This is a genomic window from Chryseobacterium sp. HNCC26DJ238 (assembly GCF_057180465.1).
Genome location: NZ_JBXUGI010000009.1, coordinates 57,672 through 173,014 on the forward strand (window position 1 = coordinate 57,672; position 115,343 = coordinate 173,014).

Below are 115,343 nucleotides of genomic sequence, written 5' to 3' on the forward strand. Positions count from 1 at the left end.
CAATTGACTTATTGAAGTAGATAAATCTTGTTTCTGGTCAAGAAGTACATCGAGTTTATTTTGACAATTCAAACGATGTTCTTCAGAAGCCGATTCTCTGTGAGCTTCCAACGACATATGATAAACTTTCAGCGAAAGAATAGACAACCTGTCAACTGCCCACGCGGGAGTTTCAGTATTGATCTTTGCGTCTGTTTTAGGAATTGTATTTTTATATTTATCAAGAAACCAACTGTCTATATATTCAACTAGATCTGTTCTCTTCTGATTAGAGGCATCAATTGTCCTTTTAAGCTGAAGAGCTTCCACAGGATTTATGTTCTCGTCTCTGATAATATCTTCCAAATGCCATTGAACGGTATCAATCCAATTTTTAGCATACAAAATACGTTCCAAACTATCATTTGGATATGGGTTATTAATGGGAGTTTCTATATTATCTAAAACATGGTAATCTTCAATTGATGTATTGAAGATTTTCCAAGCGTTTTCACTGAAATTCATTGATCTGAAAAATTTAGTTGCCGGTATTATTAGTTGTTGTTGAAGTTGGAGTTTCAGTTGTTTTTGTTACTACCGGTTTTTCTTCTTCTTTTACGGCATCTTTAAATTCTTTAATTCCAGATCCCATACCTCTCATCAGTTCCGGAATTTTTTTTCCTCCGAAAAGAAGTAGTAGAATGATCGCTACGATCAGTATGTGTTGCCATGATAATGACAGTATTGTAAGTGTATACATCTCTAAAAATTTTTACAAAGTTAATATTTTAATTTGAAATCCAGCCTAATGGATCTACCGGGGTATCTCCTCTCCAAATCTGGAAGTCCAGGGTATATGATCCGTCAAAATCCTGTGCCACCATACCTACCGAAGTTCCGGCAGATACCTGCTGACCTTTTGAAACAGTATTATTACTAAGGTTTGAATAAATCGAGAAATAGTCTCCATGTTTTATTAAAACTGTTTTTGTTCCGTCAGCTGCAGGCATTACTGAAGAAACCGTTCCGGGAAATACCGCTTTTGCACTGGTTCCTTTTGCTACAGAAATTTTAATTCCGTTATTCTCCTCTACAATATTTTTAAATACTGGATGAGGCTGTCTTCCAAAACGGTGAGTGATCGTACCGTAAGCAGGCATTGCCAGCCTTCCTTTATTTGCTGCAAAATTATTCCCTGCTGACGTCGAGACACCATAGTTGGTCATTGCTTTTGTCTCTGCTGCCTTTTTATCGTCATCTGTCTTCTTTTCCAATGCAGCTTCTGCAGCCCTGGCAGCGGCCAATTTCGTGGCTGCTTCTCTTGATCTCAAAGCTGCATCATCTGATGCTTTTTTGGCTGCGATCTTTCTAGCCTCATCTCTATCATTAGTTTCACTTCTGGCTGCCTCTTCATTTCTCCTTCTTTCATCTTCAGCCCTTTTAGCAGCAAACTCAGCTGCTCTTTTTGCTTCTGCTTCTGCCAGCTTACGCTCTCTTTCCAGAGCTTCAGCTCTTGCTTTATTTTCAGCATCAATTCTTGCTTTTTCTCTGTCAGCCGCAATTTTTGCCAGACGGATTTTTTCTGCTTCCGCTTTTTTTCTTGATTCTTCTTCCGCTTTTGCCCTGCGGATCTCTTCCGCAATGATTGATCTTATCTGTCCCTCAAGTGCTTTAGACTGAGTTTGCTTTTGTCTCAGTTCACCTGCAAGTTTGGTTTCGTTCTTTTTAAAATCATTAACCAGTTGCTCTTTCTGTACTCTTTCAGCACTGATGGTGGTTAGATCCTTTTGCTGATTTGCCAGAAGATTCTGTTTTTCTAAAGCAGATCGTCTTTTTTTCTCTACGGTTTTTTTTAATTCAACTGCAGCATTGGTGATTTCTGCAGCTTTTTTATCTTGATAATCAGAATATTGCTTAAGATACTGAACTCTTCTCATGGCTTCTCCAAAACCTTTTGAAGAGAGAATGAAAGTAACTTTATTCTGAACTCCTTTATTTTTATAAGCATTAACCAAAACCTGGGCGTAATTCTTTCTTAATACGGCTAACTCCCGGTTTTGCCTGTTGATTTCAAGTTGACGGAGATAGATCTCATCTTCAATAAACCTCTTTTCTTTTTGCGTGTTGTTATAAACTTTTTCTCTTAACGCTAATTTCTGATTAATACTGGTAAGATATGAGATTGAAAGTTTAGACTCACTTCTTGTTTTTGCTAAATCAGAATTTATTTTGGCAATTTGTTTTTTAAGCTCGGCATTTTGTTGTTGTAATTGTTCTTTCTTCTGCCCGAAGTACAGTGAGAACAGCAAAATTCCTGTTAAAAAGCTAAATTTTTTAATCATTTAATCTCAATTTTCTTATAATTGGCTGGAACTGAATAAGGTGTTTCCATTCTAGTAAAGCCAAATTTCGTGTTTTCCAGTAAAATCTGACTTGTTTTAGAACCTTTTATAATTATTTTAACACTTTGCGGTAATCTGAGATTATTATCAAAGCTCTCCCACTGATCATATACGATTTCTACAGCATCATTGGATTTCACATCCTGCAATTTTACGTTAATTAAATCATAGCTGTTTGAATACTGCATATTGATTTTATATTCACGTTCCTGATCATTGGTAACGATTTTCTGGTTTACGATAGATGATAGCTGGTATCCTTCCATGTTCTTAGTAATCTTTGAATTTCTGTCGCTGACCTGCAGGAAAGTTCTGCCCAAAAGAATTTTTTCTAAAGTTTTATAATCAATGAAATTGATGTTCAATAGGTTGTTTAAATATTCGAAGTCGGAATCAATAAAATTTTTATTGTATTTATCAACTGCTTTAATTCCTTCAGGAGTGATGATCGCCCGTGCTGCATTAAAAAACAGGAAATTAATATTTGACCATATCTTTTTGTCGCTTTCAATATAAATGGTTGCGTCAAGTGGGCTTACTCTTATGTTATCAGCAGTGATTTTGCTGTTGATTTTAATCTGGTCAAATTTTGGGTGGATGTAAATGCTCTCATAAAATGTAAGCCTGTCTGAAATGTTTTTCCCGGCATCAACAGGATTTTTATTATCTGGATTCTCCACCTTAATGCTGTCATTTTCTGAAGCGTTCTGCATAGCATTTTTTCTGGTTTTACATGAAAGTATAACCAATGCTGCAAGTGATAATGTGATCCATTTTTTCATAATTGGATTTTTATTTTTTTAAAGTCATTTGCAAACCTGAAAGAATCTTCCAATATAGCCGGGGTGCTATTTAGATTCTTGATCATTTTCCAGAGTTTATTCTTGATAACCTATATTTCCTTTTAGATAAATTCTTTACAATATTAACGCCAAACCACACAAAACATTTTGTGTGGTTTGAAGTCTGTCATTTTTATTGAAGCTAATCTTTATTAAGAAAATCCAAAACTGAATAATCACCTAAAGAAATTTCTCTTGAAACTCCAAAATATTGTGCAGAATTACCAATCATAGAATTTGAAAGGTTGCCGTGATTGATTTTTGTGTTTTCCTGTATAAGTGAGTTTTCGATATTTGAATTGATGATCACGGTGTTATTTCCTACAGAAACGCCGGGGCCAATTTTCGAATTCAGGATCTTTACATTTTCACCGATAAAGCACGGTGGTATAATAAGCGAATTTTCAATCGTAGCAGAAGATGTAAAATGAGACATCTCTTCTTTTTCGTAAGCTAATATTTTACTGTTGGTCTCTACTGTAGCATTTTTGTTTCCACAGTCCATCCAGTCATCAACTTTCCCAAGAGAGAATTTTGCTCCTTTTTGACGAAGGTTTTCTAATGCAGTCGTCAGCTGGTATTCACCACTTACTTTAATATCATGATCCATAATATGATTGATTTCTGACATTAGTTTTTCTCCTGAATTGAAATAGTAAATTCCGATGATCGCAAGGTCAGAAACAAATGTTTGCGGTTTTTCAACAAAATCAGTAATAAATCCGTAGTCATCTAATTTTACAACACCGAATGCAGATGGATCATCAACCTTCTTCACCCAGATAACACCGTCAGAATTCGTATCCAAAGTAAAATCTGCCCGGAAAAGAGTATCCGCAAAAGCAACAACCACATTTCCGGTCATTGATGGCTCTGCACACTTAATCGCATGTGCGGTTCCCAAGGCTTCTTCCTGATGGTAGATACTTCCTTTTGCGCCCAATCTTTCGGCGATCTGAAGCAAAGACTTTTCAACTTCATCCCCAAAATCCCCGATAATAAACGCTACCTCCTCTATTTCTTCTCCTGCAACTTTAGCAATATCTTCTACCAATCGTTGAACTATCGGTTTCCCTGCAATGGGAATTAATGGTTTCGGAACGGTTAGGGTATGGGGGCGTAATCTGGAACCGCGTCCAGCCATAGGTACTATAATTTTCATTGTATATTGTATAGTTTAATTTAGATTTAAGATTTTCGAAGTATTTTGTTGATCATTGTTCTTTCATTATAGATCAGAAAAGCGATAAAAAAGATAAACAGTCCGTTTCCTATTAAATAATTCTGCCTGAAGTAATAGAACGACACCATCGAAATAGCAATTGACAGTGTTAAATATACGGCTATTTTTTTTGTATTATAATGAATGGGATATTGTATTTTACCCCATATATAGGATATCACCATCATACTGGTGTAGGTGATCAGGGCGGCAAAAGCACTCGCCCAGTATCCGTACGTAGGAATAAAGGTGAAATTGGTCAATATGGTAATTGCAGCGCCTATCAGGGAAATATATAAGCCTACTCTTGTCTGGTCAGATAATTTGTACCAAATCGAAAGATTCAGATAGATCCCTAAAAATAAAGCTCCCAGCATAACAAAAGGAATAATTTCAATCCCTTCAAAATATAGAGGGTTTTTAAGGTATCTTTCAGAGATCCACTGAAGGTTGACCATCAGACCGATATAAATAAGACAGTTACAGATGACAAATACATCCATCAGGACTGCATAGGTTTTATGATTGTTTTTATCTTTAAAACTTGAGAAAAAGTAAGGTTCAATGCCCAACTGATACGCCTGGCGGAACACAGTGATAAATGTAGCGATTTTGTAGACAGCACCATAAACACCAATCTGATGCTTCGCTTCTTCTTTCGGGAGTAGATATTTAAGGAACTGCCTGTCTAATGTCTGATTGATGATCCCGGCAAGTCCTGCGATCATGACCGGCCAGGAGTAATTCATAATTCTTTTCCAGAGACTGAAATCAAATTTTCTGATACTGAAATTCATAAATTCTTTTCCTACAATTGCTAAAGTAATGATACTCTGGACTAAATTAGCGATGAAAACATATCCTACACCGATTTCAGGATCATATTTAATTCCTAAAATTCCGTTGGGATAATGGGGAAGCCATTTGATGAAGAATACGACTAAGAAATAATACACCAGGGATCCTACAACTTTTGAAAGCATATAGGTTACCGGTTTTCCTTCCAGTCTCAGGACTGCTGAGGGAATTGTTGCAAATGCGTCAAAAGAAAGTATGAAAAGAAATATAATAAGATAATTGACCTGATCCGGTGTTTCAAATGCATTGGCGAGATCCTGCCTGAACACATAGCCTAAAATAAGGTAAATAAAACCGGTTCCCAGAATACTGAGGGCAGATGTAGATATCAGAGTCTTTTTATCAATATCACCCTCCTGGGCAAAACGGAAAAAAGAGGTTTCCATGCCGTGGGTCAAAAAAACGGTAATGACTCCCGCAATCGAATACCAGTCAACAAAAGGCGATGATGCAGAAGGTCCGAATGCCTTAGTAACGATAGGGGCGATAAGGAAAGGGAAAATTCTTACCAAAACGGAACTCAGTCCATATACCGCAGTTTGTCCAAATAATTTCTTGTACAAATTAATTTTTTTAAAGTGCAAATGTAAATATTAGAAATCACAATTTTCCGATTGATGTTTAAAATCATTCGTGAAAACATTAAATTTGTGTCATATAACTCAATACAGCATAAAAAAGTAAAAATGAAAATCCTTATAAAAAACGTAAAAATCGTCAATGAAGGACAAATTGTTGAAAGTGACATTCTGATTGAAAATGATATCATTTCTAAGATAGGTTCCGGTATTTCTGAAGAAGAAGCGGATCAAACGATCGAAGGTTCAGGCAAATATCTTTTACCTGGAATCATTGATGACCAGGTTCATTTTCGTGAACCGGGACTTACTCATAAAGGTGATATTGAAACTGAATCGAAAGCAGCAGTTGCCGGCGGTATTACCAGTTTTATTGACCAGCCCAACACGGTTCCTAATGCAGTCACTCAGGAACTGTTGGCTGATAAATATGAAATAGCTTCTCAAAAAGCCTATGCCAATTATGGTTTTATGATGGGAGGAACGAATGATAATCTTGAAGAAGTTTTAAAAACAGATCCCAGAAATGTTCCCGGAATCAAATTGTTTTTAGGCTCTTCAACAGGAAATATGCTGGTTGATAATCCTGAAACTCTGGAGAACATTTTCAGCAGTACAAAAATGCTGATCGCTGTACATTGTGAAGATGAAGCAACCATTAAAGCCAATACGCAACAGTATATGGATGAGTATGGTGAAGATATTCCTGTGAAATTCCATTATCTGATCAGAAGCGAAGAAGCCTGTTATAAGTCTTCATCAAAAGCCATTGAGCTTGCAAAAAAGACCGGTGCGAGACTCCATGTTTTTCACCTGTCCACAGCAAAAGAAACAGAACTTTTCAGAAATGATATTCCTTTAAAAGATAAGAAAATCACGTCAGAAGTCTGCGTTCATCATCTGATTTTCACCAATGATGATTATGATACTAAAGGTGGACTGATCAAATGGAATCCGGCTGTAAAAACACAAAAAGATAAAGACGGACTCTGGGAAGCATTGCTGGACGACAGGATAGATGTGATTGCTACCGACCATGCACCCCATACCTGGGAAGAGAAGCAGAACGTCTATACAAAATGTCCGTCAGGCGCACCGTTGGTTCAGCATTCTCTGGTAGTGATGCTGGAAAATTACATTAATGGAAAGATTTCTTTGGAAAGAATTGTTGAGAAAATGGCTCATAACCCTGCTATTTTATTCAGGATTGAAAAGAGAGGTTTCATAAGAGAAGGCTACAAAGCAGATCTGGTCCTGGTAGATGTAAATGAAAACTGGACCGTTGAAAAAGAGAATATCCTATATAAATGTGGCTGGAGCCCTTTAGAAGGAATGAATTTTCATTCCAAAGTTACCCATACATTTGTTAATGGGAACCTGGTTTATGATAATGGCAAAGTCAACGAAGAGAAATTCGGGGAGCGGCTGCTTTTTGAAGTACAGGAATAAATAAATGTGAAAATGAAAATCCCTGCCAGATTCAAAACCCGGCAGGGATTATTTTTAACAATTTATCATCAGTCAATCACAATACTTGCGATCCCTTTTTTCTAATGCGGTTTCCTGAAAACCCGGGATTGCTAAACCTTCTACACGGAAAATAATGATGTCGATAAACAGTCCGTAACTGCGAGAGAACATTCTTAATTGAAAGACTGTCTGAATTCTACAGGTGACATCTTTGTTTTCTTTTTAAAAAGCGTACTGAAAGACTGTGAATGTTCAAATCCCAGTTCATACGCAATCTCACTGACGGAAAGTTCAGTGGTGGAGAGCTTTTCTTTCGCTTTGCTGATCAGCTTTTCATGTATGTGCTGTTGTGTATTTTGTCCTGTCTGAATTCTCAGAAGGTCGCTAAGGTAATTCGGAGAGAGATTCATTGCTTCAGCAATTTGATGAACGGTTAAAAGTCCTTTTTCAGAAGATTCTTTATCAAAATAATCATTTAAAAAAGTTTCAAACTTCGACAGGAGTTGATGGCTTCCGTTTTTTCTGGTGATGAATTGCCTTTCATAAAAACGCTTTGAGTAATTCAGCAGCAGTTCAATCTGAGACAAAATTATTTCCTGCGTGTGCTGGTCAATATGATGGCATTCCTTATCGATTTTGTAAAGAATTTCAAGCAAATCATTTTCTTCGTCTTCAGAAAGGTGCAAAGCTTCATTCACAGCATAAGAGAAAAACCCGTAAGACGACATGGTGTTTGCTAAAGGCTGATGTAAAAGAAAATCTTCGTGAAAAATCAGAAGATACCCTTTGTTTTCACAATCCATTGTTTTTAAATCAAGATACTGAACCTGGTTCGGAGCGGTAAAACTTAAGACCCCCTTGTCATAATCGTAATGTTGCTGTCCATATTTTATTTTTCCGGTGGCATTGCGTTTTAATGCCACACAGTAATACCGGCTCACAAAACCCTTCCATACCTCATCTTCAATGAAAACACTTTCCGAAAGATTGATAACGCTCACCATCGGATGCTTCGGTTCAGGAAGTGATAACAGTCTGTGAAAAGCCGAGATAGATTGTATTGTATTCATAATTTGAATGGTATATATTAAAAATAACAGTAATGGTCTGGACGCTTTTATCTGCTTTCATTTATCCTGAGCGTAGTCGGAGGGCTTCCATTTTTTTGCTCCACTTCATTTCAGAAGAAAAGCTCCTTCCAGGCCGGGGCGTAATCGTATGATGTTCCGGCTTGAAGCCTGAAATTTTTTTCAAACGCAGGATCAGACAGAGGAATTCAAAGCCAGGTTTATAAATTAAAACTAAACAAATGCGTTACACTTAAAAACGAAGTACAGTTGCTTTACTTCAATAAGCGAAGAGCATTTGTTAGTCTCAAAACATTTGCAGATTAAAGAAACTTTGTCTCACTTTGCGATTACGTATTTAAGTTGAAAAGAAATCGGCAAAATTTGCGAGAACTTTAAAATCAATAATCCAAAAGGCTCATCCCAAACTCATCATACGTGTCACCGGTATCGGTACCCAAAGGTATAATACTTTCCAGCTTGGCAAGTTCAGTTTCAGTTAATTCTACGGTTCCGGCCTCAATATTCTGTTCAACATATTTTCTGCGTTTCGTCCCGGGAATCGGAACAATCCCCTTGCTGATGATCCACGCTAAAGCTAATTGAGAAGAAGTGATATTTTTTTCTCTCGCTAACTCTTCAATAGCTTCAACCAATTCAATGTTTTTATGGAAATACTGTTCCTGAAAACGGGGAATTCCTCTTCTGAAGTCATTTTCAGGCAAATCATCAACAGACCGGATCTGTCCGGATAAAAATCCTCTTCCCAGAGGTGAATAGGCAACAAAGCCAATTCCCAATTCATTTAAAGTTTTGATGACCCCTTTCTCCTCAACGGTTCTTTCAAACAGAGAGTACTCACTTTGAACTGCTGAAACCGGATGAACTGCGTGTGCTCTTTTCACAGTCTCAGATGAAACTTCAGATAATCCGATGTAACCGATTTTTCCTTCTTGTACCAGCTCGCCCATGGCACCGACAGTTTCTTCAACAGGAACATTTTTATCCAGACGGTGCATATAATACAGATCAATGTAATCGGTCTTCAGGTTTTTCAGCGATCTTTCTACTGATTTTTTTACATAATCTTTACTTCCGTTGATTTTCCAGGTCACCTGATCCTGATCATCAATCTCCCAACCGAATTTTGTAGCAATAATGTATTGGTCACGGTTTCCTTTGATTGCTTCAGCAATGAGCTGTTCATTTTTGAAAGGCCCATACAGATCTGCCGTGTCTAAAAAGTTGCCTCCTAATTCTAAAGAACGGTGAATCGTTGCGATCGCTTCCTTTTCGTCAGTCTTACCATACATATCCGCATCACCAAAACCTGTCATTCCCATGCATCCCAAACCTATAGCAGGGATGATTAATCCTTGATTTCCTAATTTTACTTTTTTCATATTTCAGTATTAATTTAATACCTCAAAGTTGAGGAGAAATAAGATTGTGAATGTATGCAAAATGAAGATTCTTGTATGCAAAATACGGACTGTCTCTGTAAACTAATATCCATATCCCGATGCCGGTGAAAAAAAGTATTAATCAGGAATCATTGGTAATTCATGTTTTGGTATTACTTCTTTGCTTTGGCGCTCATGTAGAAAGTCAGTTTTCCTCCATTCATAATCTCAGAATGTTTCAATGTGAAATTTTTGATTTCTTTTCCATTTAAATGAATTTTTTCCACATAAATATTCTTCGGACTTTGATTTACGGCTTCAATATCAAATGTTTTTCCGTTCTCTAAATTAAGAACAGCACGATCAACCGCCGGACTTCCAATTGCATAATCTTCTGATCCCGGAGCAACCGGGTAAAAACCAAGCGAACTCAGAATATACCATGCACTCATCTGTCCTGCATCATCATTCCCTCCCAATCCATCGGGAGTGGCTTTGTATTGCATATCTAAAATTCGTCTGATTTGTGCCTGGGTCTTCCAGGGCTGTCCTGCCCAGTTATATAGATAAGCAACATGATGTGCCGGTTCGTTTCCGTGAACATATCCTCCTATAATTCCCTCTCTTGTAATGTCTTCAGTGTCTGCAAAGAACTCATCGGGTAGATGCATCGTAAACAGTTCATCCAGTTTCGAAGCAAATTTTTTCTTTCCGCCTATTATTTTGATCAATTCATCAGGGCTCTGAGGAACGAAAAAACTATAATTCCATGAATTTCCTTCAATAAAACCCTGTCCGTGTGTACTCAGCGCATTAAAATCTTTCTTAAAACTGCCGTCAGCCAGACGCGGACGCATAAATCCTACCGTTGAATCGAAATTATTTTTCCAGTTTTCTGACCGTTTAATGAATTGATTGTAAATTTCAGTCTCACCAAGATGTTTTGCCAATTGAGCGATTGCCCAGTCGTCGTATGCATATTCTAAAGTGTTGGAAACGGAGGTTCCGCTTTTTTCTGCGGGAATGTATCCTTTGTCAATATAGAGTCCTATGCCTTCATAATCTCTTTTTTCTGCGGTTTCCACACAGGCTTTCAGTGCTTCTTTGGCATCACCGGTATAATTTCCCTTAATGACCGCATCTGCAACAACGCTTACACTGTGATAACCGCTCATACACCAGTTGTCATTGGCATAATGCGACCAGATCGGCAGCATCTTCATGGAAAACTGGTCATAATGAGCCAACATTGATTTGACCATCTCATTATTTCTTTTCGGCTGAATGATGTTAAAAAACGGATGAAGTGCACGGTAGGTATCCCAGATAGAAAAAGTGGTATAGTTTGTAAATCCTTCAGCTTTGTGGATGTTTTGATCTAAACCTCTATATTCACCGTTCACGTCCATGTACGTTGTAGGACTGATGAAGGTGTGATACATTGCGGTGTAAAAGTTCGTTTTTTCTGTATCAGAACTTTGTACAATGATTTTGTTGAGTTCTTTATTCCAGTTTTCCTGTGTCTGTGCTTTGACCTGATCAAAAGATAAATTTCCGGCTTCTTTTTCCAAATTTTCCAGAGCATTAGACTGGCTTACAGGCGAAATGGCCAGTTTGACCTCAATGGATTCATTTTCATTCGTGTCAAAATCAAAATACATTTTCAGGTTTTTCCCTGCAATTTCAGGGAAGTTTTTAGTCTGGTCAAATTTTCTCCAGAATCCGTTGTACACCTGTTTTCCGTCAAAATTTTTCTGACCGTAGGATTTAAATGGTTTGGAAAATTTCAGGGCAAAATAAACGGTTCTCGTTCTCGCCCAGCCATTGGTCTGTCGATAACCCGTGACCGTATTTCCGTTTTCTACACGTACATAGGTCCAGATGTTTTTACCGTCATAATTATAAATTCCCGCCATCAGATCAAGGATGAGGTGCGCCTGATCAGATTTTGGAAAAGTATAACGGTGAACACCCACTCTCGTAGTTGCCGTTAATTCAGCCAAAATGTTATGGTCATCCAGTTTTACCTTATAATATCCGGCCTCTGCTTTCTCATTCTGATGTGAAAATCTGCTGCGGTACCCAAGTTCAGGATGAGATGCGGTTCCCGGATTTAACTGTAATCTGCCTACGGTCGGCATCATCAGAAAATCGCCAAGGTCTGAATGTCCTGTTCCGCTGAAATGGGTTGAGCTGAAACCTACAATGGTCCTGTCCTCGTAGCGGTATCCTGCACAGTATTTATACACTTCGCCGTTATATTTTCCGTTCAGTCCGTAAGCGATGGTGTCGGTTTCCGGACTTAGCTGGACAGCTCCGAATGGTGCGGTTGCCCCCGGATAGGTATGTCCCATTTTTTCAGTTCCGATCAGTGGATTGACGTACTGAATCAATTGCTCTGATCTTTGAGCTTTACAATATAAACTGAATGAAAGAAAAAACACGAGAACTGACAGAGCAGGATTTTTCATAATAATGAATTTTGTGAACAGCAAAAGTAAATAAAATCAGAAGATATTATTTATGACTGAATAGATACAAAATATTACAGTTTTTGTTTCTCAGAAAATCTGAAACCGATTCCATGAAGGTTTTCTATCGATATATTTTCGTCATCTGCAAAAACCTTTCTCAGTCTTGATATAAAAACATCCAGGCTTCTTCCCATAAAGTAATCATCATTCCCCCAGACAGCTTTTAAAATATCCTGTCTTTTTAAAACAGAATTTTTATGAAGAATAAAATATAAAAGAAGTTCAGATTCTCTTTGGGTAAGGGTAATGATCCTGTTGTTATCCTGTAAAGTATAATTTTTCGGGTCAAAACTATATTTTCCCACTTTATATTCCGCAGGAGCATGACCTGTTTTTTTTGTGCGTTTCAGGAAAACTTCGATTTTTAAAATAAGTTCTTCTATGCTGAAAGGCTTAACCAGATAGTCATCAGCACCAATTTTCAATCCTTTTATCCTGTCTTCTTTTAGTGATTTGGCAGAAATAAAAATAATGGGAATGTCAGAATTGTGCAGTCTTATATATTTTGCCAATTCAAAACCGTCAACCTCAGGCATCATAATATCGAGCAGGCAAATGTCATAACTTTTAATGTCAAAGGCTTCTAAAGCAGATCTTCCGTTTGCATGGTAATCAATCTCATAATATGGTTCAAGGCTGTCCTGAATCAGGAAAGCAATAGTCTGGTCGTCTTCAGCATAAAGAATTTTAGCTTTTTCCATCAGATATAAAATAATTAAGAGGGCAAAAACAATGTTGTGGTGATTCCCTGATCCGTATTGTTTTCCACAGAAATTTTCCAGTGGTGCTGCTGAACAATTTTTTTAACATAAAACAAGCCCAGTCCAAAACCGTTGATCTCATTGTTTTTTCGGGTATTCACTCTGTAAAATTTATCAAAGATATAAGGAATGTTTTTAACCGGAATTCCAATGCCGTTATCTTTAAACTTTAAATATAAGCCTTTTGAATCTTTATGTGACGAAATGATAACATGAGGTCGGGTTTCGCAATACTTTACTGAGTTGTCTAATATATTGTAGATGATATTGGTAAAGTGAAATTGATCAGCGATCAGTGAGAGGTCATTTTCGATATTGATCACAACAGTCAGGTTTTCATTCTTTTGCTGCATAGTTTCCGCTATTTCCTGGATGAAAGGAAAAAGCATTATTTTTTCTGTTTTTAATGACAGTCCGGAGGCGTCATTTTTTGCTATATTCAATATCTTTTCAATATGACTGTTCAGTTTGTGACCTTGATTCATAATGATCGAAGTGTACGTCTGAAGTTTAGAACTTTGCTGTACAGCTTCCTGTTTGTTAATTGATTCAGCAGCCAGTAATATAGAAGATAGCGGGGTTTTAAACTCATGGGTCATATTGTTGATAAAGTCCCTTTGCAGTTCTGAGAATTTTTTTTGCTGAATGATGGTATAGATAGAATACACATAGACCAGAAGAATAATGATCAGTGCAAAGGTAAGGACATACCAGAACTTTAAAGAACTGATCATGTAAGCTGTTTTATCAGGAAAGCGAATCGAAAAATAATAGGTCAGATTTTCGTGTTTGGGAAAACTGACCGTTCTGTTTTTTGAAGTTTCCTGATGAGTGGAAATATACTTTCCATAGATCATTTTATCGCTGTGGCAGTTATATACTGCATACACATAATTGGTATTGATCTGAAAACGTGTAAATTCTGTTTTAAGATAATATTCAAGAACGGTGGGGTCAAACTCATTATTGATATTGACGACATAGTAGTCGTTGGCTATATTCTGTACAGGGTTTTCCGTAAAAGAGGTCTGCTCGCCGGATAACTTTTCTACAACTTCAAGAAGTGCGACATTAACCTTCTGATTAAATTTTTTGTCCTCAAGATTATAGGCCTGCCTTGTCCATAATAATTGAGCGATCAGAATTCCGATGATCGCAACAAGCCCGAGCGTAATAATGATATTGAGTTTCTTTATTTCCATTTACCGGAGCAATAATATCTAAAAATATCAATTAATCAATTGTCATTAACAACTTGTTAACAATTGTTTGGCAGCGATTAACAATATCTTATCCGAATGATTGATATATTTGTTTTTTCGAACCGACAGGTCTGTTCTGTTGATTGATTGAATATGAAATTTATATTTATATAGATTGATAATAACAGATGAATTTAGAAAAACAATAAAAATTTATATATGAAAAATTTAAAAATTACAGCTTTACTTGCCGTTATGGCATTTTCACCCTTTTATGCAAATGTACTTCCTGTCGTAGGAACTGCAGCGGTAAAGGTAATTGTAGATGCGGTCAAATGGAAATCAGAATCCATTGATGTTGGAAATATTCCTCAGGGTAAACCAAAAGTAATCAGATTTGAGTTCACCAATACATCTTCAAAACCAATTATCATTGAAAATGTAGCGCCTTCATGCGGCTGTACAACTGCGGATTATACCAAAACGCCAATTCTTCCCGGTAAAAAAGGTTTTGTAGAAGCAAGTTATAATGCAGCAAATGCAGGGGCATTTATAAAAACAGTAAATGTTACCACCAGTGACAGCAAAACGCCTAAAACACTTTCATTTAAAGGAGTGGTAACAGCATAAATATTTCAGGGTACTCAGCTGTTGCTGTCCTTGTCAAATCAGTATTTCAAATTAATAACAGTCAGCTTTGTATTCGTTACAGGGTTGACTTTTTTTATTTAATTGAAGAAATACAGCAATTCAAGGTTTTCATTGCTTTAATTTTTTTTGATAACATTTAATCCGAATTAATATTATTTATAACATCATTTCTCAATAGATTTTAGCCCGCATCCGTTTAATATTTGTTATTTTTAGGAAAAAATAAAATATATGAATCAATATACTCAGCCCATGTTACGTGAAGATGCACTCAAAGGTAAAGTTGCCATTGTGACGGGTGGCGGAAGCGGTCTTGGAAAGGCAATGACCAAATACTTTCTTCAGCTGGGAGCAAAAGTTGTCATCACATCAAGAAATCTTGAAAAACTGTACGGTACTGCCAAAGAGCTGGAAGATCAGACGGGTGGGAGAGTTCTTTGCGTTGCCTGTGATGTAAGAAACTGGGAAGAAGTGGAAGCCATGAAAGATGTTGCACTGAAAGAATTCGGAAGAATTGATATTCTGCTCAACAATGCAGCCGGAAATTTTATCTCACCAACGGAGAGATTGACGCATTCTGCTTTTGATTCTATATTAGACATTGTTTTGAAAGGAACAAAAAACTGTACACTCTCTGTCGGAAAACACTGGATTGATTCTAAAACACCGGGAACTGTTTTGAATATCGTAACTACATACGCCTGGACAGGTTCTGCCTACGTAGTTCCTTCGGCCTGTGCAAAAGCAGGGGTTTTGGCTATGACGCGAAGTCTTGCTGTAGAGTGGGGAAAGTACAATATCAGGTTTAATGCTATTGCGCCGGGACCGTTTCCTACAAAAGGAGCATGGGACAGGCTTCTTCCGGGAGATATGAAAGACCAGTTTGATCTGGCTAAGAAAAATCCTCTTAAAAGAGTAGGTGAACATCAGGAACTGGCGAATCTTGCTGCCTATCTTGTCTCTGATTTTTCATCTTTTGTCAATGGTGAGGTGGTAACGATTGATGGGGGAGAATGGCTTCAGGGCGCAGGTGAATTTAATATGCTCGAAGATATTCCTCAGGAAATGTGGGATACTTTAGAAGCAATGATTAAGCAGAAAAAATCAAATTGATTAAAATAAGTAAATTATGCTCCCGGAATTGTAACAATTTCGGGATTTTTTTTACCAATCGAAAGAATAAAAATATGTATCCATGAATTTAAAAATTCCAACCCTGATGTCTGCTCTGGCAGTAATCTTTCTCGCAAATTCTGTATATGCTCAGGAAGCTCCGAAATATGATTATGTAGAAGCCTTTAAACCGTTTTTCTATTCTCAGACAGGAACGGAAACCCGCTCTGCAAGTGGTCAGCCCGGACATGCTTACTGGCAGAATTCTGCAGATTATCAGCTGAATGTAAGCCTGAATGATGTGAAAAATGAGATAACAGGAACGGCTGAAATTACGTATACCAATAACAGTCCGGACAAATTGAGTTTTTTATGGCTTCAGCTCGATCAGAATTTATTTGAAAAAGATTCCCGTGGGAATGCACTGGTTCCGCTTTCCGGAAGCAGAAACGGAGCCAAGGGAGAGACCTTTGATGGCGGATATAAAATAAAATCAGTAAAGTATGACGGTAAAGATGTGAAATATACCGTTACAGATACGAGAATGCAGATCGATCTTCCTCAGGAGCTTAAAGCAAAAGGAGGGGTAGCGAAAATTAAAATTGAATATACGTTTCTCTCTCCGCAGTACGGATCAGACAGGATGGGCGTGCAGGATACCAAAAACGGGAAGATCTTTACAATTGCCCAGTGGTATCCCAGAATGTGTGTCTACGATGATGTTTTGGGATGGAATACAATGCCTTATCTCGGAGCATCGGAATTTTATCTTGAGTATGGGGATATTACCGCAAATATTACCGTTCCTGCAAATCATTATGTGGTAGCATCGGGTGAACTTCTGAATGAAAAGGAAGTCTACTCGAAAGAAGAAAACAGCAGATGGTCGCAGGCAAGAAACTCAGACAAGACCGTGATGATCAGACCGGAATCTGAAATTTCTAAAAATGGCGCAGCAGGGATGAAGACCTGGAAATTTAAAATCAGCCAGACCAGGGATTTTGCCTGGGCTTCTTCACCGGCATTCATTTTAGATGCGGCCAGAATAAATCTTCCCGGCGGTAAAAAATCATTGGCCATTTCAGCTTATCCTGCTGAAAGTGCCGGAAATGATGCATGGGGAAGGTCAACAGAATATACAAAAGCTGCGATCGAACATTATTCTGCAAAATGGTACGGATACACTTACCCAGCAGCGACCAATGTTGCCGGAAATGAAGGCGGAATGGAATATCCCGGAATTGTGTTCTGTCACATGAATTCTAAAGGTGAAGATCTTTGGGGAGTAACCGATCATGAGTTTGGGCACAACTGGTTTCCGATGATTGTTGGCTCTAATGAAAGACTTTTCGCATGGATGGATGAAGGCTTTAACACATTTATCAATGAGTTGTCGACAGAAGCTTTCAATAAGGGAGAATATTATTCAAAGAAAAATATAGCACAGACGGGAGCTTTCCTGATGAGTGACAATTATGAACCAATCATGGTGGGACCTGATAATATGAAAGAAAACAGCATTGGAATTCTTGCCTATTACAAACCGGGTCTTGGATTGGGGGTTTTGCGGGAATCAATTCTCGGGCATGAAAAATTTGACAAAGCTTTCAGAACCTATATCGAGCGATGGGCATTCAAACATCCTACTCCGTGGGATTTCTTCCATACCATGGAAAATGTTTCCGGTGAAGAACTCAACTGGTTCTGGAGAGGCTGGTTTATTAATAAATGGAAAATAGACCAGGCTGTTAAAACCGTGAAATACGTAAATGGTGATTTCAAAAGCGGAGCACAGATTACGGTTGAAAATCTGGGGCAGCTGCCGATGCCGACGACAGTTCAGGTAAAATTTAAGGATGGAACCGAACAGATTGTAAAATTACCTGTTGAAATCTGGAAAAGAAATACAGAATGGACCTTTAAACTTGATTCATCAAAAGAGATCAATGAGGTCAGACTTGATCCTGCCACTCAAATTCCTGATGTCAATTCCAAAAACAATTCATGGTCTTCTGCAGATGCAGTACCTGTAGAGAAAATCAATGTAAAAGATTTTGCAGGAACGTATGGAAATAAAGAGATCGGTTTAAAGCTTACGTTTAAAGAAAAAGACAATCAGTTGTTCGGTCAGGCTGCAGGTCAGCAGGAATTTCCTTTAGAATATGTAGGTAACAGCACTTTTACTTTCGATCAGGCTCAGATTTCAATGGTCTACAGTAAAGATAAAAAGACGATCGCATTTACCCAGGGCGGCAGAGAATTTAAATTTATCAAAGAATAAATTTCAGATTTTTTTTTCAGGCTTAGTCATAGCAATAGGACTCCGGAAATTTTCCGGAGTTTTTTGTGAATTTAATTTAATATGAAACTTTTCAAAATTATCCGGACTCTCTGTAACAGAAGTTTTATTTTTGCTTTTTAATTTTAAATGAAATAAAAATGAATTTCAGATTTTCAGCTTTATTAATGCTTGTTTTTGCATGGAGCTTTTCTCAGGATATTAAAGTCATGAGTTTCAACATCAGGCTGAATGTTGATTCCGATAAAGAAAACGCGTGGCCTCAGAGAAAACGGGATGTTACAGATTTGCTGACGTACTATCATCCCGATGTTTTAGGAGTTCAGGAAGCGCTTCCCGAGCAGATGAAAGATATTAAGACAGGTCTGAAAAATTACGATCATGTAGGAGTAGGAAGAGATGATGGTAAAGAAAAAGGTGAATTTTCTGCTATATTTTACGATACAACAAGACTTCAGATAGTAAAATCCGGAACATTCTGGCTTTCCGAAACCCCTGAAAAGCCTTCAAAAGGCTGGGATGCAGCTTTAAACAGAATCTGTACGTACGCCATATTTAAAGATAAAGATTCACAGAAAGAATTTCTGGCAATGAACATTCATTTTGACCACGTCGGAAATATGGCAAGAGTGAAATCATCAGAACTGATTTTGAAAAAAGCAAAAGAGCTGAATCCTAAAAACTTACCATTGGTACTGACAGGTGATTTTAATCTAACTGAAGATACACAGCCTGTGAAAATTCTTTCAAAAAACCTGGAAGATACTTTTTATCATGCTGAAAAGAAACATTACGGTCCTGTGGGGACATTCACAGGCTTCAATGTTAATGAAGTTCCGAAAGACAGGATCGATTATATTTTTGTAAAAGGTTTTAAAATAAAATCTCACAGGCATATCAATGACAGACGGGAAAATCTGCTATATCCATCAGATCATTTTCCGGTTTTGGCTGATTTACAGTTTTAAACTCAGTATTTTTTTAAAATATATAATAAGCTCTGTTCTGCTGAATGGAGCTTTTTTTTACAAAATTTATCTTTGAGGAAAATTGATTTCAAAGCCAATGCCTCTTACTGACAGAATTTTTATGCCCGGGTCATCAGAAAGGTATTTTCTGAGTTTGCTGATGAAAACATCGAGGCTTCTTCCGGTAAAATAATCGTTCGTTTCCCACAAGTGGTCAAGAATATCATCACGTTTGATCATCTGATGGTTGTGCTGTAAAAGATAAATTAAAAGATCTTTTTCACGAATGGTTAAACGGATATTTCCAGAAGGGTGACTGAGTAAAAGCTTGTCTGAATCTAAAATATATGCTCCGATCTTCTGTGTAGGATCGGAAGAATGGAATGCCGTTCTTTTCAGAATGTTTTTAATTCTTAAAATCAGTTCTTCAGGATCACATGGCTTTGCCAGATAATCATCCGCACCGATTTTCAGACCTGTCAGACGGTCTATTTTTTGATTTTTGGCGGTTAAAAACAAGATGGGAAACTGTGGTTTTTCTTTTAAAATGATTTTTGCCAGTGAAAAGCCATCCATTTTGGGCATCATAATATCAAGGATTCCAATACGATAAGGAAAGTCTGAAGATAAAGCGGTCACTACATCTTCGGGATTCTGAAACCAGCCAACCTCAAAATTTTCTAATTCAAGATATTGTTTCAGGATCATCCCGAAGTCTGAATCATCTTCGGCCAAAAGAATTTTAGTATTCATAAGGCAGTTTTATTTTAAATTGTGTCCCAACTTTTAATTCACTTTTTACCTCTATCTTTCCGTGATATTTTGCAGCGATTTTCTGTACAAAATAAAGTCCTAATCCTAAACCTTTTGTATTGTGAATGTTATTGGACTGTATTCTGTAGAATTTTTCAAAAATACTCCTCAGTTCATTTTTCGCCATTCCTTCGCCATTATCAGCAATATTTATTTCCAAATGTTTTTCCAGGTCAGTGATCTGGATCTCGATTTCAGAAGCTCCGTATTTTACACTGTTTTCGCAGAGGTTTTTAATGATCGTTTCCATTAAACCTTTATCAAAGAAAAGTTCTTTCTCAACATTGTTTTGAAGTTTAAATTTATTTTTCGGATAAGTGAAAGTCAGATCCTGAATAAAGAAATCCCAGTCTTCCGGCTGTATAAAAACTGTTTCCACGGCATTTTCATCTCTGTGAAGCTGTAATAACAGGTTTTCCAAACGGTTAATCTGCCGGTCAACTAAGGGCAGGGTTTCAGCATTTAAATTCTTTTTCAGAGTTTTTGAGGCGATTTTTAAAGTGGCAATAGGTGTTTTGAATTCGTGCGAAATATTATCAACGATGGTGTGCAGAATTTCAATCTGTTTTTGTTGTCTGATGAGGTTTTTAATCGTGAAAATATATAAGATCAAGACACTGGCAAGCAGAATAATACAGCAAATAATAAGAAGAGTCAATTCTCTGAAAACAACTGTTTTTATATTTAAAATTTCATATCCCGTTGTGCTTTTTACCGAGAAACTGTCATTTCTGGTCACTGTTTTAGCATCACTGTCGGTCGATTTTGAAGTGGTTTCCCAGGTTCCGGTATTTAAAATTCCTGCTTTTTTTACTTTTTTTTCAGTTTCGTAAATAACGATGGGCTTCGTAATGAGGTTTGTTTTTGTAGGATTGAAAATAATCGACGAATACTCAATCTTTACCGCAACCTCATACCCTTCATCTTTAAATTGATCATCTACATACCGGCTGAATTCTCTTTCGGTGGCGATCCTGTTTTTATCGAAAAGATTCAGGAATTCATCACGGGTAATTTCCTTGTTTTTAAAGCGGATCAGAATGGCCTGCACTGTATCATCGTGTACTCTTTTTATTCCGCCCTTATCTTCAAGGCGATCGGTATAATCTGTCAGTCTCTTATGGACGGTACGGTAAATTTCACGTTCCTTAACCTGATAGGTTTTGTACATAAAATAACCCTGAATTCCTAAAAGGAGCAGAAACAGGGTGGCAAAAAGGGCGATGAGATTTTTACTTTTCGAAATCATTAAAACAAAGATAAAACATTCATCTGTTGCATAATAGGCATTAACCCTTCGTTAACCTTCCATTAACCTAAATTCTCTCCTGCATTACAGACTTTTGTACCGGAAGAAATAATTTTCTTTTTTCACGATTAAGAAAGAGAATTTTCAGATAGGCTCTTCATCAATTAAAATAAAAAATAATCATGTATAAATTACTCATTGTATTACTTTGTCCTGTCCTGCTGTTTGCTCAGAAGAGTAAAATAGAAGTTACGGTTACCAACATTCAGAATGAAAAACTTCCGTTAATTCCTGTAGAGATCTATAATTCAAAGAATAAGCTGATCAAAACGCTGAAGACAGATGGGAACGGAATCTTTGTATTGGAAGGAATTCCCGAAAGTAACGTTAAATTATTGATCAGTGATCTGGAATATACTCGCTTAGAAAAAATTCTCAATCTTGATGAAATAAATGGTACGATGTCAATCATTCTTAAAAAGGATACTCAGGATATTCAGGAAGTGGTGATGACGAAGCAAAAACCACTGGTGAAAAGAAAAATAGACCGCCTGGAATTTAATGTGGAAAACAGCAATATTTCTTCGCTCAATGCATGGGAAATTCTTAAGAAAACTCCGGGAGTCACATCAGGAAATGATGTTTTGGCAATCAAGGGAAGTCAGAGTATTCTCGTAACGATCAATGATAAAAGAGTGATGCTTACTGGGGATGAACTGAAAAATCTTCTGGAAAATACGCAAGGTGATGAGGTAAAGTCTGTCGAAGTTATTACCAATCCGCCCGCAAAATATGAAGCTTCGGGAAGTGCAGTTCTGAATATCGTCTTGAAGAAAAATAAAATTGAAGGATATCGTGGTACTTTGAGCTCAAAATATATTCAGAGTCAATATGCAAAGGGCGTGGCTGGAATTTCTCAATACTACAAAAAAAATAAAATTTCGGTGATGGGAAGCTATTATTTTGGAAGCGGAACCTATTATCGGGAAGGCACGGATTATGTAAATTATGCAGAAGATCAGACCCGGTGGATCAGTATAATGAACAGGAAAGATCAGAACAGAAGCCAGAATACGGTTAATTTTAATCTGGAATATGAAATTGACAGTCTGACGAATGTGAGTTTAAATTATTCAGGATTTTTCAGTCCTCAATCGCTTGGGACCTATCAGGTACCGACTTTGATTTATAACAGCCAAAATGAAGTGGAATCAAACTACACAACCATTAATGATCATCATTCCAGAGGGATCAATAATTCTTTAAGCTTTCAGGCAGACCGAAAATTAAATGCAAAAAGTAAATTAACCTGGACGAATTATTTTGCTGGAAACAATGCGCAGAAATATCAGGATGTCCTTACTTACCTTGATTTTGTGAACCAATCTCCGACAGAAAATAATTTTGTAACCAATAATAAAAGTGATGTCCGGCTGTATTCTACACAGGCAGATTATCAGTGGAAAAATGAAAAGTGGGAAATAGAATCCGGCGGAAAATACAGCTTTGTGAAAACCGGCAGCCAACTTGATTTTTCAGATAATGAAAACGGAGCATTAGCATATAGATCCGATAAGAGCAATATTTTTAATTACAAAGAACACAATTTTGCACTTTATTCATCACTGTCTTACAATCCCGGAAAGTGGAATTTTAAAGCAGGATTGAGGGTAGAGAAAACTGATCTGGAAGGGGTGGTATCAGAACCCTATGAAGTGAATAAAAATAATTACTGGAAATTGTTTCCGACACTCTATGCCCAATATACCACTTCCGGCAATCATCAGTTCGGGTTGTCCTATGGAAAACGCATCAGCAGACCATCTTATTCATGGTTAAATCCTGCAAAATCGTATTATAACCTGTTTTCTTATTTTCAGGGTGACCCAAAATTGAAAGCAACCATTATTCATAATCTTAACCTGACCTACACATGGAAGGAGTGGAATCTTGATTTCTATTACAGGAAAGAAGTATTTCCGTCAATGGAGATTTCATATCAGGATCCGGCTGTTAATAATCTCATTTATCATTATACCAATATTGAAAAAGCGCAGGCTTATGGGATGAGTCTATATAAAAACTTTCAGATAAAACCCTGGTGGAGTCTGAGTTTGTCCGAAAACCTTGAGCACAATGAAAATTATTTCATAGGTGTTGACCATCTTCTCTATAAAAATCAGGTATGGAACCTGGTGTCTGATCTGTCAACAAGTTTTACTCTGGATAAAAGCAGCGACTGGAAATTAGAAATCGGACACCGGTACAATTCACCCTCTATTCAGGGGACTTTCAGAATCTCAGGTTCTTCTTCGGTATACCTGGTGATGAACAGGAAATTTTTTGATAAAAAACTGGAAGCAAGTCTTGTTTTTAACGATATCTTCAGGACGTCAGGGGAAAAGGTAAGTACCAGATATGCCAATCAGGATAATTATTTTATTGATTATCGGGATACGCAGAGTGTTTCCGTATCAGTGAAATTTAATTTTGGAAATCAATCCGTAAAAAATGCAAAGGCTATTAAAAAAGCTGACGAACAGGGAAGGATGTAGGTTTGATCTGATTTTATTTTAAGACTGAGAATGGTTCACTAAGTCAGTATTAAAAACATTTTAATACTGATGATCATAAAAGCTTTAGTACATTTTCCCTATTTTTGATGCCAATCATTAAAATTAGATATGAATAGATTTCTTTGTGGATTGTTTATCATGGCTTTATCAGTTCAGATGTCTGCCCAGGAGCTGTATATGCCCAGGAATATTAAAGAGGCTTACCAAAACGGAACCCGTGACATTTCCGGAGCTCCCGGAAAAAAATACTGGCAGAACAAAGGAATTTATGATGTTCAGGTTAAAGTCGATGCAAAAACAAAAATGGTTTCGGGAAAAGAAACGATCATGTACAGCAATAACAGCCCGAATGATTTAAATGAACTTGCCATCCGTTTCGTTAACAATTTACATAAACCCGAATCCCCAAGATCAGGTTCTGTTTCCAGAGATTTCCTGTCGTCAGGATTAAAAATTAAATCTTTTGTGGTAGACGGTTTACGATACAGGGTTGACAGCGAGAATTGGGGAACGGTAGAGAAAGTGAAACTTGAAAAAGTTCTGAAGTCAAAATCAAAAGCTGAAGTGAAAATTGAATGGGAATATCCCCTTTCTGTACAAAGCGGAAGAGAAGGGCAGATCGATCCTGAAACTTTTTATGTCGCATATTCTTTCCCAAGAATTTCTGTCTATGACGATTACAATGGCTGGGATATGCTTCCGCATTCTGACCGGCAGGAATTTTACAATGATTTTAATGATTATTCTTTCGCTGTATCAGCTCCTCAAAATTATGTAGTCTGGGCAACTGGAAATTTTCTTAATCCGGAAGAGGTGTTGCAGCCGGAATATCTTAGCCGGTTTAAAAATTCCCTGAAAAGCAATGAAGTGATCCATATTGCCAGTGAAGCAGAAATGAAGTCAGGAAAAGTTACCAAAAACAATCAGTGGAATGTCTGGAAATTTAAAGCTGATCATATAACCGATTTCTGTTTTGCATTAAGCAATCACTATGTCTGGGACGGCTCAAGCGTTCAGCTTACAACCAAAAGAGCAAGTGTACAGGCTGGTTATAAAGCCGGGGCTAAAGATTTTGAACATTATGTAGAATGGATGCGCTATAACTTAGACTGGTTTTCAAAAAACTGGCCGGGAATAGAATATCCTTATCCTGTCATGACCGCCATACAGGGATATGCAGATATGGAATATCCGATGATGATCAATGATACCAGCATACCGGACGACCTTAAGGATGCGAGACTGACGGCAGATCACGAAATTGCCCATACTTATTTTCCTTTCTATATGGGAATTAATGAGACAAGATATGCTTATATGGATGAGGGCTGGGCAACCACTTTAGAATATTTAATCGGAATTGATGAAAACGGAAAAGAAGCTGCCGAAAACTTTTATAAGAACTTCCGTGTCAAAAGATGGATCAGTGATGCTTCAGCAGAGCAGGACCAACCGATTATCACGATGAGTACTCAGGTAAGCGGAGCCGGTTACGGAAATAACTCTTATGTGAAATCATCTTTGTCTTATTTGGCATTGAAAGATTATCTGGGAGATGATTTGTTTAAGAAAGCACTCCATCATTATATGGATAACTGGAACGGCAAACATCCGGTTCCCTGGGATTATTTTTATTCGATGAATACAGGATCGGGTAAAAACCTCAATTGGTTTTTCAACAACTGGTTCTATACTAATTATTATATTGACCTTAAAATCAATGATGTGGCTCAGGAGAAAGGTCAGATTATTGTAAAAGCAGATAATATTGGTGGTTTTGCCATTCCTTTTGATGCAGTTGTTACGTATCAGGATCAGTCGACAGAGAAAATCCATTTCACTCCTGAAATCTGGGAGAAAAATCAGAAACAGACGGTCTTTTCTGTCAAAAGTAAAAAGAAGGTGAAATCTGTACTGCTTGATGGTGGCCTTTTCATGGATTACACTCCGGATGATAATCTGAAAAATCTGTAATATAAATGACGTTCAGCAGGAAAGTTTTTATAATTAATGATAGATTTGCAGCGATTATAGAACGTTAATAATAAATAATAAAATTATCAAATGAAAAGACAGACTATCGCATTATTTTGCATAGCAATATTGAGTATTTCATGTGCTGAAAAAAATGAATCCAAGGATGACAGCAAGTATACAGATGACCAGAAAGCTTCCTATTATATTGGCCTCAGTATCGCTCAGAATATGAAAAAGGAAGGTTTTAAAGTAGATGCAGATCTTTTGGCCCAGGCAATTAAAGAAGAGATGGAGGGAAAAAAGAAACTCATGCCGGCTGAAGGAATGGATGCATTTATGCAGGAATTTATGCAGAAGCAAAATGAAAAAAAACAGTCTGAGGAAGTACTGAAGGCAGGTGAAAACAAGAAAAAAGGCCTTGATTTTCTTGCGAAAAATAAGAATAACCCTAAAGTGAAAACCACAGCTTCAGGTCTGCAGTACGAAGTATTACAGGAAGGTGACGGTACAACAAAACCAAAAGCATCAGATGTGGTACAGGTAAAATATACAGGAAAACTGATGGATGGGACTGTTTTCGATTCTACTGACAAAAATGGAGGTGCACCAATGGATATTAATCTGGGCAGTGTAATCAAAGGATGGACAGAAGGGATTCAGTTGATGAGTAAAGGAGCCAAATACAGATTTTATATTCCTTCAGATCTGGCTTATGGCGATCATGGAGCCGGAGATGCAATTCCAGCAGGTTCTACCATCATTTTTGATGTAGAATTGGTGAGTATAAAATAAAATGTTTTTCAGATATTTCATGAAAAGAAGCTATTAAGCTTCTTTTTTTATTTGACAATGTAATGTGCGTGACCGAAAATTGTACTACTGAGAAAATCGATATGTTTTTATCATACTTAAATGGATTGTACTTTATCAGGTCGAGGGAAATCAGGTGTTGAATGATCTGTTAATTCATATTATAATGATGAATTATTCATAAAAAGAACTTCCGCAGACATCGGCTGCAGAAGTTCTTATAAAAATAATAATATGAAAAAAAACTACTTATTTCTCTGTAGGTCTGAAAACCAAGCCTGTTTCTTCAAAATAATCCAGCGTAATTCTGTCACCGTCGTTGACCGTGCCGGCAAGAATTTCTCTTGACAGTTTATTGAGTACTTCCTGCTGAATCACCCTTTTCAAAGGTCTTGCTCCAAAGACAGGATCATACCCTTTATTCGTCAAGTAATCTAATGCATCCTGAGTAGCAGTCATCATGATGTTTCGTTTTGCGAGCATATCATTAAATCCTCTTAACTGATACTGAACAATTTTTCCGATTTCCTTTTTTCTCAAAGGCTGGAACAGCACCGTCTCGTCAATTCTGTTCAGAAATTCCGGGCGAAGCGTCTGTTTCAATAAATCGAAGACTTCAATTTTGGTTTTATCCACAATTTCATCCAAAACGCCGGTGCTGTCAGGCTGAGTGGAGTCGAAGCCTTCAAAATTCTCCTGAATGATATGTGAACCGAGATTCGAGGTCATTATAATAATCGAATTTTTAAAATTCACCACTCTGCCCTTATTATCGGTAAGACGGCCATCATCCAGCACCTGTAACAACGTGTTGAAAACATCAGGGTGTGCTTTTTCGATTTCATCCAAAAGAACTACTGAATAAGGTCTTCGTCTCACTGCTTCCGTCAGTTGCCCGCCTTCATCATAACCGACATATCCCGGAGGCGCACCAACTAATCTTGATACCGAATGACGCTCCTGATATTCACTCATGTCGATTCTCGTCATATTGTTTTCGTCGTCAAATAAAAACTCTGCCAGTGCCTTTGCCAGCTCGGTTTTACCTACACCTGTAGTTCCTAAGAACAAAAAGGATCCGATAGGTTTTTTCTCATCGCTCAATCCTGCTCTGTTTCTTCTTATGGCATCTGACACAGCCTGTATAGCTTCTTCCTGTCCTACAACCCTGTGGTGAAGTTCCGTTTCAAGGTGTAATAATTTTTCCCTTTCAGACTGCAGCAGTTTTGTCACAGGAATTCCTGTCCATTTTCCGATCACTTCTGAAATGTTATCTGCTGTCACTTCTTCTTTAATCAGTTCGTTCTGATGGTTTTGCATCTCAAGTTCAAGTTTCTGCAAAGCATCTTCTTTTTCTTTTATTTTTCCGTATTGAATTTCAGCAACTTTTGCATAATCTCCTGCTCTTGAAGCTCTTTCAGCTTCCAGTTTCAAAGATTCAATATCTTTCTTGATGGAGGTGAGATCTTCAGACTTCTGCTTCTCCTTCAGCCACTTTGCATTGATTTCATTTCTCTGCTCAGAAATTTTCGAAATATCTTCTTTCAGATGGTCTATTTTTGTCTGGTTTCCTTCTCTTGAGATCGCTGCCAGTTCAATTTCCATCTGCATAAGTTTTCTGTCAAGAACATCAAGCTCTTCCGGTTTGGAGTTGATCTCCATTCTCAGTTTGGCAGAAGCTTCGTCAATCAAATCAATCGCTTTATCCGGTAAAAACCGGTCTGAAATATATCTCTGGGACATTTCTACAGCTGCAATAATAGCTTCGTCCTTGATTCTTACTTTGTGATGCGCTTCATATTTATCTTTTATTCCACGGAGAATCGAAATCGCAGATTCAGTATCCGGTTCTTCCACCATCACTTTCTGGAAACGTCTTTCCAATGCTTTGTCTTTTTCAAAATATTTCTGATATTCATTCAGAGTGGTGGCACCAATCGCTCTTAATTCTCCTCTTGCCAAAGCTGGCTTCAGAATATTGGCAGCATCCATCGCACCTTCACCGCCTCCGGCTCCTACGAGGGTGTGAATCTCATCAATAAATAGAATGATCTGTCCGTTTGATTTTGTAACCTCGTTGATCACTGATTTCAGACGCTCTTCAAATTCACCTTTGTATTTGGCACCGGCAATCAGCGCTCCCATATCCAGTGAATAGAGTGTTTTGTCCATCAGGTTTTCAGGAATATCTCCGGAAATGATCCGATGTGCAATTCCTTCAGCGATGGCAGTCTTACCGACTCCCGGCTCTCCAATCAGAATCGGATTATTTTTTGTTCTTCGCGAAAGAATCTGTAATACCCTTCTGATTTCTTCATCACGCCCGATTACCGGATCCAATTTTCCTTCTGCTGCTAATTCGTTAAAGTTTTTCGCATATTTGTTTAAAGACTGATAGGTTTCCTCAGAACTTGCTGATGTCGCTTTGGAACCTTTTCTTAATTCTTTGATTCCTCCTTCCAGAAGACTCTTAGTCACGCCCATGTCTTTAAGCGTTTTCGATACATCTGAATTCGTTTCTAACAGAGAAAGCCACAAATGTTCGATGGTCACAAATTCATCACCCATTTTCTTGGCAATGTTCGGAGCATCAAGCAAAACTTTATTGGCAGACTGTGAAAGATAGATGTTTCCTCCCTGTACTTTAGGAAGCTTTTCTAAATTTTCGCGGTTGCGCTCTCTTACCAGTTGGGAGTCTGCTTCAGATTTTTTCAGTAAGAAAGGGGATATATTTTCATCAACCTGAAAGATTCCTTCAAGTAAATGTTGGGGTTCTATACTTTGATTACCTAATTCCATGGCTACTTGCTGAGCGGCCTGGATGGCTTCCTGTGATTTTACGGTATATTGGTTTAAGTTCATATAATGTGTATTTTGATTTTTTGTTTTTTATTTATCAATGTAAGATCTTAAACATCAGATTTCAGACCAGAAGAGTCTAATAAGTGCTAATTTTTAAATGCTGATGTTCTAATTTCTGATGTTCTCAATCTTATTTAATCATTTAATTCGGTTATCTTATCTCAAAAAGTATTCTATTATTGAATTTATAAATTTAAGAGACAAATTTTCCGAATATTCTGTTTTTGAATTTCTATTTGTTGTCAAATATTCCGATAAATACGTTTTATTTTGAATTTGTTAGGTACATTTTGACCTCTTTAATTATTTTAATGGGTCTAAGCAGGAATTAAATCAGAATAATTACTTTTGCATTCACATGATGGAACTGAAAGAAAAACAAAAGAAAATATTAGAAGTTGCAGTTGAACTTTTCAAAGAAAAGGGGTACATGGGCAGTTCTGTAAGGGATCTGGCGACAAAGCTCAATATCAAAGCAGCTTCTTTGTATGCACATATCCGATCGAAAGAAGAAATTTTAGAATGGATCTGTTTTGGGATCGCTCACGAATTCTTTGCTCAGCTGCAGGAAATCAAAAGTAAGGATCTCGCTCCAAAGGAAAAACTCAATGTATTTATTGATCAACATTTGTCTGTTGTTCTCGAAAACAGGGATGTTACCCATATTTATTCAAACGAATGGAAACATCTGGACGGAAGGCTCCCGGAATTCATTGAGATGAGAAAAAATTATCAGCTGGAAGTTGAGCAACTTTTATTGGAAATTTATAAAGCAGAGAACTGGGAACTTAAGTCACCAACTTTTACAACAAGATTTATCCTGCATACCTTAAATAATTCTTATTTCTGGTTTAAAAGAAATACGGAGTCTACCGTGGATATCAAGGATGAGATCAGAGATAAAATTCTTTACGGACTTTTAGGAAATCAGAAACAGTAATATTCATTCAGTTCTTTTTAATGATCGGTTTTCATTAAATAAAGATCAGGTTCTGTTGTTTTGAAGGAGTTTCGACTATTAATTTAAATCTATGTCAAGTTTCATTAGTTTACCGTATTTAAGCTAAATCATAAACTCCCAGACAGCATCTTCTTTCATTTCATAGAAAATGCAACTATACTTGTTATCAAAAAAATGACATTTCAATCCACTGCACTCTTTTAAAATGTCAGAATTGATTCCAGCTATTTATCTTAATCCAATTAAAATATTATTTAGAATCATTCAAAATATGACAAAAGTCATAAAAATTTGGTCACTTAGAAAATCTTTTTTAAATTTACACCTAACAAATGTTAGTTAGTTATGAGGTTTGATGTTGAGTATTTAAAACTTAACCAATTGAGGGAGCTGCAGTCTGAAAGGCTCAGGAATCTCATTGGTTATCTTGAAGAGAGGTCTGATTTTTACAGGAGAAAACTGAATGATTCAGGGATTTCTTCTGCAGATATTCACTCAATCGAAGATATTTCAAAACTTCCTATCACTTACAAACAGGATTTAAGAGATCACTACCCGTTTGGTTTATTTACCGTTCCGAAAAATGAATTAAAAAGAATTCACTGTTCAAGCGGAACGACAGGAAAGCCAACAGTGGTTGGTTATACGGAAGAGGATGTAGATCTTTTCAGTGAGGTGGTTGCAAGATCATTGAATGCTGCCGGTGCACAACCGGGAATGCTTTTGCATAATGCTTATGGGTATGGTATTTTTACAGGCGGTTTAGGTCTGCATTACGGAGCAGAAAAATTGGGAATGAGTGTTCTTCCAATTTCAGGAGGAATGACTTCACGACAGGTAGATCTGATTATTGATTTTCAACCTGAAGTGATCTGCTGTTCGCCATCTTATGCGCTGACGATCGCTGATGAATTTGCACAGAGAGGAATTTCCGCTGAAGAGATCAGTTTAAAATATGCGGTTCTGGGTTCGGAGCCATGGACAGAAATCATCAGGCAGCATATTGAAGAAAAGCTTGGTGTACACGCTACGAATATATATGGATTAAGTGAAATTATCGGTCCGGGAGTATCCATGGAAGATTTTGAGGAAAAAGGAGGATCTTACATTTGGGAAGATCACTTTTATCCTGAAATTTTAGATCCGGTGACCAAAGAGCCTCTTCCTTATGGTGAAGAAGGAGTCTTGGTGATTACTACTTTAACTAAAAAGGCAATGCCGCTTCTTCGTTACTGGACCAATGATATGACAAGTTTGTATTATGATAAAAATGCCAAAAGAACAATGGTTAAAATGAAACCCATTCTTGGCAGGACTGACGATATGTTAATTGTAAGAGGAGTAAATGTGTACCCGAGCCAGATTGAAGAAGCTTTTTCTCATGTGAAGGGTGTTGTTCCCAATTACTATCTGACACCGATTGAAAAAGAACAAATGTGTGTTGCGCTGGATATTGATGTTGAAATTGAGGATGAATTGGTATTGACGCACGATTTAGAAAGAAATTCCGATGAGTATCTTAATTTCACAGGAAATTTTGGTAAGACCATCGAAAGCGAGATAAAAAAGCGGGTAGGAATTACCACAAAAGTAAAAATTCATGCCCAGAACAGTTTGCCTAAATGTGAAGGTGGAAAAATTAATAGAATACTAAAGACAAAATGAATTCATTTTATAAATTAAAGACTGTAAAAGTTCAGAAAGATACCAGTGATGCAGTAAATGTTGCATTGGAAATTCCTGAGGAACTGAAAGATAAATTCAGGTTCAAACAGGGACAGTACCTGAACTTTAAACTCATGGTTAACGGTAATGAAGAGCGCCGTTCCTATTCCATTTGCAATGCTCCAAGCGAAAAAGGAAATACGCTAGAAGTGTTGGTAAAACTTCTGGAAGGCGGGAGAGTTTCAGGATATTTCAACGAACACCTTCACATGGATGAGGTGCTGGAAGTAATGCCTCCGATGGGTGGCTTCAATACCTCTTACCATCCGACCAACACAAAAACGTATGTCGGATTGGCTGCAGGAAGCGGAATCAGCCCTATTCTTTCTAATTTAAAAGAGAGCCTTTACCAGGAACCTGATTCAGATGCTTACCTTTTCTACAGCAACAGAAGTATGAATCATGTAATGAAAAAAGCAGAGATCGATAAGCTGGTAGAGCAGTTTAAAGGAAGGCTGAAGGTGGTTTATCTGGTTAGCCGTGAAAAGCACGAAGACCCGATTTTTGAAGGAAGAATTTCTCCTGAAAAATTAGATCATTTATTTGAAAGATATACAGATATCGACGTTAAGGAGGCTACTTATTTTATTTGCGGACCTTCAGATATGATCAAAGGGATTTCTGATTATTTAAAGAAAGATAAAAAAGTTCCTGCTATTCAGGTTCTTTTTGAGTACTTCTCTGCTCCGGATGAAGAGGATTCTGCGGAAATGAGTGATGAATTCAAAGCCATTGCGAATATAGAGAGTATGGTGACGGTCATCATTGATGATGATGAGTATTCATTTCACCTGAATTCGAAAAAAGAGAGTATCTTAGATAAAGCATTGAAAGACAATCTTCCGGTGCCGTTTGCCTGTAAGGGAGGAGTTTGCTGTACGTGTAAAGCGGAAGTTCTTGAAGGAGAAGTTTTCATGGAAAAGAATTTCGCATTGACCGAAGACGAAGTAGCCAGAGGTTTTGTTCTGACTTGCCAGTGTCATCCGACGACGAATGTGGTGATGCTTAATTATGACGTATAATTGATGTAACAAATATAATAATTTACCAGTGTAACAATCATTGGTACATTACTGGACTGATGCATTGCTAAATTAAAAAAAGATGGACTTAGAAAAATTCGTACAATACGTACACGACGAAAATAAAGTAGAACCCAAAGATGTAATGCCCGATGATTACAGAAAGTTATTGGTTCGTCAGATTTCACAGCATGCCCATTCTGAGATTGTCGGAATGCTGCCGGAAGCCAACTGGGTTTCAAGAGCACCTTCGTTGAGAAGAAAAATGGCGCTTTTGGCTAAAGTACAGGATGAAGCAGGTCACGGTTTATACCTGTATTCTGCAACTGAAACTTTAGGAAACGGAACCATAAGAGCCGACCGGGATGCGACCTACGAAGACATGTTGGAAGGAAAAGCAAAATATTCAAGTATTTTCAATTATCCTACCTTAAGCTGGGCAGATATTGGCGCAATTGGCTGGCTGGTTGATGGTGCAGCGATTATGAACCAGGTAATGTTGATGGGGAATTCTTATGGTCCTTATTCAAGAGCAATGGTGAAAATCTGTAAGGAAGAATCTTTCCACCAAAGACAGGGGTATGAAATTCTGATGGCACTTTGTCGTGGTACTAAACAGCAGAAAGAAATGGCTCAGGCTTCATTAAACCGTTTCTGGTGGCCGGCTTTGATGATGTTTGGCCCCAATGACGACAGTTCGCCAAACTCTAAAATCTCTATGAACTACAGGGTAAAAAGAGAAAGTAACGACAGTCTCCGTCAGAGATTTATTGACGTTACCGTTTCTCAGGCTGAATTTTTAGGATTAACTGTTCCTGATAAAGATTTAAAATGGAACGAAGAGAGACAACATTATGATTTCGGAGAACTTCCATGGGATGAATTCATGGAAATCTTAAAAGGAAACGGTCCTGCAAACAAAAAGAGATTGCAAACCAAAGTAAAGGCACAGCAGGAAAACCTTTGGGTGAAAGAGGCGGCGAAAGCATACGCTGATCGTACGGTAACAGTGAAATAATGTAATAATGTATTAATGTAACAGTGAAAATAATGTAACAGTGAAAATAATGTAACAATGTAATAATGTGACAGTGAAAATAATGTAACAATTAAATTTAGTGGTTCTACAAATTGTTTCATTGCTAAATTGTAAAATTGTTACGTTAAAAATAATATTTTTTTATGGCAAATTTAGATATGTGGGAAGTGTTTATTCAGACTAAACCGGGATTATCTCACAAACATGTTGGAATTGTACAGGCACCAACAGCAGAAATGGCTTTGCAGAACGCAAGAGACGTTTATACAAGAAGAAAAGAAGGAACTTCTGTTTGGGTAGTTCCAAGTAAATATATCGTGACATCAGAAGGAATTGATAAAGAAGCATTCTTTGATCCTGCTGATGACAAATTATACCGTCATCCGACGTTCTACGATATTCCTAACGATGTGAAAAATATGTAATTAAGACTTGGAGATAATAGACGAATAGATAAAAGACTTTACAATCTATTTTCTATCAGTCTATCATCTATTTGTCTTCAAAATGATTAAACAATGAACCCATTATATAATTATTTATTAAAACTAGCAGATGACAGTTTCATTATGGGGCAGCGTCTGTCTGCATGGTGTGGTGAAGGTCCTTATTTAGAGGAAGATATTGCATTAACCAACATTGCTCTGGATGAACTCGGTCAGGCGAACAATTATTATGTTTATGCTTCACGGGTAGCTGATAACGGCAAAAGTGAAGATGACCTGGCTTTCCTGAGATACGAACATGAATATCTGAATGCGCACTGGACAGAACTTCCCAATGAAGACTATGCGCAGACGATTTTGAAAGTGTATGTTTTTTCCGTGTATCAGAAACTGATGTACCAGGCTTTGTCCAAGTCAGCAGATGAAGAACTTTCTGCCATCGCTCAGAAATCTCTGAAAGAAGTAAGATATCACTACACCCACGCTGCTTCCTGGATGAAAATTTTCGGACAGGGAACCGAAGAAAGCAAAATGCGTCTGGAAAGATCTATCGAAAATATCTGGGAATACACAAAAGGTTTATTTGCAAAAACAGAAGGCGAGGATGATTTAATTGCTTTAAATATTTCTCCGAATACAGATGTTCTTTACGAAGAATTTCTTGCGATTACACAAAAAGATTTCGCAGATTTCGGTTTGGAATATCCTGCAAATCCTTTCATGCAGCCAAAATCAAGAACAGGTTATCACACAGAATACTTTGGATTTATTCTTTGCGAATTGCAGTATATGCAGAGAGCGTATCCGGGATGTACATGGTAAAATCTTGAATGTAACAATACAGGAGTTTATCAATGTAAAAATTGTTAGGATGAAAAATTGACTGTCATTGAACATTCTATTCTTTGTTGACTTAGCTGAGTGAAACTCCTTTGCGAACTTAAAAACAGTTACTAGTCAAAAAAAATCTATCGCACTTTGCGTTAAAAAAATCAGATTAAAAAAGATTGAAAAGTCCTTTAGAAATATTAGAATTAGTTCCCGATCCGGAAATTCCGGTAATCAATATCGTGGAATTGGGCATTGTGAGAGACGCTAAAGTTACGGGCGAAAATTCGTGTGAAGTAACGATTACTCCAACTTATTCTGCCTGTCCCGCCATGTTTACCATTGAGGAAGACATCATCAAGATCATGAAGGAAAATGGTTGGGATGCCAAGGTCGTTACCAAAATGTTTCCGATATGGACCACAGATTGGCTGACCGATGAAGCGAGAGAAAAACTGAGGGTCTTCGGTATTACACCCCCGGAACAGGGAGCAGATGAAAATCATATCGGAAAACCCAAAAAATGTCCCCGTTGCGGCTCAATGAACTCAAAACAAATCAGCAGATTCGGATCTACTTTATGTAAAGCTTCTTATCAATGCCTGGACTGTCTGGAACCTTTTGATTATTTTAAATGCCATTAGTTGATGTACCAATTTAGCAATCTAACAATATATCAATGTGCCAATTTAGTAATGTATCAATTTAGCAATCTGACAATGTAACAATCTACCAATTTTGTGATGTACCAATATAGCAATGTGCCAATATCATAATTTGAGAATTGACATCATCTGATAATTAAGCAATTCTAAATCTATTGAATATTGTTACATTGTTAAACTGACATATTGTTACATTCTTTGTTACATTGGCAAACTGATACATTATTACATTCTTCGTTACATTGGTAAATTGAAACATTGTTACATTTTTTAATTATTGGCAAACTGACACATTATTACATTTTTTGTTACATAGTAAGACTGATAAATTGTTACATTATGACTAAATTAGGACATTAATCATAAAAATAAAAACGATGTACACACAACTCGATATTGAAACCCACTTTGAAGGAAAATTAAAAATTGCTTACCTCAATCAGCCGGATACAATGAATGCGCTGACAAAGCCATCATTAGCAGATTTAAAAGATTTTGTGAAAGAATGCAACGATGATCCTTCAGTAAGATGTGTCGCAATTTCAGGAAGAGGAAAAGCTTTCTGTTCCGGTCAAAATTTAGATGATGCTTTTGTACAGGGGAGTGACCATCATGATAACGATATTATCAGAAGAATCGTTACTGACTATTATAATCCTTTAGTAATGGAAATTACCCACTGCAGAAAACCTGTGATTGCACTGGTCAATGGCCCCGCTGTAGGAGCCGGAGCAATGTTGGCACTGATCTGTGATTTTGTTTTAGCGAATGATAAAGCCTATTTTGCCCAGGCATTTTCTAATATCGGGTTGATTCCTGATACGGGAGGTACGTATTTCCTGCCTAAATTATTGGGAAGACAGTTGGCAAATTACTTAGCTTTCACAGGCAAAAAGTTATCTGCTGAAGAGTCAAAATCGTATGGTTTGGTTGCCGAGGTTTTCACTGAAGAGGAATTCAATTCAAAATCAATGGAAATTTTAGAAAAAGTTTCAAATATGCCGACGGTTGGTTTAAAATTAACCAAGAAAGCCTTCGCCAATTCTTATAACAACACTTTGAAAGAACAGCTGGAACTCGAAGGAGATTTACAGCAGGAAGCTGCAGAAACAGAAGATTTCAAAGAAGGAGTGCAGGCGTTTTTGCAAAAAAGAAAACCTGAGTATAAAGGAAAGTAAAAAAAATATAACAATTTTTCAATGTAGCATTTTACCAGTGAGATGCTTCGGCAAACTCAGCATAGCAGAGATTAATTGTTGCATTGTAAGATTGATACACTGTTAAATTATGAATATAGGAATTATCGGTGCCGGAACGATGGGAATTGGCATCGCACAGGTAGCCTCAGCCAACGGATGCAAAGTCTGGGTTTATGATGCCAACGCAAAACAGATGGAAACCGCAACCGTAGGTTTGGAAAAAACGCTTACGAAATTAGTAGATAAACAGAAGATTTCATCAGAAAAAATGGCTGAAATCTTATCTAATATTTCCATTGCTACAGAACTGAAGGACTTCAAAGATTGTGAATTGGTTATTGAAGCTATCGTTGAAAATAAAGAGATCAAAACCAAAGTTTTCACAGAATTGGAGAAGCATGTTTCTGAAAGTTGTGTGATCGCATCCAATACATCCTCTATTTCCATCACGTCTCTTGGTGCAGAATTACAGAAGCCGGATCGTTTTATAGGGATTCACTTTTTCAATCCCGCACCATTGATGCCTTTGGTTGAAATTATTCCTTCATTACTTACAGAAAAGTCATTAGCTGAAAAAATGTATAACCTCATGAAAGATTGGGGGAAAGTTCCTGTGATTGCCAAAGATATTCCCGGATTCATTGTCAACAGAATCGCACGTCCTTATTATGGAGAAGGTTTAAGAATTGTTGAAGAGAATATAGCTACCGTAGAACAGGTTGATGATGCAATGAAAACTTTAGGTAACTTTAAAATGGGACCTTTTGAATTGATGGATTTAATCGGTGTTGACATCAATTTCTCTGTAACAAAGACGGTTTACAACGAATATTTCTACGATCCGAAATACAAACCATCTCTTCTTCAGCAAAGAATGTCTGAAGCCAGACTTCACGGCAGAAAAACAGGAAAAGGATTTTATGACTACAGTGAAGGTGTGGAAAAACCTGTTGCAGAAAAAGACGATGCTCTTTATCAACAAATATTTTTAAGAATTATCTCAATGTTGATCAACGAAGTGGTTGAATCAAAAAGATTAGGAGTTGCGAACGACGAAGATTTAGAATTAGCAATGCAGAAAGGGGTAAATTATCCAAAAGGCTTGTTAGCTTGGGGAAATGAAATCGGATATGCTAAAGTCTCAGAAATCCTGCAGAATCTTTACGAGGAATATCAGGAAGAAAGATACAGACAGAGCCCGTTGCTGCGCAAGATGTGATACTGTAACAATGTACAAATGTATCAGTGTGCTAATGTATCAGTGTACAAATGTAAAAAGGGACTAATATAACAATGTACTAATGTAACAATATAAAAATATGACCGTGTAGCAATTTTACTTACCAAGTCTGATTGAGTTTTTATTAAATGAAACGAACAGCGATGAATCCTTCTGGTAGATTGGTAAAACATTATATAGGTAAATTATTAGAATTATGAATCCAAGACAAGTTGCAGATTATATGTTTGATCAGGATTATTTCTCCCAATGGATGAATATAACAATGATCGAAGTCAGGGAAAACTACTGTTTAATAGAAATGCCCATCAAAAAAGATATGATTAACGGGCTGAAAACAGTCCACGGAGGTGTCACATTTGCTTTTGCTGATTCTGCACTGGCATTTTCTTCCAACAACACCGGAGATGCAGCTGTCGCGTTGAACTGTATCATCAACTTTACGAAAGCAGGAAGAGAAGGCGATGTTTTCAGAGCAGAAAGTGTGTTGGTTAACAATACCAGAAAAACAGCAATCTACGACATCAACATTACTAATCAGAACAAAGAATTAGTTGCGAAGTTTATAGGAACAGTTTATAAAATAGGGAAAAAAGTGGTGGAGTTGTAGGGTAGGTAATTAGTATAACAGTGTTATATAATGTAATAATATACCAATCTTATGAGTGTGCTAATATACTAATGTTACAGTGTAATAGTATAGCAATGTTATTTAATGTAACAATATATCAATGTTGTGCTTGTGCCAATATATTAATGTTTACAGTTTAGTAGTATAACAATGTTATAAAATGTAACAATATACCAATGTTATGCGTGTGCTAGTATATCGATCTAATATGATACAACAATGTGGTATTTTAAAGTTGCAAAAAATTATAGAATGATTAAATAAAATAAAACACAATAAAACACAAATGATAAATTTCGAAAACAACCCATTGATTGAAAAAACAGTTCGCTTTTCTTTAGATATAGTTGAATTCTGTGAATTGCTTGAAGAAAAAAGAAAATTTGTTGTTGCCAATCAATTGATACGGTCAGGAACCAGTATCGGAGCAAATTCTTTTGAAGCACAAAATCCAAACAGTAAAAGAGATTTTATTTATAAAATAAAGATTGCAGCTAAAGAATTGGAAGAAACTAAATATTGGTTGCATCTGTGTAAACACTCTAAAAGCTATCCGTTTGAAGAAAAGTTGGAAAGTCAGATTACAGAAATAGGAAAAATTATTTATAAAATATTAAGTACAAGTCTAAAAAAATAATCCAGCAATGTACCAGCTCACCAATGTATCAATACCTGTTATTACTGGATTGTTACATTAGATTGGTACATCAATAAGATTTTAAATTGAAATATAATGAACAACGTATACATCATAGATTACATCAGAACTCCCATTTCCAAACTAAGTGGAGGATTATCAGAAGTGAGAGCCGATGATTTGGCGGCAATCGTTTTGAAAGAAATTGTTGCAAGAAACCCTGAAGTTCCTGTTGAGGAAATTGAGGATGTTATTTTCGGATGCGCCAATCAGGCGGGTGAAGACAACAGAAACGTTGCAAGAATGGGACTTTTACTTGCCGGACTTCCTTACAAAATTGGAGGAGAGACAGTAAACAGATTGTGCGCTTCTGGAATGTCCGCAGTGGCTAATGCTTTCCGCTCCATTGCTTCGGGAGAAGGTGAAATTTACATTGCAGGTGGCGTAGAGCACATGACCCGTTCGCCTTATGTGATGTCAAAACCAAGCACTGCTTTCGGAAGAGACAGCCAGATGTTTGATACCACTTTCGGATGGAGATTTGTTAATCCAAAAATGAAAGACATGTATGGAGTAGATGCGATGGGCGAAACTGCTGAAAATTTAGCAGAAATGCACAGCATCAGCCGTGAAGATCAGGATAAATTTGCTTTGTGGTCACAGAAAAAAGCGTCTGAAGCTCAGCAAAGCGGAAGATTGGCAGAAGAAATAGTCAAAGTCGAAATTCCACAGAGAAAAGGCGAGCCTAAAATTTTCGATACAGACGAATTCATCAAGCCCACTTCTACAATGGAGGGATTGGGAAAACTTCGTCCTGCTTTCAGAAAAGAAGGTGGTACAGTGACTGCAGGAAATGCTTCAGGGATGAACGACGGAGCTGCAGCTTTGATTCTGGCAAGCGAAGAAGCTGTAAAAAAATATGGTTTAAAACCAAAAGCTAAAATCTTAGGTTCATCGGTTGCCGGTGTTGAACCTCGGATTATGGGGATAGGACCGGTTGAAGCAACCCAGAAACTGTTAAAAAGATTAAATCTTTCACTGGACGATATGGATGTTATCGAATTGAACGAAGCTTTTGCTGCTCAATCTTTAGCGGTAACAAGAAGTTTAGGTTTACAGGATGACGACTCAAGAATAAATCCAAATGGTGGAGCGATTGCCATTGGTCACCCACTTGGAGTATCCGGAGCGAGAATCATCGGTTCCGCCGCAATAGAACTTCAGAAACAAAATAAGAAATATGCATTATGTACCCTTTGTATAGGTGTCGGACAAGGATATGCAATGGTGATTGAACGAGTTTAATTTTTTTAATGTAACAATTTTAGCAATATATCAATTTATCAATGTAATAATGTATCAATTCTATTGTCGTGCTGAGCTTTTCGAAGCATCTATTGGTAAACTGTTAGATTGAAACATTGTTAATTTAAATTTTCAAAAGAAATTTCATGAATATATACTCATATCACGGTATTCGCCCTATTATTAAATCCTCTGCCTATGTTCATCCACAAGCGGTAATTATTGGGAATGTGGAAATTGGTGAAGAAGTTTACATCGGTCCGAATGCAGTTATTCGCGGTGACTGGGGTAAAATCATCATCAAAGACGGGGCTAATGTTCAGGAGAACTGCACGCTTCATGTTTTTCCGGGAATCGAAACCATTTTGGAAGAATCTGCCCACATCGGGCACGGAGCAATCATTCACTCCGGGCATATCGGTAAAAACTGTCTGGTTGGGATGAACGCTGTTGTGATGGATAAAGCCGTGATCGGCGACGAATGCATCATCGGAGCTCTGGCTTTTGTTCCTGCAAATTTCAGATGTGATGCGAGAAAACTGATTGTTGGAAGTCCGGCAAAAATCATTCGTGATGTTTCTGATGAAATGATCAAATGGAAAACGGAAGGAACGAGATTGTATCAGGAACTCGCAAGAGAAGGAAAAGATGCTATTCAACTGTGCGAACCTTTTACAGAATATGTTCAACAGATTCCTACGAAGATTGTTGATTACAGTATTTGGGATGATGTGAAATAATCCAGCTTTACAAAATTTAATATGATTAAAAAATTCCTCATTTTCGTCAGTACTTTATTTGCCTTTCAGTTCATGGTTTTTGCCCAGAATGGAAGTGTAAAACCATTGACGATAGGAGAAATCAGAACGATAAAGTCTAAGATTTTAAATGAAGATAGAATCTTAAACATCTATCTTCCGCAAAATTTCGACAAAACTAAATCTTATCAGGTTATCTATCTTTTGGATGGAAGCATGAACGAAGATTTTATCCATGTTACAGGATTGGTTCAGTTCTTCAATCAAATGTATGCAATGCCGGAAACGATTGTGGTGGGAATTGCCAACATTGACAGAAAAAGAGATTTCACTTTTCATACAGATTTAAAAGATCTGCAGAAAGACTATCCTACGACGGGACATTCTGATAAATTTATCGGCTTTCTTGAAAAAGAATTAAAACCTTATATTGAAGGTCAGTTTAAAACATCTGATAACTATATATTTGGTCAGTCTCTCGGTGGGCTTCTGGCTACAGAAATTCTGCTGAAAAAACCTGAAATGTTTACTTATTATTTTATTATCAGCCCTAGTTTGTGGTGGGATGATGAAAGTCTTTTGAAAAGAGCCGGCCAGTGGTTATCTAAAATGCCGGATACGAAGAAATTTGTCTACATTTCGGTAGGAAATGGTGAGCATCCGGTGATGATAAAAGATGCGGAAAATTTATATGATATTCTTAAAAATTCAGGTAAAAAAAATCTGACAGCAGAATATAAAATGATGGAAACAGACAATCACGCAACGATTCTTCACCGAAGTCTGTATGAAGGATTGGTCAAGCTGTTTCCATATCAGGAACCAAAATAAGAAGCTTCAGTCAAAATAATAATTGTACAATGAAATTTATCTTCTTTTTTTTTATGATCGGTCTGATGACAACCAGCTGCAAATCTACAGCAGTTTATAAAGATATCCCTTTCACTCAAAATAGTGCAGGTAATGAGGTTAAACTGAATGTTTTTGCTCCAAAAAAGAGTAATGATAAAAAACTTCCAGTTCTGATCTTTGTTCATGGAGGTAATTGGAATTCCGGAAATAAAAACACCTATAATCTTATGGGTAAAAACTTTGCCCGTAAAAACATCATTGCTGTCATCCCTGATTATATACTGAGCCCGGCTGCAGATGTTGATCACATGACAAAAGAAATAGCATCTGCCGTACAGTTTATTAAAACAAATATTCAGGACTACAGCGGAGATCCTCAGAAAATATTTATTTCCGGTCATTCAGCGGGTGGGCAGTTGGCAGCATCTGCCGTAATGAACCCAAAATACAATATTCCTGAAAATACCGTATCAGGTATCATTTTGATTGACGCTGCGGGATTGGATATGAAAAATTATTTGGAACAAAATCCACCGACAGCACAGAATTATTATGACGCTACATGGAGTAAAGATCCGGAAAAATGGAAGCAGGCATCTCCCATCTATTTTATAACAGAAAAGACACCTCCTTTTTTAATGTATGTGGGTAATAAAACGTATCCCTCTATTAAAGTTGCGAATGAAAATTTCCTGAAAGCACTTCATCCCTTTCAGCCTGGCGTGAAGCCTGTTTTTATTAATAAAAAACATATTCCGATGGTTATACAATATTTTTTTCCATGGAGTAAAAGATTTGATGAAACTTCGGAATTTATAAAAAAATCAGAAAACTAAAATTTAAAAATAAATCTAAAAATGTGTCAGCAAATAGTAAACAGTCAAATTGATACATCGATACACTGTTAAATTGATACATTGTTAAATTAAAACTATATGGAAAAGTTAAAAAACTATATCTATGGTGAATGGGTAGAAGGTGCCGGAAACGGAATCCCTTTATACAATGCTGTTACAGGAGAACAGGTTGCTGTTTCAGATACGGAAGGGCTTGATTTCAAACAGGCACTTGATTACGGAAGGACAGTAGGTTACAAAAATCTTTCAGCCATGACGTTCTATGATCGTGGGGAAATGTTGAAAAAAGTAGCGCTCTATCTCTTAGAAAGAAAGAAGAAATATTATGAGTTATCTTATAAAACAGGTGCAACACATGCAGATTCATGGGTAGATATTGAAGGAGGTTTTGGTACCTTTTTTACCTACTCAGGTCTGGCAAAAAGAATGCTTCCCAATACTCCGTTTTGGGTAGATGGAGAAACTCAGAAAATATCTGCCAACGGAACTTTTCTGGGAACTCACATTTTAACACCTAGTGAGGGCGTTTCCGTACAGATCAATGCCTATAACTTTCCGGTTTGGGGAATGTTGGAAAAACTCTCAACTTCATTGCTGGCAGGTGTTCCTTCCATCGTTAAGCCTTCGCCGTATGGTTCTTACCTGACCAATGCCGTTTTTCAGGATATGATTGAGAGTGGTGTTCTGCCTGAAGGTGCACTTCAATTGGTTTGCGGTGAACCGGGAAATATTCTGGATTATGTTCAGGATGGAGATTCCGTACTGTTTACAGGTTCTGCAACAACCGGCAGGAAATTAAAGTCCTTACCTTCAGTTTCAGGAAACTCTGTTCGCTTTAATATGGAAGCAGATTCTCTGAACTGTTCGATTCTTGGATTGGATGCAAAGCCGGGAACTCCCGAATTTGATCTTTTCATTAAAGAAGTCCGTACCGAAATGACCACGAAAGCCGGACAGAAATGTACTGCCATCCGAAGAATTATTGTGCCGGAAAACTTAATTGGTGATGTTCAGAATGCTTTATCCAAAGCATTGGATCAGACAAAAATAGGAAATCCGCTCAGCAAGGAAACTAGAATGGGTTCTCTTGTTGGAAAACAGCAATATGACGAAGTTGTAAGAAAAGTAAATATTTTAAAAACTGAAAATGAGCTTGTTTACGATGGAAAACATGAGTTGATCGATGCCAGTTACGAAAACGGTGCATTTATGTCTCCGAAATTATTCTTAAATGATTCTCCTTTCACTAAAAATATCTCTCACGATGTCGAAGCTTTCGGTCCGGTTTCTACACTGATGCCTTACAGAGACGCGGAAGAAGCGGCAGCTTTGGCAAAAAGAGGAAAAGGAAGTTTAGTAGGTTCAATCATTTCTCACGACGAGAAATTTGTAGCTGAAACTTCCTGGAAAATGGCTTCTCAGCATGGTAGAATTTTCGTCTTAAACAGAGATAATGCAAAAGAAAGTACAGGTCACGGTTCTCCGCTTCCGACTCTGATGCACGGAGGTCCGGGAAGAGCTGGCGGAGGAGAGGAAATGGGCGGACTGAACGGTCTTCATTTCTTTCTTCAGAAAACAGCAATTCAGGGTTCACCGGATATTCTGACAGCAATTACTAAAGTATACCAGCAGGGCGCTGAGAAAAAATATGCAGACAAACATCCTTTCCAGAAATATTTTGAAGATGTTGAGGTCGGTGATTCTTTAGAAACAGCGGGAAGAACAGTTACGGATGCAGATATCGTTAATTTCTCAAATGTTTCATGGGATCATTTTTATGCACATACTGACGCAACGAGTTTAACGGGAACAATTTTCGATAAAACTGTGGCTCACGGGTATTTCATTTTATCAGCAGCGGCAGGATTGTTTGTTTCAGGGAAGAAAGGCCCTGTAATCGCCAACTACGGATTAGAAAACTGTTCGTTCTTCAAACCGGTTTACGCAGGAGATACGATCACGGTTTATTTAACGGCAAAAGAAAAGATCAACAGAGGCGTAAAAGGAAGAAATATTCCTTCTGGCGTAGTAAAATGGCTAGTGGAAGTCGTGAACCAAAGAGATGAAGTGGTGTGCGTAGCTACAATTTTAACTTTGGTAGCAAAACATTCCCCGTTTATTGATTTTAAATTGCAGAACATTCAGAAGAAATTAAATGCTCTGACTGAAAGTACCAAACCAGTTTTTGGAGATTTTACTCCACAATTGATGGTTGAGCACCTGGAGGAAGTCGTAAGAAATGGCTTCGGTAATTTAAAACCGGAAGATTTTCCTGAGATTCCTGCAGAGAAACTGGAAAAACTTCAGGACTGGCTGTATACCGATCAGAAAATACGTCCGGGCGCGCAGTATCCTTTATGGAAAGAGGGTGAAGGTCCTCAGAATAAAAACAAAAATCTGGATGCTGCTAAAACTCAGTTGATAGAAACTTTAAAAGAGTTTACCGTCTATTTTAAAGAAAATCCATTTGCGGAACATTACAATCCAAGATTTGGACATTTGAATAAAGAAATGATGGAACTTTTCCAGAGAAAACATTTCACGCATCATTTTGAGCAGTTTGGATTGATCTGATATTTTAAAAATTCAGTCATCGTATAACCTAGCAGTGTAACCATCCGTTACACTGTTTTTTTATAATCTTTTGTTAAAAATGTTACAGGGCTTGATGTGCTTATTTTTATTGACTAATTTCAGGATTCAATCAAATCATAAAATAATGAACGAGGCCTGGAAACAAAAATGGGAAGAAGTTAAACATATTCTGGTCTGTCCCACAGATTTGGAATCTTATTTCACTTCAGAGGAAATAGCCGGTAAAAAAATTGAAGTAATGGATATTGGCCATGTTTCTTTACCTTCCGGAAAAGTAGTTGTAAGAGATCCTCTTGTATTCCTGAATTCAAAACAGAAACCCTATTTTATTGAAACCCCAAAAGGAAATTTTCCGGTTACAGTAGCAGTCGTTAAATCAGAAGACTGGGGAGACAGATATGCAGTTGTTAAAGTGAAATTTACTGAAAAAAGACCGGTTCTTTATCAGGAAGCTTTGATCGGAAATGAAAATCTTGAAGGGGTGAAAGATGATGATTTTTTCGGATTTCACGTTGATGCCGGATTGGGATGTATCGCTGATGCTGAATCTCTCCTGTCATTTGACCAGTTTGTTGAACGGCTGAATGTCGATAATATATACGATGATTATTTTGCTGAAATCTTTGCAGAAAGTTATCAGGAAAACCCGAACAATCAGAGAGAAGGCGGAGATTGGATCAACTGGACAATTCCAGATACAGAATACCAGATCCCGATGTTCGCCAGCGGGTTTGGTGATGGTGGATATCCTGTGTACTTTGCTTATGACGATGATGGTGAAATTTGCGGACTGTATATTCAGTTTATTGATATCGAGCTGGCTTTAAGTGACGAGGACGAGGACGATGAACAGCCGGAAAATTTCGTTTTTCTTAAAGACTGAATATGGATATAAATTTCGCAGATCAGGTGATTGAATTTAACAGGAATCTAAAATATAAGGGTGAACTTCCTGATGATTTTCAGGTTTTAAATCCGTATCTCGACAATCCTGAGACAATGAAAATCATGGAAAGGTTTTATCATAAGTATTATAATGATGCGAATCAGAGAAAATTTATGATCGGGATCAATCCCAGCCGCCATGGAGCAGGAGTTACAGGAGTTCCTTTTACAGATACCAAAAGATTGGAAACTGCCTGCGGTATTGTCATGCAATCTGCCCATACCCACGAAGTTTCTTCTGTTTTCATGTATGATATGATTGGTGCATACGGTGGTGCAGATCTGTTTTATAAAGATGTTTATATCAATTCCCCGTTTCCCCTGGCAATTGTCAGAAAATCAAAAGGAAGCTGGATCAACGCCAATTATTACGATGACAAAGGACTGTTCAGCGAGGTGAAAGATTTCATGATCACTTGTTTAAAGAAACATCTGAGTTTACCTCTCGATGCTTCGGAAGTTTTTATTCTCGGGAAAAAAAATGCAGCTTTTATTTCCAGACTCAATCAGGAAGCTGGTCTTTTTGGTGAAATGACGGTTCTGGAGCATCCGAGATATATTCAGCAGTACAAATCAAAAGAAAAAGATCTGTATACCGACAAGTATATTGTTGCATTGAAAAAATCTGATCTTTCAGTATAACCAACTAAAAAATTTTAATAATGCCCTGGAATCCCGAAATTTATAATCAGTTTAAAAGCCTCCGATATCAGCCTTTTTTTGATCTGATACATTTGATATCGGGCGAACATCTTAAAAAAGCTATTGATATCGGTTGTGGAACTGGTGAGCAGACTCATATTCTTTCCGAAAAATTTAATCATACAGAGTTTCTGGGGATTGATTCTTCTGCTGAAATGCTCTCTGAATCCGGATCTTTCCAGAGCGATAGAGTGAATTTCCATAAAATGCCTGTTGAGGAAATAATCAAATCAGAAGAAAAGTGGGACCTGATCTTCAGTAATGCAGCATTACAGTGGTCAGATAATCATGATGTCTTATTTCCAAAATTGATTTCTCTATTAAGTGAAAATGGTCAGTTTGCGGTACAGATGCCGATACAGGCAGATAATATTCTGAATCAGATCCTGTTTCAGCTGGCATCTGAAGAGCCATATAAATCACAGCTTCATAACTGGAACAGAGTTTCACCGGTTTTAAGCATTGATCAATATACTCAGCTGATGTTTGATGCGGGATTAAAAGATCTGAATATCTCTGTCAGGGTTTATCCGATTATTACAGATGATTCTGAAAAACTCTTTCAGTTTATTTCAGGCTCTGCTCTGATTTCCTATATTGAAAGATTAGATGAGACCAGAAAGGATGACTTTGTCACAGAATATAAAAAGAGAATTGGAGAACACTTTAAACGTTTTCCGGCAATTTATGCTTTTAAGCGTATGCTTCTCTATGGGAAAAAATGAATGTCTTATTAAAAACAAAACCTTTGATCTATTTCAAAGGTTTGTTTTCATCATCGTGTGATAGAATCATTGGTGAAATCACTTAGTGTAAAAGAGTTCTCATGGTGGTTAGTTTTTTTCGAAATAATATTATTCTATCTTTAATGATTGTATTGATCAGCTAAATCTCTGTGTTTTTCTTATGTTTTCTTTAAAAGTAGATAAGGGTTTAAACATTGATTGCATTTGATATTTCTGTTACCTGAAGCTTCCTCTGTTAATATCTTCTTTCTGTGATCATAAAATAAATCCGATCTTTTTTTGCCTTAGCGATGCCACAAAGTAACAATGTAATCAAGGATTAGCATACCGTAGAAAATACCAATCTTACAATTCAGTATTTATACGTAACGGGTGTTTGCAGTATAAAAAAAACCTTCAGTATTTGAAGGTTATATTGTATTGCAGAAAAACTTTAATCTAAAAAAAATCAGAGTTTCACCGGAAGTGAGTAAATTTCGTTAACAACTGCATAGATGACAATTCCTACTGTGTTTTTAGCGCCTATCTTATCTAAAATTCTCTGTCTGTGGCTTTCTATGGTTCTTGGACTAAGAAATAATTTTTCTGCAATCTCATGATTGGTCAATTCTTTACAGATCAGCTTTACCACATCTTTCTCTCTCTCTGTGAGTTCGTCCTCAAGATCAAATAAAGATTTTGTCTTTGGAGGATTGTTCATATAGGAGAAAAGCATCTGATGATCTTCTGCAGTGAAATACAACCCCGTTTTGTATACTTCAGTGATCGCTTCAATAAATGCTTTTTTATTTGAATTTTTAGGTAAAAAAGCAGAAACGCCAAGTTTGATCATATATCCTAAAATACTGCTTTTGTAGTGAGAAGAGAGGATAATAATCTTAAGATCCGGATATTTTTGTCTTAAAATTTCTACTAACTCAAACCCATCCATCGGTTTCATCTGAATATCAACGAGAGCAATGTCCGGAAAGTCTTCAGGGCTGAGGTTGGGCAAATTTTCTAAAAAGTCAGGACCATTGTTTGATGTAATCGTAACAGATATACTTTTTTCGAGAGAGAGCAGCATTTTCACACCCTCCAGAATAAGCTCCTCATCATCTACTAAGGCAACTTTAATTTTCATATTTCAGTATTTTTGGGAATTATAATAATCAGTCTGCTTCCATGGTTCAGCCTGTTTTTCCACTTGAAATAAGCGTTGAGAGACTGTATTCGGGCTTCGATGTTTTTCAGCCCCATTCCTTTGCTTGCCTGCTGATAGTCAAAACTCTCTCCGTTATCTGATAAAATAACAGTCCTGCTATTTTTGATATCCCTGATATAGATGCTCATTTCGGTAGCTTTGGAATGTTTGATGACATTAGTCGTAAATTCCTGGATCATACGGTAGATCTGCACTTCTGTAAAAATATCTTTCTTTTGATATTCAGGATTTACATAAAGAATAATTTTTATCTTATTTGAAAGATTGGTGATCAGTTCTTCTACATATAAAACAAGTCCGAGTTTTTCTAAGTTGACGGGGTATAACGAGTGGGAGATACTTCTGGCAGAATCGATAAGCTCAGAAATCTGGTTTGAGATTATTTTTTCTGATGCCTCCTTGTTGTCAGCATTCAGATTTTGGAGCCAGAGAGAAAGAATATTGAGCCGGTTTCCTATATCATCATGAATCAGGATTGCCATTCTTTTCCTTTCTTCTTCCTGAGTTTTGGTGTTTTCCAGCGCCAGATTTTTCTGATGTTGGATTTCAGCTTCATACTGAAGGTTTTTTTCTCTGACGATCCGGTCAATGAAAAATTTGTAGGCTAAAAAAACAAATACAATAATGATTATCAGTACGACAATCAGTATTAAAAAAAAGCTGATATTAAGGGTTATTTCTTTAATTTTAAAAATGTATATATGAGTGAGCTGTAAAATATGAATAGAAGGATGTTATTTGTACTTAAGATAATAAAATAGGTTTTTTCAGAAAGTGATGTCAGCTGATGCTGAAGTATAAAAATAAATACAGAAACTGAATAATACATGAAAATAAAAGCATCTACGGACAGAAAGTTATTGGCTTTCTTCCCGCTTTTTATTTCCTGTAAGAGTGTATATCCTGCAAAGCAGATAATGATTATATTGGAGATTACTTTTATATAATCATTGGTGAGAGTCATACATTGGTTGATAATCAATAGTCCGGCAGTTAAAATGGATGCAGGAACTATCCAGTAATCAGATAAAGATAATTTTTTAATGTATAGAGTCGTCAGGATTAAAAACTCTCCCCCGATAAATATTGGATACATGAAAGAAGTATTCTTAAAGCCGAATACTTCAATCAATGTATTTGTCACGATTTCTATAATAAGTAAAAAAACACAATAATATAAATACCATTTCTCTTTATTTCCCAGTAAAAAATACTTCCGTAATCCTGATAAACAGGCAAAAAACAATAATCCGTAGGAGAAATACAGTGAGATAAAATAAAGAGACTTCATGGTTTATACGGTGCTGTCATTTAGCAAACCGGAGGGCATGGCCTTGCATAGTTATAAGTGTTTGATACACTGAAATCAGGGCTGATATCACTCCCAAGTAAATTTTTCTGGAAAGAAATGAAAACAAGACTTACCAGTACTCTCTGGTAAATGTCTGAAAATTTAAGCGCAAACGAGCAGATGATATTCGTTGTGCTGCTCTGGTCGTGAAGAAGGTCATCCTTTGATATGAAAAAACGTCTGAAAATTCTTTTACCACCAAATTCATTGTCCTCTCTCTGAAACCATTCCATACCATTTTCTCTCCAATCCTCGATTTCTTTTACTGCAATCTGCTGTTCTGCAGCAGGCTGGCTGAGGATAGGGAAACTCATGTCTGAATCTGTAGAAGTTTTTGTAAGATCTTTTGATAGAATACTTCTGTTGACCAGCGTATATTGCTTTAACTCCTTTAACTCAATGTCGTGTTGAAGGCTTTCAAGAATTGAATAACAGTAATCTTCAGTTGTTTTCAATCCTCCTCTGGCATCTCTCGGTACCAGAATCAAAACCACCTGTCCATTTAAAATTCCCATATCCAAACGGAAATTTTTGGTGTATTCATCTTCTGAATTCAGTTTTTCAATCTGTTCTGCAGAAAGTTCAAAAACATAATTTAAAGGAATAAGTCTTTCAATCTCAGCATAGTTTGAAACGGTATTATTCCATTCATTAATTGCTGACAGATAGGCTTCATAATTCATTTTTTGCATAGGTTTAGTTTTAGCGATAAAAGTAGATAAATTTAATTTTTAAAACAATAATTTACCCTTAATTTTTTGATAATATAATAGGGTTTTAAAGTATGTTGCATCATAATATTAAGCATATTATTTTATCGTGATTTAAGTTATAAAATTTAATCATTCATTTACTTTTTTAGAAAGATTAAAGTATTTTTGTATTATATATTTTCAATTATATTTACACACATGAACGACTTTGTACTATCAGAAATTAAAAATAATATTGCCGAAATTACTTTCGGAACTCAAAAAAGCAATGCTCTTCCGGGTGTAATTCTCGAAAAACTGGCTCAGACTATCTTGGATGAGGGATCGAAAAATGAAGTAAAGGCAATTTTAGTTAAAAGCGCAGGTGAAAAAGCATTCTGTGCCGGCGCTAGTTTCGATGAATTATTAGCTATTGATGAACTGGAGGCATCAACGAAATTCTTTGGAGGTTTTGCCAAAGTGCTCAATGCCATGAGAAACTGTGGTAAAATAGTTGTTGTAAGAGTACAGGGTAAAACAACCGGAGGTGGAGTAGGACTTGCCTGCGGTGCAGACTACTGTTTTGCGACTAAAGATTCTGCTTTGGCATTAACAGAGATCAATTTGGGAATCGGTCCTTTCGTCATCGGTCCTTATGTCGAGCGTAAGATCGGGAAATCACAGTTTTCCGCTATGGCGATTGATGCAGATTTCAGATCCGCAGAATGGGCTGAGCAGCATAATATCTATCATTCCGTTTCTGAAACTGTAGCTGAAATGGATTCCAGATTAGAAAAATTCCTGAATACTCTGGCTTCAAGAAGCGAAGATGCTTTAGCTCTGATCAAAAAAGTATCATGGGAAGGGACAGAGCATTTTGATCAGCTGATGCCTGCAAGAATTCACATGAGCGCAAGTCTTATTCTGGAGGATTCTGCTAAGAAAAACATTGAGTCAATCAAAGAAAGATTGAGAGCGAAATAAATTTAAAGAGGTTAATGACCGTCTTTACAGTAATTACAAGAAAACCACTCCATAAAAAGGGTGGTTTTCCTGTTTAAGGGTATAGCAGAGTACGATAATTTTGTATAAAATAATTTATAAAACTTTTTATTATGAAATCAAGATTTTTTTTAGGTCTGCTGCTTACCTTAACTTTGTTTGTAAGCTGTAAGAATGAAGACAGCGAAGCTGTACCACAGCCGGAAGCTTTTACTTACAGTGCTGTAACACAAATGAGTACCGGAAATACATCTGTTGCAGGAACTTCTGCGCCTGCAGGATTTACATGGAGTGAAGTGAAAACACCTCAAAGTACCTGGGGACTTAACGGAACAATTACAGACCGTATGCTTGCAGATGATTTTCAGATTCCGGCGGGTGAGAAATGGAATATACAGAACTTTTATTTCTATGCCTACCAGACCGGTTTCTCAGGAAGTACATTTCCGATAAGTGAATTTTACTTTGAAATATATGCTTCTGATCCTTCAGTTACCGGAGCTGTAAAGGTTTATGGCGATACAGTATCCAACCGTTATGGATCTGCGGAAGAAACCAAATGGTACAGAATATTGCAGGGCCAGCAGGATAACACAACCAGAAAAATTTACAAAATGAAAGTAAATGCCCCTGATCTTAATCTTACTGCAGGTACTTATTGGATAAAATGGGGATCAAAGGCTTCATCCGGAAGTCACTTCTATCCACAGCTTCCTCATGATGCTGCCAAACTTAACAACGCACAACAATACATCGTTTCAAGTTCTACATGGGTAAATCTGGAGGATGGTGGACAAAGAGTAAGTTTCCCGTTTGAAATTTCCGGTACAAAACTTCCTGATTGAAAGAAGATGCTCACCAGACTAAATCACAAAGACCATTCTGCTTAAGAGAGTGGTTTTTGTGCAATGTATAATGTCCATAGTAAGTGAGTGCTTTTTATAGTGCATTTTTTTAAAATACTTCAATAAAAGTTTGGTCAGTTAAAAATAAAACATAACTTTGTAATTCAAAGTTCTTTTATATGGAATCAAAAAACTATCACGAAGACTTATCACACATCCGCTCAATGATGGAGCGGTCTTCCCGATTTATTTCGTTAAGCGGTTTGTCTGGAGTCGTCGCTGGTTTGACGGCGATTATTGGGGCAGCTTACGTTTGTTTTGTGTTCCAAAGAGAAGGGATTGATTATTTTGACGGTGACAGGAATATTTTCGGCAGAGACCTGGTACTTGAGCTTGTCATCATCGGAGCTGTCATTCTTGTTGTTGCCATTTTAAGCGGATATATTCTTACGGCTAATAAAAGCAGAAGGCAGGGGCTGAAAATCTGGGATGCCACGACCAAAAGACTTTTGATTACTTTCGCAGTGCCTTTAATAACCGGTGGTTTATTTTGTCTGGTACTGCTTTATCATCATTTGTTTGTACTGGTTGCTCCCTCAACACTGATTTTTTACGGATTGGCTTTGGTAAGTGCAGAAAGATATACTCTGAAGGATATAAAGTATTTAGGTTATTGCCAGATTATTCTGGGATTAATGTCTTTTTTATTTTTAGGATGGGGATTGATTGCGTGGACCATAGGTTTTGGGGTACTGCATATTGTGTATGGTTTAATTATGCATAAGAAGTATAAGTAGAATGGATTTTTCGATTTTCTTATGTATGTTATTTCTAGCTTTAGTTGTTTTCAGCATTACTTTTATAGTAATCAGAAATAAAAAGAAGCGTTTTTTATTCAGTTTGACAGTGAAAGTCATTCTTACTCCAGTTATATATTTTTCAATAGTTGTTGGACTTGTTTATTTGATACACATAGAGAAAAATAGGGAATTTGATCAAGATATCTGGAAAGAAAGTAAAGCCGAAAGTAAGATGATAAAGTATGAGATGATTGATGATCTTGTAAAGAATGAATTATTAATAAAGATTCTGCCGAAGTGAAAAGCATTTTGGGGGAGGCGGAGTACAAAAATTATAAATCAAATTATTGGCAATACTATGCAGGTATGGGAAACGGATTTGGATTCGTTGAGCATTTACTTATTGTAAGATTTAGAAATAATAAAGTGTTTCAAGTTGAACACAAACGAAGACAGGATTAATTTATATTAACAGTTATGATCAACATTTCAAAACTCAACAAAGAATTCGAAAGCCGTGTAAGATTAGGTATTATGTCTGTTCTTATGGTCAACGACTGGGTTGATTTTTCTGAAATGAAAAACCTTCTGGAAATCACAGATGGAAATATGGCAAGCCACAGTAATGCTTTAGAAAAAGCAAGTTACATCGAAGTGAAAAAAGAATTTGTAGGCAAAAAACCTAAGACTTCATACCGTGTAACACAGTCAGGAAGAATAGCTTTTACAGAACATGTAGATGCATTAGAAAAATTAATAGGCAGATAAAGATTATATTTTTTTGAAAATTAACTTTGAAATACAAAGTACTTTATAAAATAAAATTAACCAAAAATGATGACACAAAAACAAACAACGTTAGCAATTTTTGCTGTTCCGGCTTTCTTATTGACGGCAGCATTTTTAGGAAACCTTTTTGTAGAAGGCTGGAACTGGTCAGTATTTGACTTTTTCGTGGCAGCAATTCTGCTTTTTGGAACTGCAGGCTTAATTAGTTTGGTGACAATTCTCGTCAAAAACAGCAATTCTAAAATCTTAATCAGTCTCTTCATTGCAGTGATTCTTATTTTAGTCTGGATGGAATTGGCAGTTGGGCTTTTCGGAACTCCGTTCGCCGGTAGCTAGTGGAATTTTATTTCTAAATGATTCAAGAAAAATAATTTCCCGCAGATTGAGCTGATTTCTTATCCAATTAATAGGTGCACAATCGGCCTAATCATCCAAAATTAAATCAAAAACAAACACTTCAACCATTTACCATGACCAGAAAAAATTTCCTCAAAAGGCTTTTGCAGCTTTCGGCAGTTGGAGCTTTGCCACTTCTTTATTCATGGCAGATTGAGCCATTTTGGGTAGAATTTGTACAAAGAAAACTGCCCGTTAAAAATTTACCTGAACATCTTGAAGGAAAGATCCTGATGCAGATCTCAGACCTGCATGTGGGAGACCGTTTTGACTGGAATTTTCTGATTGAATCCTTCCGCAAAGCTCAATATTTTAATCCGGATTTTGTTGTGTACACAGGAGATTTTGTCAATCACGGAACTTCAGAAGATCATGAAAGTTTAAAAAAGGTGATGGCAGAAGCAATTTACGGAAAATTGGGAACTTTCGGAATCCTCGGCAATCACGATTATGGCAAAGCCTGGGGAGATTTAGGTTCGTCTCAAAAAATCTGCAGAATTCTTCAGTACAGTGGCGTAACCATGCTGAATAATGAACAGAATGAATCTCACGGATTAAATATCATCGGGTTCGATGATTTGTGGTCACCCAATTTTGACCCGATGAAAGTAATGAAAGATTATGATGCCGAAAAAGCAAACCTGGTTCTCTGTCATAATCCCGATGTCTGTGATTTAGATGTCTGGAACGGTTACCAGGGATGGATCCTCAGTGGCCATACCCACGGAGGGCAATGCAGGATTCCCGGAGTGATCACGCCGGTTCTTCCGGTAAAGAACAGGAAATATGTTTCCGGAGAAATTGACCTTGAAGACGGAAGAATGCTCTACATCAACCGCGCTATCGGACATTCATATCAGGTAAGATTTATGGTTCGTCCGGAAATAACGGTTTTTACATTAACTCAGTCTTAAATAATGGTAATGAATAACAAAAACATCATTTCAATTGGAAAGTTTTTCTTTTGGCTCTCATTTATTCTAGGAAATATCAGCCTTTTCGGATATATAGTTTTAAGGAATGATAAATTCGCCTTGGGAGGCTATCTACTTCTGATTTTTGGTACACTGATTAATTTGTCAGCAATATTAAGTTTGGTAATGTATGGTTTAATCAACAAATCACAACTTAAGACTTGCATGAAAGCATCGGCAATAATCTGTATCAATATTCCAGTTGCAATTATCTATTTCTATATCGGAATCTCACTATTAAATATTTAAGTATGACAAATTTACGCATCCGCTTTATCATTTTTATGTACGAAAATTCACAGAAACAGTACAGGAAATATTTTAAAAAGAAAAAACGGCAATGGCAGTTCAATGAAAAGCAGCTGCTGAGTTTCGATCAGGATTCATTGGGAAGAACATTAGGTGAATTTTATCATACCCATGGCTTCAGAATGATTCCTAAAATGGAAAACCATGATGTTTACCATTTGATTACCGGTTTAGGAACGAATATTCAGGACGAAATTGCTATGCAGTATCTGCTTTTTGGCAATGGAAAACGAAGTGCCTATCTTTTGGGTGTTCTCACTTTAGGAACCATTGTTTTTCCTGAATATTATAAAATATATCTGAATTCCTACCGTAAAGGTAAGGACATGAAAGCCTTTCATTACTGGGATTTTGAAGAGCTACTCTGGCAAAATTTTGATCATCTTAAAGACTTCATCCGTAAAAAAGAAACTTCGGTTTTGTACTAGTACAGGCCTTACTTAACCGCTGAAAGTCTCTTATTACAGAATATTAAATTCAAAAATTTTACACATGAAAACACATCACTATATATTTTTTACAACTGCCTTATTTGCTGTACTTTTTTACAATGAAAATCTCGGGATTAACCTCGGAATTTTAACAACCGTATATGCTGTGCTGACCTTCTTTAAAACTCCGGTAAACAACAGGACAAAACAATTTACTGTTCTTATGGTAACCAGTGTGTTTTCGGGGATGGCTTTTGCATGGTACGGAGATTTTGCCTCATTTCTGGCAGTTGTAATTTCACTTTTACTGCTTTCTTACCGTTCAAGAGAAAGAAAAATGAGAATTCTTTTACTGATCCCTGTATTCGTAGTCAACTGTTTTACATTTGTCTGCAGAGTTGTCAATGTTGACCGGTGGCTTCCAAAACAAAATATATCCGGACTTTGGCAGAAAACAGTTGCATTTATTTTTATACCTCTCTTTTTCGTTTCAGTATTTTTCGGGATTTATTCTGCCGGCAGTGATCATTTTGCAGGCCTTTTTACAGATTATGAGCTAGATGTTGACCTTTGGCAGTTGCTCTGTATTTCCCTTTTAGGATTTTTTATAGCTTTTAATTATTGGAACTATGCTGTAGAGAAACTTATCTACAAACAAAATCATATTCTTGGGAATGATTTTCAATATAAAGATAAAATTCAAGAGCCGACTTATTCTTTTTTAGATTTAAATTCTGAGCGGATGAGCGGAATTATTTCTTTCTTCTGTTTAAACATTCTTCTTCTGTTTTTTATCATTACATTTAATTATGAACAGTTTTACGAAACTGTGAAAACTCCGAATAAGCTTTCTGAAGAAACTCATGAAAGAGTAGGTGCTGTTATCATGTCCATCGTCATGGCTATTCTCGTGATCATGTTTTACTTTAAATCAAATTTTAATTTTGATCCAAAAGCAGGTCTAATGAAAGTTTTAGCAAAGATTTGGATTGCTTTCAATGCTGTCCTTGTCATTTCTGCGATGTTGAAAAATACAGAATATATTGCCAGTTACGGTTTTACTTATAAACGTCTTGGAGTTTATGCTTTTCTCATTTTGTCATTGATGGGTCTGATCATGACTTTCATAAAAATTCAGATGAAGAAAAAGAATGTCTACCTTTTTAATGCTTTGATATGGTATTTTTATGGAACAGTTTTAGCATGCAGTTACATCAATTGGGGCGGAATGATCACCTCTCAAAATCTAAAAAGAAATAACTTTGACTTCAGTTATCATCTGAAATCAGTGAATTTTGGTGAAAAATATCTGATGGAATATGCTCAGAAGAAAAACAGTCAGAAGATGAAAAAGGAAATTCTGGAAAAAGTAAAAATTGAAAAATCCAAAACGCTGCTATCAAAAATATTGTATTATGATACCATAACACAATAATATTTTGCCTGCAGTGATTTTTAGACCATTAAAAAATATATCAAATGAAAAAATCAGTTTTATTAATCATACCCCTAATGATTTTATCATGTAAAAAAGAGGCCTCTATTTCAGATACAGCAAATAAAGATTCTGTTATCGTAAGTGAGCAGCCAGCTCTGTCAGCAGGGTCTGATTCTGTTTCATTGAAAATGAAAGATTCTGTAATAAACAATGCACCCGCGACAAAGGAAGTATTGAGAACCGGAGTGATGAGAGAAGAAAAGGACAGGGTGATTATACGAATGGCTGACGGTGAACGTCTTCCCTTCACAATTGGCGAGGAATTTACAGATAAACATGACAAGTTGATTTTAAAAATAGGCAATTTTAATAAATCAAAAATTACAGCAAAGATAGCAACCGGACAGCAGGATTTTAATATAAGATTTAATCAGATAAAGCTGCCTGACGGGAAAATGGATGGTCCTTTTTCAAGGGAAATCACTTATGATGTTCCCACATCCGGTGAGGTTTGGCTGATTATCGGCAAAAATAATATGGCAGATGGCAAAACAAAAGGGAACTTTTCTGTCACAGTAGAGTAGATTGCTTTTGATGAATAATCGAAACTGCAAAATATGAATGCAAAATCGCCGTTATTTAATGATCTTTATCAAAATTATGGATCGACCATTTAATCTAATTTTAATACAATAATTTTCGAATAATGAAAAAAATATTTCCAATAGCAATGATAGCTTCTGCAGCAATGATAAGTTGCGGTGCAGTACAGTCTCTGGTACAAAACACTTTTCCGTATACAGCAAATGTTTTAGTATCCACAGGAGTTCCTGCAGATAAAGAAGTTTCTTCAACAGCAACAGCAACAAATGTTCAGACATGGTTTGGCGGCAACAATAATGCTCAGATCAAAGATGTGAGAATTGCAGATGCGAAAATATCAGTGGTTTCCCCTGTGGGAGGAAATCTCAGTGCTCTTAAATCTGTAAAGATATATATATCATCCAGTGGAACAGGAGAAAGGCTGGTGGCTTCAAGGTCAGGGATTTCATCAAATTCTACAAGCCTTAATCTGGATCTGAACAGTGAAACAGGATTTTTAGATGAGGTTGTAAAAAGTACAGGAGTCACTGTAAGAACAGTCTACGAATTAAAAAACCAGACGAGTTCCGATATGAATCTTAAAGTAGCCCTGAACTTCAGCAGTGTACCGGTAAGATAAATGAATCATCAGCATACAACGACAAATGCTTTCTTTTACAGAAAGCATTTGTCGTTGTATGAAAGATATTAGATCAGGTTGAGAAATCGTAACCGTTTACATAGGTTTTACCTACGGTAATTATGCAAGTCAGAAATCTAAATTTTTGTAATAGAATCCATAACAATCGTCACCGGGCCGTCGTTGATTAAAGAAACCTTCATATCTGCTCCGAAAATTCCACTTTTAGTTTTCAGACCTGATCTTGCTATTTCTTCTTTAAAGTATTCAAACAGAGGAATGGCTTTTTCGGGGTTTGCTGCTTTGATAAATGAGGGGCGGTTTCCTTTTTTATAATCAGCAATCAGGGTAAATTGGCTGATACAGAGGATGTCTGCTGAAATGTCTTTTACTGATAAATTGAGTTTTTCATTTTCGTCTCCGAAAATTCTGAGATTTAAAATTTTATTAATCAGCCAGTCAGCATCAGGTTTTTCGTCCTGTTCATCAATCCCGATAAGAAGTACTAATCCTTTTCCGATTTCTCCGACAATGGTTCCGTCCACTTTTACATTGGCTTCAGAGGCTCTTTGAATTACAACCTTCATTTAATTATAAATATTTAAATTTTTAGATCCCGCATCATAATTCCAGAAATAAGTCTTTGGAGGAACCGAAGAAACAGCTGTTGGCTGACCGGTGATCAATATCCACGTTGCGTTATCTTTAGGGCAGAGAATGCTGATATTGTCTTTGATTTCCAATGTGGTATTGTTGTCAGGACACAGATGTGGAGCGTTTCTGTCATAGACCTTAAAAGAAGCGGGGCTGTCGCCGGTTCTTACAACGATAAGTCCTCTTGTTCCTGATTGTTGTTCGTCAATATAAATAGGCTGTCCGACGAAGTTGAGGTTGTTGTATAAAGGGCTGTTCAGGTTTAAACTTACATTGATTGGAGAGTTGGGGAAACAGCTTACCGTATCTTCACGGCTGCCGCATGAGTTTATGTTTAATAAACTGAAAGTCAACAAGATGAAAAATGATATGATTGAGGAAGTTTTTTTCATTTGAATATAAATTTTTATATATTTGTAAAACAATAACGATTAACACGCAAAAACATTGTCCGACAAATGTCGGATAATTTTTTTATACTAAAACAAAATTTTAAGATTATGGCGAGCTATGTAACTAAGGAAGGATTAGATAAAATGAAAGCCGAGCTTGAGCAATTGGAAAAGATAGAGAGACCAAAAATTACTCAACAGATTGCAGAAGCAAGAGATAAAGGCGATTTGTCTGAAAATGCTGAATATGATGCAGCCAAAGAAGCTCAGGGAATGTTGGAAATGAGAATTTCTAAATTGAAAGATATTGTTACCACTTCTAAAGTGATAGACGAAACTCAGTTGGATACGTCAAAAGTTTCTATATTGACTACTGTGAGGCTGATGAATAATGACACTAAGAAAGAGCAGGTTTTTAAATTGGTTCCTGATAACGAAAGTGATCTCAAAACAGGAAAGATCTCAGTGAATACACCTATCGCAAAAGGCTTATTAGGCAAAGTAATTGGTGAGACAGCAGAAATAGTTTTGCCAAATGGAAATAAATTGTCATTTGAAGTGTTGGAAATTACATTGTAATTAGTCAACATCATCGTAAAATTATAATTTCAGAAAAAATGAGCTCAATATTCACAAAAATCATCAACGGAGAAATTTCCGCATATATCATTGCGGAAAATGATGATTTCATTGCCTTTTTAGATGCAATGCCTTTGGTAAAAGGTCATACACTGGTGGTTCCAAAAAAAGAAGTTGATCTGATTTTTGATCTTGAAAATGATGACTATAAAAACCTTTGGGGATTCGCCCAGGAAGTTGCTAAAAAAGTCAAAAATGCAGTCCCGTGCATAAGAATAGGAGTCGCTGTCGTAGGGTTAGAAGTCCCTCACGCTCATATTCATCTTATTCCCTTACAAAAAGTAGAGGATATGAATTTTAAAAACGAGCGCCTGAAATTGTCTGTAGAAGAATATACAGAAATTCAAAATTCAATCATTAATTCTTAACAAAACAAGAGATCGTAAAAGAGAAATTTTTTACGATTTTCTTTACTTATATTTTATATTAAAATGAATGCAAACCAATGTTCTTTCTGTGGCAAGAAAAGAAATGAAGTGCAAATGTTAGTCTCAGGACAAAACGGATATATTTGCGAAAACTGCATCGAGCAGGCACATTCTATCGTTAAAGAGAGTGTTTCTCCTACCGGATATTCTCCAGCAGAGTCTATTGATGAATTAAAAAAACCCAAGCAAATAAAAGAATTCCTTGATCAGTACGTGATTGGTCAGGATCAGGCAAAAAAACAACTGTCAATCGCTGTTTACAATCATTATAAAAGATTGTTGCACGCAAAAGACGAGAACAGGGAAGTTGAACTGGAAAAATCGAATATCATCATGATTGGTGAAACGGGAACCGGTAAGACCTTATTGGCAAAAACAATTGCTAAAGAGCTTAATGTTCCGTTCTGTATTGTTGATGCTACGATTTTAACAGAAGCAGGTTATGTAGGTGAAGATGTTGAAAGCATCCTGTCTAGACTTCTGATGGTCGCAGATTACGATGTTGAAAAAGCAGAGAAAGGAATCGTATTTATTGATGAGATCGATAAAATCGCAAGAAAATCTGATAATCCAAGTATAACAAGGGATGTTTCAGGTGAAGGAGTACAGCAGGGACTATTGAAGCTTTTGGAAGGAAGTATTGTGAATGTTCCGCCACAGGGAGGTAGAAAGCATCCGGATCAGAAATATATTCAGGTAAATACTCAGAATATTCTTTTTATTGCAGGTGGCGCTTTCGATGGTATTAAGGAGATTATTGAAAGACGAATGAACAAGCAGGCTATCGGTTTCAGTGCAGAAAAAATAAATAAAGTTGGAGAAGATGATTATGTGTTAACAAATATTAATGCAATTGACCTTCGTACTTTTGGACTGATTCCTGAACTTTTGGGAAGATTTCCTATCATTACATATTTGGAAAAACTCACCAAGGAAACAATGGTAAGAATCATGACCGAGCCTAAGAATTCTATTACCAATCAATTCGTCGAATTGTTCAAAATGGACGGTACAAAGCTTATTTTTACGAGCAGCTCAATAGATAAAATTGTAGATGAAACTATGGAAAAAGGTTTGGGAGCCAGAGGTTTAAGAGGAACTACCGAAAAAGTATTGGAAGACTATATGTTTTCGATCGGAGAAGATGAAGAAATCACATTAACGGATGAGAATATTTTGATTAATAAGACGATATGATATTTTTTTTCAAAAAAAATTATATCTTTGTCGGTGAAAATTGTATTAACACACAAAAATAATATACAATGAAAAAAAATTTATTAGCTATAGGACTTTTAGCTATCGTTAATTCTGTTCAGGCGCAGGTTCTACTTCACGTAGATGACACAGCTAAAATGTACGTAAGCACTGGTACCCTCGTTTATAATGGTGGGGGACTGCAGACACGTGGTTCGGGTAATATTGATTTACACGGTAATTTAATGATCGAAGGTAATAATTCTACCGATGTTGTCAGAACAATTACTACTGCTACAGGGGCTGTTCCAAAATTAGACGGCGGAAATATCGTTATCAGACTGAATGATCTTACAAATTATGCAAGTTACGGCCAGTTATACATTAACGGTTTTGCCCAGACTTCTTTGGATAATGCTATTGTAAGTAAAGAGTTCAGAGCAAAAAGACAGGGTAATGGCAGTTATTTTCAACAGATCGCACTTCCGTTTTCCGGTAAAGCCGTGACTACTTTGAGTGCTGAATTTGGAAAGACATTTACTACGGCAAGATTCAGTCAGAATGAAATTCTGAAATGGAATAATGCAGCAGTTGTTTCTAATCACTACACAAATCTTGCTACTCTTACTCTTGATCCCACTGGTTATTACATGTTAGGCTCTAAGAATAATAATCTTAATACTGATCAGCCTCCTGCAAATATGCCTACGATAGCGCCGACTGCTACAGGAAGTGTTTTTACTTTGAATGGCAGGCCGTATGCAACTTTTGCTCCTGTAACTCTCGCCGGTGCCGGTGCAGGTATCTCATTTGGAGGCGGTGGAAATGCACTCAACCAGTATAATGAGAAATATAATACCTATCTTCAGGATAATTTAGAGACTACAGCAGGTGCAGGTGCATGGAATGGAAACTATGGTAGAAATATGTACCAGTTTGGAAATCCATTTTTTACCAACCTGGATATGGCAAGAATAGGGTATACAGAAGCAGGAAGTCCAGGTGATGGAAATGCTGTTGCCAATATTTGGGGTATTACCTATGATCCGGGAGCAATAGTCACTACATCAACGGGTACTACCTATGCTACCAGCCCTTTGACTGTTACTTTTGATCCATCGACCAATGTTCCGGTAGGTGATGTTACAATTTCTATTAAACCCATGCAGGCTTTTGTAATAAAATTACGTAACAACACATCTCAAACGCTGAATTTTAATACGTTAAGAAGATTCAGCAATGTTTCCAGAGCTGCAGGGACACCATACTCCGTAACAGCCCTTAAAAATACGAATACTACATCTAATTATACAGGTAGCGTAAAGCAATTAGGCGTAATTGCATTGGATGCTGCGGGCAATGAACTTGCAAGAACATATTATGTAGTTTCTCCTAATGCTACAACAGGTCATCAGGCTGACGCAAACACGTCTGTTCAGGCCGGTAATGCAGGAGGAAGTATCATTGGAACATTTGAGGAAAATCCAAATGGAGGATATGATTTAAACTATACTTCTTCTTACTGGTTATATATCAATGAAGCTAATGAAAATAATTTTTCAGGTAAAAATATTAAATTGGCCAATTATGATTTTGGAGTAAATAATAAAGCTGTCTCTTATAAATTTGAAATAAGAGAAAATGCAGAATTGGTTCCTGCCGACACCCATGTGCTCTCTTCAGGGACTGGTTTTTATTTTAAAGGTCCAAACGGAATCCTGCAGGAAGCTAAACAGGATGCTGTTGTGCCGATTTTAGGTGGTGAATATGATCTGTATTATGGACAACCTGCCAGTGTTTTAAGTACTCAGGATGTTAAGAAGCCGTCCAGAACTATGGTTGTATATAATCCTGCAATCACTAATTATATCGTTCGATTTGATCCTAATTGGAAAAAAGCAGATATTCAGGTTTTTGATATGAGTGGGAAATTATTAATAGCTCAAAAAGATGTTACCACGTCGAGAGATTTTGTAATTGAATTGGATAGTGCTCTTAAAAATTCTTATTTAGTTAAGATTGTGGCTGATAATGGAGAAATAGTAAATGCTAAAATCTTAAAATAATCACAAATATGAAAATGACTAACAAATTATTGACCTTTGTAACGGTCTTTGCAATTTACGTTGTAAATGCACAGTTGCCGCCGGCCCCAACCCCTCAGCCAGGTGGTCAGGGTGGTAACGGTACAGGAAGCCCCTCGATCCCTGTTGACATGTATGTATATGTTTTAGCAATTGCCGCAATTTTAATGATTGTTTATTTTGCAAAAAAATACAAGACTCAAAAAATATAAAAATTTTATTAAAATATTCTAAACTTCCTGATTAGTCAGGGAGTTTTTTTATTTTTACAGGATGAAGTCGGCAGTTATGTTCTTTTAAGAATAAGTATAACTGTCTGATTTTTTAATTAAAAATGATTTACATCTATCTATGAAAAAGATATTCTTAGTATCCGGAATGTTGTTTGCGTGCTCAATGCAGGCACAGTTTACTGTAAACATTCAGACACCTGCAGATTTCAAAGAAAAAGAAGCTATTTTATACACGCTTAACGGTTCAAAAGATATTATTGTTACCAAAGAACAGAACAAAAATAATTCATGGAATTTTAAATATCCTAAAAACTATTCGGGGATGATGAAAATCTATTTTCCGAATACCAATAACAGCATCACTTTCATCAGCGAAAATAAAGATGTAAGTATAAAGCTGGAAACACAAAATAATAAAGTTAAAAACATTATTTATCTTGATGAAGCGAATCAGTTAATGAGTAGTATCCAGGAATCGTCTCAAAAGAAAGAGCTTATCCTTCCTGCATTAACTCAGATCAAAGAGTATTATAAGGATACTACAGATTTTGGAAAAGCACTGAATACTGAAATCGGAAAACTTTCAGGGGCTGATGCGACAGACATTTCCAAACATCCATTCATATCTTATTATAATACCAATTATTCTAAATTTTTATCAAACAATCCTGCAAAAAAAACCAGTCAGGAAGAAGTAATTGAGTTCTTTGATAAGTCGAATGATATGCTTGAGTCCTCTTCATTAATAAGACCGATTTTAGTGTCTTTTCTGAATAATGGTGGAAATAATAATGTTGGGCAGTCAGTTGATAAGTTATTAGACCGGTTAAAGGTTGAGACGCCCCGTGGACAGACTGTTCTATCTGAACTCATCGATATCTTTGATGTCTATGATATGACAGAGTTTAAAAATAAATATCTTACTCTTGCGAAAAACCTTAAATGTACCATTACAGATAGGCTGGCATCCACTTTAAAGTCAAACGCAAATGTAGAAATAGGAGCTGTATTTCCAAATTACAAATTTCAGTCAGCAGTTAATACAACCGCTAAATCAATTGCAGATGTAAAAGCAGATAAAAAAGTCATTGTATTCTGGTCATCCTCATGTTCACACTGCGAGAGCGAACTTCCCAAGCTTCTTGAAAAGTATAATGAAATGAAAGCAAAAAATATCCAGGTAATCGGACTGTCCTTAGATTTGGAAAAAGATGCATATACCAGTAAAATTGCAGCGTTTCCGTGGATCAACGATTCGGAATTGAGAGGATGGAACAGTTCTTATGCGGATACGTATAATATTCATGCTACTCCTACCTATTTTATTTTAGATGCTAACAATAAGATTATCAATAAGCCAGAGCATGTAGGTGATGTTTTGACTTATTTAAATTTAAAATAATTTTGGTAGATGTTAAATATTTTATATATTTGCACCACCAAAAAGGCGAGGTAGCTCAGTCGGTTAGAGCGCAGGATTCATAACCCTGAGGTCACGGGTTCAATTCCCGTCTTCGCTACTCATAAAGGGTTGTAAGAAAATATTTTACAACCCTTTTCTATTTAGGTACAACATAGGTACAACAATTTCGAAGGAAAGAATATATTTTTATAAAAATTTCGTCAGCAGAATTTATTGTTTGTAGGTATTTGTAGTACAGATAATAAACTTTACATAGATTACGAAAAGATTACGAATAGAAATAAGTTTTCTATCTTAATCGTATTCATAATATTTTAGGATAATAACATAATATTATATTATGTTAAAAACTTGTAAAAAATATCAATTTTACATTTTAATTTTTTTATTAGTATTTTTAAAAAAATAAGCTGAATATCTGTTAATTATGAAACGTCTGATTTTGCATTGGCATTGGCTATACTTAAATCCGATTCTGCTCCGGATGAACGATTTGCCTGACTGTCTTCTTGTGATCTTTTTGCTGCTTGTAATGCGTGTGAGATAGCTTCTTAGCTAAAATTAAATTCTGACATAGTTTTTTAGTTTTTAGTTTTCTTACTCGTTTGGCTTTTCAGAATCCGCCCCGTTTTTAAAGTGGTTTCTAATCTCCACTGTTTCTGTAATATTACGATGTAAATCTACAGCGTTAAGAGATTGTATATCACAGTTTTAATACTGAATTTTTTATTTGCGTATTTATACTTAGGACTTTAGAATTGAAAATTAAAGTATGCTTCCCGGATGAGATACGAAAGAAATTGACGGAAAAAAAGCTGCCCAACTTTTAGGCAGACTCACTTTTTCTTATTCGACAGAGTATTGATTATCAATATAACAAAGCAAGAGCATTGATGACTGATCAATTTGATATTGTTCATCAAAAAATGAATGGCTATATATTTTCTTTTGATGGTATGGAATAAGATGATTTTATTATCTTCCGCTTTTAATGTTGATAATCAGGTTGTTAATTGATTACTTAAGTAATTTGATCTGGTTCATCAATACTGCTAAATGATAAGATCATAAAGTTTTCTTAAAATTTAATAAAAAGAGAGCGTGTGATTTTGAAATTTAAAATATTGTTGTATTTTTACAGAGCCTTGAATGAGGGAACAAGTCAAGGTAATAAATTTTTTTTCATCATTTGTGTTTTTAGAATCGTATCGCCTGATACGATTCTTTTTTTTGCATGTGATTAGTGATTCTCATATCTCACCAGCAAATCAATAAAATAAGAATAGGTGACAGCACCTTCCTGCTGATTGCTTTTGAGGAAGAGATTGTTGGTAAATCCAAAAAAATCATTAAGCCAGCCCTTATGCCTATCAGCAAATTTCTTTTCGAAAGCACGGTCTCTTTTCATCCCATCAGAATAATTTTTAAGTGCTGTCTCAACGAACTTTTCATCTTCATAAAGAATAGAGTTAAGAAGACTTTTTAATGTGAAATATTCTGTACTATATCTCAGTTCCGGGTTAGTTGAATTAATGCCTGTCAGATAACCAATGAAATTAGCTTCCTGTTCCCTGGCAAACCCGAGCTGGTGAGAGCTTTCGTGAGCTAATGTAAAAGGCAGATAAGAAGAAGGTAACTCTGCATTGTATTGGGCTTCCGCAGTGAATGGATTATAATATCCTAAAATACCTGTAAAACTCATGAAGCTTTTAAACAGGCTTGGCTTAAAAGAGTTTATTTCATCCGTTTTTTTATCAGAAATATAAGATGGGATTTTCTTTTGCCTACTGAGTATCTCATTCTGAATATTTTTTAAGCTTGTAACAGTAAAAACGCCCTGCTTATTTTCATGGACAAGCAATCTTGTATGTCTGCATTTTTCAAGATATTTTAAAGCTAAATTTTTTCTCTTATCTAATGTGATTTTGGTCTCAGGAAATTTTGAAATAATAGGTTTATGGAAATAAAGCATTCCCCAAAAAATCTGATATAGAAAGTAAAAGATGTTGATCAGAATCAATAATTTTAAAAATGATGCATTTCTGGTTTTTTTTTTAAAACATCTGATAATCAAATATAAAAAAACAACGCCTGACAAAATGTACAATACATCTCCTGCTGAAAACGGAATCCCCGAAAATAGAAACTGATGAGCCTTCTTTTGAATTTCAAAAAAAAAATCAAAAGCAGAAACTGTAAATTTAAGCTTCGAAAAAGAAAAAAACAAAAGAATTTGGACAACTAATACAGTTGCCCAAAATTTCTTTTTCTGATATGTTTTTGATGGATTAATGTGCATTTTCAGATTCTAAAATATCAACATTGATTCCCTGATTACTCAAAGCTTTTCTTGCCATGTAAGCAAAAACAGTAATGTACGCAAAACAAAGTACCGGAATAATATATGAACTGTGAATTCCTATAATATCAGAAAGTTTCCCCTGCAATGGCGGAATAATACCTCCTCCCAAAATCATCATAACTAAAAATGCCGAACCCTGAGCAGTATACTTTCCTAACCCGGTAATTGCCAGAGTAAAAATCGATGGCCACATAATACTACAGGCTAAACCGCCTGAAAGAAATGCGTAAATAGCAATATTTCCTGTCGTAAGCAAACCTACGATCATAGCAGTGACACCAAAAAGACCGAATATAATCAAGGTTAATGCAGGTTTATTTTTACTTACCAAGAATAAAATTACCTGAATTACAATACATATTGCGTAGTAATATAGATGCGACATATCTTTTTGCGCAATAATATTAATACCTATAATAACAAAAAATGCTATAAACGGAACAATAATGGTCGCAATCATCTGTTGTTGTTTGTTGAGGTTAAAAACACTGATTGCACCAGTCCATCTGCCAATCATTAAGCTTCCCCAATACATAGAAATATAAGGTGCTAAATCAGAAGACTGATGATCTCCAAATTCAGGTAAACTCAAAAGCTCTCCCAAATTACTCCCGATAGCAACTTCTACTCCTACATAAGCAAGAATGGCAAGCATGCCCAGAACAAGCTGCGGATATTTCATAGCGCCCCATCCTTCCGGGTTTTTCTTAGAACTGGTGTTGGCATAGACCAAACATAAAACTACTGCTAACAATGCACCTCCTAAATAGTACATTCTCGTTTTTTCCAAAGGATGTTTTACTTCCTGAAGCTCTGCTTTTTTAGTATCAATATTTTTTTGAATAGTCTGTATGGCAGCAACATCAGTTTCAGTTTTTTTGCTGTTATCTAAAGCTGTTATATCGTAGTTGAGTACTTCAATCTTTTTTGCAGCGTCAGAATTGTAACTTGCAAAAACCGGAATAAAACAAAGAATAACCAAAGCGGTCATTGCGATTAAATTTTTTCTTGCCTTTCCTGCTTTTTCCATCGGTTCTGTGGAAATTCCTGCGGGTAGTTTTTTAGAAAAATAAAAAATTCCGGCTGCAATTAAAAATAATGCTCCTACTGCAGTGTAAAGTAAAATTACCTTATCAAGTGCTAAATTTTTTATCTGATCATCATCTACTGTAGCTGTCGTTCCAAAAAGTGCCAGACCTACAATGATCGGGCCGATAGAAGTACCGAAAGAGTTTACACCTCCTGCAAGATTCTGTCTGCTGGTTCCTGTTTTGGGATCACCCAGTAAAACAGCGAAAGGGTTTGCTGCAGTTTGTTGAATAGAAAAACCTAATGCTACAACAAACAAACCGATAAGCATTCCGTAATACACGTTACTTTTTACGGCTATAATCATAATTGCAGCTCCTACTGCTGAAAGTAAAAGTCCATAGACTATACTTTTTTTATACCCCCATTTTCCTATAATATCAATACCTTTTATTGTACTGAAGATAAAAAGCAGTAATGCTCCGAGAAAATATGCAGTGTAAAAAGCAAAATCGATCAGCTGTGACTGAAACTGGTCGAGAGAAAAATAGTTTTTACAGAACGGAATAAAAATGCTGTTCCCTGCTGCAATAAAACCCCAGAAAAAAAACACCAATATAAGTGTATAAAGTGCTGGATAATTAGTTGGTTGAGTTGTTTTAGACATATTTGTTTTTAAAAAAATCTTAACAACAAATATAATTTTTTTCTACGATTAACCGAGATCTGTTAACGTTTTTTTTATGGCCTCGAAAGATGATGATTTTAAATCTTTCGGAGATGCTTCAGGTTCCAGAATATCATTGAAATAAACCTTAACTTTACCTGGAAAACCTTTAGAATGCTCAAAAGGGAACATTTCTTTCAGACCGATGAAAGTAAATACTGCGATCGGAGAATGGTGTTTTGAAGATAAAGTAAATGCGCCGTCTTTGAATTGATCAAGAATAACAGAAGTATCATCAGGAACACCACCTTCTGGAAAAATTACAATACTGTTCCCTTCTTCCATTTTTTCGGCACATCTGCGGTAAACATCAGCCCGGCTTCTTGGGCTGCTCCGGTCTACCATCACACAGATTCTTTTATATATTGTTCCGAAAATAGGTATTTTGACCAGTTCTATCTTTCCAACGTAACAGAGAGGATGATTTGGAAAAAGAATGCAGGGCAACATGATGTCCATAATCGAAGTATGATTGGAAATGACAACATACTGTGTGTTTTTATCTATCTTTTTATCAGTAAGGCTGATCAGTTCATATCGCATTCCCATACCGTAGAAAACTCCGTAACACCAAATTCGTATAAAGATATACGCATATTTATAGGTTTTTTTATTCAGAGAAAACAGGTAAACGGGCAGTCCTAAAATAATGGTCAGCAAAAATGCCAGAACAACCAGCCAGAACCTCCAGAAATAATTTAAAATTTTTACCACAAATCAACCGTTAAAAATTACTTTTTTCTTTACAGAATAGTTAAGAATGGAAACGAGCAGAATCGCTGAGATTTTGCTGGTCATTTCCGGACTCAAGGTATAAAAAATTAAATCAATATTCTCCTTAAATATGAAGCTGTAAAATATCTGGAAAAAAAATAAGCTTAATAAGGTAGACACGAACGATACTCCCATGAAATATATAAATTCCCTTTTTTTTGAATACTTCCCTCTCTCAAAAACAAACCATATACTCAAAAAGTAGTTGGAGAGAATTCCGCAACTCGTCGAGAAAATATTACTTAGGGGATAGTGGATGCCGTGAAAATTCTGTTCCTGAGAAAATATCTGTGGAAGATAAGTGCTGAAGATCTTAAAACTCCCAATTTCTACAATGGCACTCAGTCCGCCGGCAAGGATGAAAAAAAGGACTTGTCTGTAGCGCAGTATTAGTTCTCTCATGTAATTTAGTAATATGCAAATTTATAACTATATGTTAAACAGTGAAAAAAGTTGTTAATTTTTTTTTTCGTTTAAAAATAATATCTAAATTTAATTTTCAGAAAGAAACAAATCTACCTGATACTAAATTCATTTTCAACTCATTCTGTTGTGGGTTTTCTATCTTGTATTAAGTGATTGGGAGGCATTACTCAATTTTCACACATTAAAAAAAATCAAATATTTGTATGAAATATCAAAACAAATACAGGAAATTTCAGCTTCAGCAAAAAAATATCGAAGCCTTGGAAAAAGAGAATACACGTTTTAAGAGAGTCTATTCAGAATATGAAAATATGTCAGATGAGCTTTGGAATCTAGAAAACAAAGAGGGAGATCCTATTCCCGACGACTTTATTAATGCTATGGTGATGCAGACATCCTACCTTGAAGAAGAGATAGAAGACTGGCTAATACAGTTTAACCAAAATAAAACCGAAATCAAAAGCTGAGCTTAATCATTAACCGGGGTTTCGGCATCTGTTTGTACAGGCTATTTAAAGATAAATTCATAATTTAGCACTCTTAAATAAGAATTATGGTTGCTATTGTTGATAGTGGTTCTACAAAATCAGACTGGGTAATATTAGATGAATTTAAAAATGTTTTCTTAAAAACTGAAACCATTGGTTTCAATCCCAATTTTATCAGCAGAGAACTCATTGTTCCTGAAATCGAAAAAAATATAAGTTTAACGTCCGTCAAAAATTCAATCACCAAGATTTATTTTTATGGTTCAGGTTGTGGTATTCAACAAAACTGTGAAACGATCAAAAACGAATTGGGAAGAGTTTTTATCAATGCAGCCATCAGTGTCAGAGAAGATCTTGCTGCGGCAGCCTATGCGGCTTATAATGGTAAGCCAGCCATTATCTGTATTATGGGAACCGGATCTAACTCGTGTTTTTTTGATGGAGAGAATTTAAAAATAAAACTTCCTTCACTTGGTATTCTAATGGGTGACGAAGGAAGTGGAAGTGCTATTGGAAAACAGCTCGTACGGCGGTATTTTATGCAGAAACTTCCTCAGGATCTTCATAAAGAATTTGAAGATTCCTATCATCTGACAATCGATGAGGCGTTGAAAAATATGTATCACAGTACAAGACCCAATGCTTTTCTTGCAGATTTCAATAAATTCGTCGTTGAGAGAAAAGAGCATCCTTATTTTATACAGATGGTTTCCGAGGAAATGAAAAATTTCTTCGAATATCAGGTTGTTCCATATGAGGAATCCAAAATGTCAGAGATTAATTTTATCGGGTCAATCGCTTACTATTACGAAAATATTCTACGTTCTGTAGCTTCAGAACTTCAGTTAAATGTGGGACACGTTGTGCAGAAGCCTATTGAAAGTTTAGTGAACTACCATATTAAATATATACTATAAAAAAACATAAAATTCTATGTCGAATAAAACTCACCGCGACGAAAAAAATTTCAATCAGGCTGCATTAGATTATCATAAGGCAGAACCAAAAGGCAAAATTGAAGTCATTCCTTCAAAGCCGCACTCTTCGCAGAGGGATTTGTCTTTGGCATATTCTCCGGGTGTTGCAGTACCCTGTATGGAGATACATCATAATCCTGAAACAGTATATGATTATACAGGAAAAGGAAATCTTGTTGCTGTAATCTCAAACGGAACAGCGGTACTTGGTTTAGGGGATATCGGGGCTGAAGCTTCGAAACCTGTGATGGAGGGGAAAGGTCTGTTGTTTAAAATTTTTGCTGATATCAATGTCTTTGATATTGAAATTGATGAAAAGGATCCGGATAAATTTATCCAGATTGTAAAAGGTATAGCACCAACTTTCGGAGGGATTAACCTTGAAGATATCAAAGCTCCTGAAGCTTTTTATATCGAACAAAAATTAAAAGAGGAACTGGATATTCCTTTGATGCATGATGATCAGCACGGAACCGCAATTATTTCAGCTGCTGCATTGATCAACGCACTTCAGATTGCCAACAAAAATATTGAAGAAGTAAAAATGGTGGTCAACGGAGCAGGAGCAGCTGCAGTTGCATGTACCAATCTTTATATTTCTTTAGGTTTAAAAAGAGAGAATGTCCTGATGTGCGACAGCAAAGGGGTTATCAATCATAAAAGAGAAAACCTTACACCTGAAAAAATAGATTTTGTAGCGAATACAGAACTTGAAACATTAGAGGACGCTGTAAAAGGTTCAGACGTTTTCATAGGTTTATCAAAAGGGAACGTGATGACCCCTGACATGTTAAGCAGCATGGCAGATAATCCTATCGTTTTTGCGCTGGCAAATCCGGATCCTGAGATTGCTTACGACCTTGCAATGGAGACGAGAAAAGATGTCATTATGGCTACAGGGAGAAGTGATTATCCTAATCAGGTCAACAACGTTTTAGGTTTCCCGTATATATTCCGTGGTGCATTGGACGTGCAGGCAAAAGGTATTAATGAAGAAATGAAACTGGCTGCCGTTCACGCGATTGCCAATCTGGCTAAAGAACCTGTACCTGAAGCCGTTATTTTAGCCTATAATGTTCAGAATCTGCAGTTCGGACGAGAGTATTTTATTCCGAAACCATTTGACAACCGATTGATTACAAAAGTGTCAAGCGCAGTGGCGAAAGCTGCTATTGACAGTGGAATCGCAAGAAAAGCTATTGCTGATTTTGATGAATACGAAACTCAGCTTCTTGACAGGATGGGAAGAGACGAGAAATTAGTGAGAATGATGCAGAACCGCGCTAAAGCAAATCCTAAGAGAATTACTTTGGGCAATGCTGAAGAATATAACGTCTTGAAAGCAGCTCAGATTCTTTACGAAGAAGGAATTGCTTACCCGATTCTTCTGGGAGATAAAAAATATGTCAAAGAACAGATGGAGCGTTTCGGAATCGATATTGACGTCCCGATTATTGATCCTACCGACGATGACCAGAAAGAAAACAGAAAAAAATACAGGGAAACACTTTGGAAACTTCGTCAGAGAAAAGGGATGAATGAGTACAAAGCAAAAAGATATGTTCGCCAGAGAGATTACTTTGGACCGCTCATGTTGAAGCATGGCGATACAGATGGATTGATCATCGGTTTTTCTAAAAATTATGTTTCTACCTTAAGGCCTGTTTTGGAAGTTATCGAAAAAGAAAAGGGGGTTGAAAAAGTTGCGGCAATGATGATGATTCTTTCTGAAAAGAAACCTATTTTCTTCGCAGATACTTCAATCAATCAGAATCCAACCGCTGAAGATTTGGTGAATATTGCTAAGATGGCAGAACACACGGTAAAATCTTTCGCTATAGAACCGAGAATCGCTATGCTTGGATTTGAAAACTTTTCAGCCATTTCTGAAACTTCGAAAAAGGTAGCTAAAGCAGTAAACATTCTTCATGAGAAATTTCCTAAAATGATTGTTGATGGTGAAATTCAGCCCGACTTTGCGATGAATGCCGATCATTTAAGTGATTATCCATTTTCCAAACTGGGAACAACTCCGGCAAATACTTTTATTTTCCCGAATCTTGAATCTGCGAATTTATCTTATAAAATTATCAGAGGAATGAAGGTTGCACAGGTAATCGGACCGATTCTCATGGGACTGAAACAGCCGGTTCACGTTCTGCAGATGCGTTCAAGCGTAGATGAAATCGTGAACCTCGCGACAGTAGCGGTTCTGGATGCGCAAAGAAGAGAAAATAAAAAATAAATACTGCATTTTCAAAATATAAAAACTCCAAATTTTTGGAGTTTTTTGTTTTTAAACTAAATCTTTGTCTTTCTTATGACAAAAAAAGTTAAATATCATTCTTGTGTTAAATGAATTTATTACTTAGTTTAAATTACTATATTTGGAAGTTATAAAATTTAATAATGATATTTTCTTTACAAGGAATTGTTCAGGAGCTTACACCGACTTATGTAGTCATCAACGTCAATGGCGTAGGATACTATATAGGAATCAGTCTAATGACTTCACAGACTCTGACACTCAATCAGGAATCCATGCTTTTTATTCAGCAGATTATACGCGAAGACGCACATTTGCTATTTGGCTTTAAGAGCCGTTCTGAAAAAGAAATGTTTAATCTCTTAATAAGTGTCAACGGAGTTGGTGCTGTTTCAGCATTAATTTTATTATCAACCCTTAGTCTTACGGAGATTGCTACGGCTATACTTTCCAAAAATAGTGCCGTAATTCAGAAAGCAAAAGGTCTTGGAACAAAAACAGCAGAAAGGATCATTGTAGATCTGAAAGATAAAGTCGGGAAATTCGGTACTGCAGAAGAAAATAATTCTGCGTTGATCAATAATAAAAATAAGGATGAGGCGTTATCTGCATTAGAAGTTTTAGGGATTTCCAAGAGAATGAGTGAGAAGATTGCTGATCGGATGATCAAGCAGAATCCTGAGATTTCTGTTGAAGAATTGGTAAAACAAATTTTAAAAAATATTTAACTTTTGGTGGAAAATAATAAGTTTCTCAAGATATATTCGTTCCTGTCATTTTTATTCTTGTCAATAAATCTGTTTGCACAGGAAACTCCACAGGGTTTTTCTATTAAAAAGGATTACAAAGTAAGTGATCCTACTTACTACGAAGCCTACTACGATATCAAAACAGGGATGTATTATGTATATCCTAAAATCGGAAATACCGTAGTGGGTCAGCCAACGGCAATGTCACCCGAAGATTACAAAGAGTTTATGCTGGCTCAGCAGGCCAGAGAATATTACAAAGATAAATCTGAACGGTATAATCTGCTTTTCAGAAAAGATACTTCAGAAGCTCAGAGAAGAGGATTGATTCCCTCACTGACGATCAATAACAGACTTTTCGAAACGATATTCGGAAGTAATAAGATCGAAATTATTCCTTCAGGATATGCCTCTTTTGATTTGGCAGGTCTGTATCAGAAAATAGATAATCCGCTCATTCTCCCTCAGAACAGAACAAGTTTTACTTTTGATATCGACCAGAGAATACAGTTGGGCCTTATTGGAAAAGTAGGTGAAAATCTTCAGTTGAAGGCCAATTATGATACGCAGAGCGGGTTCGCTTTCGAAAACCGTATGAACCTGGTTTGGCAGTCAAAAGGAACATGGAAAGATCTTCAGAAAAAAGGTCTTGGGGATGTAAATAAACCCAGTGCCGGCGGTGAAGATAAAATTATCAAAAGAGTTGAATTCGGTAACGTTAATATGCCGCTTTCGACCAGCTTAATCCGGGGTTCAGAATCATTGTTTGGGGTAAAAACAGAATTTCAGTTAGGAAAAACTTTTGGTACTGTAGTGCTTTCCCAGCAACAGGGTGAAGCCAGAAATATTGTAGTACAGGGTGGTGGTGTCATGAATACTTTTAAAGTTAATGCCATCGATTACGAAGATAACCAGCACTATTTTATCGGACATTACTTCCTGAATAATTATGATAATGCATTATTGAATTATCCGCAAATCAACTCAAGGATCAACATCAGCAGAATGGAAGTCTGGGTATTGGATCAGGGAAACTCGAATCTGGCATATCAGAAAAGTATTATAGGGGTAAGGGATCTGGGGGACGGTGCCTCGGGCCTGCCCGATAACTCACAAAATGGTATCTATTCAGCGGTTACAGGATTAGGTGCAGGACTGCGTGATGCAAACTCTGCTTATAATACAATTGCAGGACAGGTACTTCCTAATTCAACAGGAGGAACAGAAGCGTATGTAGACGGTGAACAGTTTATTTTCAACAGAAAAGCAAGAAGACTGACCAGTACCGAGTTTACCTTTCATCCGCAGTTAGGATATATTTCATTAAATCAGAGACTGAACGACAATCAGCTTTTAGCAGTTTCTTACTCATATACGGTCAATGGAACCAATCAGGTATATAAGGTCGGGGAATTTTCTGAGGAAAGTCCTGTTTTGATCACTAAAGTCCTGAAACCGAATACCACCGTAAAAACGACATCACCAATGTGGAAACTGATGATGAAGAACATTTACGCATTGGATGCCGGTCAGGTCGACCAGGACGGTTTTATTTTAAATATTTATTACAGAGATGCGCAGACAGGAGGAAAAGTAAATTATCTTCCTAATACTCCTGTGGAAAGTACCAACCTACTGAAACTTTTAAATTGGGACAGACTGAATGTTAATGGGGATGTACAAAATAATGGAGGTGTTTTAGGCGATGGAATTTTTGATTTTGTCAGTGGGATCACCATACGTCCGGAATTGGGCAAATTAATATACACGAAAGTAGAACCCTTCGGAAGTTATATGGCAGGTCTCGTCGGAAACAATCCACAGTATGTTTTCAGTGATCTGTACAATCAGCAAAAACAGGTTGCAACATCCAGCAACCTTGCTCAGCGGTACACCATGGAAGGCCGTTATAAAGGAGCTCAGGGTCAGGGAATTTCTTTGGGGGCGGTAAATGTTCCTCAGGGATCTGTAAAAGTTGCGGCAAACGGAGTACAATTGACCGAAGGTGTTGATTATACCGTAGATTATATGCTTGGAACGGTAACGATTATCAATGAAAATGTAAAACAGTCCGGGCAGGCCATTAATATCTCATTAGAAAATCAGCTGACATTCAATACCCAGAGAAAAAGATTTTTAGGATTAAACCTTGAGAGAAGAGTCAGTGAAAATTTTATATTCGGTGGTACCGTTGTCAATTATTCTGAATCTCCGCTTACTCAAAAAGTAAATTACGGTCAGGAAGCTGTCAATAATACGATGGCAGGGATCAACATGATGTATAACAATCAGCTCCCTTTCCTGACGCGGTTAACCGACAAAATTCCGGGAATCAATACTGAAGCACCATCTAATCTGAACTTCAAAATGGAAGGGGCTTACTTACTTCCCGGTCTTAATAAAGGAACAAATGATCAGTCATACATTGATGATTTTGAACAGACAACTTCAAAGATTTCATTAAAAGAACCTGCAGCCTGGAGTTTGGCTTCAAAACCGGAAAAAAACCAGAATTATCCGATTTTCAGTGGAGCAGGTATAAATGATAATGTTACAAATGGTTATGGAAGAGGACTGTTATCCTGGTATAATATTGACCCGAGGTTTTGGGGAGTGGGAGGAAGAGCTCCGGCTGGAATTACTGCGCAGTCCGTTTCCAACCACGCATCCAGAAGAGTTCAGTTTTCAGAGATTTTTAACAACAGGGATTTTGTAGCGGGCGAGCAGACGTTTACCAATACTTTTGATATTTCCTATTATCCGGCAGAGAAAGGTCCTTACAATGTTAATCCAAATTCAGAAACCGTACAGCAGAGATGGGCAGGAATCATGAGGCCTATCCAGGTTTCCAACTTTGTCAATTCAAACATCGAATATGTAGAATTCTGGATGATGGATCCTTACGCTGACGGAAATAACCTGGGAACAGATCCAAAGCTTTTACTTCATTTAGGAAACGTGAGTGAAGATATTCTGAAAGACGGATTGATGCAGTATGAAAACGGTTTGCCAACGCCTGGACAAACTTCATCAACCTCCAGTTCAAACTGGGGAACTCAGCCAAAACAGCCGCCGATCCTTTATGCATTTTCAAGTGAAGGGGATGACCGTAGAATTCAGGATGCAGGATATGACGGTTTAAATTCAGATCAGGAAGGATTGAAATTTCCTACCAGTACATTTATCAATCCAGTCCTTAATCTTTCTGACCCTGCAGTGGATGATTTTGTATTTTATATGTCTGAGAGATTCACAGGAAGTCAAGCAGCTTCAATCACTCAGCGTTATAAATATTTCAGAGGCCCGGAAGGCAACTCTCAGAGTAATTCTCTTGAAGTGGCATCTCAAACTCCTGATGCAGAAGATATCAACAAGGATTACAACTTAGATCAGAGTGAAAATTACAATGAATATGTAGTCAGTCTTGCCCAGGCAAATTTAACGTTAGGTCAGAATAACATCGTTGATGTGAAAACAGTTACTGCCACTTTCCAGAATGGACAAAGTGATGATGTAAAATGGTATTTATTCAGAATTCCGGTTTCAAAATATGCTGAAGCAGGGGTAGGAGGAGATAAAGATCCTTCGGTACTTAATAATGTGAGATTCGCAAGATTGTTGATGACGGGATTTGAGCAGACCTCTACCTTAAGATTTGGTACCATGGATCTTGTAAGATCAGACTGGAGAAGGTATCCGAATAAAATTTTCAGTCCGACAGTTGATTCTCCTACAGAAGGAACTCCCGGATTGATAACATTGAATGACAATTTTGAAGTTGGCAGTGTAAATATCGAAGAAAATGCATTAAATCAGCCACCTTATGTTTTGCCTCCTGGAATTGACAGACAGGTCTTAAGTGGAAATGCCGGTGCACAAAGACAAAATGAAGCTTCATTGTATATGAAAGTGAGAAGCATGAGCGAGGAAGCAAGAGGTGTTTTTAAAAATGTTGCTCTTGACATGAGACGATACAAAAAACTGAAGCTTTTTGTGCATGGACAAAATTTAGATGTACCAACAGCTTCAAATTTGGATCCGGACGTCAAATTCTTTATACGTTTTGGTAATGATGCGACGGATAATTATTATGAATATGAAGCTTCCCTAAAATATACTTCAAATACTGCAACTTCACCTTTGGATATCTGGCCGGTTGAAAATGATGTAGATTTTAATATTCAGGATTTTGTAGACGCCAAATTAAGACGGGATAGAAACTCATCGATTCCAATAATTAACAGAACTGAAGATTTAACTTTTGGTGATAGCAACAAAAGAATATATATAAAAGGAAGACCTTCGTTGGGGAATGTTACTACAATTATGATTGGTATCAGAAATAATCAACGGGGTGGAATAGGTGCTAATGGTAGAGTTCTTTGGGTCAACGAGATCCGTCTTTCAGAAATTGAAAATGATGGAGGGTATGCAGGAAATGCAAGTCTGAATTTTAATCTTGGCGATTTTGCAGTAGTCAATGCAAGCGGGTCTTATACTTCAGTCGGTTTTGGAAATATTGATTCCAAACCTGCCGAAAGAAATCAGTCCACACAGTCAGCATTCAGTGTGAATACACAGGTGAATGTAGATAAATTCTTACCTGAAAAAACGGGAGTGAAAATTCCTCTGAATTATTCTTATTCACAAACTATTGAAGATCCAAAATACAACCCTCTGGATACCGATGTTGAATTCAGTAAAGCTGCCAATAGAGAAGAACTGAAAAAAGTGGCGAGAACCTATACGCAGCAAAGAAGCCTTGGAGTGGTCAATATGCGAAAAGAAAGGGTGAAAGAAAACAGTAAGCCTAAATTCTATGATGTAGAAAATCTTGCTGTGACTGCTGTATATAATGACGACTTCTATAGAGATATTTACACGAAAAGAAATTACAGACAGTATTTTAGAGGATACGTAGATTATAACTACACTTTTAAACCGTGGGTTATCAAGCCATTTAATAAAATGATCAGTGATACTGCAAAGTCGACGAAATATCTGCGATGGGTAAAAGAATTTAATTTTAATCCGATACCTACAAGATTGTCTTTCAGAACTGAATTGGACAGAAATTATAACGAACTTGAATTCAGAAATATTGATGCTGTTTTAAGTGGAAACTTAGGAGATGATTTTGCAGCTATCAAAAACAGGAATTTCTATTTTGGATGGCAGTATGGTCTAGGATTTAATTTTACTAAATCTTTAAAACTGGAGATCAACTCTGCAACAAGAACGCTGAATGACAATGTTGATGTAAATACAATGGATAATTCTTCCATTTTTGGGAATATGTTCAGATCCGGAAGGCCGGTACTTTATAATCACAGAGTACAGTTGAATTATAAATTGCCATTCCAGCTGCTTCCTTATTTAGACTTTATTGATGCAGAACTTCAGTATGGTTTCACCTACAACTGGAATGCAAGATCTACTGCTTTATTATCAAGTCCGGATGGAAGTCTGGGATCCATAGGTCAGAATACCAATATTATCCAGGCAACCGCAACTGCTGACATTCCGAAGTTCTTTGGTCAGTTCGGTTATTTCAAAAAGATGTCAACGACTCTTCAGAAACGGAAGCAGGAAATGGATTCCTTAAATAATGTTTATACGCAGGCCTGGGATAAAAGAAGATATAAATTTAAAAGCTATAAGTTTAAAAATAAACTGTCGGTTTTACAGAGTGCAGCGTTTTTACTGACCTCATTCAAACAACTGGATGTTAATTATTCCGAAAATAATGGAACTGTACTTCCTGGGTTATTATCGGCACCTAACGGATATGGTTACGGACAGACTTTAGGAGGTCCGACTGCTGGCTTCCTTTTAGGATCTCAGGCAGATATAAGACGAACGGTTATCGAAAACGGATGGGTAAGTTCTTCTGAATTTATGATTGATCCGTATGTGAAAATGTCAACAAGGGAACTCAGGGCAAACCTGCAAATGATGCCGGTCAATGATTTCAGAATAGATTTTAATGTGCTGCAGACCTACAACAGAAATTTCTCTCAGACCGGTTTCAACTTCCGGGACGACAGCGGTTTCTCAAACCCGAATCTTACGTTTGCTAGTGATATGGTAAGTTATTCAAATTCTGTAGTGCTTGTCAACAGCTCTTTCCAGACAGGACAGGCAGTATATGAATCGATCAGGCAGAATGCCAGACAGATTTCGCAGCAGCTGGGAACGGTTCAGGGAACAGATGGATTTACAAATGGATACAGTATTGCCAATGCCTATGTTTTGATTCCTGCATTCCGTGCAGCGGTAGAGGGTAAAAATCCTGAAAGATTAGGGGATGCCAAAAAATCAGGGCTGCCGATACCTAACTGGAGGATTATTTACTCAGGACTGAAAAATATCCCGATAATCAGCGGGCAGTTTACAAAGTTTGATCTTTTACACAGCTATAATGCGACCTATACAGCAACCGGTATTCAAAGTAATGTTGATTATTTTAACAATCCTGGAGGTTTTTATCAGACTTCAGATTTATCAGGTAATATCAATGACGGGGATAAAATAAATCCATATACATTTGCTCAGGTGGGGTATGTAGAAGCTTTTGCACCCTTGATCGGAATCGATGTTACGATGAGAAACAACCTGCAGTTTGGGCTGCAGTATAACAGAATGAGAACACTCTTACTAGGACTGGTCAATCATACCTTAACTGAAGATTCAAATACAGAATATGTTGTAAGATTAGGGTACATCGTCAGAAACTTCAGATTAGGAAACATGGGTAATACCCGTGGTGGAAGAGGAGGAAGAGGCAGAGGAAGTGATCTTAACATCAGAGGAGATATTTCACTTCGTGACAGCCGTACAAGCATTATGAATATTTTACTGGATGACTCGCAGGTAACCGGTGGTCAGAGATTGATGAATATAAAATTGTCTGCTGACTACAATGTTTCAGAAAACTTAAACCTGAGATTATTCTATGAACAGATGACCTCAAGGTATAAAATATCAACAGCATTCCCGTTATCTACCATCAGAGCCGGAATCTCAGCAACATTTACTTTTGGTGATTCCGGAGGGTTTTAACTAATAAAGTAAATAAGGCAAAAAAAGAGTCTGTATTCACATTTTGAATACAGACTCTTTTTTATAGATTGCCTGTTAAAAATTAAGTTTTTAAGGGTCAAAACAGCCTTTCATGAAAATCCTCAACCTTGCTCACTTCCTCAATTTTAATTCCGAATTTACGTTTCGGAATTTTATTTAGATTGGAAACAAAAATCTTTTCATAGCCGAGTTTTTCGGCTTCTGTGATTCTCTGTTCGACCTGGGCAATAGGACGGATTTCTCCGCTTAAACCGATCTCCCCTGCAAAACAGAAATGTTCGGAAATTGCTATATCTTCATTGGAGGAAAGAATCGAGGCTACAACAGCTAAATCTAAAGCGGGGTCATCGGTTTTTATGCCGCCGGTTATATTTAAGAAGACATCCTTTGCCCCCAGCTGAAAGCCTGCTCTTTTTTCTAAAACGGCCAGCAGCATATTCAGCCTTTTAGAATCAAATCCCGTACAGCTCCTTTGTGGAGTTCCGTAAACAGCGGTGCTTACCAATGCCTGAATTTCAAGAAGCATCGGGCGGTTTCCCTCCAAAGTTACGGCTACAGAATTTCCCGAGAGTTCTTCAAATTTTTTAGTGATAAGAATTTCTGACGGATTCTTTATTTCTTTTAGACCTTGTGAAACCATTTCATAAATACCGATTTCTGCAGTCGATCCAAAACGGTTCTTATTGGCTCTTAATAATCTGAAAAGATGATTTCTGTCGCCGTCAAAATTTAATACAACATCTACCATATGTTCCAGAACTTTAGGACCGGCTATCTGGCCGTCTTTGGTGATGTGACCAACGAGAAATACGGGAACATTGTTTTCTTTGGCATATTTGATAATCTCGTTCGAGCATTCACGGATCTGGGATACTGTTCCTGGGGAACTCTCTATCAGCTGTGACTGCAGGGTCTGAATAGAATCGATAATCACAAAATCAGGCTCCAGTTTTTTAGCTTCGTGAAGTATTTTTTCCAATGACGTTTCTGTATATAAAAAACAGTTTGGATTTTTCACTTCTGCTAGGCGGTCAGCCCTCATTTTAATCTGAGAGGCACTTTCTTCTCCTGAAACATAAAATATTTTTTTCTTCATTTTCAATGCCAGCTGCAGAAGGAGGGTAGACTTTCCTATTCCTGGCTCTCCACCGATCAATGTAACAGAGCCTAAAACGATTCCACCTCCCAAAACCCTGTTGAGTTCATCTGAAGGTGTCTTTATTCTGGGCTCTTCAATCGCCTCAACTTCGATAATGTTGATGACACTTTGTTTGCTTTTTGAAGACGTTAAACTTTTTTGCGGAGTTTTTTCTACAATTTCTTCTACCAAAGTATTCCATTCCCCACAGTTTTTACACTGTCCCATCCACTGGGAATACTGTGATCCGCAGTTTTGACAGAAATATGCTGTTCTCAGTTTTGCCATTCTGTAAAATTATGAAAAAACTTAATCAGATTTTTTATGAAAGATTATTTAATCTTATCATACATCAATGAATGTTTTGGTTTTTCTGATGTACATTTGCTTCATAAATTTTAGAAAATGAAAAAAATATTTTTAAGCTTCGTATTTGCTTTAGTGAGCATGTTTACATTTGCACAGACGATATGGAATGTAGATCCAATGCATTCATCTGTTAATTTCAATATCAAGCACATGGGAATCAGCTTTGTGCAGGGTAAATTTGATAAATTTGACGGATCTGTTTCTACAGAAGGATCAAATTTAAATAATGCAAGATTTAACTTTACTGCTTATACAGAAACAGTAAACACCGGTGTTGAACCAAGAGATAAGCATCTGAAAAGTGCAGATTTTTTTGATGCTGAAAAATTCCCTGAAATGAAGTTTGAAGGAATTTCTGTTTTACAGGGAAAAGGTAATAATTATACTCTTAAAGGTAAACTGACGATTAAAGATATTTCTAAAGAAGTGAATATTCCTTTGACTTTCGGAGGTATTGCCAAAAACCAGCAGGGGAAAGAAGTACTTGGATTACAGGCAAAATTTACAGTGAACCGTTTAGATTATAACATTAAATACGATCCTACAGGAGCAGGTGTTGCAAAAGATGTGGATATTACTCTGTTTTTTGAATTGGCAAAACAATAATTCATAATATATAATTTGGTTTAGGTAAAGGTTTCTCAAAAGTGTTTTTGAGAAACCTTTTTTTATGAATCAAGTTTTTTATAAGTAATGATTCTAGAATATTTTGATAAGCAGAAAAGTCATATCAGTCATTAAGTACAATTAAAAATCACTACAAAATTGCTTTGCTTTTCTTTTTCCCCTAACTTTGCACAAACCTAATCTAATGAGTAAAAAGAATACAAAGTACATCTTTGTGACAGGAGGTGTAACTTCATCTTTGGGAAAGGGAATCGTTTCTGCTTCTCTGGGACTATTGTTAAAATCACGCGGATTTAATGTAACGATTCAAAAACTGGATCCTTACATCAATATCGACCCGGGAACATTAAACCCTTATGAGCACGGAGAATGTTATGTAACCGAAGATGGTGCAGAGACAGATCTGGATTTAGGACATTACGAGCGTTACCTTGATGCTCCGACTTCTCAAAATAACAACGTTACGACAGGAAAAATCTACCAGACGGTCATCGAAAAAGAAAGAAAAGGAGACTTTCTTGGAAAAACGGTTCAGGTAATTCCTCATATTACAAACGAAATTAAGCGCAGAATCAAGATTCTTTCCAAACAGAACTATGATATCATCATTACTGAAATCGGAGGAACGGTAGGGGATATCGAATCATTACCGTACATTGAGACTGTCCGCCAGTTGAAATGGGAATTGGGAGAGAAAAATTCTATGGTGATTCACCTGACATTGCTTCCATATCTTGCATCAAGCGGCGAATTAAAGACTAAACCTTCTCAGCATTCTGTACGTCAACTGATGGAAAGCGGAATCATGGCTGATGTATTGGTGTGCAGAACAGAACATAAAATTCCGAAAGACCAGAGAGCAAAACTGGCTCAATTCTGTAATGTTTCTTTAGATAATGTCATTGAGTGTAAAGATCTCGAAACGATCTATGAAGTTCCAATGTATCTTCAGAAACAAAACTTTGATGATGTAGTTCTTAAGGGATTGGACCTGAAAAGTGATAAAGAAGCTGATCTTAAAGACTGGAAAACTTTCGTAAAGAAATTCCAAAATCCAAAGAGAACTGTTGAGATCGCTTTGGTAGGAAAATATATCTCTCTTCAGGATTCTTATATCTCAATTGCTGAGGCTTTCAAACATGCAGGTGCAGATATTGAGACGGAGGTGAAAATCAGATGGGTATACAGCGGTGATTTAACCAAGGAGAATATCAAAGAAAGTTTAGAAGGGGTATGTGGGATCCTAGTTGCTCCAGGTTTTGGCGACAGAGGGATTGAAGGTAAAATTCTTACAGCTCAATATGCCAGAGAAAACAAAATGCCGATGTTGGGAATTTGTCTGGGAATGCAGATCATGACCGTAGAATTTGCAAGAAATGTTTTAGGCTATCCTAAAGCCAACTCGATGGAATTTGACACTTCTACAGAACATCCTGTGATCTCATTAATGGAAGAACAGAAAAATGTTGTGGATAAAGGCGGTACAATGCGTCTGGGTGCATGGAAATGTGCTTTGAAAAACGGTTCAAAATTAAATGAAATTTACGGAAGCAAGCATATCTCGGAAAGACACCGTCACCGTTATGAATTCAACAGTGAATACATCCAGGAATTTGAGAAAAACGGCTTCCTGGCAACAGGTACCAATCCGGAGACGGGCTTGGTTGAAGCTCTTGAAATGCCGGATCATCCTTTCTATGTAGGAGTACAGTACCATCCTGAATACAAAAGTACAGTGGCAACACCACATCCTTTATTCAGAGCGTTTATTAAAGCGTGTGAAAAAACGTCTATATAAGATTAATAGAGCATTGCATTCTAAAAGATGTCCAAATTGATGACCCTACGAAAAAAATTAAAGTAATTGCAAAATTACAGACGTCATATCTAATAATTAAACTCAGGTTGATTTTTATCAGTCTGGGTTTATTATATAGTAATAGATTATAGCTTAGAGTTTTTGATAAAAAAACAGTATTTTTGTCGACTCTAAAAGTATAGCACAGCGATGCTTATTTAAATTTAAAATTTTAATAAAAATAAAATGCAACAGAACAACGGACTCGATAAAAGTCAGATCATTAGTTTTGCGGTTTTATGTTTAGTCCTTTTCGGATTCATGTTTTATTTTCAGAATAATCAACAGGAAGAAGAAAAACTGAAAGCTGAACAACAGAAAACAGAACAGGCAAAAAATCCCGTAAAACCAACTCCGGCGGCCAATATCAATCCCAATGTAACTCCGAATGCTATTCAGGTTTCAAATTTGGAAAACAAACAGCTGAAACTTGAATTTTCAAGCTTAGGAGGGCAGGTCTCGAAAGTTGAGCTTTTACAATACAAGGCATATGATCATAAAACCGATAAGGCTGATCTTCCGCTCAATCTGATTACTAAAAATAATTCGAGCTACGGATTTCAGTTTAAGGATAAATCCGGTAAGATAGTAAATACCAGAGATTTGGTATTTACACCTGTTGTTAACGGAAACGCCGTTACTTTAACTGCCAATTACAATGGAGCAGCGATTCAGTTTGTTTATACCATAAACAATAATCCTACTGCTGAATTGAAAGATCAGTATACTTTGGATTTTAAAGTCAGAACTCAGGGGCTTGCCAATGTGACTTCTGAGAACAAGGCAGATTTTCTATGGAATTACAGTGTAAGAAATCTTGAAAAGGGGAGAGCTCAGGAACAGACCCATTCTGAATTCTCGTATGCATTCAATAATTATAAAGACTATGATTATGATGGAAGAACTACAATGGAAGAGCCTGATGAGACCCTTAACTGGATTGGTGTAAAACAGCAGTTTTTCTCTTCTGTAATTGAAGCAAAGAACGGTTTCACACACAGTAAAGGAAATCAGGAATCTATTGAAGAAGGAGAATATCTGAAAAAACTCAATTTCGAAGGATTTGTTCAGATGCAGGGAGGTGAGCTGAACCAGGATTTCACCTGGTATTTTATGCCGTTAGATTTAAAGCTGCTGAATTCTTACGATAAAAACTTTGATGAAATTTTACCATTAGGCTGGTCATTCATCGGCGCAATGAACCGTTATTTCTTTATGTGGCTGTACAGTGTTATTGCCAGCTGGGGAATATCGGCAGGATGGGTTATTTTCTTAATGACGATTATTGTGAAATTGATCTTATCACCTATTATGTATAAACAGCATAAACTGAGTGCAATGATGAAGGTAATCCGTCCGGAAATTGATGAAGCCAACGCAAAATTCAAAGATGCAGATCCGATGAAAAAGCAACAGGCTACTATGGAGATCTACAGAAAAGCGGGTGTTAACCAGATGGCAGGATGTTTACCGGCTTTGGTTCAGATTCCCATCTTCTATGCTTTGTTCCGTTTCTTCCCGAACTTTATTGACTTAAGAGGCCAGGGCTTTTGGTTTGCCAAAGACCTTACGGCTTATGATGATCTGATCAGACTGCCATTTAAGATTCCTTTCTTGGGAGATCATTTAAGTGTTTTTGCCATTGCATGTACCATTGTTATTTTGATTTATACTGTAATGACTTCAGGAAATATGCAGCAGCCACAGCAGGAAGGAATGCCGAATATGAAAGTGTTAATGTATATTTTCCCGATCACATTCTTATTCTTCCTGAATACTTCAGCATCAGGTCTGTCATGGTACTATTTTGTTTCAAATGCGATTAATATCCTGATCATTCTGGTCATAAAATATGTGATTCTGGATGAAAAGAAAATTCATGCACAGATTCAGGCGAATAAGGAGAAGCCGAAAACAGAAGGTAAGTTTCAGAAGCGAATGAGAGAGATGATGGAAAAGGCTCAGGAACAGCAGAAGACCCAGGAGCCAAGAGGTAAAAAGAAATAAAAATATGATATAACATGAAAGGGAAGCAATTACTGCTTCCCTTTTTTATTTAGAATCATTTTAAATTTAACCGATTGAAATTTTTAATATAATAATTCACACACCAGTTCACTTAGTCATATTTCAATCTGAAAGACTGGCGGTGATGTTTTGTCGGACCATGCTTTACAAGAGCTTCCTGATGCCTTTTTGTGGCATATCCAAAGTTTGTGTTCCATCCATATTCAGGATGTTCATTATGCAGTTCAATCATCAACCGGTCTCTGTAATTTTTTGCCAGAATTGATGCAGCTGCAATTGACAAGATTTTGGAGTCCCCTTTAATAATGCATTGATGAGGGATAAAATTATAGGGGTGAAACTTATTTCCATCTACTAAAATCAATTCTGGTCTTATTGTCAGCAGATCTAATGCACGATGCATTGCGTGAATACTGGCGTTCAGGATATTATGTTCGTCAATAAACGCAGGGGGAAGTTCGGCAATAGCATAGCTTTTAACATGATCTTTGATGTAAATATCAAGTTCCATTCTGGTCTTAAAATTTAACTTTTTGGAGTCATTTACTAAACTCTGTTCAAATTTTTCGTCAAGAATGACCGCCGCGGCCACCACCGGACCGCATAGACATCCTCTACCTACTTCATCACATCCTGCTTCAATGTAAATTTTTGACCAATTTTTTAATAATTCCATAAAATTTTAACATTTTAGATCTGTAAATTTATAAAAAATAATAATGTTATGAATTGAATAACAATTTTTTCACTTTTTAACAGTTTTTTAAGGAAAAGTTTCACAACTTTGTTGCCACAAAATTAATGTATTAATATGAAGAAATTAACAGCAGGTGTACTACTTGTAGTATTATCCTCGTCTTTTGTCGTTGCTAATGCACAACAAACAAAACCGAGCGACACCTTAAAAACACAAGAAATCGAAGGTGTAGTTATGACTGCATTCGGAATTAAAAGAGAAAAAAAATCTTTAGGTTATGCTACTCAGGAAGTTAAAGGGGAAGATGTTAACAAAAACCCTACTCCTAACTTTTTAAACAACCTATCCGGGCAGGTTGCAGGTATGGATATTAAACAGAGTACAAACTTTGGAGGATCTATTAACGTAGTGTTAAGAGGATTTAAATCCTTTTCAGGAACGAATCAACCGTTATTCGTTGTCGACGGAGTTCCAATAATCAATAATAATATAAATTCTTCAAGCCAAAATACAGGACGTTACGGCGTTGATTATGGTAATGCTGCATCAGATATAAATCCTAACGATGTAGAAACAATTAACGTTTTGAAAGGAGCTACTGCCGCAGCATTATATGGTTCCCGTGCTGCAAATGGTGCTATTATTATCACAACAAAAAAGGGGAAAAAGAATCAGAAAGGAATTGGTTTGGAATTTTCGAGTTCAGTTACAATTTCTTCTATCGACAAAAAGACTTTTCCGGAATATCAGACTGAATATGGACAGGGGTATTATGGTGAAAACTTTAATGGTTATGGCTCTTTTAACGGTGGACTAACTGCGAACTTTGGAGACGATGCCTCTTATGGACCGAGATATGACCCCAACTTAATGGTCTATCAATATGGAGCTTTAACACCTGGTGCTTCAAATTTTGGACAGGCTACTCCTTGGGTCATGGCTAAAAACGGACCACTTTCATTTTTCCAGAACGGAACAAATTTCACTAACAGTGTATCTTTAAACGGAGGAAACGACGTTGCTACGTACAGATTGAGTTACAGTAATCTGGATGCAACTGATATTATGCCAAACAGTTCTTTGACAAAAAATAACTTTGGAGGTAATATGACCTATAAAGTTACAGAGAAATTAACTGCATCTTTGTATGCCAATTATATTACGCAGAATACAAAAGGTAGAAATGATACCGGATATAACGGCAATTTAATGGCAGGCTTTAGACAATGGTGGCCAACCAATATTGATTTAAAGCAACAGCAGGACCTGTATGAAATTGCCCATCAGAATTATTCATGGAATATTACAGGACTTGATAATGCAGGTAATGTAACTCCTGATACTCTTACTCCACAATATTGGGACAATATTTATTTTCAGCGTTATCAGAATTATCAAAACGATACAAGAGAGCGATTTAACGGAAATGTTACATTAAGTTATGATGTAAGCAATGACCTAAACTTTTTGGTAAGATTGAGCAATGACAGTTACAGTATGACCACAGAAGAAAGAAAAGCAAACGGGTCTGTACCAAATATCTTCGGGTTAAATATAAATGACCCTCAACCTTCAGGTTATGCGTTGGGTAATTACAGATTTGCTGAAAGAAACTATGATTTTATAGGTACTTACAAAAAAGATCTGACGGAAGATTTGAATTTAAATGCAGTTTTGGGAAGTAATATTCGATACAATTCTGCCTATTCTGATCAGCATTCAACGGTGGGAGGTCTAAGTGTGCCTAATTATTTTGACATTTCAAATTCAAGAAACAGACCACTTTCTCAGACTACTGATACAAGCAAACAAGTTGTTGGAGTTTTTGCTCAGGCAAGTTTGGGATATAAGAGTACCTATTATTTAGAGGGTACAGTACGTAGAGATCAAACAACTGCTCTGTCAAAAGGTAATGATGTTTATTGGTATCCGTCGGTTTCCGGAAGTATTGTTTTCTCAAATTTAATAAAAGCTCCATGGATGAGTTTTGGTAAATTAAGAGCAAATTACTCTGTTGTAGGAAACGATACAGATTCGAATCAATTGATAGATACTTATTTGGCAGGAGCTTCGTTCGGATCGCTTCCTCTCTATTCTTTTAATGGAATTGCAAAAAATTCAGATTTAGTAGCTGAAAAATTAAAGAGTATGGAATTTGGTCTGGAAACCTCATTCCTGAAAAACAGAATTGGTTTGGATGCTTCTTGGTATAGAAATAACTCAGAAAATCTGATTTCAAATGTGAGCGTGGCATACTCATCAGGTTCTATTTTACAAAAACAAAACATTGGAAATTTAAGAACTGAAGCGTTTGAACTTTCTTTAAAATTAGTACCGATAAAGTCTGAAAATTTTTCATGGAATCTTACTGCAAACTGGTCTAATCCAAAAACTACTGTCACAGCGTTGAAAAATGGAGTAGATAATCTTGCGCTACAGTCTAATGGCTCACAAGGTGGCGTTACCCTTAATGCCCCATTAGGAAGTTTATATGGAACAATTTATGGGTCAGATTATATTTATGCGCCTGATGGACAAAAAGTAATTGATTCCAGTACAGGAGCATATTTGAAAACGACAACAACTAATAATAACCTCGGAAGCTACCAGGCTGATTGGTTTGGAGGTATTAGAAATACAGTAAACTACAAAAATCTTTCTCTAAGTTTCTTAGTTGATATGAAGCATGGAGGCAAAGTCTTTTCTTTAGATCAATCCTATGGCTATGGAACGGGAATATATGCTGATTCTGTAGGATTTAACGACTTGGGAAATCCTATAAGAAATACTCTAGAAAATGGAGGGGGAATTATACAGCAGGGAGTAATACAAAATGCTGATGGAAGTTACTCGCAAAATAATGTAAGATTAGATAAATCTCAGTCAAGTCAGGTATTGAATACTGATCCACCTTCAGCTGCATTTGTTTACGATGCCAGCTATGTGAAGCTTAGAGAGGCTTCTATTACGTATAAAATCTCAAAAGAAGCCTTGGGCTCTAAATTTATACAAGGCATGTCATTTAGTGTTATTGGAAGTAATCTTTGGATCATTCATAAAAATCTTCCCTATGCAGATCCTGAAGCAGGGTTGTCTTCAGGAAATTTACAGGGGTATCAATCAGGAGTTATGCCAACGACCAGAAATTTCTCATTCAATGTAAAAGTTAATTTTTAAAAAAGTAAAAATGAAAAAAACCATAATATTTATATTAATTGGAATGCAGTTTATCAGCTGTACGACAGACGATATTAATTCAGATACTCATTCTGCATACACAACTATTCCATCAACATTAGTGACCAATGCACAGAAAGAATTAAGTGATTATGTTAATACTTGTAGTGTAAATGAAAACAATTTCAGATTAACAATGCAGTATTGGCAGGAAACAACCTATGTTGAAGAAAGCAATTATAATTTTACCAATAGAAATGTGTCTAATCAGATTTTTCTGAATACCTATGTAAATGTTCTTACAAATCTGGTACAGGCAAAAAAATTGATAAATGAATATATTCCTGTTCCGGCAGAGGCAGCATCTTGGCCAAAAATCAAGCAGAATCAATTAGCTGTTATTGACATGATGCAGGTTTATGCGTATCAAAGTCTGGTAGATACTTTTGGTAATATACCATACACACAATCAAATCAATTATCAACCATCACTTCTCCAGCTTATGATGACGGAGCAACTGTTTATGCTAATTTAATAACAAGATTGCAGGCTGATATAGCAAGTATAGATACAAGTGTTGGATTGGATTCCAATTCAGATGTTTTTTCAGGAGCTGATCTGTTTTACGAAGGAGATCTTAGTGCATGGAAGACATTTGGAAATTCTCTTATGTTAAAACTAGGTGTTGCTATTGCAGATTCTAATCCTACGTTAGCGCAGCAGACAGCTACAACTGCAATAAATAATGGCATAATGACTTCATCTGCAGAAGATTGTAAACTTCAGTATTTGTCAGCATCTCCAAACAGGAATCCGATTTTTGATAATGTGAAAGCAAGCAACAGAAATGATTTTGTTGGCGGTAAAACGCTGGTTGATTACATGAACAGTAACAATGATGCAAGAATTTCAAAATATTACAAACCAGTTGGGACTTCCGGAAATTATATAGGACAGATAATTGGAACCGGTGCCTCTTTTTCACAGTTTTCAGCACCTGGTGATTTTGCATATTCACCTACAACACCCGGGATTATTTTAAACTATACTGAAGTTGCTTTTTATTTAACCGAAGCCAGTGCCAGATGGGGGATCGGAGGTTCTGCTGTAACCAATTATACAAATGCTGTCACCTCATCATTTGCTGAATGGGGAGTGGCATCAAGTGCCGCTGCATATATCGCAGCGCATCCCTACAATGCAGCAAACTGGAAACAGTCTGTAGGGCAGCAGGCATGGGTTGCAATGTATAATCAACCGTTAACTTCATGGAATTTCTGGAGAAGATTAGATTATCCGGTTTTACAGCCAGCAAGTGCAGCTACCATTACCAGTGTTCCTGTACGTATGAGTTATCCTGTAATTGAATATCAGACAAACAGTGCAAATGTTTCTGCAGCATCTTCAGCGATCGGGGGAGATTTGTTAACAACAAAGATTTTCTGGGATAAGAATTAAACATAAAATAGTTTTAATACAATTAAACCGCCTTCGGGCGGTTTTTTTATTTCCGTATATTTGTATCTCAAATTAGAATAATGAATATTAAAGATATCATAGAACAAAAGCTGGCGGAGGTAATCCTTAATGTCTATCAGCTGAAAGATATAAAGCTCGAAATTCAGGAAAATAAAACTGAGTTTGAAGGTGATTTTACCATCGTTACTTTTCCACTGGTGAAACAGCTGAAGAAAAATCCGGAAAGTATAGGGGTTGAACTGGGACAGGCACTGACGGAGCAGACCGAATTGCTTGAGAGCTTCAACGTTGTTAAGGGATTTTTAAATGTAAAAGTTCAGAATCAGTTTTTTGTTGATCAGTTCAAAACGGTTACTGAACAATTTTCAGATATTGAAAAGAAAAATAAAACGGTAATGGTGGAATATTCTTCACCAAACACCAATAAACCATTGCACCTCGGACATATCAGAAACAATCTGTTAGGTTTTTCTGTTGCCCAGATTCTTAAAGAGGCAGGATACGGAGTGATCAAAAGTCAGATTATCAATGACAGAGGCATTCATATCTGTAAATCAATGTTGGCCTGGGAGAAATTCGGTAAGGGGGAAACTCCTGCAACAGACCGTATAAAAGGCGATAAATTTGTAGGGAATTATTATGTTGAATTTGATAAAAACTACAAAAAAGAAATCACTGAACTGGTAGAAAAGGGAAGTACGGAAGAGCAGGCTAAAAAAGATGCTCCGTTAATGAAAGAAGCTCAGAAAATGCTTCTTGACTGGGAAAATGGTGATGAAAAAGTGAGAAATCTCTGGAAAGAAATGAACTCATGGGTTTATGAAGGTTTCAATGAAACGTACAGTAGACTTGGAGTAGACTTCGATCAGGTTCAATATGAAAGCAATACCTATATTTTAGGGAAAGATCTTATTCATGAAGGCCTGAACAAGGGAGTGCTGTATAAAAAGGAGGATGGTTCCGTATGGTGTGATCTCACAGACGAAGGTTTGGATGAGAAGCTTCTGCTTCGTTCAGACGGAACATCCGTGTACATGACACAGGATCTGGGAACAGCTGTAGAACGCTTTAAAGAGAATGATATTCAGAAATTAATTTATACCGTAGGCAACGAACAGGATTATCACTTTCAGGTGTTATTTAAAGTTTTGGCAAAGCTTGGATATTCATGGGCAGATCAATTGTTCCATCTTTCTTATGGAATGGTTGAACTTCCGGAAGGCAAAATGAAGTCGCGTGAAGGAACTGTAGTGGATGCAGACGATCTGATGCAGGAAATGTATGAAACGGCAAAATCAAAAACTGAAGAACTGGGGAAACTCGAAGGTCTTTCGGAGGAAGAAAAAGCAGCTTCGTATGAAATCATCGGACAGGCTGCCCTGAAGTATTTTATGCTGAAGGTTGATCCTAAGAAAAAAATGTTGTTCAATCCTTCGGAAAGTATTGATTTTAACGGAAATACGGGGCCTTTCATTCTTTATACTTATGCAAGAACCCAATCATTGTTAGCTAAAGCAAATTATGAATATAAAGAAACTGACAGCATCGTTTATAACCAAAATGAGATAGAATTGATTATGCTTTTATCTAATTATAAATCGGTTGTTCAGAAAGCTGCAGAATCATTGAGCCCTGCGCTGGTCGCTAATTACCTTTATGATCTGGTGAAATCTTATAATTCATTTTATCAGAGCAATCCCATCTTAAAAAGTGAAGATGAAAATCTAAAACAGTTCCGTTTAAATGTTTCTGATCTAACGGCAAAAACGATACAGAAATCGCTTGCATTGCTGGGAATAAGTACTGTAAACAGAATGTAAAAAGTAAACCTCCTGAATGTTCAGGAGGTTTTTTTTATAATTAAACTATAGTTGGAGAATCAGTATTTTTTTTCTGACTGTCTTTATACAGCTTAGCACTGCTCCATTTCGCATGTTTTGAAGGTGCTATTCTTAGTCCCCTCTTATAAGTATATACCTTTGTAAATTCCGCTCCGAAAAAGATCATCAGGCAGGAATAGTTGATCCACAGCATAACCAGAATAATTGTACCTGCGGTTCCGAAAGCTGAAGTTGGTTTAAATTCACTGAAGTAAAGGCTTAATAAAAATTTACCTAAAGTAAAAAGAGTTGAGGTCAGTAAAGCTCCTTTCCATACCGATCTCCAACTGATTTCTACATCAGGCAGCACTTTAAACATCAGTGCAAAAAGTAAAACAGTGATGGCAAAACCTACTGAGAAATTAATTATTTCAACGATGTAATAGGTTTCCAGACCTAAAGATCCGGTGATGAAATTGTTGAGTAAGCTGATGATTATTGATAAAACCATGGTAATCATTAGTAAAAAACCCAGAATCAAAATCATTCCTAAAGAATTGGCACGGTCTAAGAGAAATTTCACCAAAGCTTTTTTAGGGGCAGCCTCTACATCCCAAAGGTTGTTTAGAGATTTCTGTAATTGAAAGAATAATGTTGTGGAACCAAAAATAAGCGATCCGATTCCTACAATTTTCATAAAAATATTTTCCTTGTCGATGAGGGCACCTGCGATCATTTCTTCAACACTTTTTGCCGCATCCGTTCCCATCATACCGCTGATCTGGTTACTGATCTGGCCGCGGATGGCATCTTCACCGAAGAAATACCCTGCCAGCCATATAATGATGATAAGAAGACCGGGAATTGAAAATATAGCATAGTACGCCAAACTCGCCGAATCATTGGAGGCAGATGAATTATTCCATTCTGCAAATGTTTCTTTAACGGTTTCCCAGAAAAATTTAAGTTCTTTTAGCATAGTTTGATTGATAATAATATTGAAATTTTTTAATATAAAATGTTTTTGGCAGGGCAACTGAGCTTTAAGTCTTAATCTATCTAAAAAGGATATCCGATAGCTATATTTAAAATCAGGTTGTCACGTCTCCAGCTTGAATCTCCAAAATTAATCCTGTTAAAAGCCCAACGGTCACCTTCTTCATAATAGGGAACACGCAGTGGCATGGCAAGATCGAGTCTTAAAACCAGAATAGAAAAATCAAGTCTCAGACCCACACCCGCACCTACAGCAACTTCGCTTAAGAAATCTTTGGAAAATTTGCCTCCGGGTCTTGTATCGACTCCATTCTGATCAAGTTCGTTGTTAATCAGCCAGATATTCCCGGCATCAGCAAAAACAGCAATGTTCAAAAATTTATAGATATTTGCGCGGTATTCTGCATTCAGTTCGAGTTTTATATCTCCTGCCTGATCAAAAACTGCTCTGTTATTGTTTTCTCCCCTCGGATCATAGCTTCCCGGCCCTAAAGTTCTCGCCCGGAACGCTCTGATGCTGTTACTTCCTCCCACAAAAAACTGTCTTGAAAACGGGATGTGCTCTGAATTTCCGTAAGGAATGGCTACTCCGGCAATGAACCTGGAAGCGAATGATGTTTTTTCGGTAAACTTATGGTAGAATCTAACGTCGTTTTCAATTTTTGCATACTGGCTGAAAGGAACTCCGAATATAGTTTTTTCTTTTCCTTCCTTTGCATTCGCACCTGTGACGAGACCTGTAATGTTTCCGGCCAGATCAAGCATACCTTTATAGTAAAAGGTATTTTTTTTCGGAAGCATGGTGGTAGAATAGGTGTATGAATAAGTAGGTCCGAAGATCAGTTGTCTATCGGTAACTCTTCTAAGGTACGGGTTATTTTGAGCCAGAGAATCAAATTTCGGAGTGATGTTAGCAGGCGCAATAAGCGATACGTCAATCAGTTTTAATTCATGCTCTTTTCTCACATTTTCTTTCCACTGATATCCGAAAGATGCGTTGAATGTATTTAATGTGTATAAAGTCGTCCGGTTCTGGAACTCGTAACCGAGCTGAATATTGGTTCTCGGAACAAAAGCACTTGATGAATTAAAATTAAACGGTGCAACAATTCTCGGAATTGATAACTGAGCATTCGCACCGGCTCTGAAAATATTTTCCGCATCAGAAGGTCCGCCGATCTGAACGTCAAAAGCACCATATACAGAAGCCTTAAACTGTTCTGCACCACGGAAGAAATTTCTCTGAGTCCAGTTAAGATTTAATTCACTTCCTGCATAATTCGCAGAATTGGTTCTCCCTAAAGCTTCCAGGCGTAAGGACTGAAGCTCTCTGGGAGTCAGAACATAGTAAGCATCAAATTTATGATTCAGGGAATCCGAAACGACAAATTCATTTTTTACAAATTTAAAAACACCAAGACTGATTAATCTGTTCAGTGATAAATTGTGGTCTTTTCTGTTGTAAATATCTCCTTTGTCGAAATACAGTGCACGGTCAAAAATCCTTGGTTTAAATTTCTTTCCCGGATCCACCACGTAGATGTCATTGTATTCGTAACCTTTCAGAGAATCAGGATTCATAGGAATATTATAAAGCCCTTTTTTAGCATCCCGAAGGTTATAATTTGGAAAGACAACCACCTTATCAATGGTAAACTGTTCCGTTGCTAATTTCGGAGTATTGTCTTTCAGCTTGACAATCATCTCAACTTTATGATTTTTGCTGACGGTACTGTCCGCCTGAACGATAATATTATCAGGGTTAAAATAGTAGAAACCTTTATCTTTCAGACCGTCATCGATACGCTGTCTTTCAGACTTAATGACATCCAGGTCAAAAGGGTTGCCGGGCTTCAGTAAAGTTTTATCTTTAAAACTTTGAATTTCACGATTGATTAATGTAGAATCTTCTGGAAATTTTACATTACTGATCAGGTACTGTGCACCGGGATTCAGAGTGTAGATAACCTGGGCTTTTTGGTTTTTTGAGACCGTATCATACTTCGCTTTTGCATTGAAGTATCCTTTATTCTCAGAATAATTGACAATGATGTCTTTATTGAATTCACGGTCTACGTCACCTAATAAAACAGGCTCTTCACCAAATTTATATTTCAGCCAGTATCTTAAACCTTTTTCTTTTTTGGGCTCTTTTGTCGCATTATAGGCATAAAGTTTCGGTCGCAATCCAAAAAATGAAGAGTTGGGCTTTGGGGTTAGATTTTCTTCGAGCGCAGCCTTGAGTTCATTTTTTTTCTTTTTGGGAAGGGTGTCATTTTCAATTTTCACTTCTGCCCCGGTATAGAGCATCTGGCCTTCCTTCAGAAACTTGGTATTGCTGCAAGAAACAACAGCCACAGTCATTCCTGATGCTACAAAATATTTACAATATAGGTTAATCTTATTCTTCATTATTTAAATTCTACGACTTGGTTTTCCTGTTTTTTCTTTATCTGTCTGTTTTCCCTGTTTCGGTTATTTCTTGATTTGCGGAAAATATCTCTGAACTGGTTATAATCCAAAGTAATAATAAATCCGACACCGGTTTCTACAATCTGTCCCTGCAATGCAACCTGATAATCATTTTTACGGTAGGCACGAAGCATATATCTTCCGTCTCTTGAAAGACTGTAATCTACCGTCACATCACCGGCAATATTGGTTGTATTTTCGTTCTGTCTTGCTTCACCTTCCAGTCCGAAATTACTTCCTACCGAAACTTTAAGACGGTCATTCAGCAATTTTTTGCTCAGGCCGATATTCAGATCTGTTCTTGTATTCTGCGTTCCGGTAGAATAATCTTCGGTAGATTCCAGATCAAAATTTAAATCCACTCCTTTGATCAAATCTGAAGCAAGATTATTCAGCTGCTGGGAGAGGATCTTACTTACACTCTGTCTTGCCATTGTTTCAGCTGACACTCCGGAATTACTCTGGAACGGATTTTCACCAATAAAACGGTTCAGTAAAAGCAGTGCAAAAACCTGCTTGTTCATTTCATTTTCATCCTGTCTCAACTGGGCAAGTTTTCCGTCAATGGTTTCTGTCACTGCAGATGAGACAGCATTGTTTTTTTCATCAGTCGTAATGTCAAATGATATCTGCGGCTTCAACAGTTCACCTTTCAGAATCAACAGTGTATTAAAGGGAATTCTTTGTTTGTATTGGTTCAGATCAGCATCACCTACCTGTTGTTCTACCAGGTCAATGGGTGCGGTTTCAGTTTTGTAAATAGCTGTTATATCAAGATTGGCGGTCGTAGGTTCTCCTGTCCAGGTGATCGTGCTTCCTTTCTGAATGTCAAATTTTCTTTTCAGGACGCTTACCGACATCTCATAGCTTCCCTTTTCAACAGAATAGACCCCAACCAAAGTAGTCTTTCCTGACGGGTCAATCCCTCCCGTTAAATCTGCCTCACCCTGAAGCTTTACAAAGTCTCCGGCAGCTTTATCAATGACAATTGACATTTTCGCCTCTTTATCCACTTCAATATTCACGCTCAGATCCATTCCTTTGATCGGACTTTGGGTATCAACAGAATCTGCTTTGACAGTTTTATTTAAAGCAATCTGATCCTGGTCAATAAATTCAACAATACCATTTCTCTCCTGTAAAGAAGGGCTCGACTGTGGAAGTACAAAAGTGAAATCTGTCGTTTTTGAAACGGCAAGCCTTCCGTCAACCTTTGGTAAATCTAAGTTTCCTCTGACTTTCAGGGCGGCATCAATTGCTAAGATTCCGTACATCATGGCATCGTTTGATTTTTCAGAATTTACGACTTTAAAGTCTTTGGCGTTCAGATCAAGATTGAATGCAAAATCTCTGTAAGTCTTGGTAAGAACCTGACCATCGATATTCAGGGAGTTTCCGTCTTTATCTTTGATTTTAAAATCGTCAAATTCAATTCCACGGCTTGTAAAGCCTATTTTATCATTGATATTTCTGAAATCACTTCCCGTCTGTGAAATCATAAGACCTACATTGTTCATTTTGAGATCACCCAAAATTTTCGGTGCCGCTGTCGTTCCGGTAATTTTCAGATCTCCTGAAAGATAGCCCTCAGTATTGGTAATCGCATTCATAGAAAAGCCCTGAAGCGTTTTCATCTGAAGCTGATTCATATCCAAATTGAGATCAAATGTGCTTGACGAAGTATTGTAATTTCCAAGGATCTTCACATCATTGTTATTTCCGGAAAGTGCAATATCCGCATTCAGAAGATTGGCAGACTGATTATTTACCTTAATGGCTAAATTTCCAACCGGACTTCCATAAACAATCAGATCACTTACATTGATGTCTGAAGTAAACGTCATATTTTTAGTCAGATCCCGTAACTGAGCAGTCCCGTTGATAGTCCCTTTCGCCAGGAGTGAATCTTTTTTAATGATTTCCGTGATTGTTTCAATTTTGAAATCTTTCAGAGAAACATTTAAAGGGCTTCCCGGTACAGCAGTTTCAGACTGAAGCAAAATTTCACTTCCTGAATTGGATAATCTGAAATTATCCGCCAGAATTCCCTGACTTCCTATTTGAATTTTATTACCTTCGGCAACGGTCCAGTCCATGTAATTTAATTTTAAACCGTTTGGATTTAAGGAAATTTCGGTAATATCATTCATTGATTTTGCATTACCTGCGATCAGGAACTGCGTCTGATCTTTGTCATCTTTCGTGGTAATATTGTAATTGATAATATTCTGGGCAACGTCCCCGTTGATATTGACTTTATTCAGAGCAAAACTTTCACTTTTCAATGCGGCTACATCAAGACTGTACTGCAGTGCCTGGTTTTCGTTAGTGATTTTTAAGTTTGTATTTTCAAGTGTATTTTCGCCATACAGGACCTGAGGTATTTTTGCATCAAGTTCTATTTTCTGAGAATCTGCATTATAGTTTCCGGTAATATTGATGGTCTCAAAGCTTTTCAGTTCGGGAACAAATTTTCTGATGAGGTCATCATTTTTAATCGATGCATTGACGGTAAAAAACTGTCCTGCGTCAATTTTCTGAGTTTTTCCGGGTTTTTGAAACTGATAATACTGATTTACCGTTTGCTGTAATGCTCCGAAGATTTGGGTCAGCTTGTATTTTCCGTTCAGTTCGACATCGGCAATCTGGGAATGGAATTTAATCTGCGTTGCTTCTGCTGTTGAAACGGCTAAAAGATTGACTTCCTGAATAGGATAGACTTCTTTTGTATCTGAAATGGCAAAATCTTTAAGATTCAGATAGCCGTTCAGGTTATCAGGGTCCAGGCTTTTAAAATCACCGTCAATTGCACCTGCAATAATCATAGGAGAACTGTAAAATCCTAATTTATTAAGATCTAATTTATTGATGTTTCCGTTAACTTTTACGGTAGGATTTTTTTCATTGTAAATGCCTGAAGCAGCTAAATGTAAATTTGCATTCGGATCTTTAGAATTTAGGTCGATATCATACGCTCCACGGTTGATTTTTCCTTTCAGATACATATTCTGGTAGGTGTAACCGTTGTACGTTGCAGATTTCACATCTCCTGTCATCTGGGCTGACATAATTTTAGGATCAAAACCCTGTCCTTTTGCAGAGATTTGTGCGGTAATGCTTCCAATATCTTTATTTTTGATAAGTTTTCCGATCTGAAGATTCTGCAGATTGGCTTTTACATCAAAAATCTCTCTGTTTTTTCTTCTTAGATCAGCTTTTGCGATGACGGCTGCATTTCCCAAAGTTGATGTCAGACGTAGATTGGTGTCAACAATCTTGGTAGTACCTTTCGCTGTTCCGCGAATAGTGAAGAATGACGGTAACGAAATCGTATTAGGAATTGTGTTTTTAGGAACTAAGTTGTAAATCGTTTTGGATGAAGAAGAAACTTCTGCAATTTTCAGATCATAATATAACTGATCAGGATTCATTGCATTCTTTATCCTGCCTGATGCGGCAACCTTAAGTTGGTCCAATCCTGAAACTTTCAGATTCTGGATGTCAAGATCATTGACGTTCCCTTTTATATTGGCATTGACATTTAAAATAGCATTTGGATACTTGTTAAATGGGGCGGTATTTCTAAGCGTAGGTATTATATTCAGGATATCTGAAAACCCGATTTTTGAGTCACGGATGTCTGCAGATATTTTAACAGCTCCCGGATTTGCTGACAGCTGTTCAACTGAGTTATAGTTTAAGATGACCTCATCCCTCAGTATTGTTTTAGGTGTCTGCAGGTAAAGGTTCTTCAGGTATGCTTCTTTATCTGAATACACAAAATCAGTATTGAACTTCTGTACATTCAGACCTTTTGACTCCCGGATTTCCGCCGACTTTACACTTCCTGCAAAACCATTGTTTTCCATTTTAAAGTTTCTGACGTCAAGGTTTAACTGACCGAAATTAAGATGGTTAAAATCCATTCCGCTTTTGGCAGGGGCAACCGCTGTATTGTTATAGGCAACCTTTACATCATCCAATATCAGTTTGCCCAAAAGAATCTTCATTGCTTTCTCCTTCGCTGAAACAGTTGAAACAGCAGGATCGCTATTTTTCTTCGCGTCTGCATTTTCTGTAGGGAGAAACAAATTAGCATTGATAGTAGCTCCTGTAAGATATACATTTCCCACATTATAATCTTTGTTTTCAAGATCAATGCTGTTGACTTTTGTGCTTAATTCTTTAAAAAGAACTTTCGCAAAAGTTCTGGAATTGTCATCACCATAATCAATATTGAAATTGGTCAGTCTGATCCCGCTTAAACCAAGTTTCATAGGCTTCTTCTGATTCAGGGAATCTACTTTCTTCTCTACGTTTTTAGAAACTTCTTCTACAAAATCCTGTTTCAGTTTTAATTTTAATCCGTCAAGATTGATATCATTGACCGCGTAAGAATTGTTTTGAAGGTCAAACGTTTTTACCCTGGTATCAAAAGAATTAAAATATACTTTAATGTCATTTTTAGACTGCTGGTCATTAAATGTCAGTCCGATATCCTTCAGCTTGATTTTATCCAGAGAAATGATAAATGGTTTTGAAGTGCTTTCTTGTTTTTCGGAAGTTGCAAATGCGTCAATAATATAATCAAAATTGAATTTGCCCTGTGGATTTCTTACAACATTAGCCTGAACACCTTCAAGATCGATCGAGGTAAGATCAGCTTTTGAATTCATCAGTTGCCACATATCAAGCCCTACATCCAATTTTCTTGCAGAGAGTAATGTGTCAATATTCTGACCTTTAAGATATAGATTTTCCATGACAAGGCTGTTGGGGAAACCTATATAAACTCTGTCAAGACTGACTTTGGTTTTGATCTTTTTCTCCAGATAGACAATCAGTTTATCTTTTACATAATTCTGCACCGCAGGAAGACGTAAACTCAGGATTAGCAGTATGATGAAAACGATTATAGAGGTTATCGTAATAACAATACCTCTTATGATTTTTCTTTTGTTGAATTTCAGTTTCAAAATTGTGTGATTTATACCAATAGATAATATTTTAAGGATGGCAAACTTTAGTTTTTACCGATGTTTAGTGTATTGTATAAATCTTATATCTTGAAAACCTGCAACTTAATAATAGTTAGCATGATAATTTTGTTTGTTATGGTCTATTAACAGATTTTTTGTTAATTTTTATGAGCAATATGTTTGCCAACCCGTCATTTTCATATTAATTTACAGTAAATGTGGTACGGTTTTAAAAACAGAAGCCTGCTCATTGCGAACAGGTTTCTGTGAATTATGTCCCTACCGGTAATTAAATATCGGAGAATATTTAAAAGTGAATAGGTTTCAGATGTTAGTTGATAACAGAAGGGACATAATGTAATGGAATTTACATCATAGTTTTATATATATTTAATTGTTATTCGTCCCATTTTGTCATTTCACCCTGCGGAGCTGCACCACCCAAAGCTTCTGTAACCGGAGTTTTCTCCTGGTTGATGTGATAAATATAAGCGGCTACCTTCTCTGCATCTCTTCCTGTAATCGTGCCTTCTTTAATGAAAGGCCGCATCGCAGGATTGTTGGGGGAGCCGTTCTCAAGCATCCAGAAGACATTTTTGAAAAGACTTTTTTCCCTGATATTGATCCAGTACTGATCAGTAAGATTAGGACCGATTCCACCTTTCCCTGCTTCCGAATGACATGATACACAGTTGGTTTTGAAAATCTGTTCTCCCTCAGAGATGTTATCGGCACTGTATTTTGCAGATTCTATAGTGACTTTCGGGGCAGTCTTTTCGTATTCAGCGATTGACGCGAGCATCATTTTGGCCTCCCGGTCATATTCTGCTTCCGGATGAGCATAATCGGTGAAGGTAAATGCAATGATGTAGACGGCACAGAAAATGACCCCGAAATAGAAAAGACCGATCCACCATTTTGGCAGAGAATTGTCGAGTTCCGTAATTCCGTCGAATCCATGATCGATGAGAATGTCTTTTTCTTCTGTCTGTGACTGTTTGTTAAAAGCTGAGTTCCACAGTTTCTGAAAATAAGGAGTTGACTTTTCAGTAAGATACTGTTGTTTTTCTTCGTCTGACAATCTGTTGAAGTTTTCGTTTTCTACCAGATCTCCTATCGAATTCATGATAAGCAGGAGAATAATGACAATGACTAAGAGAGCCCAGAAAAAAAGAGAATTAAAATAACCGGAATCTGAAGCGAACATTTCGAATGCCATCAGGGTAAATCCTACAGTAGCTGCTATGTATATTGATATTGGTGTTCTCGTTTTCATTTTAATAAAAATTTTTACAATTTATTATTTGATGCCTGCTGTTTTAATGTCGGTCGTTTTAATGTCTGTTCCCAGTCTTTGCAGGTAGGCAATCATGGCAATGATTTCCCGCTGTTCAAGAGGGACAAATGTGTTTCCTCTTGCGGTTTTTTCTTTTTCCATCTGATCTCGGACGTCTGCAGCCTCTGCATAAATCCTTTTAACAATCGCTGCTGACTGGTGGTCGGCCCACTGATCCGCAGAATCTATTGCTGCTTTTGAATAAGGCATGTCAAAAGTATTTTTCATCAGTTTTATCTTATCCACCATTTGTGAACGGTCAAGTTTGTTGGTAATCAACCAAGGGAAACGGGGCATAATAGATCCCGCCGAAGTAATTCTTGGATTGTACATGTGTTTGAAATGCCACGAATCCGGATTTCTGTCTCCTTCCCTGTGAAGATCAGGACCTGTTCTTTTCGATCCCCATAAAAACGGTCTGTCGTAAACGAATTCTCCTGCTTTGGAATACTGTCCGTTGTTGCCGTCAAATCTTGTTACCTCATCACGGAAAGGTCTGATCATCTGCGAGTGGCACGCATTACAGCCTTCCCTGATGTAAAGATCCCGGCCTTCCAGCTCAAGCGGAGAATAAGGTTTTACGGCAGATATCTGAGGCAGATTACTTTTCACTGTCAGCGTAGGAACAATCTCTACGAGTCCGCCAATGGCAATTGCTACAAAAGCCAGGACAGATAAGAGGTGAGGAGTTCTTTCCAGCCAGAGATGTATGCCTTCACCTTCTTTTCTGCTGCTTCCGACCCTGGCAAGAGCAGGAGCTTCAGCAGAAACTTCTTTCTGAAAAGAGCCTGATCTTATAGTTTTGAAAACGTTAACGACCATCAGAACTGCTCCGCCCAGATAAAATAATCCGCCTAAGAACCTCAGTTTAAAATAAGGAATGATTGCTGTTACGGTATCCAGCCAGTTTTTCCAGAGCAGCGTTCCGTCAGGATTGAACTGTTTCCACATCAGACCCTGCGTAAATCCTGCGATATACATTGGAACGGCATAGAAAATAATTCCTAATGTTCCCAGCCAGAAATGCCAGTTGGCAAGTTTTTTTGACCAGAGTTCGGTCCGCCACATGATCGGAACAAGATAATAAACGACTCCGAAAGCCATAAATCCATTCCATCCTAAGGCTCCTAAATGAACGTGACCAATGACCCAGTCGGTATAATGCCCTATTTTATTCAAAGATTTGGTTGCTAAAAGCGGTCCTTCGAAAGTGGCCATTCCATAACAGGTAACGGCGACAACAAAAAATTTAAGGATAGGGTTTTCTCTTACTTTATCCCAGGCACCTCTCAGGGTTAAAAGACCGTTCAGCATTCCACCCCATGATGGTGCGATCAGCATGATGGAGAATCCCGTACCCACTGCCTGAGCCCAAGCTGGTAAAGCGGTGTACTGGAGATGATGAGGTCCTGCCCAGAGATAAACGAAGATCAGAGACCAGAAGTGGATGATGGATAATTTATATGAAAAGACAGGCCTGTTTGCTGCTTTCGGCATGAAATAATACATCAGTCCCAAAACCGGTGTTGTCAGGACAAAGGCAACTGCATTGTGACCGTACCACCACTGCACCAGAGCATCTTTCACTCCTGCATAGGCAGAATAGGATTTCCATCCGGTGAATGATAAAGGAACTTCAAGATTATTAAAGATATGGAGCATGGCAACAGCGATCCACGTGGCAATATAAAACCAAATTGCAACATAGAGATGACGCACTCTTCTTTTGGCTATTGTTCCAAACAGATTGATTCCGAAAATTACCCAGGAGAATGTGATTAAAATATCAATCGGCCATTCATGTTCAGCGTATTCTTTTGAGGTGTTGATTCCCATCAGGAAGGTGATTACGACAGCAATAATCATGATTTGCCAGGTCCAGAAATGAATCCACGACAGCGTATCACTGTACATGCGTGTTTTTAAAAGTCTCTGAAGGCTGTAGTACGCACCACAAAAAAATGAATTACAGACAAATGCAAAAATCACGGCACTCGTATGCAGCATTCTGATTCTGCCAAATCCCAATGCCCCCTGAGAGTTGATTAAACCCTGGATATTTCCGCTTCTCAAACTTTGAATTGTGGTGTCATCAGTACCGAATAAAAATTCAGGTAATTCAGGGTAAAAAAGCATCAAAGCTGCAGTGAGCCCTAAGATAAAACCAATAATCCCGAATGCGACCGTGGCATAGAGGAATGCCCTGACAATAGTATTGTCATAGTGAAATTTTTGCGTCTCCATAATTCTAATTGTGTAGCAGAGAATGATTTTTATTTCGATGAAATTCTTAAAAAAGACAATTCATTTTTACGGAGATAAATATCATACTACATGTCTAATGTTTTGACAAAGGTATTTAGTAACTTTGTTTCAGGCTAATAGATATACTTCTAAAATATACCGAAAACTACTAAAGCAATTGCGATGAAAATCTGTGGACAAAATATCAGGAAAATAAGAAGGGGAAAAGATTTCACACAGGAATATATGGCTTTTGAAATGGGAATTTCCCAGAAAGCCTATTCGGATATTGAAAATTCAAAAGTAAAAATCAACCTTGAGATTCTTACTAAAATTTCAGATATTCTGGCGATAAAACCTTCCGACATCTGCAGTATTTCCCACAAATGTTCAGGCAGTGATTACGAAGATAAATTCAATGATTTACTGGAATATATGAAGAAAAATAATATTCCGGTTCCAGAAAACTACAAATGATTTATAACATCATTTTCAAGCAGGAGAATCATGTTTCTATATTTGAGTCCTGTAAAAAGCCTGCTGCTAAACCTGAAAAACAACCATCTGAAACTTTTCGTCCCCTGACTCAAATGGCTGCAGGCAGCTCATCCCTAATCCTTTAACATGCACTGCCTGAGAATGCGAATTTTTGTCATTGATAAATGCGGCTCCTAAATCATAATCATGCTCTGTATATTTTTTCACGGCATTGAAAAGACTTTTTAAAATTCCTCTGCCTCTGTATTTCGGATCTATTAAAACAGGACCGTAAATAAAGATATTGAAATCTGTCAGTAATTTGCCGTTGAATTTCTGATAAGGAAAAGTATGATACATGGCTTTCGCCACAGGGTGGTCTGGGAGGGGATGGGTAGATGCCAAGCATACAAATCCAGCCAGCTGATTATTTTCTACCGCCACCAAGACACCTAAATTTTCATTAATAAAGTGAATTGTTTTTTCGGTCATTGCAGAAACGACAAAGCCCTGTTTTTTCTCTTCTTCGCTTAATCTTTCAGGGGTGTTTGCATTCTGAAGCTGTATAATGGCAGGGTAATCTTTGGGTTCAGCTTTACGGATGGTTACTGAATTCATTTTTGGTATGTTTGATTGTGATAAAATTAGCAATAAGGTTTTTATTGAATGGGTGTATAAGAATCTGTAAAATTTTTCAAATACAAAAGTGTACTATTGAATAAGCTTTAATATTAAAGGCTATTTTTGCGGGCAACTTGGATAATTGTCATTATAATATGTGTTAATAAGTCTATATCAAATGTTTTAAATTTGTAAAAATTATTTTAAATTAATTGCTAAAAATTAGTTATTAATCAATCTATTTTAAGATTTTATAAAATATAAAATTTTAGAGAAACGAAATGAACACAAAATCAGCTACATATGAATATTTTATCAAATAGGAGATTTGACCTTTATATAATTATCTGTTTGGTGTTATTAGCATTAATTTATGTGTATTCATCAGCAAAAGATCCTTCTTTAGGTGACAGTTTACCTTTTACCATTCAAGCTTATCATGGATTTGTCTTCGAATCTAATGCTACAAACCACTTTTTATATTCGAATTTCCTCTCATTAATTTACAAAATATTACCTTTTCAAAATGTACACTCTTTATGCGTAGGGATTAGTATTATTTCGTCAGTACTTTCACTTTACTATTTAAATAAACTATTATCTATAGTGGGTATTTCACGTAGATCATCATTTATATGTTTGCTGCTTTTTGGTTTTTCATTTACTTTCTGGCGGATGTCCGTAATAACTGAGGTATATACTTTTTATTTAGTTTTTGTTATTTTATTTTTAATTAATATTTTTAAGTTTCTTCAGGAAAGAAAGCCTTTGTATTTTTATTATCTATCGATTATTTTTGGTATTCTTTTTTTGATACATATTCAGTCAATACTTTTTATTCCTATTTACTTCTACTTAATTTTTAAAAATTATAAAATCCTTAAGGAGCATATTATTTACGGAGGATTGATTCTGATCATTATATTTTCAATTTTATTGATCCCAGTGGCACTAGGATATCATTCTCTTTTATCCATTTTTACTGATAATGCTTATCAAGATTCTATTTTCAATTTTAATATTAAAATAATCTTCAAAAGTATTGTTAGGAATATAGGATTTTTATTATATAATTTTCTTTTTTTTGTTTTCTTTATTTTTTTAGGATTAAGAAATAAAGAAAGAATTGATTACATAGCTATAGGAATTACCCCTTTCCTGTTTTTCTGTATAAAACACAATGTTTCGGATATATACGTTTTTCATTTAGTCCCGTATGTTTTTCTTTTAATATTTATAGGAAGAGGAATGGATTATTTCCCAACAAAGTTTTATTTTTTTCTCCCATTTTTACTTCCATTAATATATTTTGCAGCATTTAAAATAACAGAGCAGACTAAAGTAGGAGAGGATATTGGTAAAGAAAAAGGTTTTAAAGGAGGTGTCAGATATATGATGTTTCCTCCTTTAAATAAAAACCCTGATCTATCTTATTTTATTAAAAAATATAAAGAGGATTCATTGTATAAAAAACCGGAATTAAAATATTTATACCCTTATGCTGTAGAGTGGGAAAATATTAATAATAAAAAATAAATACATGGATATACAAATAAAAATTCCAGTGTAAGTTAAGCTACATTTTATAAATTTTGTTTTGATTGTTAAATTCTTCAATTGTTTGATAATTCAGGTTGCTAGATCTTCTTTTTTTGTTGATAATAGGAGAAATATCAGACAGTAGAACAGTTTCCTAAATAAAATTATATGGAAGAAAAAATTCAGTTAGATTTTAAAAAATTTTTAGATTTTGAATATGAAAAAATAATATACTTGATTATCATTTTGTATTAATACTATTAATTTATATAGTTTTTAAAGTTCAAGAATGTGAAGAATATTAAACATATTGTATTAACCTTAATAAATGAGAGAGCTGATAATTGTAGTGGTCAAGCTTTCAATGATAACCTGTTTATAAATGTTATTAATGAATTATCTATTGATTTCCATCCCGATGGTAAATGGTCCAAATTTCCTAATATATGGGAAGAAGATATTAACTGTATAGATAAATATATGGATAAAATGCAATTTAGAGAAAAAGAAGGATTGTACTAAACCTAATATAAAGGTCGATAAATTTTTTAGAAAATATAAGAATCTGTATATTAAATAGCTTACATTCGAATATCAGATTAAACTGCATTTACTAAATAATATAACAAAAAAGTCAGTTATTTTTTAATTAGCTTCTCAAACCTTGCCATCATATCATCTTTCTCTTTCAGCATACGTTCATAGAGAGCAATTTTATCCTCATGAAGTTGTATCAGTTTATCAATCGGCTGAAATATCGGATGGTTATTATAAACAGATCCATTGTCATGATTGGTAATTGTATTCGCAATAATATGTATCGCTGACTGCTCATCGAAGTTCTGAATAGCTTCTACGGGAACCTTTAAAACTTCAGATATTTTTTGAAGTAAAGTATCGTCAATTATATCTTTCTGCTCCAACAGAGAAACTTTCTTTTGATTCCATTCTTCACCCAGATCAAAAGCCAGAGCTTCCTGTTTGATGCCCAGCATTTCTCTAAATCGTTTGATATTTCTTCCCTGATGTATTTTATGCTCCATAATAAATCAATTTTCTGAAAGCTTTTGGTTAAGCCATTTGTGTTGATAAAATTTTGAAAGGTAAAGTTAAAAAATATCCTGTAAAATATCATTTTTGATCTCGATTCTTTAAGAAAACATGATGGAATAGAAAAAAGCAAAGATAAATGCAACAGATTCAGTATGGTCTAACCTGCGATAAAAGAATGGTTAAATAATGTACTGCCTAATCATTATCATTACAAACCCTTATACTTCAACTCAAAAATAATGATTTATAAAAAAAACAGGAGAAACGATAATAATCATTTCTCCTGATAAGTAGACCCACAGGGATTCGAACCCCAACTGATGGTACCAAAAACCAGAGTGCTACCGTTACACCATGGGTCTGTTTTATTTTAGTGGTGCAAATCTATTAAATTTTTCTAAAACCGCAAAAGAAATATGAAGTTTTTTTAAATTAAAATTAATGCATAAAAATAATCCGGTAGTTCTTTTACAAATCTCATCATCATACTGTTGTTTTATTATCGTAAATTGAGAAAAATGTCTATTAATACTTTATAAAATAAGTTGTAAGCATTCATAATTTTAAAATAATATAAAATGAAAAATGTTTGCATCAGTGAAGATGGTACTCCTGTTAAGAACAGCGCACCCACAAAATCAATAAGTATTGCCTATCTGGTATTGGTTCATCGTTTACCTGACCAGTTCAAAAAACTTTTCAGCGCTATTTATGATTCAGCGAATTTCTATCTCATTCATATTGACAAAAAAGCAGGCAGTGAAATAGAGGAGGAGGTCAGCGTATTTCTTAAAGAGTACCCAAACGTACATATCCTGGATAGCGAAAATGTCATATGGGGCGGCTATAGTATGGTTCAGGCTGAGCTGGACGGAATGAAATATCTTCTGGAGATGAATGAAAAATGGGATTACTTTATCAACCTGAGCGGTCAGGATTTTCCTTTAAAATCACAGGAAATTATTAAAAACTTCTTATCGGAAAACTACGGTAACAGCTATATAAAAATTGCCGATCAGAAAAAGATCAGACCCGAAACCATGAACCGGATTGAGAATTATTTTGAAGAATCAGAAAATGAGATTTCAGATAAAACCCATAAACGAGATTTCATGGAAGGGGTTATTCCTTATATCGGAGGACAGTGGATGATTCTCACAAGAAATTGCTGTGAATTTCTGATCAATGATGAAGAGGTGAAAAAGTTTGAAAAATATTATTTCAATACATTAATTGCAGACGAATCTTTTTTTCAAACCGTTCTGATGAACACTTCGTTCAGTGGAACTCTGGTAGATGATGATAAAAGAGCCATAATCTGGATTCCGGACGGCGATATTAAACTGCGCCCAAAAACTTTCACAGAAACAGATTTAGGCTTTCTTCTGGAAGGCGGGCATCTTTTCGCCGGAAAATTTGATGATACTGTTGATGCAGGAATTATTGAGCGTATTAGGAAATATTATCACCAACCTTTAAAACAGCTGGTGGGAATTGAAGATCTTAAAAAGAATATTCTGACTGGTGATCATCTGAACTGATACCACATTAATAATACATATTGTTACGTCAGTATTTTCCCTTTTAAAATGCAATTTTAACTTAGAGTGATTGCTGACTGATGGTCTAGAATCCAGATTGTGATATTGATGCTGTGAATCAGTTGATGCCTGTATAAGGTAATTTTTATTCATTGATAAGGTTCTTAAGCTTTTCCCTGAGGAGCATACTTAAAACCTGTCTAAACTTTTTTGTAAAAAAGTTCAATTCTTATTTTTGGACTTTCACTTTCTGAAAAGCTTAAACAGGTTTCCTCTTTAAATATATTTATGAATGTCCGTTTTTAATCATAACACTAAGATCATTAGTCTTTTTGTTATTAAATACGTCGAATCTTCAATTTTCGGAGGAATCTAAACTGCTTTATTACAGTGTGTTGAGATTCCTGCGGAATGACAAACAAACCGTTAAAACTAAGTTATTACTAATTACGGACATTTTTCATATATCACAGTAAAGTTGTCATGTAAAACTGTTAATTACTTTATTTTCAGCACCACAAAATCTTAAAATTATCAATCTACCTTATACTTCTTGGAGCTTGACTTAGATGTTTTTAGAAGTACTTTTACTGTAAATCCTGATGATTTCTATCGACCATGCCCAAATGATATGTCCGAAAAACTCAGATAGGTGCTCTTCCCAGGGTTGGTCTGCGGGAGATGGTATCGTTCCTAAAGCAGGCATAATGATCACATG

The 115,343-nt window shown here is 36.5% G+C and carries 92 protein-coding genes and 2 tRNA genes (2 of these 94 cut by a window edge); 59 read left to right on the plus strand and 35 right to left on the minus strand.

Translation table 11 applies throughout. The features are described 5' to 3' along the window. The 6 genes from AC2A07_RS10140 to AC2A07_RS10165 form a co-directional block, all read right to left on the minus strand. A protein-coding gene (locus AC2A07_RS10140) for a DUF4254 domain-containing protein (protein ID WP_484050288.1) crosses the window boundary here: on the minus strand, window positions 1–504 show its 5' portion. It extends 108 nt beyond the left edge of the window; the window shows 504 of its 612 coding nt (coding positions 1–504); the start codon lies at window positions 502–504; its stop codon lies beyond the left edge, outside the window. A 13-nt stretch (window positions 505–517) separates the two neighbouring features. Beyond that, window positions 518–739 carry a twin-arginine translocase TatA/TatE family subunit gene (locus AC2A07_RS10145; protein ID WP_314498271.1) on the minus strand — a complete coding sequence of 74 codons (222 nt, stop codon included), beginning with the start codon at window positions 737–739 and terminating at the stop codon, window positions 518–520. A 28-nt stretch (window positions 740–767) separates the two neighbouring features. After that, window positions 768–2,321, minus strand: a complete 1,554-nt coding sequence (locus AC2A07_RS10150) for a murein hydrolase activator EnvC family protein (protein WP_484050289.1) — start codon at window positions 2,319–2,321, stop codon at window positions 768–770. Beyond that, window positions 2,318–3,163, minus strand: a complete 846-nt coding sequence (lolB1, locus tag AC2A07_RS10155) for a lipoprotein insertase outer membrane protein LolB1 (RefSeq protein ID WP_484050290.1) — start codon at window positions 3,161–3,163, stop codon at window positions 2,318–2,320. The genes AC2A07_RS10150 and lolB1 overlap by 4 nt, the downstream gene beginning before the upstream one ends. Window positions 3,164–3,365: 202 nt before the next feature. Continuing rightward, entirely contained in the window at window positions 3,366–4,385 is a 1,020-nt protein-coding gene (locus AC2A07_RS10160) for a sugar phosphate nucleotidyltransferase (RefSeq protein ID WP_314498277.1), read from the minus strand. 26 nt (window positions 4,386–4,411) lie between these two features. Continuing rightward, a complete protein-coding gene (locus AC2A07_RS10165) occupies window positions 4,412–5,866 on the minus strand; it encodes a lipopolysaccharide biosynthesis protein (protein ID WP_484050291.1) in 1,455 nt (484 codons plus the stop codon). Between the two features lie 123 nt (window positions 5,867–5,989). Here AC2A07_RS10165 and AC2A07_RS10170 point away from each other — a divergent pair, with 123 nt between their 5' ends. Next, window positions 5,990–7,330, plus strand: a complete 1,341-nt coding sequence (locus AC2A07_RS10170; RefSeq protein ID WP_484050292.1) for a dihydroorotase — start codon at window positions 5,990–5,992, stop codon at window positions 7,328–7,330. Between the two features lie 194 nt (window positions 7,331–7,524). On the opposite strand, the gene AC2A07_RS10175 is transcribed toward AC2A07_RS10170, so the two are convergent. From AC2A07_RS10175 to AC2A07_RS10195, 5 genes are all read right to left on the minus strand, one after another. Further along, window positions 7,525–8,421, minus strand: coding sequence for a helix-turn-helix domain-containing protein (locus AC2A07_RS10175; RefSeq protein WP_484050293.1), 897 nt, complete (start codon window positions 8,419–8,421; stop codon window positions 7,525–7,527). A 398-nt stretch (window positions 8,422–8,819) separates the two neighbouring features. Then, on the minus strand, window positions 8,820–9,821 hold the full coding sequence (locus tag AC2A07_RS10180; protein WP_484050294.1) for an aldo/keto reductase: 1,002 nt from the start codon (window positions 9,819–9,821) through the stop codon (window positions 8,820–8,822). 173 nt (window positions 9,822–9,994) lie between these two features. Next, a complete protein-coding gene (locus AC2A07_RS10185) occupies window positions 9,995–12,292 on the minus strand; it encodes a GH92 family glycosyl hydrolase (protein ID WP_484050295.1) in 2,298 nt (765 codons plus the stop codon). A 74-nt stretch (window positions 12,293–12,366) separates the two neighbouring features. Then, window positions 12,367–13,056 carry a response regulator gene (locus AC2A07_RS10190; RefSeq protein ID WP_314498290.1) on the minus strand — a complete coding sequence of 230 codons (690 nt, stop codon included), beginning with the start codon at window positions 13,054–13,056 and terminating at the stop codon, window positions 12,367–12,369. A gap of 14 nt (window positions 13,057–13,070) precedes the next feature. Further along, entirely contained in the window at window positions 13,071–14,318 is a 1,248-nt protein-coding gene (locus AC2A07_RS10195; RefSeq protein WP_484050296.1) for a sensor histidine kinase, read from the minus strand. Window positions 14,319–14,537: 219 nt separating this feature from the next. Between AC2A07_RS10195 and AC2A07_RS10200 the strand changes: the two genes are divergently transcribed. The 4 genes from AC2A07_RS10200 to AC2A07_RS10215 all read left to right on the plus strand — a co-directional run bounded on the left by AC2A07_RS10200 (window position 14,538) and on the right by AC2A07_RS10215 (window position 19,349). Then, entirely contained in the window at window positions 14,538–14,948 is a 411-nt protein-coding gene (locus AC2A07_RS10200) for a DUF1573 domain-containing protein (protein ID WP_314498293.1), read from the plus strand. A 252-nt stretch (window positions 14,949–15,200) separates the two neighbouring features. Next, on the plus strand, window positions 15,201–16,082 hold the full coding sequence (locus AC2A07_RS10205) for an SDR family oxidoreductase (protein ID WP_484050297.1): 882 nt from the start codon (window positions 15,201–15,203) through the stop codon (window positions 16,080–16,082). Between the two features lie 82 nt (window positions 16,083–16,164). Beyond that, complete coding sequence (locus tag AC2A07_RS10210; protein WP_484050298.1) at window positions 16,165–18,363, plus strand: M1 family metallopeptidase; 2,199 nt, start codon at window positions 16,165–16,167, stop codon at window positions 18,361–18,363. Between the two features lie 158 nt (window positions 18,364–18,521). Next, window positions 18,522–19,349 (plus strand): endonuclease/exonuclease/phosphatase family protein, encoded by an 828-nt coding sequence (locus AC2A07_RS10215; protein ID WP_484050299.1) that lies wholly within the window; start codon window positions 18,522–18,524, stop codon window positions 19,347–19,349. A 66-nt stretch (window positions 19,350–19,415) separates the two neighbouring features. On the opposite strand, the gene AC2A07_RS10220 is transcribed toward AC2A07_RS10215, so the two are convergent. Together AC2A07_RS10220 and AC2A07_RS10225 are read right to left on the minus strand one after the other, a co-directional pair. Beyond that, window positions 19,416–20,102 carry a response regulator transcription factor gene (locus AC2A07_RS10220; RefSeq protein WP_484050300.1) on the minus strand — a complete coding sequence of 229 codons (687 nt, stop codon included), beginning with the start codon at window positions 20,100–20,102 and terminating at the stop codon, window positions 19,416–19,418. Continuing rightward, window positions 20,092–21,411, minus strand: coding sequence for a sensor histidine kinase (locus AC2A07_RS10225; RefSeq protein ID WP_484050301.1), 1,320 nt, complete (start codon window positions 21,409–21,411; stop codon window positions 20,092–20,094). The genes AC2A07_RS10220 and AC2A07_RS10225 overlap by 11 nt, the downstream gene beginning before the upstream one ends. A 182-nt stretch (window positions 21,412–21,593) precedes the next feature. Between AC2A07_RS10225 and AC2A07_RS10230 the strand changes: the two genes are divergently transcribed. The 3 genes from AC2A07_RS10230 to bamJ all read left to right on the plus strand — a co-directional run bounded on the left by AC2A07_RS10230 (window position 21,594) and on the right by bamJ (window position 26,756). Beyond that, on the plus strand, window positions 21,594–23,966 hold the full coding sequence (locus AC2A07_RS10230) for an outer membrane beta-barrel protein (protein ID WP_484050302.1): 2,373 nt from the start codon (window positions 21,594–21,596) through the stop codon (window positions 23,964–23,966). Between the two features lie 129 nt (window positions 23,967–24,095). Further along, a complete protein-coding gene (locus AC2A07_RS10235) occupies window positions 24,096–25,961 on the plus strand; it encodes a M1 family metallopeptidase (protein ID WP_484050303.1) in 1,866 nt (621 codons plus the stop codon). Between the two features lie 90 nt (window positions 25,962–26,051). After that, window positions 26,052–26,756, plus strand: a complete 705-nt coding sequence (gene bamJ / locus AC2A07_RS10240) for a BamJ family beta-barrel-assembly machinery protein (RefSeq protein WP_484050304.1) — start codon at window positions 26,052–26,054, stop codon at window positions 26,754–26,756. Between the two features lie 267 nt (window positions 26,757–27,023). Here the strand turns inward: bamJ and clpB are convergent, their stop codons facing one another. After that, entirely contained in the window at window positions 27,024–29,636 is a 2,613-nt protein-coding gene (gene clpB / locus AC2A07_RS10245) for an ATP-dependent chaperone ClpB (protein WP_484050305.1), read from the minus strand. Window positions 29,637–29,994: 358 nt separating this feature from the next. Between clpB and AC2A07_RS10250 the strand changes: the two genes are divergently transcribed. The 19 genes from AC2A07_RS10250 (at window position 29,995) to AC2A07_RS10340 (ending at window position 48,768) form a co-directional block, all read left to right on the plus strand. Continuing rightward, window positions 29,995–30,576 (plus strand): TetR/AcrR family transcriptional regulator, encoded by a 582-nt coding sequence (locus AC2A07_RS10250; protein ID WP_484050306.1) that lies wholly within the window; start codon window positions 29,995–29,997, stop codon window positions 30,574–30,576. 366 nt (window positions 30,577–30,942) lie between these two features. Beyond that, entirely contained in the window at window positions 30,943–32,262 is a 1,320-nt protein-coding gene (locus tag AC2A07_RS10255) for a phenylacetate--CoA ligase family protein (protein ID WP_484050307.1), read from the plus strand. Beyond that, a complete protein-coding gene (locus AC2A07_RS10260; RefSeq protein WP_484050308.1) occupies window positions 32,259–33,344 on the plus strand; it encodes a 2Fe-2S iron-sulfur cluster-binding protein in 1,086 nt (361 codons plus the stop codon). The genes AC2A07_RS10255 and AC2A07_RS10260 overlap by 4 nt, the downstream gene beginning before the upstream one ends. A gap of 82 nt (window positions 33,345–33,426) precedes the next feature. Further along, a complete protein-coding gene (gene paaA / locus AC2A07_RS10265) occupies window positions 33,427–34,362 on the plus strand; it encodes a 1,2-phenylacetyl-CoA epoxidase subunit PaaA (protein WP_314498321.1) in 936 nt (311 codons plus the stop codon). A 164-nt stretch (window positions 34,363–34,526) separates the two neighbouring features. Next, on the plus strand, window positions 34,527–34,808 hold the full coding sequence (gene paaB, locus AC2A07_RS10270) for a 1,2-phenylacetyl-CoA epoxidase subunit PaaB (RefSeq protein WP_034679196.1): 282 nt from the start codon (window positions 34,527–34,529) through the stop codon (window positions 34,806–34,808). 93 nt (window positions 34,809–34,901) lie between these two features. Further along, window positions 34,902–35,651 (plus strand): 1,2-phenylacetyl-CoA epoxidase subunit PaaC, encoded by a 750-nt coding sequence (gene paaC / locus AC2A07_RS10275; protein ID WP_484050309.1) that lies wholly within the window; start codon window positions 34,902–34,904, stop codon window positions 35,649–35,651. Between the two features lie 185 nt (window positions 35,652–35,836). Further along, window positions 35,837–36,301, plus strand: a complete 465-nt coding sequence (paaD, locus tag AC2A07_RS10280) for a 1,2-phenylacetyl-CoA epoxidase subunit PaaD (RefSeq protein ID WP_314498333.1) — start codon at window positions 35,837–35,839, stop codon at window positions 36,299–36,301. Between the two features lie 398 nt (window positions 36,302–36,699). Continuing rightward, window positions 36,700–37,500 carry an enoyl-CoA hydratase/isomerase family protein gene (locus AC2A07_RS10285; protein WP_484050310.1) on the plus strand — a complete coding sequence of 267 codons (801 nt, stop codon included), beginning with the start codon at window positions 36,700–36,702 and terminating at the stop codon, window positions 37,498–37,500. Window positions 37,501–37,609: 109 nt separating this feature from the next. Continuing rightward, window positions 37,610–38,740, plus strand: coding sequence for a 3-hydroxyacyl-CoA dehydrogenase NAD-binding domain-containing protein (locus AC2A07_RS10290; protein WP_484050311.1), 1,131 nt, complete (start codon window positions 37,610–37,612; stop codon window positions 38,738–38,740). Between the two features lie 217 nt (window positions 38,741–38,957). Then, a complete protein-coding gene (locus AC2A07_RS10295) occupies window positions 38,958–39,371 on the plus strand; it encodes a hotdog fold thioesterase (protein WP_484050312.1) in 414 nt (137 codons plus the stop codon). A 331-nt stretch (window positions 39,372–39,702) separates the two neighbouring features. Next, window positions 39,703–40,029, plus strand: a complete 327-nt coding sequence (locus AC2A07_RS10300) for a four helix bundle protein (protein ID WP_314498342.1) — start codon at window positions 39,703–39,705, stop codon at window positions 40,027–40,029. Between the two features lie 96 nt (window positions 40,030–40,125). Beyond that, window positions 40,126–41,334 carry a 3-oxoadipyl-CoA thiolase gene (gene pcaF, locus AC2A07_RS10305; protein ID WP_484050313.1) on the plus strand — a complete coding sequence of 403 codons (1,209 nt, stop codon included), beginning with the start codon at window positions 40,126–40,128 and terminating at the stop codon, window positions 41,332–41,334. 146 nt (window positions 41,335–41,480) lie between these two features. Further along, window positions 41,481–42,074 carry an acyltransferase gene (locus AC2A07_RS10310; protein ID WP_484050314.1) on the plus strand — a complete coding sequence of 198 codons (594 nt, stop codon included), beginning with the start codon at window positions 41,481–41,483 and terminating at the stop codon, window positions 42,072–42,074. A gap of 21 nt (window positions 42,075–42,095) precedes the next feature. Next, window positions 42,096–42,923 carry an alpha/beta hydrolase gene (locus AC2A07_RS10315; protein WP_484050315.1) on the plus strand — a complete coding sequence of 276 codons (828 nt, stop codon included), beginning with the start codon at window positions 42,096–42,098 and terminating at the stop codon, window positions 42,921–42,923. A 29-nt stretch (window positions 42,924–42,952) separates the two neighbouring features. After that, on the plus strand, window positions 42,953–43,780 hold the full coding sequence (locus tag AC2A07_RS10320; protein ID WP_484050316.1) for an alpha/beta hydrolase: 828 nt from the start codon (window positions 42,953–42,955) through the stop codon (window positions 43,778–43,780). Between the two features lie 99 nt (window positions 43,781–43,879). After that, window positions 43,880–46,375 (plus strand): phenylacetic acid degradation bifunctional protein PaaZ, encoded by a 2,496-nt coding sequence (gene paaZ / locus AC2A07_RS10325; RefSeq protein WP_484050317.1) that lies wholly within the window; start codon window positions 43,880–43,882, stop codon window positions 46,373–46,375. A gap of 145 nt (window positions 46,376–46,520) precedes the next feature. After that, window positions 46,521–47,279: a DUF4241 domain-containing protein gene (locus AC2A07_RS10330; RefSeq protein WP_484050318.1), complete on the plus strand. Its 759-nt coding sequence runs from the start codon at window positions 46,521–46,523 to the stop codon at window positions 47,277–47,279. Window positions 47,280–47,281: 2 nt separating this feature from the next. Then, window positions 47,282–47,983: an SMUG2 DNA glycosylase family protein gene (locus AC2A07_RS10335; RefSeq protein ID WP_484050319.1), complete on the plus strand. Its 702-nt coding sequence runs from the start codon at window positions 47,282–47,284 to the stop codon at window positions 47,981–47,983. Between the two features lie 20 nt (window positions 47,984–48,003). Continuing rightward, window positions 48,004–48,768, plus strand: a complete 765-nt coding sequence (locus AC2A07_RS10340; RefSeq protein WP_484050320.1) for a methyltransferase domain-containing protein — start codon at window positions 48,004–48,006, stop codon at window positions 48,766–48,768. A 469-nt stretch (window positions 48,769–49,237) separates the two neighbouring features. Here AC2A07_RS10340 and AC2A07_RS10345 read toward each other — a convergent pair whose 3' ends face one another. The 4 genes from AC2A07_RS10345 to AC2A07_RS10360 form a co-directional block, all read right to left on the minus strand. Continuing rightward, window positions 49,238–49,912, minus strand: a complete 675-nt coding sequence (locus AC2A07_RS10345; RefSeq protein ID WP_484050321.1) for a response regulator — start codon at window positions 49,910–49,912, stop codon at window positions 49,238–49,240. Next, a complete protein-coding gene (locus AC2A07_RS10350) occupies window positions 49,909–50,475 on the minus strand; it encodes a sensor histidine kinase (RefSeq protein ID WP_484050322.1) in 567 nt (188 codons plus the stop codon). Before AC2A07_RS10350 ends, AC2A07_RS10345 begins: the two co-directional genes overlap by 4 nt. Window positions 50,476–50,666: 191 nt before the next feature. Beyond that, a complete protein-coding gene (locus tag AC2A07_RS10355; protein WP_314498362.1) occupies window positions 50,667–51,089 on the minus strand; it encodes a hypothetical protein in 423 nt (140 codons plus the stop codon). A 215-nt stretch (window positions 51,090–51,304) separates the two neighbouring features. After that, entirely contained in the window at window positions 51,305–52,036 is a 732-nt protein-coding gene (locus tag AC2A07_RS10360; RefSeq protein WP_314498365.1) for a hypothetical protein, read from the minus strand. A 219-nt stretch (window positions 52,037–52,255) separates the two neighbouring features. Between AC2A07_RS10360 and AC2A07_RS10365 the strand changes: the two genes are divergently transcribed. From AC2A07_RS10365 to AC2A07_RS10410, 10 genes are all read left to right on the plus strand, one after another. Continuing rightward, window positions 52,256–53,020, plus strand: a complete 765-nt coding sequence (locus tag AC2A07_RS10365) for an enoyl-CoA hydratase/isomerase family protein (RefSeq protein WP_484050323.1) — start codon at window positions 52,256–52,258, stop codon at window positions 53,018–53,020. A gap of 131 nt (window positions 53,021–53,151) precedes the next feature. After that, window positions 53,152–53,883, plus strand: a complete 732-nt coding sequence (locus AC2A07_RS10370) for a hypothetical protein (RefSeq protein ID WP_314498369.1) — start codon at window positions 53,152–53,154, stop codon at window positions 53,881–53,883. 179 nt (window positions 53,884–54,062) lie between these two features. Beyond that, window positions 54,063–54,680, plus strand: coding sequence for a hypothetical protein (locus tag AC2A07_RS10375; RefSeq protein ID WP_314498370.1), 618 nt, complete (start codon window positions 54,063–54,065; stop codon window positions 54,678–54,680). A gap of 480 nt (window positions 54,681–55,160) precedes the next feature. After that, window positions 55,161–55,451 carry a transcriptional regulator gene (locus tag AC2A07_RS10380; protein ID WP_314498373.1) on the plus strand — a complete coding sequence of 97 codons (291 nt, stop codon included), beginning with the start codon at window positions 55,161–55,163 and terminating at the stop codon, window positions 55,449–55,451. 66 nt (window positions 55,452–55,517) lie between these two features. Further along, window positions 55,518–55,808: a hypothetical protein gene (locus AC2A07_RS10385; RefSeq protein WP_314498375.1), complete on the plus strand. Its 291-nt coding sequence runs from the start codon at window positions 55,518–55,520 to the stop codon at window positions 55,806–55,808. Window positions 55,809–55,942: 134 nt separating this feature from the next. Then, window positions 55,943–56,782, plus strand: a complete 840-nt coding sequence (locus AC2A07_RS10390) for a metallophosphoesterase (protein WP_484050324.1) — start codon at window positions 55,943–55,945, stop codon at window positions 56,780–56,782. A 311-nt stretch (window positions 56,783–57,093) separates the two neighbouring features. After that, a complete protein-coding gene (locus AC2A07_RS10395) occupies window positions 57,094–57,579 on the plus strand; it encodes a Coq4 family protein (RefSeq protein WP_484050325.1) in 486 nt (161 codons plus the stop codon). 64 nt (window positions 57,580–57,643) lie between these two features. After that, window positions 57,644–59,017, plus strand: coding sequence for a DUF4153 domain-containing protein (locus AC2A07_RS10400; RefSeq protein WP_484050326.1), 1,374 nt, complete (start codon window positions 57,644–57,646; stop codon window positions 59,015–59,017). A 44-nt stretch (window positions 59,018–59,061) separates the two neighbouring features. After that, window positions 59,062–59,604: a hypothetical protein gene (locus AC2A07_RS10405; protein WP_484050327.1), complete on the plus strand. Its 543-nt coding sequence runs from the start codon at window positions 59,062–59,064 to the stop codon at window positions 59,602–59,604. Between the two features lie 122 nt (window positions 59,605–59,726). After that, window positions 59,727–60,242 (plus strand): hypothetical protein, encoded by a 516-nt coding sequence (locus tag AC2A07_RS10410; protein WP_484050328.1) that lies wholly within the window; start codon window positions 59,727–59,729, stop codon window positions 60,240–60,242. A 137-nt stretch (window positions 60,243–60,379) separates the two neighbouring features. On the opposite strand, the gene dtd is transcribed toward AC2A07_RS10410, so the two are convergent. Both dtd and AC2A07_RS10420 read right to left on the minus strand, forming a co-directional pair. Continuing rightward, entirely contained in the window at window positions 60,380–60,829 is a 450-nt protein-coding gene (gene dtd, locus AC2A07_RS10415) for a D-aminoacyl-tRNA deacylase (RefSeq protein WP_484050329.1), read from the minus strand. Next, complete coding sequence (locus AC2A07_RS10420; RefSeq protein WP_484050330.1) at window positions 60,830–61,288, minus strand: hypothetical protein; 459 nt, start codon at window positions 61,286–61,288, stop codon at window positions 60,830–60,832. 108 nt (window positions 61,289–61,396) lie between these two features. Between AC2A07_RS10420 and greA the strand changes: the two genes are divergently transcribed. From greA to AC2A07_RS10455, 7 genes are all read left to right on the plus strand, one after another. Beyond that, entirely contained in the window at window positions 61,397–61,867 is a 471-nt protein-coding gene (gene greA, locus AC2A07_RS10425; RefSeq protein ID WP_314498389.1) for a transcription elongation factor GreA, read from the plus strand. Between the two features lie 38 nt (window positions 61,868–61,905). Then, a complete protein-coding gene (locus AC2A07_RS10430) occupies window positions 61,906–62,295 on the plus strand; it encodes an HIT family protein (protein WP_484050331.1) in 390 nt (129 codons plus the stop codon). Between the two features lie 63 nt (window positions 62,296–62,358). After that, the gene (gene clpX / locus AC2A07_RS10435) at window positions 62,359–63,552 is read left to right on the plus strand and encodes an ATP-dependent Clp protease ATP-binding subunit ClpX (protein WP_484050332.1); all 1,194 of its coding nucleotides are present in this window, start codon (window positions 62,359–62,361) and stop codon (window positions 63,550–63,552) included. Between the two features lie 68 nt (window positions 63,553–63,620). Beyond that, the gene (locus AC2A07_RS10440) at window positions 63,621–65,618 is read left to right on the plus strand and encodes a T9SS type A sorting domain-containing protein (protein WP_484050333.1); all 1,998 of its coding nucleotides are present in this window, start codon (window positions 63,621–63,623) and stop codon (window positions 65,616–65,618) included. Window positions 65,619–65,632: 14 nt separating this feature from the next. Further along, a complete protein-coding gene (locus AC2A07_RS10445) occupies window positions 65,633–65,848 on the plus strand; it encodes a signal peptidase (protein ID WP_484050334.1) in 216 nt (71 codons plus the stop codon). Window positions 65,849–65,987: 139 nt separating this feature from the next. After that, window positions 65,988–67,271 (plus strand): peroxiredoxin family protein, encoded by a 1,284-nt coding sequence (locus AC2A07_RS10450; protein ID WP_484050335.1) that lies wholly within the window; start codon window positions 65,988–65,990, stop codon window positions 67,269–67,271. Window positions 67,272–67,315: 44 nt separating this feature from the next. Further along, a tRNA-Met gene (locus AC2A07_RS10455) sits at window positions 67,316–67,389 on the plus strand. A gap of 1,143 nt (window positions 67,390–68,532) precedes the next feature. On the opposite strand, the gene AC2A07_RS10460 is transcribed toward AC2A07_RS10455, so the two are convergent. From AC2A07_RS10460 to AC2A07_RS10475, 4 genes are read right to left on the minus strand one after another with little or no spacing between them, the layout of a single operon-like run. Further along, the gene (locus tag AC2A07_RS10460) at window positions 68,533–69,591 is read right to left on the minus strand and encodes a DUF3810 domain-containing protein (RefSeq protein WP_484050336.1); all 1,059 of its coding nucleotides are present in this window, start codon (window positions 69,589–69,591) and stop codon (window positions 68,533–68,535) included. Next, entirely contained in the window at window positions 69,581–71,350 is a 1,770-nt protein-coding gene (locus AC2A07_RS10465) for an MFS transporter (protein ID WP_484050337.1), read from the minus strand. The genes AC2A07_RS10460 and AC2A07_RS10465 overlap by 11 nt, the downstream gene beginning before the upstream one ends. Window positions 71,351–71,398: 48 nt before the next feature. Further along, window positions 71,399–72,124, minus strand: coding sequence for a lysophospholipid acyltransferase family protein (locus AC2A07_RS10470; protein WP_484050338.1), 726 nt, complete (start codon window positions 72,122–72,124; stop codon window positions 71,399–71,401). Window positions 72,125–72,127: 3 nt separating this feature from the next. Then, complete coding sequence (locus tag AC2A07_RS10475; RefSeq protein WP_484050339.1) at window positions 72,128–72,586, minus strand: GtrA family protein; 459 nt, start codon at window positions 72,584–72,586, stop codon at window positions 72,128–72,130. Between the two features lie 227 nt (window positions 72,587–72,813). Here AC2A07_RS10475 and AC2A07_RS10480 point away from each other — a divergent pair, with 227 nt between their 5' ends. The 5 genes from AC2A07_RS10480 (at window position 72,814) to sov (ending at window position 84,152) form a co-directional block, all read left to right on the plus strand. After that, on the plus strand, window positions 72,814–73,077 hold the full coding sequence (locus tag AC2A07_RS10480; RefSeq protein WP_314498408.1) for a hypothetical protein: 264 nt from the start codon (window positions 72,814–72,816) through the stop codon (window positions 73,075–73,077). A gap of 86 nt (window positions 73,078–73,163) precedes the next feature. Beyond that, window positions 73,164–74,015, plus strand: a complete 852-nt coding sequence (locus AC2A07_RS10485) for a BadF/BadG/BcrA/BcrD ATPase family protein (RefSeq protein ID WP_484050340.1) — start codon at window positions 73,164–73,166, stop codon at window positions 74,013–74,015. Window positions 74,016–74,031: 16 nt separating this feature from the next. Next, window positions 74,032–76,320, plus strand: coding sequence for an NADP-dependent malic enzyme (locus AC2A07_RS10490; RefSeq protein ID WP_484050341.1), 2,289 nt, complete (start codon window positions 74,032–74,034; stop codon window positions 76,318–76,320). A 164-nt stretch (window positions 76,321–76,484) separates the two neighbouring features. Next, complete coding sequence (ruvA, locus tag AC2A07_RS10495; RefSeq protein WP_484050342.1) at window positions 76,485–77,069, plus strand: Holliday junction branch migration protein RuvA; 585 nt, start codon at window positions 76,485–76,487, stop codon at window positions 77,067–77,069. A gap of 6 nt (window positions 77,070–77,075) precedes the next feature. After that, the gene (gene sov, locus AC2A07_RS10500; RefSeq protein ID WP_484050343.1) at window positions 77,076–84,152 is read left to right on the plus strand and encodes a T9SS outer membrane translocon Sov/SprA; all 7,077 of its coding nucleotides are present in this window, start codon (window positions 77,076–77,078) and stop codon (window positions 84,150–84,152) included. 97 nt (window positions 84,153–84,249) lie between these two features. Here sov and radA read toward each other — a convergent pair whose 3' ends face one another. Next, window positions 84,250–85,599 carry a DNA repair protein RadA gene (gene radA, locus AC2A07_RS10505; protein ID WP_314495202.1) on the minus strand — a complete coding sequence of 450 codons (1,350 nt, stop codon included), beginning with the start codon at window positions 85,597–85,599 and terminating at the stop codon, window positions 84,250–84,252. 117 nt (window positions 85,600–85,716) lie between these two features. Between radA and AC2A07_RS10510 the strand changes: the two genes are divergently transcribed. The 3 genes from AC2A07_RS10510 to yidC all read left to right on the plus strand — a co-directional run bounded on the left by AC2A07_RS10510 (window position 85,717) and on the right by yidC (window position 90,172). Next, window positions 85,717–86,286, plus strand: a complete 570-nt coding sequence (locus AC2A07_RS10510; protein WP_484050344.1) for a YceI family protein — start codon at window positions 85,717–85,719, stop codon at window positions 86,284–86,286. Window positions 86,287–86,491: 205 nt separating this feature from the next. Continuing rightward, window positions 86,492–88,105, plus strand: a complete 1,614-nt coding sequence (locus AC2A07_RS10515; protein WP_484050345.1) for a CTP synthase — start codon at window positions 86,492–86,494, stop codon at window positions 88,103–88,105. A 246-nt stretch (window positions 88,106–88,351) separates the two neighbouring features. Next, window positions 88,352–90,172 (plus strand): membrane protein insertase YidC, encoded by a 1,821-nt coding sequence (yidC, locus tag AC2A07_RS10520; RefSeq protein WP_484050346.1) that lies wholly within the window; start codon window positions 88,352–88,354, stop codon window positions 90,170–90,172. Between the two features lie 112 nt (window positions 90,173–90,284). On the opposite strand, the gene AC2A07_RS10525 is transcribed toward yidC, so the two are convergent. Next, window positions 90,285–90,869, minus strand: a complete 585-nt coding sequence (locus tag AC2A07_RS10525) for a ribonuclease HII (protein ID WP_484050347.1) — start codon at window positions 90,867–90,869, stop codon at window positions 90,285–90,287. A 135-nt stretch (window positions 90,870–91,004) separates the two neighbouring features. On the opposite strand from AC2A07_RS10525, the gene AC2A07_RS10530 reads away from it, so the two are divergent. The 3 genes from AC2A07_RS10530 (at window position 91,005) to argS (ending at window position 97,367) form a co-directional block, all read left to right on the plus strand. Continuing rightward, a complete protein-coding gene (locus AC2A07_RS10530; protein WP_484050348.1) occupies window positions 91,005–94,067 on the plus strand; it encodes a SusC/RagA family TonB-linked outer membrane protein in 3,063 nt (1,020 codons plus the stop codon). 10 nt (window positions 94,068–94,077) lie between these two features. Continuing rightward, window positions 94,078–95,526, plus strand: coding sequence for a SusD/RagB family nutrient-binding outer membrane lipoprotein (locus AC2A07_RS10535; RefSeq protein WP_484050349.1), 1,449 nt, complete (start codon window positions 94,078–94,080; stop codon window positions 95,524–95,526). An 80-nt stretch (window positions 95,527–95,606) separates the two neighbouring features. After that, window positions 95,607–97,367 (plus strand): arginine--tRNA ligase, encoded by a 1,761-nt coding sequence (gene argS, locus AC2A07_RS10540; RefSeq protein WP_484050350.1) that lies wholly within the window; start codon window positions 95,607–95,609, stop codon window positions 97,365–97,367. Between the two features lie 40 nt (window positions 97,368–97,407). Here argS and AC2A07_RS10545 read toward each other — a convergent pair whose 3' ends face one another. The 5 genes from AC2A07_RS10545 to ccoN form a co-directional block, all read right to left on the minus strand. After that, window positions 97,408–98,346: a YihY/virulence factor BrkB family protein gene (locus AC2A07_RS10545; RefSeq protein WP_484050351.1), complete on the minus strand. Its 939-nt coding sequence runs from the start codon at window positions 98,344–98,346 to the stop codon at window positions 97,408–97,410. Between the two features lie 80 nt (window positions 98,347–98,426). After that, on the minus strand, window positions 98,427–100,775 hold the full coding sequence (tamL, locus tag AC2A07_RS10550; protein ID WP_484050352.1) for a translocation and assembly module lipoprotein TamL: 2,349 nt from the start codon (window positions 100,773–100,775) through the stop codon (window positions 98,427–98,429). Further along, on the minus strand, window positions 100,775–105,811 hold the full coding sequence (locus AC2A07_RS10555; protein ID WP_484050353.1) for a translocation/assembly module TamB domain-containing protein: 5,037 nt from the start codon (window positions 105,809–105,811) through the stop codon (window positions 100,775–100,777). Before AC2A07_RS10555 ends, tamL begins: the two co-directional genes overlap by 1 nt. Window positions 105,812–106,211: 400 nt before the next feature. Further along, window positions 106,212–107,090, minus strand: coding sequence for a cbb3-type cytochrome c oxidase N-terminal domain-containing protein (locus AC2A07_RS10560; RefSeq protein ID WP_484050354.1), 879 nt, complete (start codon window positions 107,088–107,090; stop codon window positions 106,212–106,214). Between the two features lie 24 nt (window positions 107,091–107,114). After that, window positions 107,115–109,394 (minus strand): cytochrome-c oxidase, cbb3-type subunit I, encoded by a 2,280-nt coding sequence (gene ccoN / locus AC2A07_RS10565; RefSeq protein WP_484050355.1) that lies wholly within the window; start codon window positions 109,392–109,394, stop codon window positions 107,115–107,117. 183 nt (window positions 109,395–109,577) lie between these two features. On the opposite strand from ccoN, the gene AC2A07_RS10570 reads away from it, so the two are divergent. Then, window positions 109,578–109,871, plus strand: a complete 294-nt coding sequence (locus tag AC2A07_RS10570) for a helix-turn-helix domain-containing protein (protein ID WP_484050356.1) — start codon at window positions 109,578–109,580, stop codon at window positions 109,869–109,871. Window positions 109,872–109,937: 66 nt separating this feature from the next. On the opposite strand, the gene AC2A07_RS10575 is transcribed toward AC2A07_RS10570, so the two are convergent. Next, window positions 109,938–110,489 (minus strand): N-acetyltransferase family protein, encoded by a 552-nt coding sequence (locus AC2A07_RS10575; protein WP_484050357.1) that lies wholly within the window; start codon window positions 110,487–110,489, stop codon window positions 109,938–109,940. 306 nt (window positions 110,490–110,795) lie between these two features. Here AC2A07_RS10575 and AC2A07_RS10580 point away from each other — a divergent pair, with 306 nt between their 5' ends. Both AC2A07_RS10580 and AC2A07_RS10585 read left to right on the plus strand, forming a co-directional pair. After that, window positions 110,796–112,028 carry a glycosyltransferase family 39 protein gene (locus AC2A07_RS10580; RefSeq protein WP_484050358.1) on the plus strand — a complete coding sequence of 411 codons (1,233 nt, stop codon included), beginning with the start codon at window positions 110,796–110,798 and terminating at the stop codon, window positions 112,026–112,028. 294 nt (window positions 112,029–112,322) lie between these two features. Then, window positions 112,323–112,553, plus strand: a complete 231-nt coding sequence (locus AC2A07_RS10585) for a hypothetical protein (RefSeq protein ID WP_484050359.1) — start codon at window positions 112,323–112,325, stop codon at window positions 112,551–112,553. A gap of 116 nt (window positions 112,554–112,669) precedes the next feature. On the opposite strand, the gene AC2A07_RS10590 is transcribed toward AC2A07_RS10585, so the two are convergent. Both AC2A07_RS10590 and AC2A07_RS10595 read right to left on the minus strand, forming a co-directional pair. Then, complete coding sequence (locus AC2A07_RS10590; protein ID WP_484050360.1) at window positions 112,670–113,074, minus strand: helix-turn-helix transcriptional regulator; 405 nt, start codon at window positions 113,072–113,074, stop codon at window positions 112,670–112,672. A gap of 301 nt (window positions 113,075–113,375) precedes the next feature. Continuing rightward, window positions 113,376–113,446: transfer RNA gene (locus AC2A07_RS10595), tRNA-Gln, on the minus strand. A gap of 216 nt (window positions 113,447–113,662) precedes the next feature. On the opposite strand from AC2A07_RS10595, the gene AC2A07_RS10600 reads away from it, so the two are divergent. After that, window positions 113,663–114,625: a beta-1,6-N-acetylglucosaminyltransferase gene (locus AC2A07_RS10600; RefSeq protein ID WP_484050361.1), complete on the plus strand. Its 963-nt coding sequence runs from the start codon at window positions 113,663–113,665 to the stop codon at window positions 114,623–114,625. A 565-nt stretch (window positions 114,626–115,190) separates the two neighbouring features. Here AC2A07_RS10600 and AC2A07_RS10605 read toward each other — a convergent pair. Further along, window positions 115,191–115,343, minus strand: the final stretch of a protein-coding gene (locus tag AC2A07_RS10605; protein WP_484050362.1) for a YagU family protein. Its footprint extends 345 nt past the window's final position; the window shows 153 of its 498 coding nt (coding positions 346–498); the start codon falls outside the window, past its right edge; the stop codon is at window positions 115,191–115,193.

Coding starts and splice junctions, on each gene's coding strand:
- AC2A07_RS10145 (WP_314498271.1), bottom strand. CDS start 739: ATGTATACACTTACAATACTGTCATTATCATGGCAACACATACTGATC.
- AC2A07_RS10150 (WP_484050289.1), bottom strand. CDS start 2,321: ATGATTAAAAAATTTAGCTTTTTAACAGGAATTTTGCTGTTCTCACTG.
- lolB1 (WP_484050290.1), bottom strand. CDS start 3,163: ATGAAAAAATGGATCACATTATCACTTGCAGCATTGGTTATACTTTCA.
- AC2A07_RS10160 (WP_314498277.1), bottom strand. CDS start 4,385: ATGAAAATTATAGTACCTATGGCTGGACGCGGTTCCAGATTACGCCCC.
- AC2A07_RS10170 (WP_484050292.1), top strand. CDS start 5,990: ATGAAAATCCTTATAAAAAACGTAAAAATCGTCAATGAAGGACAAATT.
- AC2A07_RS10175 (WP_484050293.1), bottom strand. CDS start 8,421: ATGAATACAATACAATCTATCTCGGCTTTTCACAGACTGTTATCACTT.
- AC2A07_RS10180 (WP_484050294.1), bottom strand. CDS start 9,821: ATGAAAAAAGTAAAATTAGGAAATCAAGGATTAATCATCCCTGCTATA.
- AC2A07_RS10185 (WP_484050295.1), bottom strand. CDS start 12,292: ATGAAAAATCCTGCTCTGTCAGTTCTCGTGTTTTTTCTTTCATTCAGT.
- AC2A07_RS10190 (WP_314498290.1), bottom strand. CDS start 13,056: ATGGAAAAAGCTAAAATTCTTTATGCTGAAGACGACCAGACTATTGCT.
- AC2A07_RS10195 (WP_484050296.1), bottom strand. CDS start 14,318: ATGGAAATAAAGAAACTCAATATCATTATTACGCTCGGGCTTGTTGCG.
- AC2A07_RS10200 (WP_314498293.1), top strand. CDS start 14,538: ATGAAAAATTTAAAAATTACAGCTTTACTTGCCGTTATGGCATTTTCA.
- AC2A07_RS10205 (WP_484050297.1), top strand. CDS start 15,201: ATGAATCAATATACTCAGCCCATGTTACGTGAAGATGCACTCAAAGGT.
- AC2A07_RS10210 (WP_484050298.1), top strand. CDS start 16,165: ATGAATTTAAAAATTCCAACCCTGATGTCTGCTCTGGCAGTAATCTTT.
- AC2A07_RS10215 (WP_484050299.1), top strand. CDS start 18,522: ATGAATTTCAGATTTTCAGCTTTATTAATGCTTGTTTTTGCATGGAGC.
- AC2A07_RS10220 (WP_484050300.1), bottom strand. CDS start 20,102: ATGAATACTAAAATTCTTTTGGCCGAAGATGATTCAGACTTCGGGATG.
- AC2A07_RS10225 (WP_484050301.1), bottom strand. CDS start 21,411: ATGATTTCGAAAAGTAAAAATCTCATCGCCCTTTTTGCCACCCTGTTT.
- AC2A07_RS10230 (WP_484050302.1), top strand. CDS start 21,594: ATGTATAAATTACTCATTGTATTACTTTGTCCTGTCCTGCTGTTTGCT.
- AC2A07_RS10235 (WP_484050303.1), top strand. CDS start 24,096: ATGAATAGATTTCTTTGTGGATTGTTTATCATGGCTTTATCAGTTCAG.
- bamJ (WP_484050304.1), top strand. CDS start 26,052: ATGAAAAGACAGACTATCGCATTATTTTGCATAGCAATATTGAGTATT.
- clpB (WP_484050305.1), bottom strand. CDS start 29,636: ATGAACTTAAACCAATATACCGTAAAATCACAGGAAGCCATCCAGGCC.
- AC2A07_RS10250 (WP_484050306.1), top strand. CDS start 29,995: ATGATGGAACTGAAAGAAAAACAAAAGAAAATATTAGAAGTTGCAGTT.
- AC2A07_RS10255 (WP_484050307.1), top strand. CDS start 30,943: ATGAGGTTTGATGTTGAGTATTTAAAACTTAACCAATTGAGGGAGCTG.
- AC2A07_RS10260 (WP_484050308.1), top strand. CDS start 32,259: ATGAATTCATTTTATAAATTAAAGACTGTAAAAGTTCAGAAAGATACC.
- paaA (WP_314498321.1), top strand. CDS start 33,427: ATGGACTTAGAAAAATTCGTACAATACGTACACGACGAAAATAAAGTA.
- paaB (WP_034679196.1), top strand. CDS start 34,527: ATGGCAAATTTAGATATGTGGGAAGTGTTTATTCAGACTAAACCGGGA.
- paaC (WP_484050309.1), top strand. CDS start 34,902: ATGAACCCATTATATAATTATTTATTAAAACTAGCAGATGACAGTTTC.
- AC2A07_RS10285 (WP_484050310.1), top strand. CDS start 36,700: ATGTACACACAACTCGATATTGAAACCCACTTTGAAGGAAAATTAAAA.
- AC2A07_RS10290 (WP_484050311.1), top strand. CDS start 37,610: ATGAATATAGGAATTATCGGTGCCGGAACGATGGGAATTGGCATCGCA.
- AC2A07_RS10295 (WP_484050312.1), top strand. CDS start 38,958: ATGAATCCAAGACAAGTTGCAGATTATATGTTTGATCAGGATTATTTC.
- pcaF (WP_484050313.1), top strand. CDS start 40,126: ATGAACAACGTATACATCATAGATTACATCAGAACTCCCATTTCCAAA.
- AC2A07_RS10310 (WP_484050314.1), top strand. CDS start 41,481: ATGAATATATACTCATATCACGGTATTCGCCCTATTATTAAATCCTCT.
- AC2A07_RS10315 (WP_484050315.1), top strand. CDS start 42,096: ATGATTAAAAAATTCCTCATTTTCGTCAGTACTTTATTTGCCTTTCAG.
- AC2A07_RS10320 (WP_484050316.1), top strand. CDS start 42,953: ATGAAATTTATCTTCTTTTTTTTTATGATCGGTCTGATGACAACCAGC.
- paaZ (WP_484050317.1), top strand. CDS start 43,880: ATGGAAAAGTTAAAAAACTATATCTATGGTGAATGGGTAGAAGGTGCC.
- AC2A07_RS10330 (WP_484050318.1), top strand. CDS start 46,521: ATGAACGAGGCCTGGAAACAAAAATGGGAAGAAGTTAAACATATTCTG.
- AC2A07_RS10335 (WP_484050319.1), top strand. CDS start 47,282: ATGGATATAAATTTCGCAGATCAGGTGATTGAATTTAACAGGAATCTA.
- AC2A07_RS10340 (WP_484050320.1), top strand. CDS start 48,004: ATGCCCTGGAATCCCGAAATTTATAATCAGTTTAAAAGCCTCCGATAT.
- AC2A07_RS10345 (WP_484050321.1), bottom strand. CDS start 49,912: ATGAAAATTAAAGTTGCCTTAGTAGATGATGAGGAGCTTATTCTGGAG.
- AC2A07_RS10350 (WP_484050322.1), bottom strand. CDS start 50,475: ATGGCAATCCTGATTCATGATGATATAGGAAACCGGCTCAATATTCTT.
- AC2A07_RS10355 (WP_314498362.1), bottom strand. CDS start 51,089: ATGTATCCAATATTTATCGGGGGAGAGTTTTTAATCCTGACGACTCTA.
- AC2A07_RS10360 (WP_314498365.1), bottom strand. CDS start 52,036: ATGCAAAAAATGAATTATGAAGCCTATCTGTCAGCAATTAATGAATGG.
- AC2A07_RS10365 (WP_484050323.1), top strand. CDS start 52,256: ATGAACGACTTTGTACTATCAGAAATTAAAAATAATATTGCCGAAATT.
- AC2A07_RS10370 (WP_314498369.1), top strand. CDS start 53,152: ATGAAATCAAGATTTTTTTTAGGTCTGCTGCTTACCTTAACTTTGTTT.
- AC2A07_RS10375 (WP_314498370.1), top strand. CDS start 54,063: ATGGAATCAAAAAACTATCACGAAGACTTATCACACATCCGCTCAATG.
- AC2A07_RS10380 (WP_314498373.1), top strand. CDS start 55,161: ATGATCAACATTTCAAAACTCAACAAAGAATTCGAAAGCCGTGTAAGA.
- AC2A07_RS10385 (WP_314498375.1), top strand. CDS start 55,518: ATGATGACACAAAAACAAACAACGTTAGCAATTTTTGCTGTTCCGGCT.
- AC2A07_RS10390 (WP_484050324.1), top strand. CDS start 55,943: ATGACCAGAAAAAATTTCCTCAAAAGGCTTTTGCAGCTTTCGGCAGTT.
- AC2A07_RS10395 (WP_484050325.1), top strand. CDS start 57,094: ATGACAAATTTACGCATCCGCTTTATCATTTTTATGTACGAAAATTCA.
- AC2A07_RS10400 (WP_484050326.1), top strand. CDS start 57,644: ATGAAAACACATCACTATATATTTTTTACAACTGCCTTATTTGCTGTA.
- AC2A07_RS10405 (WP_484050327.1), top strand. CDS start 59,062: ATGAAAAAATCAGTTTTATTAATCATACCCCTAATGATTTTATCATGT.
- AC2A07_RS10410 (WP_484050328.1), top strand. CDS start 59,727: ATGAAAAAAATATTTCCAATAGCAATGATAGCTTCTGCAGCAATGATA.
- dtd (WP_484050329.1), bottom strand. CDS start 60,829: ATGAAGGTTGTAATTCAAAGAGCCTCTGAAGCCAATGTAAAAGTGGAC.
- AC2A07_RS10420 (WP_484050330.1), bottom strand. CDS start 61,288: ATGAAAAAAACTTCCTCAATCATATCATTTTTCATCTTGTTGACTTTC.
- greA (WP_314498389.1), top strand. CDS start 61,397: ATGGCGAGCTATGTAACTAAGGAAGGATTAGATAAAATGAAAGCCGAG.
- AC2A07_RS10430 (WP_484050331.1), top strand. CDS start 61,906: ATGAGCTCAATATTCACAAAAATCATCAACGGAGAAATTTCCGCATAT.
- clpX (WP_484050332.1), top strand. CDS start 62,359: ATGAATGCAAACCAATGTTCTTTCTGTGGCAAGAAAAGAAATGAAGTG.
- AC2A07_RS10440 (WP_484050333.1), top strand. CDS start 63,621: ATGAAAAAAAATTTATTAGCTATAGGACTTTTAGCTATCGTTAATTCT.
- AC2A07_RS10445 (WP_484050334.1), top strand. CDS start 65,633: ATGACTAACAAATTATTGACCTTTGTAACGGTCTTTGCAATTTACGTT.
- AC2A07_RS10450 (WP_484050335.1), top strand. CDS start 65,988: ATGAAAAAGATATTCTTAGTATCCGGAATGTTGTTTGCGTGCTCAATG.
- AC2A07_RS10460 (WP_484050336.1), bottom strand. CDS start 69,591: ATGCACATTAATCCATCAAAAACATATCAGAAAAAGAAATTTTGGGCA.
- AC2A07_RS10465 (WP_484050337.1), bottom strand. CDS start 71,350: ATGTCTAAAACAACTCAACCAACTAATTATCCAGCACTTTATACACTT.
- AC2A07_RS10475 (WP_484050339.1), bottom strand. CDS start 72,586: ATGAGAGAACTAATACTGCGCTACAGACAAGTCCTTTTTTTCATCCTT.
- AC2A07_RS10480 (WP_314498408.1), top strand. CDS start 72,814: ATGAAATATCAAAACAAATACAGGAAATTTCAGCTTCAGCAAAAAAAT.
- AC2A07_RS10485 (WP_484050340.1), top strand. CDS start 73,164: ATGGTTGCTATTGTTGATAGTGGTTCTACAAAATCAGACTGGGTAATA.
- AC2A07_RS10490 (WP_484050341.1), top strand. CDS start 74,032: ATGTCGAATAAAACTCACCGCGACGAAAAAAATTTCAATCAGGCTGCA.
- ruvA (WP_484050342.1), top strand. CDS start 76,485: ATGATATTTTCTTTACAAGGAATTGTTCAGGAGCTTACACCGACTTAT.
- radA (WP_314495202.1), bottom strand. CDS start 85,599: ATGGCAAAACTGAGAACAGCATATTTCTGTCAAAACTGCGGATCACAG.
- AC2A07_RS10510 (WP_484050344.1), top strand. CDS start 85,717: ATGAAAAAAATATTTTTAAGCTTCGTATTTGCTTTAGTGAGCATGTTT.
- AC2A07_RS10515 (WP_484050345.1), top strand. CDS start 86,492: ATGAGTAAAAAGAATACAAAGTACATCTTTGTGACAGGAGGTGTAACT.
- yidC (WP_484050346.1), top strand. CDS start 88,352: ATGCAACAGAACAACGGACTCGATAAAAGTCAGATCATTAGTTTTGCG.
- AC2A07_RS10525 (WP_484050347.1), bottom strand. CDS start 90,869: ATGGAATTATTAAAAAATTGGTCAAAAATTTACATTGAAGCAGGATGT.
- AC2A07_RS10530 (WP_484050348.1), top strand. CDS start 91,005: ATGAAGAAATTAACAGCAGGTGTACTACTTGTAGTATTATCCTCGTCT.
- AC2A07_RS10535 (WP_484050349.1), top strand. CDS start 94,078: ATGAAAAAAACCATAATATTTATATTAATTGGAATGCAGTTTATCAGC.
- argS (WP_484050350.1), top strand. CDS start 95,607: ATGAATATTAAAGATATCATAGAACAAAAGCTGGCGGAGGTAATCCTT.
- AC2A07_RS10545 (WP_484050351.1), bottom strand. CDS start 98,346: ATGCTAAAAGAACTTAAATTTTTCTGGGAAACCGTTAAAGAAACATTT.
- tamL (WP_484050352.1), bottom strand. CDS start 100,775: ATGAAGAATAAGATTAACCTATATTGTAAATATTTTGTAGCATCAGGA.
- AC2A07_RS10560 (WP_484050354.1), bottom strand. CDS start 107,090: ATGAAAACGAGAACACCAATATCAATATACATAGCAGCTACTGTAGGA.
- ccoN (WP_484050355.1), bottom strand. CDS start 109,394: ATGGAGACGCAAAAATTTCACTATGACAATACTATTGTCAGGGCATTC.
- AC2A07_RS10570 (WP_484050356.1), top strand. CDS start 109,578: ATGAAAATCTGTGGACAAAATATCAGGAAAATAAGAAGGGGAAAAGAT.
- AC2A07_RS10575 (WP_484050357.1), bottom strand. CDS start 110,489: ATGAATTCAGTAACCATCCGTAAAGCTGAACCCAAAGATTACCCTGCC.
- AC2A07_RS10580 (WP_484050358.1), top strand. CDS start 110,796: ATGAATATTTTATCAAATAGGAGATTTGACCTTTATATAATTATCTGT.
- AC2A07_RS10590 (WP_484050360.1), bottom strand. CDS start 113,074: ATGGAGCATAAAATACATCAGGGAAGAAATATCAAACGATTTAGAGAA.
- AC2A07_RS10600 (WP_484050361.1), top strand. CDS start 113,663: ATGAAAAATGTTTGCATCAGTGAAGATGGTACTCCTGTTAAGAACAGC.